The sequence below is a fragment of the Achromobacter sp. MUI-25009338 genome, assembly GCF_057359325.1.
In genome coordinates this window covers 2,435,155-2,544,553 of the sequence record NZ_CM170627.1, presented here as the reverse complement: position 1 = coordinate 2,544,553, position 109,399 = coordinate 2,435,155, and the positions used below count along the sequence as shown (strand labels likewise).

Sequence of the window (109,399 nt, the reverse complement as noted above, 5' to 3'; positions counted from 1 at the left end):
TCGCCCTGGTGCCCGTCGGTCGCCATCGGACCCTTGTGGGCCTTGGTTCCCTTGGGGTCCAGGTGCCCGCCGGCCGCGCCGCCGGGCGCCATCTGGCCGTTCACCATGCCGGGCTCGCAAGACCCTTTCTCGTGCACGTGGAAGCCGTGTTCGCCGGGCGGCAAGCCCTTCAGGTTCGGCGTCAGCTCCAGCCCGCCCTTGGTGTCCTTGACCGTGATGGTGCCGGCGCTCTTGCCCACGCCGTCCGCGCTCAGGAAGGACATCGAAACGCTTTCCGCCGACGCCGCGCCGGCGGCGCCCGCCAGCGCAAGCGCCGAAACCAGCAACGATATTTTCTTCATGTGGTGCCTCCAGGAATCGCAGGCCAGGGCCGGCCGGTCGCCGCCCCATGCCGTCAAAAACAATAGCATTCACGCCGAGCCGCCCGCCAGCAATCTTCGTTCCTGATACAAACGGAGGGCGCGGGCCTGCCGCGCCTCTCACCAGACCGCCGACACCACCGCGTGCAGCGCCACGCCGATCAGCCCGCCGACCACGGTGCCATTGAAGCGGATGTATTGCAGGTCCTTGCCCACGCTCAGCTCCAGCTCGTCGACCAGGTGGCGCTCGTCCCAGTTCTTCACCGTGCGCGAAATATGCTCGGTGACGCCGCTGCGCAGCCGGCCGGTCAGGCGGCGCGCGCCGCCCAGCACGTGGCGGTTGACGGCCTCGCGCAGGCCGCGGTCTTCGCCCAGCTTGCGGGCCAGCGCCAGCAAGGCGTTTTCCAGGTGGCGCGCCAGCGCCGAATCCTCGTCGGACAGATCGCGCCGCAACGCCGCGTGGATGTCGTCCCACAGGCCTTGCACGTATTCCTGCACCTTGGGGTGGTCGATGGCGCGCTGCTTGAGCGCCTCGACCTGCGCGGCCAGCGCGGGATCGTCGCGCAGCCGGCGGATGTAGTTCAGCACCCAGGCCTCGTAGTCGCGGCGCACCGGATGCTCCGGCTGCGACAGCACGTCGCGCAGTTCTTCCACCAGCGCACGCGCCAGCCGGTCGGCCAGGTTGTCGGCGATGCCCTCGACCGACTTGACCACGTCCACCGCGGCGATGATGCGCGGCCATTCCTTCCTGGCGAACTTGACCAGCAGGCCCGAGGCGCGGGCCTTCACCTCTTCTTCGCTCAGGTAGCCGCCCAGCCGTTCCAGCGCGGCGTCCAGCAGTTCCTGGTGGCGGCCGTCGCGCGTGAGCAGGCCCAGCACCTCGCCGGCCGTGTCGGCCGCGTCCCAGCGGCGCAAGGTCTTCACCGCGAATTCCTGGATCACGCCGCGCACCGCGCGGTCGTCCAGCAGGTCCAGCGTCTGCAGCGCCACGTTGCGCGCGCCCTCGCTCAGCGCGCGCGCCTGGCGCGGGCGGCCCAGCCAGCGGCTCAGGCGCGCGGCCGGGTCGAACACGCGCAGCTTTTCCATCAGCGCGTCGGGGTCCAGGAAGTGGTCGCGCACGAACACCGCCAGGTTGTCGCCGATGCGGTCCTTGTTGCTCGGGATGATGGCGGTATGTGGAATCGGCAGTCCCAGCGGGCGGCGAAACAGCGCGACCACCGCGAACCAGTCGGCCAGCGCGCCCACCGTGGCCGCCTCGCAGAAGGCGCGCACCCAGGCCCAGATCCCCTGCCCGCCCATCGCATGGCTGAGGACGAAGCCGCCCATCATGGCCGCAAGCAGCGCCAGCGCGCCGATCTTCATGCGCCGCAGCTGCGCGCGGCGCGCCTCGGACGCCAGGGCGGAACGGGTCGCGCGGGCGGCGCCGGACGTGGACGTGTCTGTCATGGAGTCTCCGGGATGTGGGGGACCAGGGCCAGCAGGCGCTACCCGGCCGGGGCCAGCAGGCCCGGCATGCCTTCATGGCTGGCCTGGGCGCGCGCCAGTATGAATTCGATCATCATCGAGATGGCCCGCGGATGGTGCCGGTTCGGCATGTACAGCATATACATGGCGCGCCCGAAAATGCTGAGCCGCCACGGCGTCAGGGCGGGCAGCAGCTCGCCGGCGGCCAGGTCCCGGTGCACCACGTAATCCGGCACGATGCCCACCCCCAGCCCGGCGCGGATCGCGTCGCGCAGGAAAACGTAATTGCGCGAAACCACCGTGGGCTCCAGCACCACGTGCTGGCGCGGCAGGCCGCCGTAATAGGCCGACAGCCGCAACGGCCGGCCGATGACCGCGGCGCTGATGACCGGACAATTGGCCAGGTCCTCGGGACGCTGCGGCAGCCCGCGGGCGGCGGCATAGGCATGCGACGCGCAGGCCACGTAGCGGACCTGGCCCAGCTCGCGCGCCACCAGGTTCTGCGGCGGCTCGGACATGATGCGCACCGCGATGTCGACCTCGTCGCGCAGCAGGTCGTCCACGCTGTTCTCGAACAGCACGTCCAGCACGATGTCCGGATAGGCCTGCTTGAACTCCAGCAGCCAGGGCGTCATCACGAAACCGCCGTAGCCGCTGGGCACGCTCAGCCGCACCTTGCCCTGCGGCGTCTTGCCCAGGGTCTCGACCGACTCGCGGGCCGCGGTGATCTCATCCTGGATGTTGCGGCCGTGGCGATAGAGCTTGAGCCCGATCTCGGTGGGTTCGACCCGCCGCGTCGTGCGCCGCACCAGCTGCATGCCGACCGAGCGTTCCAGCTGGCTCAGGTGATAGCTGACGTTGGCGCGCGTCATCTTCAGCCGGCGCGCCGCCTCGCTCAGGTTGCCGGCATCCAGGATTTCCACCAGCAAGGTCAGGGATTTGGTGTCCATCCGCCTCTCCTACACGGCCATCGTCAAATTTTTTTAAACGTTATGTCAATTGTGGCTGGAATTGTCAAGACTTATTGACTGGGAAAGAATATGGCACACAAAAAAGAGGCGGGCCAACCCGGCATGCCCTGACGGAGACACCTGTCCATGACAGACAGCGCAAGCACCGGCGCGGTTCACGCGCGCCGCTACGAGGACATCCTGGTCGTGACCATCGACCATCCCCCGGTCAATGCCCTGAGCGCCGCGGTGCGCGCCGGCCTGGCGCGGGCCGTGAGGCAGGCCCGGGACGACGCGCAGGTCCGCGCCATCCTGCTGACCGGCTCCGGCAAGGCGTTCATCGCCGGCGCCGACATCCGCGAATTTGGCAAGCCGCCGCAGCCGCCTTCGCTGCCCGAGGTGTGCAACCTGATCGAAGCCAGTCCCAAGCCGGTGGTGGCCGTGCTGCACGGCGCCGCGCTGGGCGGGGGGCTGGAAGTGGCGCTGGCCGCGCACTATCGCGTGGCCCTGCCCGGCGCCAGGCTGGGGCTGCCCGAAGTCAATCTGGGCCTGTTGCCCGGCGCCGGGGGCACGCAGCGCGCCCCGCGCCTGATGGGCGCGCAGGCCGCGCTGGACCTGATGCTGTCGGGCCGCCATCTGTCGGCCCAGGACGCGCTCGCCGCCGGGCTGGTCGATGCGGTGGCCGACGGCGACGACGCGCTCGGCGCCGGCCTGGCCCATGCCCGCCAGCTGCTCGCCATGCACGCCGGCCCGCGCCGCACCCGCGACGCGAGCGCCGCCCTGGCCGACAAGCCGGCGGCCCTGGCCGCGGTCGCCGCCGCCGCCGAGCGCGTCGCCGCCACCTCCCGCGGGCTGTATTCGCCGGCGCGCATCGTCGAGGCCGTGCGCGCCGCCATCGAACTGCCTTTCGAACTGGGCCTGCAGGCCGAACGCGCGCTGTTCCTGCAATGCCTGGACAGCTCGCAGCGCGCCGGCCTGGTGCACGCCTTCTTCGCCGAACGCGCGACCGCCAAGGCGCCGGAACTGACGCAGGCCCGGCCGCGGCGGCTGGAGCGGATCGGCGTCGTGGGCGGCGGCACCATGGGCGCCGGCATCGCCGTGGCGGTGCTGGACGCCGGCCTGCCGGTGGTGATGGTCGAGCAGGACGAGGCGGCCCTGGAGCGCGGCCGCGTGCGCGTCGCGCGGGTATACGACCTGCTGGTCGGCAAAGGACGGATGGGCGCGGACGAACGCGCCGCCCGCCTGGCGCGCTTCACCGGCGCGACGTCCTACGACGCGCTGGCCGAGGCCGACCTCATCATCGAAGCCATCTACGAGGACATGGACGCCAAGCTCGCCGTGTTCGCGCAGCTGGACCGCGTGGCCAAGCCCGGCGCCGTGCTGGCCACCAACACCTCGTACCTGGACGTGGACCGCATCGCCCAGGCCACCCGCGGCCCGGCCGACGTGCTGGGCCTGCACTTCTTCTCGCCGGCCAACATCATGAAGCTGCTGGAAGTGGTGGTCGGCAGCCGGACCGCGCCCGACACCGTGGCCACCGGCTTCGAACTGGCGCGCCGGCTGCGCAAGATCCCGGTGCGCGCCGGGGTCTGCGACGGCTTCATCGGCAACCGCATCCTGGCCGCCTACCGCCAGGCCGCCGACATGATGATGGAAGACGGCGCCTCGCCCTACGAGATCGACGCCGCCGTGCGCGCCTTCGGCTATCCGATGGGCCCCTACCAGATGATGGACCTGGCCGGCGGCGACATCGGCTGGGCCACGCGCAAGCGCCGCGCCGCCACCCGCGACCCGGCGCTGCGCTATGTGCAGATCGCCGACCGCCTGTGCGAACGCGGCTGGTTCGGCCAGAAGACCGGCCGCGGCTATTACCTCTACCCCGACGGCGCGCGCCAGGGCCAGCCCGACCCCGAGGTGCTGGCCATCATCGACGCCGAACGCCAGCGCGCCGGCGTCAGCCCGCGCGCCTTCTCCGAGGAAGAGATCCAGCGCCGCTACCTGGCCGCCATGATCAACGAAGCGGCCAACGTGCTGAGCGAAGGCATCGCCCTGCGGCCGTCGGACATCGACGTGGTGGCCCTGTCCGGCTACGGCTTTCCGCGCTACCGCGGCGGGCCGATGCACTACGCGGACCAGGTGGGCCTGCCTCGCATTCTGGCCGATCTGCGCGGGTACGCGGCCCAGGACCCGGCGTTCTGGAAGCCCTCGCCGCTGCTGGTCGAACTGGCCGAGAGCGGCCGCGATTTCGCCAGCCTGAACCGCAACGCCTGAATTTCAACCTGCAGAAGGCCATTGCCATGCGTGAAGCCGTTATCGTCTCCACCGCCCGCACCCCGATCACCAAGGCGGGGCGCGGCGAATTCAACCTGATCGCCGGCCCCACGCTGGCCGCCCACGCCGTGCGCGCCGCGGTCGAGCGCGCCGGCGTGGACCCGGCGCTGATCGAGGACGCCATCATCGGCTGCGGCTACCCCGAGGGCGCCACCGGCCGCAACATCGGCCGCCAGGCGGTGGTGCGCGCCGGCCTGCCGCTGAGCGTGGGCGGCGCCACCGTCAACCGCTATTGCGCCTCGGGCCTGCAGGCCATCGCCAGCGCCGCCAGCCGCATCGTCATGGACGGCGCGCCAGCCATGATCGCCGGCGGCGTGGAATGCGTTTCGCAGATCCGCACCCGCGACGACGGCGTCAGCGGCATGGACCCGTGGATCGTGGCCAACAAGCCCGAGCTCTACCTGCCCATGATCGAGACCGCCGACATCGTCGCGGCGCGCTACGGCATCAGCCGCGAGGCCCAGGACCGTTTCGCCGCCCAGAGCCAGGCGCGCGCCGAGGCCGCGCAGGCCGCCGACCGCTACCGCGAAGAAATCATCGCCGTCACCACCACCATGGCCGTTACCGATCGCGCCACCGGCGCGGTCAGCGAACGCGAAGTGACCGTGGACCGCGACACCTGCAACCGTCCCGGCACGACCTACGAGGCGCTGGCCGCGCTGGCGCCGGTGCGCGGCCCCGGCCAGTTCGTCACCGCCGGCAACGCCTCGCAGCTTTCCGACGGCGCCGCGGCCTGCGTGCTGATGGAGGCCTCGCAGGCGCAGCGCGCCGGCATCCAGCCGCTGGGCGCGTTCCGCGGACTGGCGATCGCGGGCTGCGAACCCGACGAGATGGGCATCGGCCCGGTCTACGCCGTGCCCAGGCTGCTGGCCCGCCACGGCCTGTCGGTGCAGGACATCGACCTCTGGGAACTGAACGAGGCCTTCGCCTCGCAGGCCCTGTATTGCCAGGAAAAACTCGGCATCCCCATGGAACGCCTGAACGTCAACGGCGGCGCCATCGCGCTGGGCCATCCGTTCGGCGTCACCGGCGCGCGCCTGGCCGGCCACGTGCTGCTGGAGGGCCGCCGCCGCGGCGCCCGCTACGCGGTCGTGACCATGTGCGTGGGCGGCGGCATGGGCGCGGCCGGACTGTTCGAAATCTATTGATCACGAGAGCAACCATGGATCTGACTTTCACCCCCGAAGAAGAAGCGTTCCGCGCCGAAGTGCGCGCCTTCCTGGCGGCCGAACTGCCGCCGGAACTGGCGCGCAAGGTGCGCGGGCACCGCCACCTGTCCAAGGCCGACATGGAAGGCTGGCACGCCATCCTGAACGCGCGCGGCTGGCTGGCCAGCCACTGGCCCCGCGAATACGGCGGCACCGGCTGGAGCGCCGTGCAGAAGTTCATCTTCGAGAACGAATGCGCCCTGGCCCACGCCCCGCGCATCGTACCCTTCGGCCTGAGCATGCTGGGCCCGGTCCTCATCAAGTACGGCAACGAAGCGCAGAAGCGCCACTGGCTGCCGCGCATCCTCGACGGTTCGGACTGGTGGTGCCAGGGCTATTCCGAGCCCGGCGCCGGCTCCGACCTGGCTTCGCTCAAGACCGCCGCGGTGCGCGACGGCGACCACTACGTCGTCAACGGCCAGAAGACCTGGACCACGCTGGGCCAGCACGCCAACATGATTTTCTGCCTGGTGCGCACGCGCAGCGAAGGCAAGCCGCAGGAAGGCATCAGCTTTCTGCTCATCGACATGAACAGCCCCGGCATCGAGGTGCGCCCCATCGTCACGCTGGACGGCGACCACGAAGTCAACGAAGTGTTCTTCTCCGACGTGCGCGTGCCCGTGGCCAACCTGGTGGGCGAAGAAAACCGCGGCTGGTCCTGCGCCAAGTACCTGCTGACCTACGAGCGCACCAATATCGCCGGCGTGGGCCTGTCGACGGCCGCGCTGCAGCAGCTCAAGACCGTGGCGGCGCGCCAGCGCAAGAACGGCAAGCCGCTGGCCGAGGACCCGCTGTTCGCCGCGCGGCTGGCGCGCGTCGAGATCGAACTGGACAACATGCGCGTGACCAATCTGCGCGTGCTGGCCGCGGCCGCCCACGGCGGCGCGCCCGGCGCCGAAAGCTCGATGCTGAAGATCCGCGGCACCCAGATCCGCCAGGAAATCACGGCGCTCAACCGCCGCGCCATGGGCGTCTATGCCCGGCCCTACGTGAAGCAGGCGCTCGAAGACGGCTATGACGGCCCGCAGATCGGGCCGGACGGCGCCGACAGCGCCGCCGCGCAGTACTTCAACTTCCGCAAGCTGTCGATCTTCGGCGGCTCGAACGAAATCCAGAAGAACATCATCTCCAAGATGATCCTGGGACTGTAAGGAATCAAGCAGATGAATTTCGACCATACCGAAGACCGGCGCATGCTGTCGGACATGCTGCGACGCTTCGTGGCCGAGCAGTACGGTTTCGCCGTGCGCGACGACATCGCGCGCTCGTCCCAAGGCTATAGCGCGGACTTCTGGCGGCGCTATGCCGAGCTGGGCGCCATCGGCGCACTGTTCCCGGAAGACGACGGCGGCCTGGGCGGCGCCGGATTCGACATCGCGGTGGTGTTCGAGGCCCTGGGCCGCGGGCTGGTGGTGGAGCCCTTCCTGGACGCGCTGGTGGCCGGCGACGCCATCGCCGCGGCCGGCACGCCGGCGCAGAAGGCCGTGCTGGCCGAGCTGCAGTCCGGCGCCGCCATCGTGTCGCTGGCCCACGCCGAGGCGCAGGCCGGCTACGAGCTGGCGCACGTGCGGACCCGCGCCGAGCGCGACGGCGACGGCTGGCGGCTCGACGGCGCCAAGGCCGTGGTGGGACACGCCGAACAGGCCGGTCTGTTCGTGGTGTCGGCGCGCACCTCGGGCGGCGACGACGACGCCGACGGCATTTCGCTCTTCCTGGTCCCGGCCGGCGCGCCCGGCCTGCAGGTGCAGGGCTACCCCCTGATCGACGGCGGCCGCGCCGGCGACCTGACCCTGGACCATGTGCGCGTGGGCGCCGACGCCCTGCTGGGCCAGGCCGCCGCCGGCCATGCCGTGCTGGAACGCAGCATCGGCAAGGGCGTGCTGGCGCTGTGCGCCGAAGCTGTGGGCGCGATGGACGCCGCGCGCGACGCCACCCTCGAATACCTGCAGACCCGCAAGCAGTTCGGCGTGCCGATAGGCCGCTTCCAGGCCCTGCAGCACCGCATGGCCGACGTGCTGCTGGAGATCGAACAGGCGCGCTCGGCCGTCATCAACGCCGCCGCCCAGCTCGGCCATGCCGACCGCGCCACGCGCGAGCGCGCGCTGTCGGCCGCCAAGTACACCATCGGACGCGTGGGCATCCTGGTGGCCGAAGAATGCATCCAGCTGCACGGCGGCATCGGCATGACCTGGGAACTGCCGCTGGCCCACTATGCCAAGCGCCTGGTCATGATCGACCATCAGTTCGGCGACGAAGACCATCATCTCGCCCGTTTCATCGCACTGGCCCCGCAGGAGTAATGCCATGAACAGCGGCACCCCGCCCCCCGACGCCCTCGACCTGCCGCTCGAAGGCGTGCGGGTCCTGGACCTTTCCCGCGTCTTCGCCGGCCCGCTGTGCGGCCAGGTGCTGGCCGACTTCGGCGCCGAGGTCGTCAAGGTCGAACACCCCGTGCGCGGCGACGACACGCGCGACTGGGGCCTGCGCATCGGCAAGGGCGAGACCACCTACTACAACAGCATGAACCGCAACAAGCGGTCCATCACGCTGGACCTGCAGTCCAGCGCCGGCGTGGAGATCGTCTACAGCCTGCTGCCGCAGTTCGACGTGGTGATCCACAACTTCAAGAGCGGCGGCGCCGAGAAGCTGGGCCTGGGCTACGAGCAGCTCAAGGCCGTCAAGCCCGACCTGATCTATTGCGCCATCGCCGGCTACGACAGTTCCGGACCCGAGGCGGCGCGCCCCGGCTACGACCTCGTCATCCAGGGCGAGACCGGCCTCATGGCGATCAACGGCGAAGCGCAGCAGCCGCCGTTGAAATTCGGCGTCGCGGCGGTGGACATGATGACCGGCATGTACGCCGCGCAGGCCGTCCTGGCCGCGCTCTACCGGCGCGAACGCAGCGGCCGCGGCCGCCTGATCGAAATGGCGCTGTACGACTGCGGCATCATGGTCACCAGCTACTACGGCCTGGACGCCCTGCTGCTGGGCCGCGACCCGCAGCGCTACGGCAACGCCCATCCGTCCATCGTGCCCTACGGCATGTTCGAAGCCGCCGACGGCCCGCTCATCATCGCGGTCGGCACCAATGCGCAGTTCGACAAATTCTGCCGCCAGGTGGTGATGCGGCCCGACATCGTCGAGGACCCGCGCTACGCCACCAACGTCGAGCGCGCCAAGAACCGCCTGACCCTGCTGCCCGTGGTGACCGGCCTGATCCGCGAATTCCCGCGCGACCTGCTGCTGGCGCGCCTGACCGAGTGCGGCATTCCCTGCGGCGAGGTGCTGGGGCTGCACGAAGCCCTGACCGGCCCGCGCACGCGCCGCGGCGGCCTGGTGCAGGAACTGCCGCACCCCGTGGCCGGCAGCACGCACGTCTATGCGCCGCCGTACCGCCTGGACGGGCAGCGCCTGCCCATCCGCCACGCCCCGCCCACGCTGGGCGAAGGCACGCGCGACGTGCTGCAGCGCCTGCTGCAGATGAGCGACGCGCAGCTAGAGGCCTTGCAGGCGCAGGGCGTGCTGACCCTGCCCGGCGACGGCCGCGCCGATTGAAATCTCCGAAGAACGCAGACCAGGAACATCGATCATGACGGCACCGACTTCGTGCACCCATCCCTCCCGCGCCCGGCGCGCCGTGCTGGCCCTGGCGGCAAGCCTGCTCGTGGCGGGCGGCGCGGCCGCGCAATCCTATCCCAGCCAGCCCATCAGGCTGATCGTGCCGTTTCCGCCCGGCGGCCCGACCGACGTGGCCTCGCGGCTGATCGGCCAGCAGCTCGAAGCGCGGCTGCGGCAGCCCGTCATCGTGGAGAACCGGCCCGGCGCCTCGGGGTCGATCGCCGCCAACCTGCTCAAGCGTTCGCCGGCCGACGGCTACACCCTGATGATGCTGGCCACGCCCACGCTGTTCGCGCCCTTCTTCTACAGGAACGTCGGCTACGAGACGCCCAAGGACTTCCAGCCCGTGGCCACGGTGTACGACCTGCCCATCGTGGTCGTGACCAATCCGCAGAAGCTGCCCGAGGTCGCCAGCCTGAAGCAGCTGGTCGACTATGCCCGCGCCCACCCCGGCGAGTTGAACTACACCAGCTCGGGCGCCGGCAGCTTCGGCCACATGACCATGGAACGGCTGCAGGACGTGGGCGACTTCCGCATGCAGCACGTGGCCTACAAGGGCGGCGTGCCCGCCATCACCGACACGATAGGCGGACAGGTGCCCATGATGTACGCCGACCTGGTGGCGGCCCTGCCGCATATCCAGGCGGGCAAGCTGCGCGCGCTGGCGGTCGGTTCGCCCAGCCGCGTGTCCGTGCTGCCCGACGTGCCCACCATCGGCGAACAGGGCTTCGACGGTTTCGACGCGGTGTCCTGGGGCGGATTGCTGGCGCCGCGCGGCACACCCGGCGCGGTAATCGAACGGCTCGGCCGCGAAGTCCAGGCCATCCTGGCCGACCCGGCGATCCAGGCCAAGCTCATCGGCGCGGGCACCATCGCGCACTATGAGCCGGCCGACGCGATGGGCCGGCGCATCGCCGACGACTACCAGAAATGGGGCGCGCTCGCGCGCGACAAAGGCATGACCGCAGAATAACGACCGACCGGGCGGAACCGGCGGCGTCCACCAGAGGAGACCAAGCACATGCAACCATCCACCACCCGCCGCGCCTGCCTGGGCCTGGCGCTGACCGCGGCGCTGGGCGCCGTCCTGCCGCTGCAGGCCGGCGCCCAGGCCGCGTTCCCGTCCAAGCCCATCACGCTGATCGTGCCCTTCCCGGCCGGCGGCTCCACCGACCGCCACCTCCGGATCGTGGCGCAGGACGCCGCCAAATACCTGGGCCAGCCCGTCATCGTCGAAAACCGGCCCGGCGCCGGCGGCACCCTGGGCCCGTCCACCATGGCCAAGACCGCCAAGCCCGACGGCTACACCATCAGCCTGTACACGCTGGCAATGCTACGCATGCCCTACATGCAGAAAAGCAGCTGGGACCCGATCAACGACTTCAGCTTCATCATCGGGCTGTCGGGCTACACCTTCGGCTTCACCGTGCGCGCCGACTCGCCCTACAAGACCTTCAACGAATACATCGAGGCCGCGCGCAAGGCGCCGGGCACCATCGACTACGGCTCCACCGGCGTGGGCTCCTCGCCCCACTTGCTGATCGAGGAAGTCGCCATCAACGCCAAGGTCAAGCTGAACCACGTGCCCTTCAAGGGCAACGCCGACATGCAGCAGGCCCTGCTGGGCGGCCACGTCATGGCGCAGAGCGACGCCACCGGCTGGGACCAGTTCGTCGACGCCGGCAAGATGCGCCTGCTGGTCACCTTCGGCGAAAAACGCACCACCCGCTGGCCCGACGTGCCCACCGCCAAGGAACTGGGCTACAAGGTCGTGTCGACCTCGCCCTACGGCCTGGCCGGCCCCAAGGGCATGGACCCCGCCGTGGTCAAGACGCTGCACGACGCCTTCAAGCGCGCGCTGTACGACCCGGCCAGCATGGAGGTCATGAAACAGCTGAACCAGGAACCCGCCTACCGCGACAGCCAGGATTACAAGGCCTGGGCCCAGGAAACCTATGTCAAGGAGAAGTCGCTGATCGAGTATCTGGGATTGATGGCGAAGAATTGAGGGAGCGGGTTGCGGGCGGAAGATGGGTTACGCGCGCTGGAAGCGCCAGGGACGTAGGATGGGTGCAGCGCGAGATTCCCGACGCAAGAACCCCGTCACGGAACGCGCGGAACCCATCTCGCCCCCCCATCCGACATTTGCTAGACTGGCTGCCCGTATTCCCCCGCCGCCGCCCATGCCCCAGGACGTCCCCACCGATCTCAGCGCCGACGACATCGCCAGGAAAGTGGCGGCCGCCATCGTGGCGCACCAGCTTCCGCCCGGCACCCGCCTGCGCGAAGAGGCGCTGGGCCGCGTCTACCAGGTCAGCCGCACCAAGGTGCGCGCCGCGCTGCTCATGCTGTCCAAGGACAAGCTGATCCAGATCGTTCCCGACAAGGGCGCCTTCGTCAGCAAGCCCGACGCCAACGAGGCGTGCGAGGTCTACGCCGTGCGCCGCATCCTCGAGGCCGCGCTGGCGCGCGAATTTGTGGCGCGCGCCACGGCCGCCGACTACCGCCGCATCGACGCCCACCTGGCGGCCGAGCGCCGCGCGCTGGAAGGCGGCGACGTGCAGGCGCGCAACCAGCTGCTGGGCCATTTCCACATCCTGCTGGCCGAGGTGGTCGGCAATTCGGTGCTGACCGGCATGCTGCGCGAGCTGTCGGCCCGCAGCGCCGTGATCACCATGCTTTACCAGAGCTCGCGCGACGCGAGCTGCTCGTCGCGCGAACACCAGGAGTTCATCGACGCGGCCCGCGCCGGCGACGCCGAGCGCGCCTGCGCGCTGATGGACGCGCACCTGGAACACGTGCAGACCGCGCTGGACTTCTCCCAGGGCGGGCGCAGCGACGGCGACCTGGTCAGCGCGCTGTTGCGCTAGCGCGCCCCGGCGCGCAGTTGCTCGCGCAGCAGCTGCTCCATGCGCTGCTGCATCCAGCTCTCGGTTTCGCCCAGCCTGCCGCCCTGCAGCCAGAGGCTGCGCACCGGCAGCATCGGCAGCGACAGGTCCTCGCTGGGCACCCGGATCAGCGCCTGGCGATTGCCTTCGTACTCCGCGATATTGAGCGGCAGGATGGCCCAGCCCACGCCGTCGGCCGCCATGGCCGCGATGGCGTAGCAGCTGTCGGCGCGCCATACCGTGGGGCTCAGCACCAGGTCGTCGACGCCATCCATCTGCATGACCAGTTGCCGGTGCCGGGCCAGGTCGCTGCGCCCGGCGGCGGGCAGCGCGGCCAGCGGATGCCCGCGAGCCACGAAAATGCCCTGCGCCACGTCGCCCAGGCGGCGATGCGCAAAGGACGGGCCGGGATCGCCCCGGTCCAGGTGGAAGGCCAGGCTGGCGCGGCCCTGGCGCAGGTAGTCGGCGACCTCGGTGGCGGTGCCGTTCAGCTGGGTCAGCTCCAGCGCCGGAAAGCGCTCGGCCAGTTCCTTGAGCAAGGCGCCCAACACCAGATGCGGCAAGGCCTCGTCCAGCGCGATCGACAGGCGCGCATCGCGCCCGCCGGCGAACGCCAGCGCGCGCTGTTCCAGCCCGCCGGCCTGGCGCAGCAGTTCGCGCGCCTCCTGCAGCATCACCTCGCCGGCCGGGGTCAGCGTGGCGTTGCGCCGCGAGCGGTCGAACAGTTCCACCCCCAGGTCGGCCTCCAGCAGTCCCACCGACGTGCTGACGGCCGACTGCGCCCGGCCCAGCTGGCGCGCGGCCGCGGAGAACGATCCGGCCTGCGCCGCGGCCACGAATTGGCGCAGCTGCTCCAGCGTCCATTGCATGCGGTTCTCCCGTTATCCATCTACTAAATAGATGAAATCAAACTTTTTCGTACGAATTACCTGATGAATAATAGCGCCTCTTGAAGGAGTGGAACCATGCAGCGGACTGAACCGAACGCTGTCGCCACGGCCGCGCCCGGCCGCTGGCTGGTGCTGGCCATCGTGTCCAGCGCCCTGTTGCTGATCGTGGTCGACATGACCGTGCTCTACACCGCGCTGCCGCGCCTGACGCATGAACTGAACGTCGGCGCCTCGGCCAAGCTGTGGATCGTGAACATCTACGCATTGGTGGTCTCGGGCCTGTTGCTGGGCATGGGCACGCTGGGCGACCGGCTGGGCCACAAGCGCCTGTTCATGGCCGGCTTGGCGGTGTTCGGCGTGGCCTCGCTGGCCGCCGCCTATGCGCCCGGCGCGGCCGCGCTGATCGCGGCGCGCGCGCTGCTGGCGGTGGGCGCGGCCATGATGATGCCGGCCACGCTGTCCATCCTGCGCCTGACCTTCGCCGACGAGCGCGAGCGCGCGGTCGCCATCGGCATCTGGGCCTCGGTGGCCTCGGGCGGCGCGGCCATCGGCCCGGTCATCGGCGGCGCGCTATTGGCGCATTTCTGGTGGGGCTCGGTGTTTCTGATCAACGTGCCCATCGTGCTGCTGGCCCTGCCGCTGGCGTGGCGCTGCATCCCTGCCAGCCGGCCGCAGACCGGGCGTCCGTGGGACCTGGCCGGTTCGTTGCAGGTGATGGCCGGGCTGATCCTGTGCGCCTACGCGCTCAAGGAACTGGGCAAGCCCGCGCCCTCGTGGACCCACGCCGCGCTGGCCTGCGCCGCGGGCGCGGCGCTGCTCGCGGTGTTCGCGCGGCGCCAGCGCGGGCGGCCCTATCCGCTGATCGACTTCGCGATATTCCGCAACCGCGCCTTCTCGTCGGCGGTGGCGGCGGCGCTGTTCGCCGCGGCCGCGCTGCTGGGCATGGAGCTGGTGTTCAGCCAGCGGCTGCAGCTCGTCATGGGCAAGTCGCCGCTGGAGGCCGCGCTCTTCATCCTGCCGCTGTCGCTGGCCGCCTTCGTGTCCGGACCGCTGGCGGGCTGGCTGCTGGGACGCGTCGACGGACCGCGCCTGCTGTTCCTGGCGCTGCTGGTCTCGGGCGCCGGAATGGCCGGCTACCTGCTCAGCTATGACGCTTCCATCCTGCCCCAGATGGCCAGCCTGTGCGTGCTGGGCCTGGGCATAGGCGCCACCATGACGGCGGCCTCCAGCACCATCATGCAAAGCGCCACGCCCGAGCGCGCCGGCATGGCGGCCTCGATCGAAGAGGTGTCCTATGAGCTGGGCGGCGCGCTGGGCGTCACGCTGATGGGCTCCATCCTGTCGGGCGTGTACGCCCACGCGCTGGACGTGCCGGCGGGCCTGCCCGCGGACGCCGCGCGCGACAGCCTGGACCAGGCGCTCATCGTGGCCGAGCACGTGCCGGCCGACCTGGGCGCCGCGCTGGCGGCGCTGGCCCGCGGCGCGTTCGACACCGGCTACGCCGCCGTGCTGGCCACGGCCACCTTGCTGCTGCTGGCCACGGCGGCGTTCGTGCTGCTCAACCGCCGCCGGCTGCCCGCCTGAACTCAGCAGCTGCGCAGCGCGTGTTCCATGTCGGCGATCAGGTCTTCTTCGTGCTCCAGCCCGATGGAGACCCGGATCAATCCTTCCGACACACCGGCGGCCTCGCGCTCGGCCGCCGGCACGCCCGAGTGCGTGGTGGAGGCCGGATGGCAGATCAGCGATTCGGTGCCGCCCAGGCTCACCGCCGAGCGGAACAGATGCAGCGCGTTGATGAAGCGGAACGCCTTCTCGCGCCCGCCGTCGAGCACGAAGGCGAAGGTCGAGCCCGGCCCGGTGCACTGGCGCTTGTAGACCTCCTGGTAGGCGCTGTCGGCGATGAGCTCGGGGTGGAACAGCTGCACCTTCTCCAGCGGATTGCCGGCCAGCCATTGCGCCACCTTGGTCGCCGTGCGCGCCGCCTGCTTCATGCGTAGCACCACGGTCTCCATCGAGCGCGTGATCATCCAGCACGAATGCGGATCGAGCTGCGAGCCGAACGCGCTGCGGATGGCGCGCACTTTCTTGATCAGGTCCTTGCCGCCGGTGACCGCCCCGGCCACCAGATCGCTATGGCCGCCGACATACTTGGTCAGCGAATACACGCACAGGTCCACGCCATGTTCGGCCGGTTTCTGGAAAATCGGTCCCAGCAGCGTGTTGTCGCAGACCGAGATGGGACGGTAGCCGTGGCGGCCTTCGAACGCGTCGAGCTCGCTCTTCATGGCCGCGAAATCGATCAGCGCATTGGTCGGGTTGGCCGGCGTCTCCACATAGAACAGGCGCACCGGCCCCTGCGCGGCCGCCGCCTCCAGCGCCTCGCGCATGCTGGCCGCCGACAGGCCGTCGCGCACCGCGTGCGAGCCTATGCCCCATTCCGGAAAGATCCGCGAGATCAGGGTCTCGGTGCCGCCATACAGCGGCACCGACTGCACCAGCTGGTCGCCCGGACGCAGGAACGCCAGGAACACCGCGCTGATCGCCGACATGCCGCTGGAGGTCACGGCGGCGTCCTGCGAGCCGTCCAGCAGCGCCAGGCGGTCCTCCACGATCTCCAGGTTGGGATGGTTGAAGCGGCTGTAGACCAGCCCCGCGGCCTCGTCCTGCCCCAGCGGCTTGCGGCCCGACACCAGATCGAAGAACGCCGCCCCGTCCTCGGCCGAGCGGAACGCGAAGGTCGAGGTCAGGAATACCGGCGGCTTGACCGCGCCCTCCGACAGGAAGGGGTCGAAGCCGTAGGACATCATCTGCGTTTCGGCGTGCAGCGGACGGCCGAAGATGTCTTTCTTGTGGTAGCTGGAGTAACTCATGATCTGCCTCTCTCGGTAGTCCCGGGGTGGAAATCGCGCATGCGCAGACGATAGCGCCGGCGGCGCGGGTATGCATGGCAGTATGGCTGCGCCGGCCGCCAATATTCTTTCCATTTCTATTGCGTGGCGGCGATAATGAGAAACAACCTTTCCTTGAAGCCGAACCCGATGAAAGACACTGCCTCGTTACATCAACTTGATGCGATCGATTGGAAAATCATGAAAATCCTTCAAGAAGATGGGCGGCTCAGCAACGCCGAGCTGGCCGAGCGCGTGTCGCTGTCGGCCTCGCCCTGCTGGAAGCGCCTCAAGCGCCTGGAGAACACCGGCGTGATCCGCGGCTACCAGGCCATCCTGGACCGCCGCGCGCTGGGCATGGGCGTGGTGGCCTTCGTCAGCATCTCGCTGGAAAACCATACCGAAAAGACCTGCCGCGCGTTCGAGGCCGGCGTGCTCGCCATGCCCGAGGTGCTGGCCTGCCACAACACCACCGGCCAGCACGATTACCTGCTGCACATCGTGGCGCGCGATTTCGACGCCTATTCGGATTTCGTGCGCAACCGCCTGCGCCCGCTGCCCGGCGTGAAGGAACTGCTGAGCACGCTGTCGATGCACGAGGTCAAGTCGTCGGCGAAGCTGCATTTGTAGGATGGGTGCAGCGCGGGAGTTCTGAGGCAAGAACCCGGCTGCCGAACGCGCGAAACCCATCAGGCGGCCCCGGCCGCCGTTTTTCGCCGCATGCTGATGTTGGCCTCTTGCCACGAAAGGCGGCGGCTCGCGCCGCCTGATGGGTTTCGCGCGCTGAGCTTATGCGTTTTTGCCCAAGAACGCTCGCGCTGCACCCATCCTACAGCCACGACGCTACACGGCCTCCAACGCCCCCGCCACCACCCGGTTGCGGCCCTGGCGCTTGGCCTGGTAGAGGCCGCGGTCGGCCGCCTGGATCAGGTCGGTGCAGGCCTGCCCTCCGCGCGGCACCGCGGTGGCCGCGCCGATGCTTACCGTCAGCCACGGGCCCGAGCCGGCGTCCTTCTGCGGAATCTGCATGGCCTCGATGGCGCGGCGCAGCTTTTCGGCCGCGAGCCGCGCGCTGCCGGCGGGCGTGCCGGGCAGCACCAGCGCGAACTCCTCGCCGCCGAAGCGCGCCGCCAGGTCGGTGGAGCGGTCGCAGCTCGCGAAGATGGTGCTGGCCACGCGCTTGAGCGCCTCGTCGCCGGCGATGTGGCCGTAGGTGTCGTTGTAGGACTTGAAGTGGTCCACGTCGATCATCAACATGCTGATCTCGCGGCCGTCGCGCTGCGCGCGCTGCCATTCGGCGGTGAGGTACTCGTCGAAATAGCGGCGGTTGCCCAGGCCGGTCAGGCCGTCCGAATTGGTCAGGCGGCGCAGCTCCATATTGCTTTCCAGAAGCTGCTGCTGGCTCTGGCGCAGCGCCTGGTAGGCCTCGTCGCGCTGCACCAGCGCCATATACGAGCGCGAGTGGTAGCGGATGCGCGCCACCAGCTCGATGGAATCGGGCAGCTTCACCAGGTAGTCGTTGGCGCCGGCCGAAAACGCGGCGCTCTTGATCGCCGGGTCTTCCTTGGTGGACAGCACGATGATGGGAATGTCGCGCGTGACGGCATGCTGGCGGTACTGCTGCACCAGGCTCAGACCGTCCACGCCGGGCAGCACCAGGTCCTGCAGGATGACCGTGGGCCGCGTCTGGATCGCCACGGTCAGCGCTTTTTCCGGGTCCGAGCAGTAGTGGAAGTCGATATTGCCCTCCGCCGCCAGCGCCCGTCTGATGGCCTCGCCGACCATGACCTGGTCGTCCACCAGCAGCACCATGGCCGCGTGCGATTGCAGGTTCGACGGCGCCGCGCCTTCTGTGGGAGGGTACATATTCAGTCCTTCTTTTTGTTCAATGTCCGGCCGCTCAGGCAAAGGCCTGCGTGAGGCGGGAAGCGATTTGGTCCAATGGGCGGATTTCCACGGCCGCCTGCATGGCGGCCGCGGCCTTGGGCATGCCGTAGACGGCGCTGGAGGCCTGGTCCTGGGCGATCGTCAGCCAGCCCCGTTCGCGCAGCGCCCGCAGGCCGCGCGCCCCGTCCTGGCCCATGCCCGTCAGCAGCACGCCGGCCGCCCGGCCGCGCCAATGCTGCGCGACGCTATGGAAAAACACGTCGATGGAAGGCCGGTACAGGCTTTCCTTGGGATCTTCCGCATAGCGCAGCGTACCATCGGCCAGCAGCCGCAGATGATCGTCGGTGCCGGCCAGCAGGATCTGGCCCGGCGCGGGCTGCTCGCCCTCGCGCACCAGCCGCACCGGCAGCCGCGCCTGCTCGTTGAGCCAGTCCGCCATGCCGGCGGCGAACGAGGCGTCCACGTGCTGCACCAGCACGATGCCGGCCGGAAAGCCCGGCGCGATGCCGGACAGCAGCTGCGCCAGCGCCGCCGGTCCGCCGGCCGAAGCGCCGATGACCAGCAGCCCCTGCGCATGCGCCTGCGGCGCCGGCACGGCCACCGGGCTCAGCGGCAGACGCCTGCCGTAGCGGCCGATCAGCCAGCCTATGTTGCGGATCTTGCGCAACAGCGGCGCGGCCGCGGCGCCCAGGTCGGCCGCGCCCACCACGGGCGTGTCGGCCGCGTCCAGCGCGCCGTGGCCCATGGCGTCGAAAACCCGCGAAGTATGGCGGGCCACGTCGGAGGTGACCACCACGATGGCGCAGGGCGTGGCCCCCATGATGCGCCGGGTCGCCTCGACCCCGTCCATCACCGGCATGATGAGGTCCATCAGCACCAGGTCCGGGCGGTCGCGCGCGCACAGGTCCACGGCCTCCTGGCCGTCGGCCGCCACCCACGCCACCTGGAATGCCGGTTCCAGCGCGATCACGCGCCGCAGCATCTCCACCGCCATCGGCATATCGTTGACGATCCCGATTCTCACGTGTGCGCCTTTCCGATCAGGTCTTCGACGGCGTCGAGCAAAGCGTCGTCATGGAAGCTGCCCTTGGCCAGGTAGTAGTCGGCGCCGGCGTCCAGCCCGCGCCGGCGGTCCTCTTCGCGGTCCTTGTAGGACACTACCATGACCGGCAGGGTTTGCAGCCTGGGATCGGCCTTGATGCACGACACCAGCTCGATGCCGTCCATGCGCGGCATGTCCACGTCGGTCACGACCAGGTCGAAGGATTCGCTGCGCAGCATGTTCCAGCCGTCCATGCCGTCGACCGCCACGGCCACGTCGAAGCCCCGGTTCAACAGCAGCTTGCGCTCCAGTTCGCGCACCGTCAGCGAATCGTCCACCACCAGCACGCGCTTGCGGCGCCGCGCCGGGGCCGCCGCGCCCGGGCCGTCGACCCGCGCCAGCCGCCCGCCTTCGACGAGCTTCTGCACCGACACCAGCATGTCCTCCACGTCGAGGATCAGCAGCGGCGTGCCGTCGTCCATCAGCGCGCCCGCCATCACGTCCTGCACCTTGCCCAGGCGCGGGTCCAGCGGCTGCACGACCAGCGTGCGCTCGCCGACGTAGCGGTCCACGGCGATGCCGTAGAGCCGGTCGTGCTCGCCCACCAGCACCACGCTGACCGTTTCCGAATACGGCGCGGGCTGGTCGGTGTGCAGGATCTGCCGCGCCGACACCAGCCCGATCTGCCGGCCCATGAACCGGAAATGCTGGTGCCCTTCCAATTGCTCGATGTCCTCGGCCCGCACCTGCAGGGCATGGCTGACGTAGGCCAGCGGAAAAGCGTAGATCTGCTCCTGGATCTCGACCAGCAGGCTGCGCACCACCGACAGCGACAGCGGCATCTCCAGCATGAAGCGCGTGCCCTGCCCGGTCTGCTGCTGGATGCGCACGGCGCCGCGCAGCTGCCGCACCATGGTCTGCACCACGTCCAGCCCGACGCCGCGGCCCGAGATCTCGGTGACCTCGCCGCGCGTGCTGAAGCCGGACAGGAACAGGAATTCCAGCAGCTCGGCCTCGCTGAGCCGCGCCGCGGTCTCCGCGCTGGCCAGCTTGCGCCGCACCACTTCGTCGCGCAGCCGTTCGGGCGCGATGCCGGCGCCGTCGTCGCTCAGTTCGATCAGCAGCATGCCGGCCGCGTGCCGCGCCGCCAGCCGGATCAGGCCTTCCGGCGGCTTGCCGGCCGCCGCCCGGACGGCCGGCATTTCTATGCCGTGATCGACGGCGTTGCGCAGCAGATGGGTCAGCGGCGCGTCCAGCTTCTCGAGGATGTCGCGGTCGACCTGGGTGGACTCGCCCTCGATCTCCAGGCGCACCTGCTTGCCCAGCGCGCGGCCCAGGTCGCGGACCATGCGGGCCATGCCGCCCACGCCGTCGCCGAAGGGCCGCATGCGGCAGGCCAGCGCCGTGTCGTACAGGCGCCGCGCCAGATGGCCCATGCGCCAGCCGAACTCGTCGACCTCGCCGGTGCGCTGCGACAGTTCCTGCTGGCATTGTTCGACGATGCGGTAGGCGTCCTCCAGCGCGGCCTGCGCGCCCGGGTCCAGCGTCTTGCCGGCCAGCGCGGTGCGCGCGCCGTCCAGCGCCTGCAACGCACCGGCCTGCAGCCGCCGCAGGCGCAGCATGGACGCGCCGAACGGCGCGATCCACTGCGACTCCACCAGCGTTTCGCTGGACAGGCCCAGCAAGCGGTTGAGCGTGTCCGCGGTAACCCGGAGCACCCGCTCGCCCTCGCCCGCGCCGAGGTCGGACTTGCGCCGCGCCGGCAGCGCCGCGGGGACTTCCGGCGGTTCCGGGATGGCCGGCATCGCAGGCGGCGCAACGGCCGCGGCCTGCGGCGCATGCGCCGCGCCGCTCAGCCGGGCCACCAGCCCGTCGATCTCGCCGCCCAGTTCCACGCCCGGCGTGGCCACGCGCTGCAGCAGGTCGGCGCCCAGCAGCAAGGCGTCGATATCGGCGGCCTGCAGCCGCAGCCGCCCTTCCTTCGCTTCGACCAGGCAGTCCTCCATCGCGTGCGCGATGCGCACCGCGGGGTGCAGGTCCACGATGCGCGCCGCGCCCTTGAGCGAATGCGCGGCGCGCATGCAGGCTTCCAGGTGCGGCGCCGACGTGGGGTCGTGCTCCAGCGCCAGCAGGCCGTCGTTGAGCACCTGCACCTGGGTGCGGGTCTCGATCTGGAACAACTCCAGGAGCGAGGCGTCGCGCATCTGTTCCGGGTTCACGCCAGGCTCCGTTCCAAGGCCTGCATCAGCAGGGTTTCGTCCAGCACGCCCACGGCGCGGCCGCCGGCGCGCGCCACGCCGCGCGTGTATTTCAGCGCGGCGCCGTCCACCGTGGCAGGCAGCGGTTCGAGGCGGTCCAGTTCGACGGCGTGGATGCCTTGCACCTCGTCGACCGGCAGCACCACCGCGCGGCCCGCGCCGCCCAGGATCAGCATGCGCGCCGCGGCCGGACGCTCGCGCGCCTCGGGCGCGGCCTCCAGGCCCAGCAGCCGCGCCAGCGACACGCATACGGTCAGCGTGCCCCGCACATTGGCCACGCCCAGCATCGCCGGGTCGCGGCGGTGCGGCAGGCCCAGGATGCGGCGCACGCTCGCCACTTCGTCCAGCGCCTGCGCTGGCAGGCCCAGCCACTCGCGCTGGACGCGGAACACCAGCAGCGCGGACAGGTCGCCATGCGCGGGCTCCGGCGCGGCGCCGTCGCCCTCGGCCATCTGCGGCGGCAGGCGGTCTAGGATGCGCTTGGCGGCCGCGGCATAGACCGGACAGTTGCGGCAATGCACGTGGCCCGCCAACTGCGCGCAACTCTGGTCGCCGCGGATGCCGATGCGGTTCCAGCAGTCGTCCACGTCGGCCAGCCTGTCCAGGGTTTCACTCACGGCGCGTCTCCTCGCGCGCCGCGCGCGCCTGCAGGCGGCGGGCGCCCTCGTGGTCGCCCTCGGAGGCGACCAGCGCGGCCAGGTGCAGCAGCGCCTCGCGGTGGGTCGGCTCCAGGTACAGCGCCTTGCGGTACGCGGCCTGGGCCTGGCGCGCGTCGCCGGCGGCGTCCTGCAGCAGCCCTTGCAGATACAGCGCCTCGGCGCTGACCCCGTGGGCGTCGATATGGGCCTGGCATTGCGCGGCGGCCTCGTCCACCCGCCCCTGGTCCGCCAGGGCGGCTATGCGCTGCAACGAGGCATCGGCGTCCTGCCTGGCCGGCGCCGGCGCGGGCCGCGCGGCGTGCGGCCGGGCCAGGCCCGGTGCGGGCGCCTGCGGCAGCGCCCGCCGGGGCGGCGTCCAGCCATGCGCCAGCGGGCGCGCCGGCCGCGGCGCGGCCTTGGCCGCCGCCGGCAAGGCGCGCGCGCCGAAGGCGAAGGCGCGCGCCATCGGCAGCGCGGGCAGCCGGCGCGCCGTCAGCAGGCTGGTCTCGGCCGGGCCGACGAAGAGCGCGCCGTCGTCTCGCGCCAGGCGCAGCAGCACCTGCACGGCGCGTTCCTGCGTGGCCGCGTCGAAATAGATCAGCAGATTGCGGCAGAACACGAAGTCGTACGGCGCGACGCCCGCCAGCAGCCCCGGATCGAACAGATTGCCCGAACGGAACCGCACGCGCGCGGCCACGTGCCCGGCCAGGAGATGGCCGTCGCCGGTTTCGGAAAAATAACGGTCGCGATAGACCAGGTCGTCGCCGCGGAATGCGTTGCGGCCATACACGGCGCGCTGCGCGAACTCGACCATGCGCACGCTGATGTCCACCGCGTCCACCTGGAAGCGCTCGGGGGGCACGCCGGCGTCCAGCAGCGCCATGACGATGGAATACGGTTCTTCGCCGCTGGAACACGGCAGGCTCAGCACCCGCAGCACGCGGTGCTCGGCGCCGGGCGCGTAGAGGCGCTCGCGCGCCAGCGCGGCCATCGCGGCCTGCGACTCCGGATACCGGAAGAACCAGGTCTCCGGCACGATCACCGCTTCGATCAGCTGCTGCATTTCGTCGAGCGAGCTGCGGGCATGCTGCAGGTAATCGCCCTCGTCGTCCACGCCGGCCACGCTCATGCGGCGCCGCACCGCCCGCTCCACGGCCGCCTTGCCGATCGAGCCGCTGTCCAGGCCCATGCGCCGCTTGAGCAGCGCGCTGAAATCGTCGACCAGCATCATGGCCGGGCCTCGTCCGGAAACAGCAGCGCGCGCACCGCCGCCGGCAGCAGATCGTCGACGCGTACGGCCTGCACCAGGCCGCCGGCGTGGCTCAGCACCGGCCCCAGGTAGCGGGCCTCGGGATGATCCAGCCCGCCCGGCCGGAACGCGGCCGGGTCGAAATGCGCGGTTTCCGTGGCCTGCTCAAGGATCAGCCCCAACAGCCGTGGCTCGGCTTGCGGCGCGCCGCGGTAGCGCACCAGCGCCAGCCGCGTGCTGGTCACGGCCGCCGCCGCCCCCCGTCCGGCCAGCGCGCTCATGTCGATGACCGGCACCGCGGCGCCCCGGCGCTCCAGCATGCCGGCCACCCACGACGGCGCGCCGGGCACCTGCTTGAGCGCGCGCAGGCCCAGCACCTCGGCGACGTCGCGCGCCTCCAGCGCATAGCGGTCGGAACCGATGCAGAACAGCAGGTACAGCCGGCGTGGGGCCGCCGCGCGGGCGTGGGAGTCCGCCATGTCCGCCGTCACACCTTGAAGCGCGACACGCCGCTGCGCAGGTCGTTGGCCACCAGCGTCAGCTCATCGATGGCCAGCGAGGACTGGCGCAGCGACTCCACCGTCTGCTGCGCCGCGTCGCTCAGCTGCTGCAACGCCTGGTTGATCTGCTCGGCCCCGGTGGCCTGCGCCTGCATGCCTTCGTTGACCATCTGCACGCGCGGCGCCAGGGTCTGCACCTGCTGGATGATTTGCGACAGCTGGTCGCCCACCTGCTGCATGTCGGCCATGCCGCGGCGCACTTCCTCGGAAAACTTGTCCATGCCCATGACGCCGGCCGAGACCGACGACTGGATCTCGCGCACCATCTGCTCGATGTCGTAGGTGGCGACGGCGGTCTGGTCCGCCAGCCGCCGGATCTCGGTGGCCACGACCACGAAGCCGCGGCCGTACTCGCCCGCCTTCTCGGCCTCGATGGCGGCGTTCAGCGACAGCAGGTTGGTCTGGTCGGCCACTTTCGTGATCGTGGTCACGACCTGCGTGATGTTGCCGGCCTTCTCGTTGAGGATCGCCAGCTTGGCGTTGACCGAGCCGGCCGCGCCGACCACGTTGCGCATGGTCTCCTCCATGCGCGCCAGCCCGACCTGGCCGTTGCCGGCCAGCGCCGCGGTCTGTTCGGCCGCGCCCGAGACTTCCGTCATGGTGCGCACCAGTTCGCGCGAAGTGGCGGAGATCTCGCGCGAGGTGGCGCCGATCTCGGTGGTGGTGGCGGCCACTTCCGAGGCGGTCGCCTGCTGCTGCTTCGAGGTGGCCGCGATCTCGGTGACCGAGGTGGCGACCTGCACCGCCGAACGCTGGGTCTTGCCGACCAGTCCGGTCAGCTCGTCCAGCATGCCGTTGAAGCCCGTCTCGATGGCGTTGAACTCGTCCTTGCGCGCCAGCTTCAGGCGGCGGGTCAGATCGCCGCCGCCGGTGGACTCCAGCGTCTTGACGATGTAGCGCATCGGGTCGGCGATGGCGCGCATCAGCAGCACGCCGCAGATCACCGCCGCGACGATGGCCAGGGCCAGCGACACCATCATGCCGACCTCGGCGTCGGTCACCGATTTGCGGATGGCCTCGGCCGCCGCGTCGGCCTGCCGCTTGTTCTCGGTCACCACCGTGGCCAGGATGTCGCGGCCCTTGTAGAACGCCGGCCGCAGGTCCGACTTGACGCGCGCCTGCGCCAGCGCGGCGTCCGCCAGCGTGCCCGGCGCCAGGATCTCGGCGCGGATGCGCTTGTACTCCCGCAGTTCGCGCTCGAAGGCCTCGAAGAGCTGCATGTCGTCGTTGCGTTCGATGGTGCGGCGGTATTGCGCGACCTCTTCGTCCAGCGCCTGGTCGTTCTTCGGCAGGGCCTCCAGGGCGGTGGCGCGTTCTTGCGCGGTATCCAGGCTCAGGGCGTCCTGCACCGTGATGAAACCCGTCAGCCAGGCGGCGCGGATCGAGGCGCTGTGATAGATGCCCGGCACCGCGTCGCTGTTGATCAACTGGGCTTCCGATTCGATCACCAGCAGGCGCCGGTAATCGACCACCACCATCAATGCCATGATGGCCAGGATGACCATGAAGCTGGCCAGGATGCGCTGGCGCAGTGTCAGATTATTCATGCCGGAAACCTTTTCTACAGTGTCGACTCGCCTGTTCGGCCGCCGGCCCGCGCCGGTCCTGGTCTATTACGGAATGTTGAGTTCGTCGGCAATTATTGCAAAGGCGGCTCCGGCCAGCCATGAAAAATGACGAAACGACCCCGATTGGGGTCGTTTCGTCTGAAAAAAGCAAAAAAAGCTTACAAAACCAGGCGCATTCGGCCCCGCCGCCTCAGTCTCGCCAGAGCGCGACGGGCGGCCGCTCCCGGACCCAGTCCTGCGCCTGTCCGTAGGCGTGCGCCAGCTGCAGCACCGCCAGGTCGCCGCGCGGCGGGCCGATCAGCTGCATGCCCATCGGCAGCCCGGCGGCGTTGAAGCCCACCGGCACGCTGATCACGGGGCAGCCGGCCAGCGTCCACGGCGTCACGGTCTCCATCCAGCGGTGGTACGTGTCCATCGGCCGTCCCGCGATCTGCTTGGGCCAGTCCATATTGACGTCGAACGGAAACACCTGCGCCGACGGCACCGCCAGGTAATCGACTTCCTCGAACATGCGCAGCACCGTCTGGTACCAGGCGCTGCGCTCCTCGGTGGCCTGGTAGACCTGGCGCGCCGTGATTCCGTCCAGCCCCTCGACCTCCCAGATCAGCGCCGGCTTGGCCAGCTTGCGGGTCTCGGGATCGTGGACCAGGGCATGGTACTGGCCGCCCACCATCAGGTGGCGGTGCACCAGCCACATGCGCCACAAGCGGTCGCCGGCGAACGGCACCCGGTAGTCCAGCGCCTCGCAGCCCACCGCCGCCAGATCGCCCAGCGCGCGCTCGCACAGGTCCAGGATGCCGGGCTCCATGGGCAGGTAGCCGTTCCAGTCGCCCAGCCAGCCCACGCGCTTGCCGCGCAGGTCGGTCTCCAGCGGCTGCGCGAACTGCGCCGGATCGTCCGACAGCGACAGCGGCGCGCGCGCGTCGTAGCCCGCCATCACCGACAGCATCAGCGCCACGTCGCGCGGCGTGCGGCCCATGGGGCCTTCGTAGGACAACTGCTTCAGGAAGACCTCGGGCGCCGGCCCGGACGGCACGCGCCCGGCCGACGGCCGAAAACCGTACACATTGCAGAACGCGGCCGGGTTGCGCAGCGATCCGCCGAAGTCGCTGCCGTCGGCCACCGGCAGCATGCGCGCGGCCAGCGCCGCGGCCGCGCCGCCGCTGCTGCCGCCGGCCGTCCGGGAAGGATCGTAGGGATTGCCGGTAGCGCCGTAGACGGCGTTGTAGGTATGCGAGCCCAGCCCGAATTCCGGCACGTTGCTGCGGCCGATGAAAATGGCGCCCGAGGCCCGCATGCGCTCGATCATGATGGAGTCGTGCGCCGTCACCTGGTCCTTGTAGACCGGCGAGCCCATGGAGGTCACCATGCCGCGCACCGCCGTCAGGTCCTTGGGCGCCTGCGGCATGCCGTGCAGCCAGCCCAGCCATTGCCCGGCGTCCAGCTGGGCGTCGCGCTCGGCGGCCTCGCGCATCAGTTCGTCGCTGTCGCGCCGGGCCACGATGGCGTTGAGCTTGGGATTGACCCGGTCGATATGCGCCAGGTAGGCGGCCATCACTTCGCGGCAGGACACCTGGCGCAGCCGGATCGCCTCGGACAGCGCATGGGCCGGCATGGCCACGATATCGTTCAGCGCGGCGGGCGCGGGGGCGGCAGTAGGCATGCTTGTCTCCTTGTGGTGCGCCGCCTGCCAGGCGGACGCAGACGAAATACTACCCAAAGCGCGGCGGCGGCGCGCGGCCGCCTGCGGCTGATCAGCGCACGCGCCACCAGCCCGGCAGCAGGCCGCGCACCTTGGCGCGCCGGTAGCGGTCGTCGATCAGGTGCACCGTGCCCACGTCGTCTTCGGTGCGTATCACCCGGCCGGCCGCCTGCACCACCTTCTGCATGCCCGGATACAGATAGGTGTAGTCGTAGCCGTTCTCCTCGCCGTAGCGCCGGTCCATGGCGCGCTTGATGTGCTCGTTGACGGCGTTGACCTGCGGCAGCCCCAGCGTGGCGATGAAGGCGCCGATCAGGCGCCTGCCCGGCAGGTCCACCCCTTCCGAGAATGCGCCGCCCAGCACGGCGAAGCCCACGCCCCGCCCCTCCTCGGAAAAACGCGCGAGGAACGCGGCGCGCCCGGCCTCGTCCATGCCCGGCGTCTGCGCCCATATCGGCACGTCCGGATGGCGTTCCCGCATCAGGTCCGAGACGCGGCGCAGGTAGTCGAAGCTGCTGAGAAAGCCCAGGTAGTTGCCCGGCCGCTCGGCGTACTGGCGCGCGATCAGGTCGGCGATCGGCGCCAGCGAACGCTCGCGGTCGCGAAAGCGCGTGGACACGTCGCCCACCACCCGCACCTCCAGTTGCCGGGCCTGGAACGGCGCGGCCACGTCGATCCAGGCGGCCGCCGGCGGCAGGCCCAGCGTGTCGCGGTAGAACTGCTGCGGGCTGAGCGTGCCCGAGAACAGCACCGTGGCATGCGCCGCCGCATAGCGCCCGGCCAGGTACGGCGCCGGGATCACGTTGCGCACGCACAGCGTGGAGCGCGGCGTCCTGGCGCCGGCCGCGCCGCCCGCGTCCAGGGTGGCGTCGAACAGCGCATGCGGGCCGAACTGCTCGGCCAGGCGCATGAAATGCAGGGCCTCGAAGTAGAACGCCAGCACCGGATCGTCCTGCGCCAGCGGATGCTCGCCCATGTGGTCGGTGATCGCGGCCACCGCCTTCTGCACCGCCGCCAGCACCCCGGCCGGCGCTTCGTCATAGGCCTGGTAGGCCTCGGCCTGCTTTTTGTTCAGGGCGTTCCAGGAACGGTTCAGGCCGTCCAGCGCTTTCTTCAGCGGCTTGGGCGCGGCCTGGCGCGCGCCCGCCAGCATGCCCTGGTCGAGCTCGCCCGTGTACATGCGGCGCGCCCGTTCCACCAGGTTGTGCGCCTCGTCCACCAGCACCGCCACCTTCCACTGGTTGGCCTGGGTCAGCGCATGCAGCATGGCGGTGGCGTCGTAGTAGTAGTTGTAGTCGCCCACCACCACGTCGGCCCAGCGCGCCATTTCCTGCGACAGGTAGTACGGGCAGATCTCGTGTTCGGCGGCCGTGGCGCGCAGCGCCGCGGCGTCCATGCGCGCGTGCGCCAGCGCGGCCTGGCGGGCGCCCGGCAGCCGGTCGTAGAAGCCCCGGGCCAGCGGGCAGGATTCGCCGTGGCAGTCCTTGTCCGGATGCACACAGGCCTTGTCGCGCGCCTGCATGTCCAGCACCCGCAGGCGCGGCGCGGCCGGCTGCGCGTTGACGGCTTCCAGCGCCTCCAGCGCCAGGCCGCGGCCCGGCCCCTTGGCGGCCAGGAAGAAGACCTTGTCCAGCCCCGCGCCCGGGCAGGCCTTGAGCACGGGAAAGATCGTGCCCAGCGTCTTGCCGATGCCGGTGGGCGCCTGCGCCATCAGGCAGCCGCCGTCGCGCGCCGTGCGGTACGCGGCCACGGCCAGCTCGCGCTGGCCGCTGCGAAACGCGCCATACGGAAACGCCAGCGCTTCCAGCGCCGCGTCGCGCGCGCGGCGGTGCGCCTGTTCGGCCGCGGCCCAGGCCAGGTAACGGCCGCAGTAGTCGTGAAAGTACGCCTGCAGCGCCGCCGCGTCCTGGGTTTCCACCAGCACGGTTTCTTCCTCGGTGGCCAGGTTGAAATACACCAGCGCCACGCGCAGCTGCGCCAGCCCGCGGGCCTGGCACAGCAGGTGCCCGTAGACCCGCGCCTGCGCCCAATGCGCCGCGCGATGGTTGTCGCGCACGCTCTCGAAGCGGCCGCGATAGGTCTTGATCTCTTCGAGCTGGTTGGCCGCCGGATCGTAGCCGTCGGCGCGGCCGCGCACCAGCAGGTCCTGGTACTCGCCGGACAGCGCCACCTCGGTTTCGTAGTTCGGCCCGCGCCGCCCGGCCACCGCGGCGTGCCCGGCCATGCCCTCCAGGCCGCTGGGCGCAGGCGTGAAACGCGAATCCAGGTCGCCGGCGCGGGCCGTGAACTCGCAAAGCGTGCGCACCGCGACCGCGTGCTTCATGGCGCGTCCTCTTGCCAGCTCACGTGGCAGACGCTGACCGGCATGCCGTGCGCCACGCAATACTCCAGCCAGCGGACCTGGTTGTCCTGCAGCTTGTCGCCCGGCCCCTTGACCTCGATGAGTTCGTAGCGGCGCTCGCCGGGCCAGAAGCGGATCAGGTCCGGCAGGCCCGAGCGGTTAGCCTTGACGTCGCGCAGCAGCCGCGTGAAGTACAGCTTCAGGTGCGCCGCCGGCAGGCAGTCCAGCGCCAGCGCCAGCAGCGGCTCGGACAGCGCCCCCCAGAACACGAACGGCGACTGCACGCCGCGCTTTTCGGCGTAGCGCGCCAGGATCGTGTCGCGGTAGTCCGGCGTGTCCAGCTGCGCCAGGCATTGCGCGAAGCGCGCCTCGCGGCGCTGGTGGAAGTCCGGCGCGTCCAGGTCCGCCGGCCCGCGCTGGAACGGATGGAAAAACGCCCCCGGCACGGGCGCGAACACCGCCGGCCAGCACAGCAGGCCGAACAGCGAATTGATGAGCACGTTCTCGACGTAATGCACCGGCGCGTCGTCGCGGTGCAGGTGATCGCGCGCGACGAACTCGACCGGCATGGGCTGGCCGGGGCGCGGCAGCGACAGGTCGCGCCGCGCCACCGCGGGCGCGCGGCGTCTTGCGGCCGCGGCCTGCCCGGCGCCGCGCAGCAGGCGCGGCATCATGCGCGCCAGCCGCTGGCTTTCTTCTTCGCTTTCGGGTTCGGCCTGCGCGCGCGCCGCCAGCGCCAGGGCCTCGTCGAAGCGCGCCATGCGCTCGTATACGCGGATGCGGCGGTGACGCGCGCCGGGATAGGCGCACAGCGCATACACGCGCTGCGCCGCGTCCCAGTCCTGCGCGCGCTCGCAGGCCTGGCCGATGCGCAGCAGCAGCTTGCCGCGCCGCTTTTCCAGCCAGGGGTTATCGCTGGCGCAGGCGTCGATGGCCGGCAGCAGCGCATCGAGTTGCGCGCCCGTTTCGAGCGCCTGGCGGCACGCGTGCAGCGCCAGGTAGCGGTCGATGTCGGCGCGCGCCTGGAACGCGCGCGAGTCCGCGTCGAACGCCACGGTTTCGTACTGGAACACGCCCAGGTCGGCCAGCACGAACTCCGACCAGTCCTGATGCAGATTGCCGAAGAACATGAGGCGCAGGCGTTCGCAGAGATCGGCCGCCATCACCCGCCAGACCGGCTCGGCGGCGCGCGGATGCCAGGCGGCATAAGGCTGCGCCGGCGGATGCAGCGGCCGCAGCGCCTCCAGCAGCTCGGCCTTGCGGGCGCCGGCCTTCACCGGCGCGCCGCGGAATATCGCGGCCAGTTCGCCCTTGGTATGCAGGCCGAAGAGCTCGTCCAGCGTCATGGGCGCCGCGGCGTCCAGCCAGCCCAGCGCCGCCAGCGGCGCGGCGGCCGCCAGCGTGCCGGGGATTTCTTCGTAGCTCAGGCGGGTGGCCCGGAACCACGGGCCGCGCCGCATCAGCATGCGCACCATGAGCGCCCGCGACGCCTGCGGCAGGGCCTGGAAATCCGCCAGGAAGCGCCGCTCGGCGTCGTCCAGCAGGTCGCCGTAGCGCTCGGCGATCCACGCCAGGGCGCGCTCGAAATTGTGCAGGTAGTAATAGCGGTGCGGAGGAAACATCGGCGCGGCCGGATGACTGGATATTTATCCAGCAATCATAGCAGGACGGCCGGCAAGCGCGAGGCTTGCCGGCCGTCCCCGGGCAGACGCCGCGATACCTCAGCGCGCCGGCTGCGGCTGGGCGCCGACTTCCTTGCGCACCTTGGCCACGTCGGCGGCGCTGACCGCGCCGGCCTTGTTGCCCCAGCTGGAGCGCACGAAGGTCACCACGTCGGCGATCTCCTTGTCGGTCATGCGCCAGTCGAAGCCCGGCATCGCGTACGCGGTCGGCGCGGTGGCCGTCGCCGGCATCTGCGCGCCCTTGAGCACGATGTGGATCAGCGACGCGGGGTCGGCTGAATTCACCGTGGAGCTGAGCGCCAGCTGCGGGAACGTTTCCGCATAGCCCTTGCCGGTGCTGCGGTGGCAGGCCGCGCAGTTGTTGAGGAAGGCCATGGCGCCGTCGCCCTTGTCCTTGCCGGCGCGCAGCGCCTGCGCCACGGAATCGTCATAGGCCAGCGGCTTGGCGTCGTCCTTGTTCACCGGCGGCAGGCTCTTCAGGTACACGGCGATGGCGTTGACGTCGGCGTCGGACAGGTGCTGCGTGCTGTCGCCGACCACCTGGGCCATGCCGCCGAAGGCCGCCGAATGCCCGTTGCGCCCGGACTTCAGGAAGGCCGCGATGTCTTCCTTGGTCCAGCCGCCCAGGCCGTCGGCCATATCGCCGCGCAGGTTCTTGGCCAGCCAGCCCTCGACCACGCCGCCCGACAGGAACACCGAGCCGTCGGCCTCGGTCAGCGCCTTCTCCTGCAGCGCGAAGCCGCGCGGCGTATGGCAGGTGCTGCAATGGCCCAGGCCCTCGACCAGGTATTGCCCGCGCAGCAGCGCCTCGCGGTCGGCGCCCTTGAGGTCGCTTGCGGCGGGTCCGCTGACCGCGTCCGGCGCGAACATCCAGCGCCACACGCCGAGCGGCCAGCGCATGGACAGCGGCCAGGTGATGTCGGTGTCCTTGTTGGCCTGCTTCACCGGCTCGACGCCGTGCATGAAGTAGGCATACAAGGCCTTCACGTCGTCGGGCGTGACCTTGGCGTAGGCCGTGTACGGCATGGCCGGATACAGCGAATGCCCGTCCTTGGCCACGCCGTGGCGCACCGCCCGGTCGAAGTCCTCGTAGCTGTACTCGCCGATGCCGGTTTCCTTGTCCGGCGTGATGTTGGTGGAGTAAATCGTGCCCAGCGGCGACTCGATGCCCAGTCCGCCCGCGAACGGCTTGCCGCCCTTGGCGGTATGGCAGGCGATGCAGTCGCCGGCGCGCGACAGGTACTCGCCCTGCTTGACCAGCTGCGCGTCGGCCGCGGCCGGCGTGCCATCTGCCGCCCAGGCGGAGCCGGCGGCCAGGACGGAGAGCGCGGCGACAATGGTGTGCTTGATCATTGTTCCGTCTCCTTACGCCTGGACCAGCGGGCCGGGGTTCTTCAGGTACTGGTCGCGGATCGCCTGCGCGGACCAGAAGGCCAGCGCCCCGACCAGGCCCGTCGGGTTGTAGCCCATGTTCTGCGGGAACACGCAGGCCCCCATCACGAACACATTGGGCACGTCCCAGCTCTGCAGGTACTTGTTGACCACGCTTTCCCTGGGATTGGAGCCCATGATGGCCCCGCCCGTGTTGTGCGTGCTCTGGTAGACCCGCGTGTCGTAGCGCGCGCCCTTCTTGCGCACGCCCACGAAGTACTTCTCGGGCTTCATGGCCTTGGCCACTTCCTCCATGCGCTTGCCCATGTAGCCCAGCATCTCGAACTCGTTGTCGTGCCAGTCGAAGGTCATGCGCAGCAGCGGCTGGCCGTTGCTGTCCTTGTAGGTCGGGTCCAGCGACAGGTAGGCGTCGCGGTACGACATCACCGAGCCCGAGATGCCGATGCTCAGGTGGCGCTGGTAGGCGTCCTGCACGCCCGCCTTCCAGGCCGTGCCCCAGCTGGGCGTGCCCGGCGCGGTGGGCGTCTGCTTGATGGGACGCCCGCCATAGCGCACGTGGCGGATGCTGGCCCCGCCCAGAAAGCCCAGCGGGCCGTGGTCGAACTGGTCGCCATTGAGGTCGTCCATGCTGACGCCGCCGGCGCCCGTGCCCACGAACGGATTGAGCTGCGTGCCCTTGGGCAGCAGCATGCTGACCGCGCCGTTCATCTGGTAGGCGTAGTTCTTGCCGACCACGCCTTCGTTGGTCTTGGGATCGTAGGGCTTGCCGATGCCCGAAAGCAGCAGCAGGCGCACGTTGTGCATCTGGTAGGCCGACAGGATCACCAGGTCGGCCGGCTGCTCCACCTCGCGGCCCTGCGCGTCGATGTAGGTCACGCCGACCGCCTTCTTGCCGCTGGCGTCCAGGTTCACCTTGATCACCTGCGACTGCGTGCGCAGTTCGAAGTTGGGCTTCTTCAGCAGCACCGGCAGGATGGTGGTCTGCGGCGAGGCCTTGGAATACATGTAGCAGCCGTAGTTCTCGCAGAAGCCGCAGAAATTACAGGGGCCCAGGCGCACGCCGTACGGATTGGTGTACGGGCCGGACGCGTTGGCCGCGGGCGCCGGATACGGGTTGAAGCCCACCTCGCGCGCGGCCTTCTCGAACAGCTGCGCGCCGTAGGTGGTGGTCAGGGGCGGCAGCGGATATTCCTTGCTGCGCTTGCCTTCCAGCGGGTTGCCGCCCTCCACGACCTTGCCGTTCAGGTTGCCGGCCTTGCCCGAGGTGCCGCACACGTACTCGAACTTGGTGAAGTACGGCTCCAGTTCGTCGTAGGTGACGCCGAAGTCCTGGATGGTCATGCCTTCGGGAATGAAGTCCTTGCCGTAGCGCGTCTCGTAGCGGGTGCGCAGCTCCAGCTCTTCGGGCAGCACGCGGTAGTGCATGCCGTTCCAGTGAAAGCCCGCCCCGCCCACGCCGTTGCCCAGCAGGAACGAGCCGTTCTGGCGGTACGGCACCGCCACGTCGTCCACGCCGTGGCGGATGGTCACGGTTTCCTTGGACAGATCCTGGAACAGCTTGCCGCGCACGGAATACGCCAGCTCGTCGATCACCTTGGGGTACTCGGCGTCCTTGGGCGTGTCCTGCATGCCGCCGCGCTCCAGCGCCAGCACGTGCAGGCCGGCCTCGGTCAGCTCCTGGCCCATGATCGCGCCGGTCCAGCCGAACCCGACCAGCACCGCATCGACTTTGTCTTTCTTGATCGCCATGGCTCAGCCCCTCTCCCCGGAAATCGAAACCGGACCGTAGGGGTACTTCACGTTGGGCTGGTCCGCCCAGTCCATGTAGTCGGCGCGCGCGCCCGGAAAGCCCACCATCTTCCAGCCCACCATGTTCTTGTTGCCGCCGTACATCGGATCGGCGAAGAAGCCTTCCTTGGTGTTGGCCAGCAGGAAATTGAAGAAGGTCCTGGACGGCACGGTCTCGAATTCGATCTTGCCGGCCTGCAGGTCCTTCAGGATCTGCTCCTGCAGCGGCTTGTCCAGCTCCGCGTAGACCTTGCCGTGCGTCTTCGTGCACCAGGCGTCGCAGGCCTCGATGCCGTTGCGGTAGACCTGGCGGGGATTCTGGTTGATCTGGTAGCCCAGCTCGGGCACCACGTCGGGGTGGAACGGCCCCTGCATGTACCAGAGCTTGCCGTGGCCGAACGGCGTTTCCATCTGGCGGTCGATGAACTCGGGCACGCCGGCTTCGATGGCGCCGGGGCCGTACTCGTCGGCGGGGATCAGGTGATCGACCGCGGCGACGATGAAGGCCCATTCGGCCTTGCTGAAGTAGGTGGGTTCATAAGGTTTGGCCGCAGGCGCCTTGGCGCTTTCCGACCCGTTGGTACAGCCGGTGGTCATTGCCCCCACCGCCAACGTCGACGCCGGCACGATGGCCAACGCCTGCAGGAACCGCCTGCGCGGCTTTGCGTCTTCTGTCATAAACATCTCCGTGATAACCCAAGCCGCCCTAGCCCTACAGAACATGAACCTGGAAACACGAACCGCCGAGCTAGAGACAACAAGCTCTACGCTTACAGAAAATCGACTCTTCCTGTGAAAGGGACACAAGAAAAGGTGCCGTCATTATGCGCTTTTCCCGCCAACTGATACGCTCGATTGACCGTATCAGTTTCATTTTCTCGGTGTGGAAATGTGTTTTGCATTAAGGACTATGTAAGAAGCCCGCATAAGCGGGCTTTTCTGACAACTCCTTGAACGATTTCGCGCAAATTCAGCGCTGGCGCAGCCTGGCCACGTCGCCGGGCGTCACGCTGGCCGGCCGCTTGCCGTACTCGACCCGCAGCCAGTTTCCGAGCGCGCTGATGTCCTCGTCGGACAGCGTGCGCGCGAACCCCGGCATGGCCTGCATGCGCTCCAGGCCGGGCAGCTCGTGCGCCGGCAGCCCGTCCAGTATCGAAACGAGCAGGTTGTGCGGATCGGCGTCGGTCACGCTGCTGTTGCCGACTAGGCCCGGCGCCACGTGCGGCACGCCCCGGCCATTGGCCGCATGGCAGCCGGCGCACAGGTTCAGGTAATGCGAGCGTCCCGACAGGTCCTGTTCCATCGGCCGCCCAGCCTCGGCCTGGGCGACGGCCGGCGGCGCCGCTTGCGGGCCGGAAGCGAACAGGTACGACACCGCGGCGTCGATATCCGATTCGCGCCATCGGCTGGTCGAGAGATTCACCGCTTCCAGCATTTCGCCCGACGCCACCGCCACCGCGCTGACGCCCGTGCGCAGGTAGCGCCTGAGTTCGTCCTCGGTCCAGCCGCGGGCCAGCAGGCCGGCGCGCGTGATGTCCGGGGCGGCGAAACGGGCCAGGGTGTTGTTGCCGGCCAGCGGCCGGCGCCGGTCCGTCTGCCCCAGCGCGCCGCGCGGGCTGTGGCACTCGGCGCAATGGCCCAGCGTATCGACCAGGTATTTGCCGCGCAGCAGCGCGGGCGCATTGTCCTGCCGCGCCTGCGCCTGCCCGTCGCCGGCGAACAGGAAGTTCCAGAAGTACAAGCCAAAGCGCAGGTTGAACGGGAACGAGAGCCCGTTCTCCCGATTGGGCTGCGCGACCGCCGGCACGTTCATCAGGTAGGCGTACATCGCATCGCTGTCCTGCCTGCTGATGCCGCGGTACGAGGTATACGGCATGGCGGGATACAGCAGATGCCCGTCGCGCGCCGTGCCGCGCGTCAGCGCCCGATGGAATTCCTCGGCCGTGTAGCGGCCGATGCCGTGGTCCGGGTCCGGCGTGATATTGGTGGAGTGAATCGCGCCGAACGGCGTCTGCAGCGGCCGTCCGCCGGCTAACGGCGCGCCGCCATGCGCGGTATGGCAGGCCGCGCAATCGGCGACGGTCTCCAGGTATCTGCCCAGCTCGATCTGCCCGGCGGCGGCATCGACGTGCTGCACCGGATCGGACTGGGCCAGCCATCGCCGGCCTTCCTGCACCGCGACCAGGGCGATGACTACGAGCGCGGCCGCGGCGGCGCCTGCCGCCAGCCAGCGTTTCGCGCCTTGCCGGCGCTTGCGGACGGTGTCATCGGCCATGGTCGCGCCTCACCAGTCCGGGGGTTTGCAGGACGACCTGCCTGACCGCTTCGAAATACCGCACGTAGCCGGTGCAGCGGCACAGGTGCGGGTCGAGCGCGGCCTCGACGGCCGCGTCGACCTCATGCTCGGCGATCGGCGTGCGCTTCAGCCTTTCCACCAGCACGGTGGCCGCGTTGACGAAGCCGGGCGTGCAATAGCCGCACTGAAAGCTGTAGCCATCGACGAAAGCCTGCTGCACCGGCGACAGTTCGACCACCACGCCGTCCGCGTCGCGCCGCGCATGGCCTTCGATGGTGCGCACCTTCCTGCCTTTGAAATAGTGCGCGCCGGTGATGCAGGTGCGGACCTCCTGCGGCCCGTCCTGGCCGTCGACGATCACGGTGCAGGCCCCGCACTCGCCCTGGCCGCAGCCGAACCGCGTGCCGGTGAGATTCAGGTACTCGTGCAGCACGTCTATCATCATCATGTCCTGCGGGACCTCATATGGCCCGTAGGTCTTGCCATTGACGTCCAGCGTCAGGGGCAGGGATACGATGGAATTTTTCATGTGGCGCTCCTGTTCCGGGCCTGTGCACCGGGCCCTGATTGCAGCGCGGCGAGAATCTTGTCCGCGCTGACCGGCAGTTCCCGGAACCGGTGGCCGGTGGCATGGGCGACGGCGTTGGCCAGCGCCGGCACGATGGGCATCATGGACAGTTCGCCTATGCCCTTGTAGGGATCGGAACCGGACAGGGGCTGCAGTATTTCGGCGGTCTGCGTCCATACCGCCACGTCGCGCGAGCGCGGCAGCTTGTAGCGGTTGAAGTTCCACGTACCGTTGCCCGGCCCGTCCTCGTACAGCGGCAGGTATTCGTGCAGCGCGTGGCCGATGCCCATGGCCGCCCCGCCCTGCAATTGCCCGGACACCAGCTCCGGCACCAGCTGGTTGCCGCATTCCAGCACCGCGTGATGGCGCAGGATCTCGACCTTGCCGCTAGCCTTCTCGACCGCGACTTCGGCCAGCACGCCCAGCACGCTGTTCAACAGGAATCCCGCGTTATTGCGCTGCACCGCCGGGTACGCCACCCGCGTGCGCGGAATGAAGCAATAGCCGCCGGCCGCCGGCCCGCCGCCGGCGCCCCGGCGCACGGCCAGGCCGTCGATCTGCCAGCGTTCGACGCCCGACGGCAGCGCGAAATCGGATTCCGTCCATTGCCCGCGGCTGAAGTCGTGGACCGCGACGCCGGTGACCAGGTTCAGTTCATAGGCCTTGCGCGCCAGCGTCTCCAGCGGCAGCGGCGTCATCCCGCCAGCCGTCAGCCGTCCGCCCACCCAGCGGGCCTCCTCCGGCCGCACCGCCGAGGACGCCCATTGGCCGCCGCCGATGCCCCGGCTCCAGATCGCGACCGCGGCGGGCCACAGGCCGTGCATGAACAGAAAACGGCTGGCCTCGATGGTGGCGTGGCTGAAGTAATACGAGGAGTTCGACGCCGACGAGGGCGAGGAAATATACGGCGTCCAGTACGGGTTCTGCGCCAGCAGGTCCTGCGCCGCCTGCGAGATGGTGCGCGGATTCTCGCTGGTCTGCATGGGCAGCTCGGGCCAACGTGTCTGGCCCCACTCCACCGCGTCGGCCGGGCGGCCCAGCCACTTGGCGCAGGCGTAGGCCTGGCTGGTGGTCGAGCCGGTGCCGATCTCCACCGCGACGTGGCGCAGCTCGATCCGCCCGTCCGGCGACAACGCGACGCCGGCGTATGCGGCGTCGGCCCCGTTGCCGTATTCGCGATAGGCGCAGGCGGCCCCCACGCCGTACAGCCGGCCCGGATGCTCGGCCTCGTAGGCCGATTTGCGCCGCTGCCGCTCCTGCCACAGCGGATGCGCGGCCATCCGGTGCAGCACTTCGGCGCCGCGCAGCTCGCCGCCGGGAATGGCGCCCTGCGTATTCTTCATGTTGGCGCGCAGCACGTTGGCCAGACGCAGCTCGATGGCGTCCAGCCCCAGTTCCTGCGCGACCTCGTCGACCAGCATTTCGGTCGCGCCTATGCTTTGCACCATGCCGACGCCGCGCACGGCGGCCGCATCCACCGCGCGCGACGCCTGCATCGTGCTCATCAGATCGCTGCGCGGAAAATAATAAAGAGACTGCGCGCCGACCAGCGTGGCGAAGCCCACGATGGGCGACCCGCTGCTGCGCCCGCCGCCATTGCCGACCAGCCTGGCCTGGAAAACCTGGAATTTCCCGCTGGCGCGATCCACCGCGATGCGGTAGCGGATCTGGAAACTGTGGCGCTTGGTGCCGGCCTGGAACTGCTCGTAGCGGTCGTTGGCCAGCCGCACGGGACGGCCGTCCGCGTACAGCGCCGCGATCATCGGCAGCAACTGGAACATGCTGGCTTCCTTGGCCCCGTAGCCCACGGTATGGCACGGCGTCAGCAGAATGCGCCGGATGTCGCGCCGGCTGGCGGCGAACATCCGGGCGGCATGCTGCAGGATCTCCTGCGGGGCCTGCGTCGCGACGATCACGTGCAGCGTGCCGTCCGCGCCTTCGTACCAGCAGTTGCCGTTATCGGTTTCCAACGGCGCGGGTTCGATGGACTGGGAGAAGTATTCCCGCTCCAGCACCAGCTGCCCCAGGCGGGGCTGTTCCAGCGCCTCGGCGATCTGCTGCGCGTGCGCCAGGCCGGCGGCGTCCAGCGCGTCGCTGCGCGCCCATTCTGGCGCCTGCTTGACGAAGCGCGCCGGGCGCAATGCCTTGTCCTTGAAGCTGGAGTAGACGTCATCGGCGAACGGGTCCTGCCCGCCCACGCGCACATAGCGCAGGCTGGCCCAGGGGTCGCGCACCAGCGGCTGCCCGCCGCCTTCGAAGCGGACCGCGCCCGGGCTGGATTTCAGTATCGTCTTGGCCGCCCTGAAGCGCGCGAAATCATGCCAGATCAGCATGGCCACGGCCTGCCCCAGATAGGCCGGCGTCGTGCCGGCGCGCAGCAAGAGCTCGCCATCGGCTATCGCGATGCCGTCGCGCTCCAGGTCTTGCGCGGTGACCACACGGTCGGGCTGCAGCCCGGCTTCCAGCATGCCCAGGTCGATCCCGGCATAGACGCCGTCGGCCCGCGTGGCGCGCAGCAGCATGGCATGGGATTGCGTGTCGGGCCATCCGGGCAGGTCGACGGCGCGCATATCGAACCCGAAGGTCTTCTCGCCCGTCACCTTGGCCAGCGCGTCGATGCGATGGCGCATCCTGCCTGCTTCCGCGTCCCATGCCGACAGCGGCGGGGGCTGCCGCACGGGCGCGGCGGCGAACGCCTGGGCGGGCCTGACCAAAGCGACCGCGATTCCGGAGACGACGCCGCTCCACAGGAAGTCGCGCCTGGTGAAACCATTGCTCATATTTTCGGCCTCTGTGCCACGGAGGGAAGAAGCCAATGATTCTGTCAGCCGCGTCCGCGCTCGTCCTGCACGAAAGCGACAAAAAATCGCTAAGACCGGCCAGGCGCGGAATCGGGCCGGGCGAGTTCGGCGAAGTACTTTGCCGGCGGCTTGCCCACGGCCTTGCGGAACATGGAGATGAACGCCGTCACCGACTCATAGCCGAGATGGTCGGCGGCGCGCTGCACCGAGTTGCCGGCGGCAAGCTGGTGCATGGCCACGATCAGGTGCAGCTGCTGGCGCCAGCGGCCGAACGACAGCCCGGTTTCCTGATGGACCAGCCGGGCCAGCGAACGCTCGCTCATGGCCACCTCCCTGCCCCAGGCCGCCAGCGTGCGCCTGTCGGCGGGGTTCTCCGTCAGCATTCTGGCGATCTTCTGCAGGCGCGGATCGGAGGACGTCGGCAGGCGCAAGAGCTCGACCGGCATCTTCACCAGTTCTTCGAGCAACACCACCGCCTTGCGGCCCGTGGGGCTGTCCGGCGGATAGCTGGCGTCGGCCTGCGCCATGTCGAGCATCAGCTCGCGCACCAGCGGCGTAATGGACAGGGTGCAGCATTGCCGCGGCAGACGGGCGGCGTCCGGACGCACGAAGAGATTGCAGATGCGCGCGTTGTCCGTCGCGCGCATGCTGTGCGTCATCTTCCCGGGTATCCACACCGCGCATCCGGGCGGCACCATCCAGATCGAATTCGGCACCTCGCAGGTCACGCCGCCGCGCAAGGCCAGCACCAGTTGCCCGTAGCGATGCCGGTGCACGGGCACCTCGCTCCTGCGCCCGGCAAGCTCCACCTGCCGGCCGATCACGGGCGCGTCGGACGCCTCGAACTCATCGAGCCTGTCGATGTCCAGATCCGCCAAAGTCGTCATGCCATTCACGTTGACCTGATTGAGCGATTTTTTGCCATTTTACGCCGTATACATACTAACGGAGGGCATCCTATCCTGCCTGCTCCGCCCCTACCGCTCATGCCGCCATGCAGCCATATCAACCGCCCACATCGGACAGCGCAACGCAGGCGATGGACGATATCGAGCTCCACGTCCTGCGCCATCTTTGCCAGTGGCGCCAGGCCGGGCAGCGCGCGATGCTGTTGACGGTGGTGCGGACCTGGGGCTCGTCGCCGCGCCCGGTGGGCGCCATGATGGCGCTGCGCGAGGACGGCCGCAGCGCCGGTTCGGTATCCGGCGGCTGCGTCGAGGACGACCTGATCCTGCGCCATGCGCGCGGCGCCGCAGGCATGCCGGTGCAGCCGCCGCAACTGATCCGCTATGGCGTCAGCGCCGACGAAGCGCATCGGTTCGGCCTGCCCTGCGGCGGCACGCTGGAGCTGCTGGCCGAATTCAATCCCGCGCCCGAACCCTTGGCGGAACTGCTTCAACGGCTGCAAGCCGGCGAACTGGTGCGCCGCACGGTCCGCCGCCAGGACGGCGCCGTGCGGCTGGACCGCGCACACGCGCCCGGCACGCTGCGGTTCGACGACGACACGCTGGAATACACGCTGGGACCGGCGTACCGCATGCTGCTGATCGGCGCCGGCGCGCTGGCCGAATACCTGGCCACCATGGCGCGCTTCAATGGGTTCTCGGTCACGGTCTGCGATCCGCGCGCCGAACACCGCGACGGCTGGCGCATGCCCGGCGTGCGCATGGTGACCGACATGCCCGACGACGCCGTGGCCGCCTTCGCCCCCGACCTGCGCAGCTGCATCGTGGCGCTGACCCACGATCCCAAGCTGGACGACATGGCCCTGCTCGAAGCCGTGGACAGCCCGGCCTTCTACGTCGGCGCCATCGGCTCGCGGCGCAACAGCGCGGCGCGCCGGGCCAGAATGAAAACGTATTTCGGCCACACGGACGCCAGCCTGGCCCGGCTCAGGGGTCCGGTCGGCATCCACATCGGCAGCAAGACGCCGGCCGAGATCGCGGTCAGCATCATGGCCGAAATCCTGGCCGTGAAAAACGGCGTGGACCTGCCCGCCGCGCTTTCCATCGCCGCGTCCAAGCCGCGCTGAGCGCCGCGCCCGGCGTCAGGGCTGATCGCGGTCGCCGGCCAGCGCGCCGCGCCATGCCTGCCCGATGATGCGCGCGTAGGCCGCGGGCACGTCGGCCACCGGCAGGGCCTTGGCCAGCCGGGTCACGTCCAGCGCATCGCGCAGCAAGGCGTCCAGCGCGCTTTCCTGGATGCCGAAACTGCGCAGATCGGTCGGGATGCCCAGCCTTCCCACCAGCGCGCGCAGCGCCACCGGCAGCCGGCGCACCGCCGCTTCCTCGTCGGCATCGGCAATGCCGAAGATGCGGGCGGCCTCCAGCAGTTCCGTAAAGCGCTCCTCGCGCAGCGCGTCCAGCACATACGGCAGGATGACCGCGTTGGTGCTGCCGTGGCTTTTGTGGGTCTGCCCCGCGATCGCATAGGCGATGCCGTGGGCCGCGTTCAGCCCCGCGCTGCCGTACGAAAGCGCGGCATAAAGGCTGGCGTACGACATGCCGATGCGCGCCTGCGCATCGGCGCCGTCGGCGTAGGCCCGTTCCAGCCACGCCGCGCACAGGCGCAGCGACTCCCTGGCGAACATCATGGTCAGCGACGAGCGGCCGCTGTAGCCCGGGTCCGCGCTGCCGCCGCGGTCGTACTGCGCGCTATCCAGCGTCACCAGCGACTCGATGGCGTGCGTCAAGGCGTCGATGCCGGCGTCGGCCGTGACCCGCGCCGGACAGGTATAGGTGAATTCGGGATCGACCAGCGCGATCTGCGGCCGCAGCGCGTTGTCCATCACCGCGACCTTGGTGGCGTTGTCCGGGTCCACCAGGATCGCCCCCGGCGTCGCCTCCGAACCGGTGCCCGAGGTGGTCGGCAAGGCGATGAGCGGCAGCGGCCGGCAGCCGGCCAGGTCGCCCAGGAAATCGCGCACCGGCCGGCCTTCGGGCAGGGTCAGGCAGAGCGCCTTGGCCAGGTCGATATTGCTGCCGCCGCCCAAGGCGATGACGTGGTCGGGCCGCGCGCCATCCAGGGCCGCACGCACCTGCCCGGTCGCCCGGTCGCACAGCGTGGTGGTCGGGTCGGGCTCGCCGCCTTCGTACACCGCGAGGCGCACGCCGCGCGCGCCGGCGGCCTCGACCAGCTCGCGCACCCAGGGCGTCTGCCTGGCGAAGAAGGCGTCCGTCACCACCACGCCCTGCCGATGGCCCAGGCGTTCCAGCAATGCCGGCAACTGGCGGCGGGCGCCGCAGCCGACGATCAGGCGGCCGGGCGCGCAGAAATGGATCAGGTCTTCAGTTCTCATGGGTGGACTCCGAAACGGCGGGAAAAATCCCATCCTGAAGAAAGCGGCGGATCTGCCGCGCCACGTCCGCCGTGTTCTCGGTGAGCACGGAATGGCCGGCGCCGGCAATGACGTATTGCGACGCCCGCGGCAGCCCCTCGGCCAGCCATAGGCCGTGGCTCAGCGGCGAGTCCGTGTCGTCGCTGCCGTGGATGACGAGCGCGGGTTCGGCGATCGCCGCCAGCGATGCGCGGTGGTCCAGGCCGCGGATGGCCTGCCAGGTGGCGGCGACGGCGACATGGTCGGCCGCCACGCGCATGCCCAGGCGCTGCTGGCGCTGCGCCACCTCGCGCAACAGCGCATCGCCCTCTTGCCTGAACCAGCGCGCCTGCGCCAGGCACGGCGTGCCCGACACCAGCACCAGTCCGGCCGGACGCGCGGCGTTGCTGCGGCGCAGGGCTTCCAGGATGACCGAAACGCCCATGCTCCAGCCGGCCAGCACGTAGGGGCGGCCGCCGCAGTGCGCGCGCACCGCGTCGTCCAGATCGTCGGCGTAGCGTTCCAGCGCATAACCGCCGGCCGCGGTCGGCCGGGGCGCGGCGCCGCGTCCGCGCAGATTGGGCAGCACCCAGGTCGCGGCGTCGGCCAGCGCCTCGGCCACCGGCGACCAGGCGGCGCGCGTGCCCTGGATGCCGTGGACCGCCACCACCCGAAGCGGCCCGCTACCCTTGATTTCAATGTCCATGTTGACGTCCGTCAAAGGAAAGCAACGGGCAGATGATGGAAAAGACAATACACGGCTTATATATCTCCAGAGGATGACTGGTGTTTTGCTATTCTTGCGCTGTCGAACGAGTAAGGAGAGAGGGATTGGCACGAGCCGCAAGCCCCGGCGCCGCCGGCGCCAAGCGCAAGTCCAGCGCGCCGTTGCCCGCAGTCGCCCCGATGCAGGCCAAGTCCAAGCTGAACGATGTGGCGTATCAGCTTCTGGAGGAGGCCATCGTGACGCTGAAGATTCCTCCCGGCACGCTGGTGTCCGAGCAGCGCCTGAGCGAAATGACCGGCGTCGGACGCACGCCGCTGCGCGAGGCCGTCCAGCGCCTGGCGCGCGAACACCTGATCGTGGTGATGCCGCAGCGCGGCCTGCAGATCCCCACCATAGACATCGGCAGGCAGCTGCGGCTGCTGGAAACCCGGCGCGAGATCGAGCGGCTGGTGTGCCGCAGCGCGGCCAAACGCGCCACGGCCAGCGAACGCAAGCGCTTCCAGCGGCTGGCCGACGAATTCAGCGCGGCCTCGGCCAAGAACAACGACGTCGCCTTCATGCGTTCGGACCGCGAATTCAACGAACTGTGCCTGACCGTCGCGCGCAACGAATTCACCGAAAGCGCCATGCGTGCGCTGCACGGCCTGTCGCGCCGGTTCTGGTACCTGCACTACAAGCAGGCGGCCGACCTGCCCGAAATGGCGCGCCTGCATGCGGCGGTCGCGTCGGCGATCGCGCAGGGCGACGTGGCCGGCGCCGGCGAGGCGCTGGACCGGCTGGTCGACAACGTCGAAGCCTTCGCCCGGGCCACGGTGGCGCTCGACCGGCTTTGAACCGGCCCCTGCCCGCCGCCGCACCCTAGCGCCCCTGCAGGATGGCGGCCTCTTCGTCCGACAGCTGCGGGCCGTCGAGCGTGACGCGCGAGTGGTCGTTGCGAAAGCGCGCGATTACCGGCCGCAGCTCCTCTTTCACGTGCTTCTCGCTATAGCCGTTGAACAGGTGCCCGGCCAGCCCCCGGCGCAGGTCCGACGTGCCCATGAACCAGTCGGCGATGGGAAACGTCAGGTTCATGTTGTACTTCATCATGATCCCCATATTGTGGTGCGCGGTGTGATGGCGCCGGATCGTATTGATGAAAGGCATGTTGCGCACGAACCAGTTGTCGTGCACGTGGCAGCAATAGTGGAAGGTCTCGTAGATCAGGTACTGCCCCACCATCGTCAGGAACAGGATGTAGCCCGCGTTCGGATTGAACACCAGCGAAGCGATGTAACCCAGCGCCGTGCCGGCCACGCCCAGCGTGGCGAGCACCCGCCACGGAAAGAACACGATCCGGAACTCCCGCGTGCTGTCGATGGTGGGCTCCAGGTCCGTGAAGTACTGGTGATGCTGGCGCGTATGCCGTTCATAGATGGCGCGCAGCGCGAACACGTCGATGCGCCGGTGCATCACGTAGCGGTGCAGGAACCACTCCACGAAATTGCCCGCCAGAAACACCGGCACGACCAGCAGCCACTCCCAGGTCGCGCCCTGGATCTGGGTCAGGCAGTACCAGATCGCCGCCGCGCCCACGGCGTACATCACGCCGATGTGCAACAGGCCGTTGTACAGCGGACTGATGTCCGCCTTGTACTCCTCGCGGAACTTGCGTTGTCGTTCGGTCATCATGGCCAGCCTCCTTACGCCGATAACGTACACAACTAATATATTAGTTTGCACAGGCTAGCGCGCGCCCCGGTACAAACCCCTATCGGATATTTTTTGAATCCAACTAATATATTAGTTGAGTACAAAAATCGCAGGACCACAACGGGAGACTAGCTATGGATATGTCCATTAGCGCGGTAGCAGCACGCACCAGTGTCGCCGCTCGTCTAGAGCGCCTGCCGATCACCGGCTATCAGCGAGGCTTGTTCGCCATCATCGCGACCGCCTGGTTCTTCGATTCCATGGACCTCGGAATCATGACCTTCGTGCTCGGTTCCATCAAAGCCGAATTCGGCCTGACGGCCATGCAGACCGGCCTGCTGGCCAGCTCCAGCTTCCTCGGCATGTTTCTCGGCGCGGCCACCGCCGGCCTGCTGGCCGACCGTTTCGGCCGCAAGCCCGTGTTCCAGGTCAGCATGGTGTTCTGGGGCATGGGCAGCCTGCTTTGCGGCTTCGCCCAGGACGTCGACTCGCTGATGATCTACCGCGTGCTGCTGGGCTTCGGCATGGGCATGGAGTTTCCCATCGGCCTGTCCATGGTGTCCGAGATCGTGCCCGCCAAAAGCCGCGGCCGCTACGTCGCCATCCTCGAAGGCTTCTGGCCCATCGGCTTTATCGCCGCCGGCATCGTGGCGTACTTCTGTCTGCCGCTGATAGGCTGGCGCGGCATCTTCATCCTGCTGGCCATCCCCGCCCTCTTCGTCTTCTACGTGCGCCGCTACGTGCCCGAATCCCCGCGCTGGCTGGAAGACGCCGGGCGCACCGACGAGGCCGACGCCGTCACCGGCCGCTTCGAACATTCCGTGATGCGCTCGGGCCGCCTGAGCGAATTGCCGCCCGTCACCGACCTCACCGCCCAGGCCCGCCCCAGCCGCCGCGCGCTCTATGCCGAACTGTGGCACGGCATCTACGCCAAACGCACGGCCATGCTGTGGATACTGTGGTTCTTCGCCCTGCTCGGCTACTACGGCCTGACCACCTGGCTGGGCGCGCTGCTGCAGCAGGCCGGCTACGAAGCCACCAAGTCGGTGCTGTACACCGTGTACATCTCGCTGGCCGGCATCCCCGGATTCATCTTCGCCGCCTGGCTGCTGGAAGCCTGGGGCCGCAAGCCCGCCTGCGTGCTGACCCTGCTCGGCAGCGCCGTGTCCGCCTACCTCTACGGACAGGCCGCGGCCATGCAGGCGCCCCTGCCCTACCTGATCGGAGCCGGCCTGTGCATGCAGTTCTTCCTTTTCGGCATGTGGTCGGTGCTATACGCCTACACGCCGGAGCTCTACCCCACGCGCTCGCGCGCCACCGGCGCCGGCTTCGCCTCGTCCATCGGCCGCGTCGGCTCGCTGGTCGGCCCTTACGTGGTCGGCGTGCTGCTGCCCCTTACCGGCCAGGCCGGCATCTTCGCGCTGGGCGCGGCGTCCTTCGTCATCGCGGGACTGGTCGTAATCGTGCTGGGCGCGGAAACCAAAGGGCGGTCGCTGGAGGAGCTGTCGCATTGAGGGTGTCGAGAATATCGGATTGCGCAGTAGTGGAGAGCCGATATCCAGCCATCGAGCTGCCCGCCTGTGGTCAACACGCCGCGCGCGCGCCTAACTGCCCGATGAAATCTTCAAGCTGGTCATCATCCACGTCGCGGTAGCGCCCCTGCGCAATGTCCTTCCAGCCGCGATTTGCCGCCTGTTGCAAGGCTTTGAGCTTGGCGGCCTCGATACGCTCACGTTCCTCGACCAGACGCAGCCCTTCACGCAGCACCTCACTGGCGTTTTGATAGCGTCCGGACAGCACGAGCTTTTCGACGAAATCGTGCTGATATTCGCTAAGTACTACGTTGCGAGTTGGCATGTGCCGGCTCCGGAAAACGGAAGGATGGCGGTCAGGTGAATATAACAATACTGGCATATATGCCAATTCCGGTGCCGTGTGACGGCGGGAAGTACTATTTCAACACCCGCCCCAACCTGCCGCCGGCCATGGCAGCACCGCCGGCCAACGGCCCGCATTCGGAGAATTCCGATCATGCCGAACCGCCATGCCGTCCGGATTGCGCTGGCCCTGCCGCTGCTCGCGCTGGCCGGTTTCGGCGCCTGGATACTCAGCCTGCCGTCCCAGCCCGGACGCGCCGAACCGCCGCCCATCGCGGCCGATGAAACCAAGGCCATGCTGGCCTCGCTCGCGCCGCCCAAACGGCAGCGCCCGCTGGTGGCGGTGGTGGGCCTGAACGACGCCACCGAGACCACCGACTATCTGATGCCTGCCGGCATATTGCGCCGCGCCAACATCGCCGACGTGGAAATGCTGGCGGGCGCGCCCGGCCCGGTAAAGCTGTATCCCGCGCTCGCGGTACAGCCCGACGCCACCCTCGCCGGGTTCGACGCGCGCCATCCGGCCGGGGCCGACTACGTCATCGTGCCCGCCATGAGCCGCGACGACGACCCCGCCATCCTGGCCTGGCTGCTTGCACAGTCCCGCAAGGGCGCGACCATACTCGGCGTGTGCGCCGGGGCCAAGGTCGTGGCCGCCGCCGGCCTGCTGGACGGCAAGCGCGGCACCACCCATTGGTATTACCTGAACGACCTGCTGCGCGCGCATCCGTCGATCTCCTACGTCGCGGACCGGCGCGTCGTGACGGACCGGGGCGTGGCGACCAGCACCGGAATCTCCGCCTCCATGCCCATGATGCTCATGCTGATCGAGGCCATCGCCGGGCGGCAAAAGGCCGAGGCCGTGGCCGGCGACCTCGGCCTGCCCGCCTGGGACGCTCGCCACGCCAGCCGCAACTATGCGCTGACCCGGCCCTTCGTCACGACGGTGCTGGGCAACTCGCTGGCGTTCTGGAACCGCGAACGGATCGGCGTGGCGCTTGCGCCCGGCATGGACGAAGTCTCGCTCGCGCTGGTGGCCGACGCCTGGTCGCGCACCTACCGTTCCAGAGCCGCGTCGTACGCGGATTCGCCGCAACCGGTACAGACCCGCAACGGCATACGCATCGTTCCCGACGCGGCCGCGGCCGACTGGCCGGCGCACGCGCGCATCGCCACCGCGACCGAGCAGCGGCCGGCCCAGGCGCTGGACCGGACCCTGCAGGCCATCGCCGGCCGCTACGGCGCGTCCACCGCCGACATGGTCGCCGTGCAACTGGAATACCCGTGGCAAGAAGCGCATGGCCGTTTTTCCGCAGCGCTGCCGCGGTAATTGTGTCAAAACCTGGCGCAGCCGCGCCGTCCGGCCATTGATGACACGCCTGGAAACATCCGGGCTGGCCGGTTTGGAAACACCCGCCTACGATCGGTGACTCGACTCGCGCCGCCCTGGAGCTCCGATGCGCGTATTGCAGTCGCTCAAGTCCCGTATCGCAGCCGCGCTGGCCGGCATCGGCACGCTCGTGGCCGCGGCCAGCGTGGCGCTCTATGGCGCGTACGGCAAGATCAGCCGCGGCGCCGAGCCGATGTTCGCCGCCGGCACGGCCATCCAGACCGGCCAATGGCGGGTGGTGCCGCAACGCGCCTGGACCGCGTCGGGCAAGGCCTACGGCGTGCCGGTAAAGCCCGGCGCCACGGCGCTGGTGCTGGAAGCCGAACTGACCAACCGCACGGCGGAATCCAGCGCCGACTATCTCGGCGTGTTCCGCTGGAACGAGGCCGCCGGCAAGCCGTATGTGGTGGGCCTGCGCGACTCGCTGCAAATGCCCTACCTGCAGCCCGGCCTGCCCGAACGCGTCGCCTTCATCTGGACGCTGCCGCCCTCCGCCGCCGCGCCCGCGCAGGCCGCCTTCGCGGTGGCGAGCAAGACCTACAAGCCCATCGACAACCTGTACGGCGCGCCCGGCTGGTTCAATCCCGCCGTCGTGGGCCGGGTCGAGCTGCCCGTGGCGCAAGACGGCGCGAAGGCGGTGCAATGAGCGCGCGCCTGGGCTCGCTGCTGCTGATTCTCGCCTCGGCGCTGGCGTTGTACGGCATGCAGCGCAGCACGCCGCGCTACATGGACCTGACCGGTCCCATCGTCGAACGCGGCGTCATGGGCGTGGCGGTCGACACCCGCCTGTTCCAGGCCACGGTCGAGCGCGTGCAGTTTGCGCGGCAACTGGCCTATCGGCGCCTGGGCGCGGAGCAGGTCCGCGACACCGGCGGGGTGTGGGCCATCGTGTGGCTGCGCCTGGCCGCCGCCGACACCTCGGCCACCATGGCCGAAGCCGCGTGGCTCGGGCCCGACGGCCTGGCCTACCGCCACACCGACCGCCTGTCGCTTGCGCGCGGCGTGCCGCCCTACGCGCTGGACCCGGGCCTGCCGCGCAGCGTGCGGCTGGTGTTCGAAATCCGTCCCGACCAGGCGCGCGGCGCCGCCCTGCTGCTGTCCTCGCGCTACGGGCCGCGCCTGGATTCGCAGGCGCGCATCGCGCTGGACGACGTACCCGTCGACGCCGATGGCCGGCCCCAAGCCATCGCCCGATACGATCTGGACCAGGAGAGCCCCCCTTGAACGACGCCCAGCCCGCCGAGCGCCGCTGGCGCCGGCGCAGCCTCTGGCTCCTGCCTCCGTTGCTGCTGCTGACGCTCTTCTGGGGCGGACGCGAAAACGCGGCGCGTTGGCTTCAGGGACGCGAACTGCGGCCGCACGACGTGGCGGCAGGCGCCACGGCGCCGCTGGGCGGCGCCCGTTGGAGCCTGCAGGAATTCGGCGTCATGGAGCCGCCGGCCAACAAAGGCTGGCTGCCCGGCTCGCGCGCGGCGCTGGCCGCCTTCTCGGTGCACGTGGAAGCCTCCGACCTGCCCACGCGCTGGCGCGGCTGCCGCATCGCGCTGCACGACGCGCGCGGACGCACCTGGCTGCCCGCCATCGAGCCGGCGCTGCGCGTGCCGCCGGCCGCGGCGCGCGGCTGCGTGGCCGCCGCGCATCGCGGCATCGCGCCCGGCTCGCGCGTCGTCATCATCGAAGCCTTCATGGTGCCGGCCGACGCCGAGCCGCCCTGGTCGCTGTCCGTCTCCATGGACAGCGACCGGCCGGCCTACCTGCGCTTCACGCCGCCCGCGCCCGGCTGATCAGGCGGCCGCGGCCGCCGCGCGGCGCGACTGCCATGGCGCGAACGCGCTCTCCAGCACGGCCGCCAGAAAGCAGATGCGCAAAGGCTCGATCAGCAGGCCGGTGGACGAATCCCGGAACGGGCTGCCGAACAACAGCGACACCGCCTGCGCCAGCACCTGCCAGGTGTCCAGGTCATGCGGCCCGATCAGGCGCGCCGCGCCATACCACAGCCACGCCGCGCCCCAGTCGATCAGCCGATACCCCATGATCAGCGTCACCAGCAGCAGCGTGCCGCTATGGAAGGCCAGCCGCACGCCATTGGCCAGCGGCAGATAGCGCTTGCGATAGCCCGCCACGAAATGCTCGACGAAATCCCGCAGGAAACGCGGCATCGAACGGTAGCGCTCGCCCAGGCGCTGCAGACGGTCATAGCGCCGCAACTCCGCGTCCTCGCGCACGTCGTAGCCATAGACCAGGGCCGCCATCACCAGCCACACGACCGGCAGCAGCGCATAGAAGAACAGGCGCGCCAGCGCCGCCCCCAGGGTCGGGCCCTGCGCCTCCACCGGCGTCATGCCCGCGGCCCAAGCGTCCGACAGCGGCGTCAGCGCGTTCAGAAAAGACTGCAGCAGCGCGTCCAGCCCGCGCTTGTCGATCAGCCATTGCCAGGCCTGGTCCTTCCAGCGGCTGATCACGTACAGGCCGATAAGAATCCAGTTGGTCTCGCACAGCACCACCAGCCACTGCCAGCCGCTGCGCCCCGTGCGGTCGCGCGCCGCCACCGCCGCCTTGCGCACCAGCCACGAGATCGCCACCGACACCAGCAGCCAGCGCGAATCCAGCGCGTCCAGCACCTGCCCGTGCTCGCCCAACGGGTCCAGGCCCAAGGCCAGCCGCGAATACTGCCGCACCGTATCGCCCAGGAATCCCCAGGCCGCGTAATACGCGAAAAACGGCAGCAAGGCCACGGTCAGCACCTGCCCCAGCCGCCCCTGCCCGCCGCCATCCGCCGCCGCGCCGGCGCGCGCCGCTTCCTGCGCGCCGCGCAAGGCCGGCAGGCCCGGAAGCAGCACCAGGAACATGGCCACCGTCGTCACCAGCTGCGCCAGCGCCACCAGCGTCAGCACCGCCAGGCCGGACAGATGGTGGGCGAAACCGGTATGCACCGCCGCCCACAGCAGCACATCGTGGGCCAGCGAGCCGGCCAGCACCAGGGCCATCAATTGCGGCCAGAACCGCAGCCACAGCCTGCCGGTAAGCGCCCACGGCGCAAGCACCGCCTCGAGCATTTCGCCACCCTGTCGTCGCGCGGATCAGTAGCGGTCGATCATAAGACTGCGCCGGCGGGCGACTTGTTACCGCTTGCCACGATTGCGCACAGCGTGTCAGCGCCGCGGCCCCGCCCCGGCCGGCAATACTGGAACGGATGTTCCAGATAATGTACGATCCACCAACCCCGGACACCGGATCGCCATGCTGGACACCCTGCTCTCCACCGTCCCCCTGGACGCGCTCGCCGTAAGAATGCTGGCCACGGCCTTCGTCGTCATGGCGGTTTCATGGGCCGTGGGCGCCTTCGGCCCGCTCATCGGCGGCGCCCTGGCCGGCCTGCCCATCATCCTCGGGCCCGGCTTCTACTTCCTGGCCGCGCAAGCCCCCGCCGCCTTCGTCGCGCAGACCGCCGCCTACGCGCTGCTGTCGCTGTGCGCCACGCAATGCTTTCTGCTGTGCTACATCGCCGTCGCCGCCAGGACGCCGCCCTGGACCAGCCTGGGCTGCGCCGTCGGCGCCTGGCTGCTGGCCGCGCTGGCGCTGCGCCAGCTCCCCGCGCAACCCGTGGCCGGCGCCCTGCTTTTCATCGCGGTCACCGCGCTATGCCTGCGCATCGGCCGCCGCTTCCTGCTGCCGCGCGGCCCCGCCAAAGGCAAGGCCGGCTTCGGCCTGCTCGCCCTGCGCGGCCTGCTGGCCGGCACGCTGGTGGCCGCCGTCACCACCGCCAGCCAATGGCTGGGCGCCACCGGCGCCGGCCTGCTGCTGGCGTTTCCCATCGGCTACAGCGTGGTCGCCATCACCCTGCACCAGAAACTCGGCACCGCCAGCCTGATCGCCACGCTCTACTCCGCGCTGCTCGGCACCGTCAGCCTGGCCGCCTTCTGCGCGGCGCTCGCGCTCGCCGCCCCGCACTGGACGCCGAACGCGGCGCTGGCCTGGGCGCTGGCGGCTTCGATGACGTTCACGCTGGCGTTGGTGATCCGGCGGCGGCTGGCGATGGCGCGCTGACGCCATCCCGGTCGGCCCGGGCCACCTGTGCCTTGCCGACGTTGCCGGCCGAGTCCAGTCCCAGCAGCACCAGATTCCGCTCATAGTCCTGTGCAAGCAGGCGTAGGACGTCCTGCACGCCTTCGCGCCCGCCGCAAGCCAGTCCATAGAGCGCCGGCCTGCCCACGAACACGGCGTGCGCGCCCAGGACCTGGGCACGCACGATGTCGGCCCCGCTGCGCACGCCGCTGTCCAGGAACACCGGAATGCGGCCGCCGACGCGCTCCGCGATCGCGGGCAAGGCGGCAATCGCGGAGGGCGCCGCGTCCAACTGCCGGCCCCCGTGATTGGACACGATGACACCGTCCACGCCATGCCGGACCGCCAGGGCGGCGTCCTCCGCATGCAGCACGCCCTTGAGCACCAGCGGCCCGTCCCAGAGCCCGCGCAGCCAACGCAGGCTCTCCCATACCAGCGACCGGTCCATGCTTCTGGCCAGCAGCGAAGCCTGGACCTCGGCCGGCAAGGCGTCTGCGGGATGCTCGGCCAGGTTCACGAACCGCGGCGCGCCGCCCTTGAGCATCCGCAACGCCCAGCCTGGGCGCCGCGCCACATCCCATGCCAGCCTGGGCGTTATCCGGAACGGGATCTTGAAACCGTTGCGCGCATCGCGCCAGCGGTGGCCGCCGACCGGCACGTCCGCCGTCAGCACCAGCACGCGATAACCGGCGCCGCGCGCGCGCCGCAGCAACTGCTCGGCCAACCCGCGGTCCCGCATCACATACAACTGCAGCCATTGCTCGCCGCCGCGGGCCTGCGCCCGCACTTCTTCGGCGCGCTGGTTCGACGCGGTCGACAACACGAACGGCACGCCGCTGTCCGCGGCGGCGGCCGCCAGCATCGCGTCGCCCCCCGGGCGCACGATGCCGTTCAGGCCCGTCGGGGCCAGCGCGAACGGCGCGCGCCAGGACGAGCCGAACACCTCCACCGAAGTATCGACCTGGGCGACGTCCCGCAGCACGCGCGGCGTCAGCCTGATCCGCTCGAAGTCGGCCCGGTTGGCGCGCAGGCAGGTTTCGTATTCCGCGCCGCCATCGATGAACTCGTACACGAACCTGGGCAGCGATCTGCGGGCCGCGCGCCGGTAATCGTCTATCGTGATCAGCACTCGGCACCTACTGCAGCGTAATGCCGCGCTCGCGGATGATCTTGCCCCAGCGCTCGTTCTCCCGCGCCACGAAGCTCGCCATCTCGCCAGGCGAACTGAACCAGGGCTCGACCGCGATGCTGGCGAAAAAATTCTTCACCGGCTGCGACGCCAGCGCCGCGCCCAGCGCGCGGTTCAGCGCCTCGACCGTGGCGCCAGAGGTGCCCGCGGGCACCAACATCCCCTGCCAGGCAAAGGCCTCGAAGCCCGCCAGCCCTTGCTCGTCCAGCGTCGGAATGTCGGGAAAATTCTGCATGCGCCGCGGGCTGGCCACGCCCAACACCTTGAGCCGCCCCGACTTCATCTGCGGCACCACGGTGGAGGCGTCCATCAGCGCGAACGACACCGCGCCCGCCATCAGATCGGTCACCGCCGGCGCACCGCCGCGATAGGCCACGTGCGTCATCTTCAGCCCGGTGCGCTCGCGAAAAAGCTCGGCCGCCAGATGCTGGGCCGACCCCACACCCGAGCTCGCGAAATTGGCGCTGTCGGGATGGCTCTCGGCCCAGCGCAGGAACTCGGCCAGATTGTTCGCGGGCACCTCGCTCGATACCACCAGCAATATCGGATAGCGCGCATACAGCCCCGCCGGCGCGAAATCCTTCGCGCTGTCATAAGGCAGGCTGGCGAACAGGTGCGGATTGGCCGCCAGCGTCGTGAAATCGCCCGTAAAAACCATATTGCCCTGCGCCTTGGCATTGGCCACATACGCGGCCGCGATATTGGTGGCCCCGCCTGGCCTGTTGCTGACGAAAAAGCCGCGGCCCATCTGCGCGCTCATACTCTCGGCGAGCTTGCGCGCAATCACGTCCGAACCGCCGCCCACCGGAAAGGGATGCACCCATTCCACCGACCTGTCGCCGCCCTGCGCCAGACAGGCGGCGGCGCCGCCGCTGGACGCCAGGGCCAGCAGGGTTTTCAAGAATAGGCGCTTGCGCATGTCGCTTCTCTCCCGGAGTCGTGGCAATTCGATGGCGAGAGTGTGAGCCCCGGCGACATTCCTGAGAATTGTTATTTCCAGCTGAAGTCATTACATTCCGGTATGGCCTACAACCTGCACGAACTGCGCGCGTTCCTCGCCGTCATCGAACACGGCTCCCTAGGCAAGGCCGCCGAAAGACTCGCCCTTACCCAGCCCGCGCTCAGTAGGATCGTGAAGCGGCTGGAAGAATCGGTCGGCGAGGCCCTGTTCGAACGCCACACCGGCGGCATGCGCCTGACCGCCTACGGCAAGGCCCTGGCCCCGCATGCGCAACTGCTTTGCCGCGAGGAAAAAATCGCGCGCGACGAAATCAACCGCATGCGCGGCCTGGCCGTGGGCGCCCTGCGCCTGGGCGTCACCGCCGGCGCCTCCGCGCTGTTCATCCCCAGGGCGCTGGGCGCCTTCCTGGAAAAATGGCCCGGCATCGCCGTCGACGTGGTCGAAGGCATCTGGGACGAACTGGCCACGAGCCTGGAGAACTACCGCGTCGATCTCGTGATCGCCCCGGAGGCGCCCCAGACCGCCCGCATCGCCGCCGCCAGGGACTGCGCCTGGCACGAGACCATGAACGTGATCGTCGGCGCCGGCCACCCTTTGCGCGCCGAGCCGCCCGTCGCCATGCAGGCCCTGCTTGCCGAACGCTGGTGCTTCGTTCCCGAACACACCGAACCCCGCAACCGCCTGGTCTCGCTCTTCAGGAAAAAAGGCCTCGCCGCGCCGCCCATCGCGGTATCCAGCCCCTCGATTCCGCTGCTCAAAAGCCTGGTCGCGCACTCCGGCTTCGTCAGCTGGCTCACCCGCCCCATGTACGCGGCGGAACTGAAGGCCGGCCTGATCCGCGAACTGCACGTCGAAGGCCTGGATCACGAACGCCGGTTCGCGGCGTATCACCGGCGCGAAGGCATACTCCCCGCGCCGGCCCTGCGGTTCCTGGAGGAAATCCGCAGGCAGACCGCTTAGCCCTGGTCGCCCAGCGCCCGCGCGGCCTGGAGGATCGACCCCAGTTGAATGGCGGTGAGCAGCGTATGTGATCGCGCAGACATGGCGAATACCCGAAGTAAGTTGTAAACCAACTATTCTTGCTGCGACCGCTACACATCGCCCGACAGCCGCCCGCGCTGAAAATCCATGACCGATACGCTCCAACACCTCAGCCAGCAGCAACGCGAATTCGCAAACGAACGCGACTGGGAGCAGTTCCATTCGCCCAAGAATCTGGCTTCCGCCCTGATCGTCGAAGCGGGAGAACTACTGGAACATTTCCAGTGGATGACCGAAGAACAAAGCCGGGCGCTCTCTCCCGAGAAGCGGGAAGCCGTCGGCTACGAAATCGCCGATGTGCTGCTTTATCTCGTCCAGCTGAGCAACGTGCTGGGCATCGACCCCGTGAAAGCCGCGCAGGCCAAAATCCGCATCAACGCGCAGAAGTATCCGGTCAGCCGCGCCAAAGGCAGCAGCAGGAAATACGATCAGATATGAGCTGCGGGAACGGGTGCGCGTGACAGACGGCGCAAATGAGAAAAGGCGCCGAAGCGCCTTTTCTCTTGCCTTCCTACATTGAGGGCAGGATCATTCCCACTCAATCGTCGCAGGCGGCTTGCTCGACACGTCGTACACCACCCGATTGATCCCGCGCACTTCATTGATGATCCGCGACGACACACGCGCCAGTAGCGGATGCGGCAGCGGCGCCCAGTCGGCGGTCATGAAGTCGAACGTCTGCACCGCGCGCAGCGCGACGACGTATTCGTAGGTGCGGCCGTCGCCCATCACGCCCACGGACTTGACCGGCAGGAACACGGCAAACGCCTGCGAGGTCAGTTCGTACCAGGTCAGGCCGCTGGCCTCGTCCTTGGTGTTGCGCAGTTCTTCGATGAAGATGGCGTCGGCGCGGCGCAGCAGCTCGGCGTATTCGTGCTTGACTTCGCCCAGGATGCGCACGCCCAGGCCGGGACCGGGGAACGGGTGGCGATAGACCATTTGCGGCGGCAGGCCGAGCGCCACGCCGAGTTCGCGGACTTCGTCCTTGAACAGTTCGCGCAGGGGTTCCAGCAGCTGCAGGTTGAGCGTGTCCGGCAGGCCGCCGACGTTGTGGTGCGACTTGATGGAGGTGGCCTTGCCGGTCTTGGCGCCGGCCGATTCGATCACGTCGGGGTAGATGGTGCCCTGGGCCAGCCACTTGGCGCTTTTCTGCTTGCCGGCCTGTTCCTGGAACACTTCGACGAATTCGCGGCCGATGATCTTGCGCTTGGCTTCGGGGTCGGCCACGCCGGCGAGCTTGCCCATGAACTGGGCGGTCGCGTCGATGTGGATGATGTTGACGCCCATGTTCTCGGCGAAGGTCTGCATGACCTGCTTGCCTTCGTCCAGGCGCAGCAGGCCGTGGTCGACGAAGACGCAGGTGAGCTGGTCGCCGATGGCCTTGTGGATCAGCGCGGCCGCGACGGAGGAGTCCACGCCGCCGGACAGGCCGAGGATGACTTCGTCGTCGCCGACCTGTTCGCGGATGCGCGCGACGGCTTCGGCCACGTAGTCGGGCATGTTCCAGTCGCCTTCGCAGCCGCAGATCTCGTTGACGAAGCGGGCCAGCATGGCCTTGCCCTGCACGGTATGCGTGACTTCGGGGTGGAACTGCACGGCGTAGAACTTGCGGTCTTCGTCGGCCATGCCGGCGATCGGGCAGGACGGCGTGGAAGCCATGAGCTTGAAGCCCGGCGGCAGTTCGGTGACCTTGTCGCCGTGGCTCATCCAGACCTTCAACATGCCGTGGCCTTCGGGCGTGGTGAAGTCTTCCAGGCCTTCCAGCAGCTTGGTGTGGCCGTGGGCGCGGACTTCGGCGTAGCCGAATTCGCGGTGGTCGGAGAAGCTGACCACGCCGCCCAGCTGCTGGGCCATGGACTGCATGCCGTAGCAGATGCCCAGCACCGGCACGCCCAGTTCGAACACGGCGTGCGGCACGCGCATGGAGCCTTCTTCGTAGGCCGAGGCGTGGCTGCCGGACAGGATGATGCCCTTGAGGCCTTGCGCCATCTGTTCGCGCACGAAGGCGTCGTCGACGTCGCCCGGATGCACTTCGGAATACACGCCGGCCTCGCGCACGCGGCGGGCGATCAGTTGGGTGACTTGCGAACCGTAGTCGAGAATGAGGATGCGCTGGTGCATGGAGACTCTACCGGTAATGAATGGAACCGCAGTAAATAAAACCGCACCGGCAGAACCGCGGGTTCATTGCGGTTCTGCCGGTGCGTGATGCATGACATTGTAGTTGACTGTACGGATCAGTCGGCGCGGTAGTTGGGCGCTTCCTTGGTGATCTGTACGTCGTGCACGTGCGACTCGCGCACGCCGGCGGAGGTGATTTCCACGAATTCGGCCTTGGTGCGCATGTCGTCGATGGTGGCGGCGCCGCAATAGCCCATCGAGGCGCGGATGCCGCCGACCAGCTGGTAAATGATGGCCAGCACGCTGCCCTTGTAGGGAACACGGCCTTCGATGCCTTCGGGAACCAGCTTGTCCGCGTTGTTGGCGGGGTCCTGGAAGTACCGGTCGGCCGAGCCGTCGGTCATGGCGCCCAGGCTGCCCATGCCGCGGTACGACTTGTACGAGCGGCCCTGGAACAGCACGACTTCGCCCGGCGACTCTTCGGTGCCGGCGAACATGCCGCCCATCATGCAGGAGAACGCGCCGGCGGCCAGGGCCTTGGCGACGTCGCCCGAGTAGCGGATGCCGCCGTCGGCGATCAGCGGCACGCCCGTGCCTTCCAGCGCCTTGGCGACTTCGGAGATGGCATGGATCTGCGGCACGCCCACGCCGGCGACGATGCGGGTGGTGCAGATCGAGCCGGGGCCGATGCCGACCTTGACGCCGTCGGCGCCGTACTCGACCAGCGCGCGCGCAGCGGCGGCGGTGGCGATGTTGCCGCCGATGACTTCGACCTTGGGATAGTTCTGCTTGACCCAGCGCACGCCTTCGAGCACGCCCTTGGAGTGGCCGTGGGCGGTGTCGACGATCAGGACGTCGACGCCGGCGGCGACCAGCTTCTCAACGCGCTCTTCGGTGCCGGCGCCCACGCCCACCGCCGCGCCCACGCGCAGCTGGCCCTGGGCGTCCTTGCTGGCCATCGGGTGTTCGGTGTTCTTGACGATGTCCTTGACCGTGGCAAGACCGCGCAACTCGAAGCCGTCGTTGACGATCAGCACGCGCTCCAGGCGATGCTTGTGCATCAGGGCCTGGGCCTCTTCCAGCGTGGCGCCTTCCTTCATGGTGACCAGGCGTTCCTGCGGCGTCATGATGTTGCGCAGGGGCTGGTCCAGGTTCTCTTCGAAGCGCAGGTCGCGGTTGGTGACGATGCCGACCAGCTTGCGTCCCTCGACCACCGGCAGGCCCGAGATGCCGTGCTGGCGCTGCAACGCAATCGCGTCGCGCACTTTCATCTGGGGGGTGACGGTGACCGGATCGATCACGATGCCGAATTCGTGGCGCTTGACGCGGGCCACTTCACGGGCCTGGGCGTCGGCGGACAGATTCTTGTGGATGATCCCGATTCCGCCCTCTTGCGCCATGGCGATGGCCAGACGCGATTCGGTGACGGTGTCCATGGCGGCGGACACGAGGGGGATATTGAGATTGATGTTGCGGGTCAGGCGCGTGGCCAGGGAGGTGTCGCGCGGCAACACCTCGGAATACGCAGGCACCAGCAACACATCGTCGAAGGTGAGCGCTTTTTGAACGAGACGCATGGGTAACTCCGGGCGCAAAGCAAGATTATACGCCGTCCAGGTGTTTTGCCTAGGTATTCACCCTAGGTCCGCAAAGATTATTTCAGTGTTTTTACCCGGATCAATTGACTTTCATTTTTACCCGGATCATAATCCGACCATCAATTTTACCCGGACGAAACAATGACTACTTTGTCTGCACACACCGCATTCTCGGGCTATCGCCTCCTTGCCGCCGGCGCGCTGGCCGACGTGGCCCTGGCCGTAAAACGCGCGATGGCCGCCGGCGGCGCCGCCATCCTGGTCTACGAGGACCGGTCCGGCCGACAGGTGGACCTGGATCTGAGCGGCGACGACGCCAGCGTCGCCGAACGCCACCGCGCCCCCGCCGAAACCGATTCCGCCAGCCCGGCCGAACCGGCGCCGCGCGGACGCGGCCGGCCCAGGCTGGGCGTGGTGGCGCGCGAAGTCACGCTGCTGCCGCGCCATTGGGACTGGCTGGCCGCGCAGCCCGGCGGCGCGTCCGTGGCCTTGCGCAAGCTGGTGGAACAGGCGCGCCGCGGCAACGAGGCGCAGGAGCGCCGCCGCGCATGCCAGGAGGCCGCGTATCACTTCATGTCCAGCATGGCCGGCAACCTGCCGGGCTTCGAGGAGGCGACCCGCGCGCTTTATGCCGACGACCGCGAACGCTACGCGCGGCTCGTCGCCGACTGGCCGCAAGACGTGCGCGACTACGCCATGAAGCTGGCCTGGCCCGCGGCCGACCAAGCCGCCGCGGGCTGATCGCCCCGGCCGCGCCTGCGGTAGACCGGCCTGGGCCGAGGCGGCGGATATGCGTTTTAATCGGAACTGGCGGGCGCGCTTTTCGCGCCCGCGCCCTTCCCCTTACGGTGCATCATGGCCATCGCGAAGAACTTTCTGCTCTACGACGGAGATTGCCCGTTCTGCTCGAACTACGTGCAGATGCTGCGGCTGCAAAAGGCGGTCGGCCCGGTCGATCTGCTGAACATGCGCGACCATTCCGACCTGGCGGTCGCATACAAGGCGCAGGGATACGACCTGAACCAGGGCATGCTGCTGCACCTGGACGGACAGGACTATTTCGGCGCGGACTGCATCAACCGGCTGGCGCTGCTCAGCACCGGCAACGATTTGTTCAACAGCATCAACGCCGCCGTCTTCCGCAATCCCTGCCTGTCCACCGCCCTGTATCCGTTCATGCGCACCGGCCGCAGCTTGGCGCTGACCCTGCTGGGCAAGAAGAAGATGCAGGTCTGACTGCCTTTCAGGCCGCCCGCGCGGCGTCGTCCGGCGCCAGCGGCGCGGCCTCGCCCCGGCTCCAGCCGCTGGCCGGGTCGCGCTTGTCGCGCCGGTAATTCCATTCGGCGCCGCAGATGGCGCAGGTAAAGGCTTCGTGGCTGACGTCGCGCCGGTGTTCGTCGAGCGAGCGCACGTCACCGAGGCTGATCAGGTTTTCGTGTCCGGGCGCGTCGCGCCGGTTCGCAGCGATAGCCTCGCATTGTTCGCAAGTCGCCATGGCTCATCCCCTTCCTTGTGCTTTACGGGGATGTTACGAAAGCGTAATCGGCCAAAGTTCAGCAATTCTCACCTCGGCCCCGGCCAGATTCCGTAACGTCTTGGAAGAATATCGAACGGCAATAAGTCCCCGAAAGTCGGACTATCGTTGGTCGGGCGCCGGATTACGCCCAAAGCATGAGTTCCCTGCTCCGATACATCGACCCGAATCTTGAACAAGAAAGGATGCTTATCGTGACTTCAATCGGAAAAACCGCCGCTGCCTGCGCGCTGGGCGCCTATATGACACTGGCTGCCATCGGACAGACCGCTTACGCCCAGGCCGACGCCGCCGCGCCGCTCGCGACCGGAATGATCGACTCTGGCGTGGCCGAAGGCCAGGTGATCGAGGCCGTGCGCAGCGGCGACATCCTGTCCATCAAGATGCGGTTCAAGCCTATCGTACCGGGCAAGACCGAGATGATTTATTCGACGATCTCGCAAAACGACTACGAGAACAGCTTCTACGTGGTCGCGGGCAACAAGAAATACCTGCTGCTGAAAGACAGCAACGACAAGCCCCTGACCAATCCCAAGCTGATGCTGCGCACCGCCAAGGACACGCCGATCGCCGGTTCCTGGCATGGGAAATTCCCCGCGCCGCCCAAAGAGATCACCGAAGTATCCCTGACGATCCCGGGCGTCGAGACCTTCGACGCCATCAAGATCACCGATCGATAGCCATGACGGGCCACCTGGGCGCGTCATCCCTGCTGGCGGCGGTGCTGCTGACCGCGGCCTGCGGCTCTTTTGCGCAAGAGCCGCCCTACAAGGCCGAGATTCTCGATCTCAAGGCCACTATCCTGGACCTGAAGGGTTTTCCTTCCGACACCGGCGGCGGCGTATCCGACCTGACCGCGCGGATCGATGGGCTGGCCGCCCGCCATTCGGGCATATCGGTTCGGCAGGACCAGAATGCCGTGACCGTGTCGATGCTGGGCGACGTGCTGTTCGACTTCGACAAGGCCGCCATCCGCCCGGCCGCCGAACCGACGCTGCAGGACATCGCCGGCCTCATCGAGTCCGGCCCGGCCGGCGCCGTGGCGATCGAAGGACACACCGACTCCAAGGGATCGGCCGCCTACAACAAGGAATTGTCGCTGCGGCGCGCCCAAGCGGTGGCGAAATGGCTGGCCAGCCACGGCGTGGACCCCTCGCGCTTGAAAACCAAAGGCCTGGGCGACAGCCGGCCGGTGCAGCCGAACAAACTGGCCAACGGCGCGGACAACCCCGAAGGACGCGCCCAGAACCGGCGCGTGGAGTTCGTGCTGCCGAAGTGATTATCCCTGCCGCGCCGGGGGCATTCCGGCGCGGGTCAATATTCCGCAAGTCCCCGCATTATTAGCTGTCGCGCCCCGGCGAACGGATCGCGCGCATCGGCTAGTCAGGCCGCGCTATTCATTCTTCCTCGCCGTAGCCGAAAGGCCAGCGGCGCTTGTTCGGCTCCGGGGCCGGTTGCTTGGTTTCCATGGCGGACTCCTGATGATTGATGACCGAATGCTACCGCCACGGGCCGAATCGAACTGCAAAGGTTCGCAAAGATCGAGGGCCGCCTTTCGGCAGCCCCATCCGTGTTTCTAACACAGGTGGACCGCGGCCCGCATCGGGGCTAGAACGCATGCGGTTTCGCAGGGCGGCGCGTAGCATGGAACGCACATGCTGCAGGAGGAGACCGTCATGCCGGGTTCCAACTGGATATGTGGCAGCAAGCCACCGCAACGCCAGGGATTCTTCGAAACCGAATTCAATACAGGCGAAACCGAGGTCACGATGTACTCCATATTGGGCTGGATGCCGCCCGCGCACCGCGGCTATGTGGTCCGGTGGCGCTTGCTGGACCCGGCCGTGGAACAGGCCGAGATCGAACGGTATCTGCATTGCCGCCGACAGGGCCGCAGCCATTCCTGAACGGCGGCCGCGGGCGCGGCAAGGCGGCTTAAGTTTTATTCCGGCTTTTGTCCCGGCAAAACGGAACCAAAAGCTTGTCCAGGAGCTGCACAACCTCGTCTACGCCTGAACGCCTGGCGAATACCGCGAACGCGACCAGTTCTACCAGGCCGAGCACAATCGGCCCCGACCAAGTGTTCATCTGCATGAACAAAAAAGCGTCAATCAGCGCAACGATAAAGACGGAAAGGATAAAGCGCTCTTCCCGCCGAGATTCCTTTTCATATTGGAGTTTCCGCTCCAGGTTCGCGGTGGCGGCAGCGATTTCCTCGGTTGGCAATATGCCGGCCGACTCGGAGGCGCTTTCGGAAAGATGCTGGAATTCTCCGCTGGGCACCGCTCATTCCTTGGGCCCGAAACGTTGAGCATACTCATCCAGCACCGATGAAAATGGAATCTCGACGCCCCAGTGTCCGGTGGTGAAATGCCGGCTCCATGCGCTCTTGCCGTCATGGGTCAGCTTGACGAGCTTGAATGCCGGTTCGTTGCCGAACCTGTCCACGGCCTCGTCGATCAATTCGACCGCCAGCGGGTCCGACGGGCAAAGTATCGACCGAAAGATGTTCCTGATTGGGCGGGCGCCAAAAGCTGACGCACGGTGGTAGACGGACGGCAAAACCGGACCGTAATTCCATGCCTGGAAATTCTCATCGGCGATCATGGGCCGCTTATGGCGGCCGGCGTAGACCATGTGAGCCAGATAAAGGATTTTTTGCAACTGCAGATTCGTAAGCGTCCAATCGGACGTGTCGCATGCGTGCTTGGCTGCCTGCAAAGCCGTTACGCCCATGATCGCCTCCGCGGAAAACTAACAATAAAGACTGCGAACAACTGTAATTTAATACAGCACCAGAGCAGCGCAATGCACGTCGGCGAGAACTAGGACCAAGGTAAGACACGGTCAACCGAAATAACCCGCAGTTATGAACTCCCCTAGGGATAACCCCATGAGGGAATTTGCTTATGCGCTTTAATTATTTGCACGGCGCATACTTCGCGGGCAAGAATTCGTCCTTGGCATAAATCAAAACCAATGGAACTTCGTCAACTCGAGGCCTTCGCGGCCGTGATGTCCACGGGCAGCGTCACCGCTGCCGGACGGCTGCTGGGACGCTCGCAGCCGGCGATCAGCCGGCTGCTGCAGGAACTGGAGGCCGAAATCGGCTATGCCCTGTTCGCGCGCAGCGGCCCGCGGGTCACGCCGACCGAACAGGGCTTTCTGCTGTACGAAGACGTGGAACGCGCGCTGGCCAGCCTGCAGCAGATCCGCGGCCGCGCCGAAGAGATCGCCCGCGGCGAGGCCCAGCCGCTGCTGATGGCGGCCACCTCGGCGCTGGCGGCCGGGCTGGTGCCCGACGCGCTCAAACGCATCGAGTCCCGGCTCGGCGCGGCCCGCGTGCAGTTGCGCAGCGCCTCGCCGGAACAGGTGGTGCATGCGGTGCTGTCGGGCTCGGCGCAACTGGGCGCGACCAGCCTGCCGCTGGAGCATCGCGGCCTGACGGTGCACTGGATCGGGCAGGCGCCCTGTGTGGCCGCGCTGCCGGAAAACGATCCGGCGGCGCAGCAGGCGGTGGTGCCGGTGTCGGCGCTGGCCGGCCGGCGCCTGATCACGATGGCCAATCCGTTCCGGCTGCGCCGGCGGCTCGACGCCGCGCTGGCCCCCGGCGGCCGCATGCCCGCCACGCTGGAAACCAATTCGTCCGTCAACGCCCTGGCCGCCGTGCGCGCCGGCCTGGGCGTGTCGGTGCTGGAACCGATCACCGCCTACGGCATGCCGATGGAAGGCGTGGCGATCCGTCCCATCGATCTGGACATCCCATTTTTCTTCGGGGTCATCACCCCGCAGTCGCAAACGCCGACGCCGGCCTGCCAGGCCATGGCCGACGCGCTGGCCGACGCCGCGGCGGCCCTGCTGCCCGGCTTCGTGCTGCACGACGCCAGCGCCCATGCGGCGCTGCTGCAGTCGATCTACGGCGATGACGCCCCACTTACGGAATCCCCTGCATCATGAATCTGCCCATAGCCGCTCCGCCGCAAGGCCTGGCCGCGCTGGAAGCGCGCCTGCGCCAGGATCTTGCCTGGCTGGAACTTCCCGCCAAGAACTGGGTGACGCCCCGCCATGTCGACGGCAAGCCCGTGCTGGACGTGGCCATCGTCGGCGGCGGCATGGCCGGCCTGGCGGCGGCGGCGTCGCTCACGCACCTGGGCATCAACGCGCCCATCTTCGACCAGGCGCCCGCCGGCTTCGAAGGCCCCTGGGCCACCACGGCGCGCATGGAGACGCTGCGCTCGCCCAAGCAGCTGACCGGCCCCGCGCTGGGCCTGCCGGCGCTGACGTTCCGCGCCTGGTTCGAATCCCAGTTCGGGTCCGAGGCCTGGGAGGCGCTGGACAAGATTCCGCGCCTGCAATGGATGGACTACCTGCGCTGGTATCGCCGCGTGCTGGACCTGGATGTGCGGAACGAACACCGCATCCGCGCCGTGCTGCCGCGCGCCGACCGGCTGGTGCAGCTGGAGATCGAGTCGCCCGCCGGCCGCAGCACGGTGCTGGCGCGCCGCGTGGTGCTGGCGACCGGGCGCGACGGCCTGGGCGGCGCCTATGTGCCCGACTTCGCCAGGAAACTGCCGCGCAATCGCTGGGCGCACTCCTCCGACGTCATGGACTACGCCACGCTCGCCGGCAAGCGCGTGGGCGTGGTCGGCGCGGGCGCGTCCGCCATGGACAGCGCGGCCACCGCGCTGGAGGCGGGCGCGGCCAGCGTGGACCTGCTGATCCGCCGCCAGGACATCCCCCGCATCAACAAGGGCAAGGGAGCCGGCAATCCCGGCCTGACCCACGGCCACCTGACGCTGCCCGACGAATGGAAGTGGAAGATCCGCCACTACATCAACGCCGCCCAGGTTCCGCCGCCGCGCGGCAGCACGCTGCGCGTATCGCGCCACCCCAACGCGCGCTTCAACCTGGGCGCGGGCGTGCAGGACCTGGCCATGGTGGACGACGAAATCCGCGTCACCACGCCCAAGGGCGTGTTCGCGCTGGACTTCCTGATCTTCTCCACGGGATTCCGCATCGACTGGACCGCGCGCCCCGAGTTCGCCGCGCTGGCGCCGCACGTGCGCGCCTGGGGCGACCGCTACGTGCCGCCGGCCGGCCAGGAAGACCAGGAGCTGCATGACTCGCCCGACCTGGGCGCGGTCTTCGAACTGCAGGAGAAAACCCCGGGCGCCTGTCCCGGCCTGGACCGGGTGCACTGCTTCTCGTATCCGGCGGCGCTGACCCAGGGCACGATCTCGGGCGACATCCCCGCCATCAGCGAGGGCGCCAAGCGCCTCGCCCAGGGCATCGCGGGCCTGTTCTACCGCGAGGACGTGGCCACGCACTACGCCAATATGGAAGCGTTCTCCGAACCGGAAGTGTTCGGCGATGAATGGGTGCCCGCGCCGGCGCCCGCCCCCATCGCGCAATCGGAGACCGCGCAATGACGGGCTGGTTGCTGCGCCGCGTGGCGCAAGCCGCGGTGGTCGTCTTCCTGATGACGCTGATCGTGTTCGTGGGCCTGCATGCCATCGGCAACCCGGTGGACATTCTGATCGGCCAGGACGTGGACCAGGTCGACCGCGCCCGCATCATCGCCGAGCTGGGCCTGGACAAGCCGCTGTGGGAACAGTACCTGGCGTTCATCAACGGCGCCCTGCACGGCAATCTGGGCAACAGCTTCGTCTACAACATCCCGGCCGTGGAGCTGGTGATCCAGCGCCTGCCCGCCACCTTCGAGCTGGCCATCGCCGCCATGCTGCTGGCGGTGGTCGTGGGCCTGCCGCTGGGCCTGCTGGCCGGGCTGTATCCGGAAAGCCGCTATTCCAAGCTGATCATGGCGGGCAGCATCGTCGGCTTCTCGCTGCCCACCTTCTGGATCGCGCTGATGCTGATCATGACGTTCAGCGTGTCGCTGGGCTGGCTGCCGGCCAGCGGCCGCGGCGAGACGGTGGAGTTCCTGGGCCTGCAATGGTCGTGGCTGACGGCCGACGGCTGGCGCCACCTGATCCTGCCGGCCTTCAACCTGTCGCTGTTCAAGATCTCGCTGGTGATCCGCCTGACCCGCGCCGGCGTGCGCGACGTGCTGCCGCAGGACTTCGTGAAATTCGCGCGCGCCAAGGGCCTGTCGCCGCTGCGCGTGGTGGGCGTGCACGTGCTGCGCAACACCATGATCCCGCTGGTGACGGTGCTGGGCCTGGAACTGGGCTCGACCATCGCGTTCGCCGTGGTCACCGAGAGCATCTTCGCCTGGCCCGGCGCCGGCAAGCTGATCCTGGACAGCCTGAACGCGCTGGACCGCCCCGTGATCGTGGCCTACCTGATCGTGGTGGTGTTCCTGTTCGTCACGCTGAACCTGATCGTCGACATTCTGTACAAAGTGCTGGACCCGCGGGTGCGGCTGGAGGCTGCCGCATGAGCGTTGTATCCACACAAACGCCGGCGCCCGCCCTGCGCCGCGAATCCCCCTGGCGCCGCAACCTGGCCGAGTTCATGTCGTCCAGGACCGCGGTGCTGGGCCTGGCGGTGTCGCTGCTGCTGATCCTGGCCGCCGCGCTGGCGCCCTGGATCGCGCCGCAGAACCCTTACGACCTGCTGCAGATCGACGTGCTCGACGCGCGCCTGCCGCCAGGCACCATGAACGGGCTGGAGACCTTCCACTACTGGCTGGGCACCGACGGCCAGGGCCGCGACCTGCTGTCGGGGATTCTGTACGGCCTGCGCATCAGCCTGATGGTGGGCGTGGGCTCGGCCCTGATCGCCGGCGTGGTCGGCACGCTGCTGGGCCTGCTGGCCGCCTACGCGGGCGGCAAGGTCGACGCGCTCATCATGCGCCTGGTGGACCTGATCCTGTCCTTCCCGTCCATCCTGGTCGCCATGATGATCCTGGCCTACCTGGGCAAGGGCGTGGGCAACGTGGTGCTGACGCTGGTGATCCTGGAATGGGCCTACTACGCCCGCACCGCGCGCGGCCAGGCCCTGGTGGAGCGCCGCCGCGAATACGTGGAAGCCGCCCGCTGCCTGGACATCCCCAACTGGCGGATCATGCTCAAGCACATCCTGCCCAACTGCCTGCCGCCGCTGATCGTCATCGGCACGCTGCAGATCGCGCGCGCCATCACGCTGGAGGCCACGCTCAGCTTCCTGGGCCTGGGCGTGCCCGTGACCGAACCGTCGCTGGGGCTGCTGATCTCCAACGGCTTCCAGACCATGCTGTCCGGCGAATACTGGATCAGCTTCTATCCCGGCATCGCGCTGCTGATCACCATCGTGGCCATCAACCTGGTGGGCGACCGCCTGCGCGACGTGCTGAACCCGAGGAACCACAAATGACCGCCGCCAGCATGATTTCCGGCGCGCCGGCCACGCTGGAGGTGCGCGACCTGCGCACCCACTTTTTCACCCGTGCCGGCGTGCTGCCGGCCGTGGACGGCGTTTCCTTCACCCTGGAACGCGGCAAGATCCTGGGCCTGGTCGGCGAATCCGGCTCGGGCAAGTCGGTCACGGGCTTTTCCATCATGGGCCTGGTGGACGCGCCGGGCCGCGTCGTCGGCGGCGAAGTGCTGTTCCAGGGCCGCGACCTGACCCGGCTGGCGCCGCGCGAACTGCGCAAGCTGCAAGGCAACCGCATCGCCATGATCTTCCAGGACCCGATGATGACGCTGAACCCCGTGCTGCGGGTCGACGCGCAGATGATCGAGACCGTGCGCGCGCACAACAAAATGAGCGTGGCCCAGGCCCGCGAGCTGTCGCGCGACACCCTGGGCATGATGGGCATCCCCAGCCCCGAAGAGCGGCTGCTGGCCTATCCGCACCAGCTCTCCGGCGGCATGCGCCAGCGCGTGGCCATCGCCATCGCCATGCTGCACCGTCCGGACCTGATCATCGCCGACGAGCCCACCACGGCGCTGGACGTCACCATCCAGGCGCAGATCCTGTCGGAAGTGCAGAAGCTCGCGCAGCAGCACGGCACCAGCCTGATCTGGATCACCCACGACCTGTCGGTGGTGGCCGGACTGGCCGACGAAGTGGCCGTCATGTATGCGGGCCGCATCGTCGAACACGGCACGGTCGACGACGTGCTGGACCGTCCGCAGCATCCCTACACCGTGGGCCTGATCGACAGCCTGCCCAGCAACAACCGGCGCGGCCAGCGGCTGCGCCAGATTCCCGGCATGACCCCCAACCTGCTCAACCTGCCCGCCGGCTGTGCCTTCGCGGCGCGCTGCCCGCGCGCCAGCGCCGCCTGCGGCCAGCAGCCCGGCATCGCCGAGGCCCTGCCCGGCCACCGCGTGCGCTGCTTCCATCCCACCCTGCAATCCAGCGAGGCGATGGCATGACGGCGTCCGCTCCCACCCCGCTGATCGACCTGAGCCGGGTCAGCAAGCGCTTCGGCGAACGCGCCGTCGGCCCGGCCGGCCGCGCCCTGCAGCGCCTGGGCCTGTCCAAGCCGCCCGCCGTCACCCGCGCCGTCGACAACGTGGACCTCATCGTCAATCCCGGCGAAGTGGTCGGCCTGGTCGGCGAGTCCGGCTGCGGCAAGTCCACGCTGGGCCGCATCGCGGCCGGCCTGCTCACGCCCTCCGGCGGCGAGATCCGCATCAACGGCGTGCGCCCCGCGGACATGAACGCCGCCCAGGCCCATGCCGCGCGCCTGCGGGTGCAGATGATCTTCCAGGACCCCTACGCCAGCCTCAACCCGCGCCTGCGCGTCGACGAGATCGTGGGCGAGGCGGCCCGCATCCACGGCCTGGTCGGCAACGGCGACTTCGACGACTACGTCAGCGCCCAGCTGGAACGCGCCGGCCTGGACCCGGCGCTGCGCCACCGTTACCCGCACCAGTTCAGCGGCGGCCAGCGCCAGCGCATCGGCATCGCCCGCGCGCTGGCCGTGCAGCCTTCCATGCTGGTCTGCGACGAGGCCGTGGCCGCGCTGGACGTGTCCATCCAGGCGCAGATCCTGAACCTGTTCATGGACCTGCGCGAAGACCTGGGATTGACCTATCTGTTCATCAGCCACGACCTGGGCGTGGTCGAGCACCTGTCCGACCGCGTCGTCATCATGTACCTGGGCCGCGTGGTGGAGACGGCCACGGTGGAAGAAGTCTTCCGCCGTCCCAACCACCCGTACACGCAGGCCCTGCTGGCCGAAATTCCCAGCCTGAAATCGCGCCGCAAGACCTTTACCGCGATCAAGGGCGAAATCCCCAGCCCGCTGAACCCGCCCGGCGGCTGCCATTTCCATCCGCGCTGTCCGCAAGCGATGCCGCGCTGCAAGACCGAGGTTCCCACGCTCAAGGGTATCGCCATCAACCACCTGAGCGCCTGCCACCTGAACGACATGGCTTGAACACGCCTTCAACAAGGACTCCGAACATGAAACGCCTGATTCTCACCACGCTCGCCGCCGCCGTCCTCGGCGCCTCGGCCGCCGCCGTCGCCGACGACCTGTCCATCGGCTTCGCCGACCCGCTGTCCTCGCTGGACCCGCAGCTGAACAACCACGCCGGCGACCGCTCGGTGGCGCTGCACTTCTGGGATCTGCTGATCGAGAACAAGGAGAACAAGCTGCAGCCCGGCCTGGCCGTGAGCTGGAAGCCGCTGGACGACAAGACCTGGGAATTCAAGCTGCGCGAAGGCGTCAAGTGGCAGGACGGCACGCCCTTCACCGCCGACGACCTGATCTATTCCTACACCCGCGCGCGCGCCGTGCCGGGCAGCGTGGCCACCTACGCAGGCTACCTGCGCACCATCGACTCCATGAGCGCCAAGGACCCGCTGACCCTCATCGTCAAGACCAAGGCGCCCAATCCCGACCTGCCGCTGAACCTGGCCTCGGTGCACGTGGTCAGCAAGCACGTGGGCGAGAAGTCCACCACCGAGGACTACAACTCGGGCAAGGCCATGATCGGCACCGGCCCCTACAAGTTCGTGTCCTACACCCCCGGCGACCGCGTCATCATGGAACGCAACGACGCCTACTGGGGCGGCAAGCAGATCTGGGACAAGGTCAACTACCGCTACATCAACAATGCCGCCGCCCGCACCGCGGCGCTGCTGGCCGGCGACGTGGACGTGATCGACAAGGTCTCGGTGTCCGACCTGGCCAAGCTGCAGAAGGCCTCGAACGTCTCGGTCTATCCGTACGACGGCCTGCGCGTCATGCTGCTGCAGCCCAGCTTCAACCCCGCGCCCAACGCCTACATCACCGACAACAACGGCAAGCCGCTGGACAAGAATCCGCTCCTGGACGTGCGCGTGCGCCAGGCGCTGAACCTGGCCATCAACCGCAAGGCCATCGCCGACCGCATCCTGCAGGGCGCGGCCACCGAGGCCAACCAGTGGATGCCCAAGGGCACCTTCGGCTACAACCCCGACGTCAAGAACATCCCCAACGACGCCGCCCAGGCCAAGAAGCTGCTGGCCGAGGCCGGCTACCCCGACGGCTTCAAGCTGACCATGCACGTGCCCAACGACCGCTACCCGCAAGGCCCGGAAACGGCCCAGGCCGTGGCGCAGTTCTGGACCCGCATCGGCGTCAAGACCCAGGTGGAAGTGGTGCCGTGGGCCGTGTACTCGGGCCGCGCCAACAAGAACGAATTCGCGGTCAGCATGCTGGCCTGGGGCAACGGCACCGGCGAAGGCAGCTACGCGCTGGTCAACGTCCTGGCCACCGCCGACCCCAAGAAGGGCCTCGGCGCCTCCAACTGGGGCCGCTACAGCAACCCCAAGGTCGACGCCGCCCTAGAGCAGTCCACCTCGGAATTCGACGTGGCCAAGCGCGAAGCCATCCTGCGCGACTCGGTCAAGATCGTGTCCGATGACGTCGGCGTGATTCCGCTCTTCCACTACAAGAACATCTGGGCCGCCAAGAAAGGCCTGAAGGTCACCCCCATGACCAGCGACCGCACGGCCGCCATGATGGTGACCAAGGACGCGGGCAAGTAAGCCATGGCGCTCACCCTTTCCGTCACCCCCGCGGACGCCCTGATCGACGTGCCGCGCTGCATCCGGGTCGAGCAGGCCCGGCCCGGCCAGACCGTGGAAATCACGGCTCTGACCCGCCGCAACGGCGTGCTGTGGCAAAGCCGCGCGGCGTTCGTGGCCGACGCCGACGGCGTCGTCGACCTCTCGCGCCAGGCGCCCGCTTCCGGCGATTACGCCGGCACGGCCCCCATGGGCCTGGTCTGGTCGCAATCGCCCGTGGATTCGCCCAGCCGCGAGCAGTTCAACCACCCGGTGACCGAGGCCCTGGTCACCGACGTGGTGGCCCGCGCGGACGGCGCCCAGGCCCAGGCCAGCTTCACCCAGCGCCTGGCCGCCGAAGGCGTCACCCGCCACGAAGTGCGCGAGGAAGGCCTGGTCGGCACGCTATACCTGCCGCCCGGCTGCGCGCCCGGCACGCATCCCGCCGTCATGATCCTGAACGGCTCGGGCGGCGGCATCAACGAACCGCGCGCCGCGCTCTACGCCTCGCGCGGCTACGCCGCCTTCGCGCTGGCCTACTTCAAGGCGCCGGGGCTGTCCGACTACATCTCCAACACCCCGCTGGAATACTTCCAGACCGGGCTGCGCTGGCTGCGCAAGAAGGTGCAGCCCAAGCACGACTTCGTCGCCCTCAGCGGCCAGTCGCGCGGCGGCGAACTGGTGCTGCTGCTGGGCGCCACCTTCCCCGAGGAAGTCTCGGCCGTGGTCGGCTACGTGCCGGGCGCCGTGGTCCACAGCGGCCAGAACGCCTGCGACCCCAAGATCGGCCGCGAAGGCCCCACCTGGCTGCTGGGCGGCAAGCCCGTGCCGCACGTCTGGGAAAACAACCGCACCGCCACCTGGGCCCCGTTCGACGAAGGCCCCGCGCCGCACCGCCACGAGAAGGCCATCCTCACCGCGCTGCAGGACCCCGACGCCGTGGCCCGCGCCCGCATCAAGGTCGAGAACATCCAGGGCCCGGTCATCCTCTTGTCCGGCACCGACGACGGCTCCTGGCCGTCCAGCCTGTACTCGAAGATGGTGCGCGACAAACTGGCCGAAGTGAGGCACCCCTACCCGGTCCAGTGGCTGGACTACGAGAACGGCGGGCACTCCATCCTGTTCCCGTACGTGCCCACCACCCAGCACGTCTACGCCCATCCCGTGTCCGGCAAGATCAGCACCAGCGGCGGCACCCCCAGGGATAACGCCCGCGCCGACCAGGAATCGTGGGAAGGCGTGCTCAAGTTCCTCGACGCCGCCGTGCGCGCGCGCGCCGCCTGACAGAATCAAGGAGATCCGCATGGCTGAACCCATTACCTACAACGTCGCCGCCGACCTCGTCGACCGCCTGGTCGCGCTGGCGCCCGACAGCAAGACCTACGCCGCGCGCCACCAGCGCGAGAAAGTCGCCGCCGCCACCCAGGGCAGCTACGACGCCCTGTTCGACCCCGCGCTGCCCGGCCTGTCGCTGGCCGAGCGCCTGCTGGTCGCGCTGTACGCCAGCCGCATCACCCCGTCGCCGCTGCTGGCCGCGCACTACCGCAAGCGCCTGGCCGAGACCGACGCCGCGCCCGCCGACATCGCCGTCGCCGAGTCCGGCAAGCCTGCCGAGGCCTCCAGCCCGCGCCTGGCCGCCATCCTCGAATACACGCGCAAGCTGATCGAAAAGCCCGTCGAAGGCGACGAGGCCGCGCTCAAGACCCTGCCGGCCGCCGGCGTATCCACGCCCGCCGTCGTCACCCTGTCGCAGCTCATCGCCTTCCTGTCCTACCAGGTCCGCCTGGTCGCCGGCCTGCAAGCCATGCAGGCCCTGGAAAGCCAGCCCGGCCGCGCCGCCGGCACGCCGCCCGCGCCCTTCCCGCCCAACACCGCGGCCACCGCGCCCGGCGCCGTCATCAAGAACCACGGCTTCACCAACGAAAGCCTGGAATGGAAGGCCTGGCTGGACGTCGTCAACGTGGAAATCGCCACGCCCGAGCAGATCGCCGTCCTGGAAGAAAGCCACCCCAAGGCCAAGGTCTCCGACTACTACCTGTTCCTGGTCCACCAGCCCGAGATCCTGCGCCAGCGCTCCACCGCGTTCAACGCCATCATGTACGCCCCCGGCGGCCTGTCGCGCGCCGAACGCGAACTGGGCGCCACCGTCGTGTCGCGGGTCAACGGCTGCGTCTACTGCGCCTCGGTCCACGCCCAGCGCTTCGAGCAACTGGCCAAACGCAACGACGTCATCGCCCAGGTCTTCGAAGACCCCGCCACCGCCGGCACCACCGCGCGCGAACTGGCCATCGGCAAGTTCTCCATCCAGATCACCGACGCGCCCGCCACGGTGAACGCCGACAGCATCCAGGCCCTGAAGGACGTGGGCCTGAACGAAGGCGAGGTCCTGGACCTGCTGCATTCGGATGCGATCTTCGCCTGGGCGAATCGCCTGATGCTCAACCTGGGCGAGCCGGTTTTCCCTAAGGCTTGACCCTGTGGCGTCCGGCCGCCCGCGTGCCGGACGCCTGGCCGCTTGTCATCGCCGGCACCGGCCGGCGCTGACGAGCCGCGCTTTCAACGTTGCCAGGTCAGCAGCTTGACGCCCGCAACGCCAAACACCACGGCCACCGTCCCTTCGATCCAGCGCCGCAGCCTGGCGTACAGCGCAATCATCGGCGCGGTCGAAAAAGCGATGGCATAGCCGCCGAACACCATCACGCCGAGCGACGCGCAACCGCCGATGATCGCCGGCAAGGTGCCGTCCGACGCGGTCTCTCCCAGCCCCAGCGACATGATCGCCATCCAGGCCAGCACCGCCTTGGGGTTGCCGATATGCATGAGCACGCCCTGGCGGTAGAGCACCCGGTAGCGCGGGGTCACACGGCCCGTTTTCACATTCGCAAAGGCCGCGCCCGGCCTCAGCGCCGACCTGCCGGCGCGCAACGCCAGATAGAGCAGATAGACGCCTCCCACCATCTTCATGATGTAAAGCGCCTGGGCGGATGCCGCCAGCACGGCGGAAATGCCGGTCGCCGCCAGCGTCGCCCAGAATAGCGAGCCCGTAATGACTCCCGCCGCCAGCGCAAGCGCCGGCACACGGCCGTCACGCATCGCCGTTGCCATGATCGCCATATTGCTGGGCCCGGGACTGGCGGTGGCAATCAGATAAGTGCCATACACGAGGGCAAGCTGACTCACGAGCATTTGCGTTTCTCCGGGGATGCCAGGACATATCCCCGGCGCGACTACGCGGCGCTTCAGCCCGAGCACAAGCAGCACCGCATCGCGCATGTTACTCGTATGCCAGATAACCTGGATCGCCGGATACTGCACAGTCCGCGGCCGGTTTTCCCGATTCGCGGCGGCGGCGGCGGCGTTTTCGTTAAACTGACGCTTTCCGCCTACTCGTGCGCCCCGCCCATCGCGGGGCGCATTGCCTTACCCCATGTCCGACAAAACCCACGACATCCGCCCCGGCCAGTCGATCGAACTGCTCAAGGCCCTGCACATCCTGACCCGCGACGGCAAGATGAACCAGGACAGCCGCCGCAAGCTCAAACAGGTCTACCACCTGTTCCAGTTCATCGAGCCGCTGCTCAAGGATGTCCAGCAGCAACGCGGCGCCGTCACCCTGGCCGACCACGGCGCGGGCAAGTCGTACCTGGGCTTCATCCTGTACGACCTGTTCTTCAAGGAACAACCCGAGGCCGTCAGGCAAGGCTCGCACATCTACGGCATCGAAACCCGCGAAGAACTGGTCAAGTCATCCGAGGAACTGGCCCGCCGCCTGGGCTTCGGCGGGATGTCCTTCCTCAACCTGTCGGTGGCCGAATCGATCACCTCGGACAAGCTGCCCGCCGCCATCGACGTGGTGACCGCGCTGCACGCCTGCAATACGGCGACCGACGACGCGATCCATTTCGCGCTGGAAAAGAAAGCCAGGTACATCGTCATCGTCCCCTGCTGCCAGGCCGAAGTCGCCGCGGTGCTGCGCAAGAACAAGGCAAAGGCGCTGGCCGATCCGCTGGCCGAAATCTGGCGGCATCCGCTACATACGCGCGAATTCGGCAGCCAGATCACCAACGTGCTGCGCTGCCTGCAGCTGGAAGCGCACGGGTATCAGGTCAGCGTGACCGAGCTGGTCGGGTGGGAACACTCGATGAAGAACGAGCTGATCATTGCGCAGTACAAGAACCTGCCGCGGCGCAAACCTGCCGAACGGCTGACGGAGATGCTGGAGCGCATCGGGCTGCAGGAACTGAAGGACCGGTTTTTCCTGCCGGAGCCGACGACGGCGGTCTGCGCATCAATCGCCGGAACTACGGCGCAGCCGATCCGTTGAATTCTTGTTCAGGCGCTGCGCTTCGGATTCCGCGTAGTCTTCCTCGCCTTCTTCGTACTGGCCTTCATACATGCAGCTGCTGCGGTACCACGCGCACTCGCTGCCTATTGAGCAGCCCGACATCAGCGCGGTCAGAAACAGGATGATGCCGCAGCGGCCTATGGTTTGAATCGACATATCTCTCCCTGGTTATTGATGGGTAGTGTAGGAGATGAAGATGGCGATTTGGGGCTGAGTCGGAATCCGATACCTTTGATCACGAATGAATTGATCGTTGGGTGGGGCAAGTATTTGCCGAGGAAAGGCCCTCCGAGCAGTTGACCAAGGCGCTCGAACGCATTGGGTTGCTGGCGTTGAAGGATCGGTTTTTCTCGCCACAGAATGAATGAAAATTGACACAGGACCGCATGCGGCCCTTTTGACAAAGCGCGGACAGCCGCCGCGATAGCGGCGTTTTCATGTCCGTAGGCGTGACGCACGTTCCTCTATGGGCCGGCCTTGGCTGGGGCACGTTCGCATGCCCCGGTTTCCTTTGTCACCAGTCTGTTCTGCCGTTGGCAGCACGGTGGGAACCTTTGTTGATCGGATCACTGAGCCGTTTCTCATCCCCTCTGATGCAGGCAGGCGGGCCGATGCGATAACTTCGGCCGCATCCTGGATCAAAAGTCGTAGCGCAACGTCACCGCAGCATACCGTGGCGATCCGTAGTGGCCATAGCTGCCGCCCATGCCCTGGTAATAGGTCTTGTCGAACAAGTTGTTGATGTTCAATGTTGCCGCCAGCTGCTCGTTGAACTGGTAGCGCGCCATCAGGTTCACCACCGTGTACGCATCCTGCCGGACCGTGCTGTCATAGCGGCTGAAGTACAACGAGGTCTTCGACGTCCAGTCGACACCACCGCCCACCGTCAGGCCGTTCCAGGCGCCGCCCAGCCGATACGTCGTCCACAGGCGCAGCGTGTTGACCGGCAATTGGGTCAGCAATTGCGAGCCTTGCGCGTCTTCGCTTTTGGCATGGCTGAAGCCCGCATGCACGTTCCAGCCCGGGAGTATCTCACCGGCCACTTCCAGATCGATGCCCGTGGTCGTAGCGCCCTTGGCCGCACGATAGGCCGAGTTGTCCGTCCCCGGCACGGTGTAGCCCGCATCCAGCTCCGCCACATTGTCTTTCTGGGACCGGTATATGGCCACGCTGGTGTTCAGGCGGCGGTTCAGGAATTCTCCCTTCCAGCCCATCTCATAGTTCTTGCCCACGATGGGATCGAGGACGTTGCCGTTGCGGTCCTGGGAGGATTGCGGCTGAAAAATGTCGGTGTAGCTCGCATAGACCGATTGTTCGGGCGTCAGGTCATAGACGATGCCTGCGTAAGGCGTAATTTCGCCGCGCGCACGCATGTTGTAGGTCTGCAGGAAATTGTCGGTTGGGCTCTCGTAGTAGTAGTCATAGTTGTAGTCGGACCGCCTCGCGCCAAGAATCAGATGCACGTCATTGATCGGGTTAAGACGAAATGCCGCATAGCTGCCGCTCTGGCGCGATTTCACGTTGAAGATTTCGCCCACGGTGCCGCTGTTGCCCGGCCGGGCCATGTTGTTGCCCCAGGTGTAGAAGTTGACCGTAGACACCCCGACGTCCCAGCCCTTGTGCTTGTTCTCGTAGTCCTGGAAGTTGAAGCCCGCGATGAATTCATGTGTCCGTCCACCCAGTTCAAAGGGGCCCTGGATCGTGACATCCACACCCGACTGGTTTTGTGTGGCGCCTGCACGGTAGGCCAGCATGCCCGCGTCGCCCGTGGCCTGGTCCAGAAAGGACCGCCCCGAACCCACTCGATACGAGCCGTTCAGGTTGGAACGGTCCACGTCCATGTAGTTGGCAGCGATCTTGAACTGCCACTCATGCGCCAGCGCCTGTTCGACGTTCAACGAGTAGTTGGTGGTCTTGAATTCGTCGTACATCCAGTGGGCGCCGGAACTCGTAGAGCGCGTGAAGTGCGTCTGCTGGCCGTTGGTGAAAACCAACGGAACACCCGGTGCGCCCGTCGCCTTGTACTGCTGGTGGTCGATGCCGAAGCGCAGCAGTGTGGAATCGGTCAGGTCGGCCTCGATGACGCCGTACAGCACGTCCTTGTCTTGCGTGTAGGCATCCATGAATGTGTGGTTATCCTGCTTGGCGGCCACGATCCGGCCGCGCAGTTTCCCGTTGCTGATCAGCGGGCCCGCCATATCGGCTTCAGCGCGATACAGGTCCCACGAACCCACGCCCACCTGAGCGTGGGCCTGGAATTCATGGGTAGGCCGCTTGCGGATCAGGTTGACGGTGCCGCTCGGACTGCCCGCGCCCGTCATCAGGCCGGTGGCGCCGCGCACCACTTCCACGCGGTCATAAAGCGCCATATCGAGCAAAGTGCTGGGCATGGTGCGTGACTGGTTCACTTGCGTGGTCGTCACGCCATCCAGCTGGTAAGTGTCCATGGCGCTGCCGCGCGAATAGATGTTGAAGCGCTCGCCGCCGTCCTGAGACATGGTGATACCCGGTGTCTCGTTCAGCACGTCGGTCATGCTGTTGAGCTGCTGATCCTCAATCTGTTGCCGGGTGATTATGCTGATCGACTGCGGGGTTTCCTTGATCGACAGATTCATCTTCGTCGCGGTGTTGCTGACAGGCATCGTGTAGCTGCCGGTGCCTTCACTGGCAGGCGCACCGGCGGCACCCAACACGGTGAGCGGTTCCAGAATCGTCGCCGCGTACGGGTCCGCGCTCTCGGCGCGCAAGGTGTACGCGCCGTCTGCCTGTCGCACGGCTTGCAGGCCGGAACCAATGAGCAGCATTTGAAAGGCAGCCTGCACGTTGTAGCGGCCTTGCAGACCGGCGGTGGCCTTGCCTTGGGTGAGCGTGCCGGGCGCGGTCAGGAACACGCCGGCGTCGGCGGCCAGCTGATTCAGTGCGGCGGTCAACGGACCTGCCGGGATGGCGTAGTCGCGGACGTCGGCGGCTTGTGCGTGTGCCACGGGCGTCCAGGCCGCCGCGCCGCCGGTCAAGCCGGCAACAGCCAGGTGCAGGGAAAGTGCCATGGGCCGAATAGCAAAACGCGGGGGGGTGTTGAGTGCGCGATCGGGGCAGAGATGGGTACGGCTGCGAAGCATAAGACGGAAATCCCTCAAAGCGTGGTGGTGAACAGCGAGAGGGAGGTCATCGACACGTCGATCTGAACTTCTCTCATTCCGTAAATCGGATGAGATTCAAAAACCCGAACTCCTTTTCAAGAAACCTTGGCGATCAGCGCGCGACGATCGATGTCCACCATGGGAGCGGCCGCCGCACGCGCACGGGTAGATTGCGTTCCAGCATGGCTAGGGCGCGGTCGGAGTCGTCGGCCGGGAACACGCCCATGACGAGCATGTCGGCGACTTCCGGCGCCACGCCCAGATAGCCCTTGCGGTATCGGCCCAGTTCATTGATGAGCGCTTTCAAGGGCAGGTTGTCAGCCAGCACGACGCCCCGGGCCCACGCTTCGCGAGCGGGGTCGGCTTGCGCGGTGGACAGAATCGATTCCGCATTGAAGCGGGCTTGGCCGCCTGCCACTACGTTCACCGACGCGCCGGCAGGGGTGCGCACCGCCACTCCTCCGTCATAGACGTCCAGCTGGACTTGGCCGTCCGTCAGGCGCACGCTGAAACGCGTGCCCAGTGCCTGCATGCGGCCCAATCGGGAATCGACATAAAACGGGCGGTTGGCGCGATCCGGCGCCGTTTCGACCAGGATCTCTCCCGCCCGCAGCGTCACGCGGCGCGCGGCGTTGCAATAATCCACATCGAGCGCGCTACGGGCATTGAGCCAGATTCTTGATCCGTCTGCCAGCAGCAGGTCGCGACGTTCTCCGGTGCCCGTGGAATAGTCGGCGGCAAGCGCAAGCGTCGAGTCGGGCAGCGGCGTGTGACGCAACCCCATCCAGCCCAACACGCTCGTGCCCAGCACGATGGCGCCGCTGCTCAGCAGTTGGCGCCGCTTGAGCGCACCCTTGCGCGCCATGGTGGCGCCCGCCAGCGCCGCTTCGGCCCCGCCCAGGCGCAGCGGCTCGAACCGTTGGCTGACGGCTTCGATGTGATGCCACGCGGTCGCGTGCTCGGCCCGTTCGTGCAGCCAGGTCTGCCACGCGGTCCGGTCCTGCTCGGTCGCACTATCCGCGCGCAACAACGCAAACCAGTTGGCAGCCTGTTGCAGGCTGTCGAAATCGGCTTTCATTGCACAGTCCAACGGAGACTCGGCCACGATGTCGGAAGGTGGAACCCGCGAAGGCGGCGCCGTCCGTTCACTTGCCCAGCCCGGCGTCGATCAGGGCGCATTGCAACATGCCCTGAGCAATGTATTTTTGGACCATGCGCTCGGACACCCTCACGGTCTGGGCGATCTCGCGATAAGGCACGCCGTCCACCTGCGCCAGGACGAAGGCCGTGGCGGCCTTGTGCGGCAAGCGGCTCAGCATCGTGCCGATTTCCATCAGCGTTTCGATGATCAATGCCCGTTGTTCGGGAGAGGGCTCGAATGATTCGGGGCGCGCGGCCAGCGTGTCCAGCCAGGCCTGTTCGACTTCACGTCGTCGCCAGAAGTCCGCGCACAGGCCATTGGCCATGGCGCGCAAATAGCCTCGGGCTTCCGGAAAGCTCTTGAATCCTTGCGAGGCCGGCTTGCTGAGTAAGCGAAGGAAGGCGTCATGAGCCAGGTCGGCGGCATCGGCCGCGTTGCCCAGGCGGCGGCGTAACCACCCTTGGAGCCATTCGTGGTGGTCGCAATAGATTACATTCAGCGACGGTGCCGCACCGTATCCGTCAGACTTCATTTCCATTCCGGCCCGCGGCGGTGGGGCCCCTCCGTCCAAATTTTGTAAACGAAACTAATTCGTATTTGCAAAAGCGAGACGAATGATAACTCAACAGGAAGCGCTTGGCATGCACCTATTTTTGCGAGGCCAATAAACGCTCCCTGAGCGAAAGCGCAGGGTAAGGAGGGCCACGCATAACGCCAGCCCAGGCACGTTGCGGACCATCAACGCCCCCAGCACACTCAGCGTCAGGAGCGTACCCGGCAGCATGGATGGGTCCCTGTAGGGAAAATCTGCAGCACCATTGCCCACGATCGCGGAGACACCATAGGGCGCAAGCCCCTCTTCAGTGCCACCCTTCCTGGCGACGGCGCAGGTAAGGCAGGATACTCAAGAGTCCCAGCACCGCTAGCCCCGCACCGATCCATAACGCGATCCGAAATTCATAGCCCGCGGAGATCGCCATGCCGGACAGAAACGTCCCGCCGCCCAGGCCAATATTGATCACGGACGTATGAACCGCGTTCACCAAGGGCCCCGGATGTGCCACGCTGACGATGCGCGCCATCATCGCCGGATTCATCGGCACGCCGGACAAGCCGATCAGGATGACGAAAGCCACTGCCAGCCAGGCATACTGCGCCAGCAGCGCCATGCCAATTAATGAAAAACTGAGCACCGTCAGGCCCGTCACCATGATCGTGAGGCTATGTCGATAGGCTAAACGCCCCGTGATCATATTTCCGGCAAGATTGGCCGCGCCGTAGAGCATCAAGATGATCGGCACGACCTGCATCGTCAAGCCGGTGACCGAGGTCAGAATCGGCACGAAATAGCTGAAGGCGGCAAAGCTTGCCCCCAAAATCAGGCAACTGGTCGCGCAGGCCTTCCAGTACGCCACCTTTTTGAACGCCTGCAGCTCCTCGGCCATGTTCAGGCCGCCCTTGCCGCCGCCGACGTTGGGCAAGGTGCGAACGAGCACCGCCAGGCAAACGAGCACCAAGAGCGCCACCAGGCCAAAACTCACGCGCCAGCCCCAGTGCTGGTTGATGATGGTGGCCAGCGGCACGCCGAAGACGTTCGATACCATGAAGCCGCCAATCACCACGGCGGCCGCGCGCGGTCGGTTTTCAATGGGCACCAACGCCATGCTGGTGGCCAAGGACAAACTCAGGCACCCCGCGCACAAGACGCCGATGATCAAGCGCACCGCGATCAGTATGGCGTGATCCGAGATGAAGGCGCTAAAACCCTGCACCAGCACGTACGCGGCAAGCAACGCCAGCAATGTCGGTCGGTAAGGGACTTTGAGCTTCAGAAATACATACGTAAGCACCGGTCCGCCCAGCATCACGCCAAATGCGAAATACGAGATCAAGTGCCCCACTTGCCCTATCGTGATGCCGAAGGCCTCAGATAAGGTTTCCATCATTCCTGCCACCATCAATTCCGAGGTGCCAATCGAGAAGACGGCCAGCCCCAGAATGTAGACCACCAACGGCATTTCCTACTTTCCTAATAGTTATTGAACAATCATTCCAAAAATAGTCAAAAAAACACGCGTCGCTACGCAATCATAAGAATCACGCCTATAAAAAATTACCTCCAGGGGTCGGCACAAGCACCCAAGTCCCCTGCTCGCCCCCCTACAGGTTGGCCAGCAGCCCCGTCACGGCATCGTTGAGAACGCTCCTATCCGAAATATTTTTATTCAGCACTCGCAGCCCGTAGTAGCCCGCCAAGAAGCCCCGGGCCATTTCGACGGGCGAGATCGTCGTGCCGAATTCGCCATTCTTTTGCCCTTCGGTAAAAACCGAGACCAAGGCCGTCTCCAGGCGTTGGCGGTATTCGGTGTTCAGCGTCGCGACGACCTCATCCTTACTGCCACGCTCGAGCGCGGAGAACAGCACCATGGCCTCATGCTGCTCGGCCTGCGCCAGGTCCTCAGCCACGCCCCAGAGCAAGAGCGTACGCAGGCGGTCCCTGACCGAACCCGCTTGCATCAGGATGGTCAGCTGGGCTTGCATGCTCTTTTCGTGGCTGCGCAAAAGGGCCTGCTCATAAAGCGCCTGCTTATTGCCAAAGGCGTTATACAGGCTGCCCCGCCCGAGGCCGGTACTGTCGCAGAGGTCCTGCGCCGAGGTCCCGGCGAATCCATTCTCGCTGAAGACCCCAACCGCGGCATCAATAATTTCTTCGTCTTCGAATTGCCGAGGGCGCCCCTGGCTGGGCGATTTTTCCTTGCTCATGCGTCGAGTACAGCTGAAGCGTTCAGTGCGCAAAGATAGCAGTTTTGGAACAAATAGTCCAATAAGGCAGCCGCCGACACCTATTGCACAGAACGATGAAGTAGAATTCAAATATCACCATAAATCATGAATTTAATTCATATACCATGCTAGACCGCATCCATCTATCCATCGTGCAAGAAGTGGAAAAACAAGGTTCGTTGACCGCCGCCGCAGGCGTCCTGCACGTAACGCAGTCGGCCCTAAGCCACAGCATGAAGAAGTTGGAGCAGCAGCTGGGCACCGACATCTGGCTGCGCGAAGGCCGCAGCCTGCGGCTCACGCAGGCCGGTCAATACCTGTTGGCGGTGGCCAACCGGGTGCTGCCGCAGCTGAATCTGGCCGAGGAGCGCCTGCGTCAGTTCGCCCAGGGAGAGCGCGGATCGCTGCGCATCGGCATGGAGTGCCATCCCTGCTATCAGTGGCTGCTGAAGATCGTTTCCCCGTATCTGGCGGCCTGGCCGGATGTGGACGTGGATGTGAAGCAGAAATTCCAGTTCGGGGGCATCGGAGCGCTGTTCGGCTATGAAATCGATCTGCTGGTCACGCCCGATCCGCTAAATAAGCCAGGGCTCGTGTTCGAGCCTGTGTTCGACTATGAACAAGTGCTGGTCGTCGCGGGCAACCACCCGCTCGCCAAGGAGGAGTACGTCACGCCCAAGCAGCTCGGCAACGAGGTGCTGGTGGCCTATCCGGTGCCGGTCGACAGGCTCGATATCTACAGCATGTTCCTGACGCCGGCCGGCATTACGCCGAAGCGCCACAAGGCCATCGAGACGACGGACATCATGCTGCAAATGGTCGCCAGCGGCCGCGGGGTGGCGGCGTTGCCGCGCTGGCTGGTGCTGGAGTACGCGGACGCGATGAACGTGGTGCCTGTCCGGCTGGGCAAGAAAGGCATTGCCAAGCACATCTATCTGGGCGCTCGCGAGGCGGACGTGGATATCGATTACCTGCGTGCGTTTATCGCACAGGCAAAACGGCCAGCCCTGGCTTGATGCAACGCGGTCAAGTGCGGGGCGCCAAATTTGCAGGCCGATCGGCATGCCTCACAACTCATGAACTGAACTAATGGTTTCATGAGATCAATTCACTTTTTTTCATGGATGGTCCAACCTATACTGCGCCCCCTACGTCGTCGATATGAAGACTGCTAAATAAAAACCAGAAGAATTTGAGCAGCGCTGAAAAGCAATGAATGGACGCGGGTTTATTTCAGGAATCAGGGCAGTAGATCAACATGAGCAACGAGTTCACATTTGCCATCAAGAGCATTTGTTTCGACGAAGACTATCGTCCTTCGGACAATACGCGGATCACCACAAATTTTGCCAATCTCGCCAGGGGAGCGAGCCGCCAGGAGAATCTGCGCAATACGCTGCGGATGATTGACAACCGTTTCAATGCCCTGGCGCATTGGGACAATCCCAAGGGCGACCGCTATACCGTCAATCTTGAAATCATCTCCGTCGAGATGAGCATTGACGGCGCAGGCAACGGCAGCGCCCTGCCCTTGATTGAAGTGCTGAAGACCAGCATTTTTGATCGGAAGACCAACGAGCGCATCGAGGGCATAGTAGGAAATAATTTTTCCTCCTATGTTCGGGACTATGACTTCAGCGTGCTGCTGCTGGAGCACACCAAGAATCAAGCCGCGTTCAGCACGCCGGAGAATTTTGGGGACCTGCACGGGAAGCTGTTCAAGGCCTTCGTGAATTCAAGCACTTACAAAGAGCATTTCAGCAAACCGCCCGTGATCTGCCTGAGCGTGTCGAGCAGCAAGACCTATCACCGCACTGAAAACCGGCATCCCGTACTGGGCGTGGAATACCTGCAGGATGAGTACTCGCTGACTGACGAATACTTCAAGAAGATGGGAATGAAGGTCCGCTACTTCATGCCGCCCAACAGCGCCGCGCCCCTGGCTTTCTATTTTTCCGGCGATCTGCTGGGCGATTACTCCAATCTTGAGTTGATCAGCACGATCAGCACGATGGACACCTTCCAGAAGATCTACCGGCCGGAGATCTACAACGCGAACTCCGCGGCGGGGAAGTCCTATCAGCCCAGCCTGAAGCACCAGGATTATTCGTTGACCCGGATTGTTTATGACCGAGAGGAACGTAGCCGGCTGGCTATCGAGCAGGGACGGTTTGTTGAAGAGCACTTCACCAAGCCGTACCAGGCGATTCTTGAGCAGTGGTCCGCCAGCTGCCCTCTTTGATTAATCAGAAAAACCAAGGCATCTATTGTGAAGAAATTGCTCCCCACCTCGACCGCCGGCAGCCTGCCCAAGCCCTCCTGGCTTGCAGAACCGGAGAAGCTCTGGTCGCCCTGGAAATTGCAGGACGAGGGCCTGGCCGAGGGCAAGCAAGACGCTCTGCGTCTGTCTCTGCAGGAACAGCAGCACGCGGGCATCGATATCGTCAGCGATGGCGAACAAACGCGTCAACACTTCGTGACCACGTTTATCGAGCACCTGGAAGGCGTCGATTTCGAGAACCGCAAGACCGTCAGAATCCGCGATCGCTACGATGCAAGCGTACCGACGGTCGTGGGCGCCGTGGCGCGCCGCAAGCCGGTGTTCGTCGACGACGCCATATTCTTGCGCCAGCAGACCAGGCAGCCGATCAAATGGGCCTTGCCGGGCCCGATGACGATGATCGACACACTGTATGACGCCCACTATCGAAGCCGCGAAAAGCTGGCCTGGGAATTCGCCAAGATTCTCAATCAGGAAGCCAAGGAACTGGAGGCCGCCGGCGTCGACATCATCCAGTTTGACGAGCCTGCATTCAATGTGTTCTTCGACGAAGTGAATGACTGGGGCGTTGCCACGCTGGAACGCGCCATCGAAGGCCTCAAGTGCGAAACCGCGGTCCACATCTGCTACGGCTATGGCATCAAGGCCAATACGGATTGGAAGAAGACGCTGGGATCCGAGTGGCGGCAGTACGAAGAGGCCTTCCCAAAGCTGCAGAAGTCCAGCATCGATATCGTCTCGCTGGAATGCCAGAACTCCCGCGTTCCGATGGATCTGATCGAGCTCATCCGGGGCAAGAAGGTCATGGTGGGCGCCATCGACGTGGCCACCAACACCATTGAAACCCCGGAGGAAGTTGCCGACACGCTGCGCAAGGCACTTCAGTTCGTGGATGCCGACAAGCTCTACCCTTGCACGAACTGCGGCATGGCTCCCCTGTCTCGTGCTGTCGCCAGAGGCAAGCTGAGCACGCTGAGCGCCGGCGCGGAAATCGTCCGCAAGGAACTCTCGAACTGATTCAAAGGCGGGAAATGGTCGTCGCGAGCTGCCCGCGACGACCACGCACGCGCAATAGACCTCAATATGTCACTTTCCAGCACTGCGATCGAGCCGTTGCGCTTTCGCGAAGTTCTCGGGCACTACGCGTCCGGCATTACTGTCATCACGACGCAGTTCGATGACGAGCCGATAGGCTTCACCTGCCAGTCGTTCCACAGCGTGTCGATGAGTCCGCCGCTGGTGTCGTTCAACGTGATGTCCAGCTCAGGCAGCTATCCCAAGATCCGCCGCGCGGGTCGCTTCGCAGTCAATATCCTGTCGGACGAACAAGTCAGGATTTCCAACCAGTTCGCTCGGCGAGGCACGGACAAATGGCATGAAGTCCAATGGCGGGAGTCGCCGCTAGGCAATCCGATCATTGCCGGCAGCCTGCACTGGCTCGATTGCGAAATCTATGCCGAACACGCCGCAGGCGATCATCTGATCGTGATCGGTGAAGTGAAGGCGTTGAACCTGCAAGAAGCTGCCGCTACGCAGCCATTGCTGTACTACAAAGGCCAGTATCGCAACATCGCCGAGCATTGCGAGGCTTGACGGTTCAATCAGGGCGTCACCTGATAGCCGCGTTGCTGCATACAGCTGGCATAGGTGGAAGCAGCGGCCGCATTGGCCTGCGACTGGGCGGCCCGGTCCTGCCGGCGTTCCTGCCGTTGCCGCGAACCGCCTACCACCGCCCCGGCCACCGCGGCGTCTTTCGCCTGGTTCTGCCGGTATTGCTGCTTGACGTCGTCGTCCAGGCGGTCATAGACCTCCTCATGCTGCCGGCCGCGCGCGCCGGCCACCGCCGCACCCGCCGCCGCCCCGGCAGCCGCGCCGCGCACGCGCCCGCCGGATCGGGGACTTTCCGGCGTGGCGCTGGCCCCATTGCCGGCCAGCGCCTGGCACGCGGCGCTGTCTTGCTGGGTGGTTGCGGGAGACTGCCCTTTGAGCGGCGTCACCGTCTGGGCCGTGGCGCCCAGGCAGAACAGGGCGAGCAAGGGAACTGCGCAATACATGGACGTTTTCATGAAAAACTCCATTGAATCGAGAACCCGGATGATTGGAGTTTAGCTTGATGGCGGGTGATGGGTTACGCGCGTTGGAGGGTTGGGTTCTTGTCCGTGTGTTGCCGCGCTGCACCCATCCTACGACGCCCCGGCGGAGCCGTCTGGATGGTATCTACACTCAACTCCGACCCGCCACCTGCGCATACCGCCCCGCGATCCCGCCCGCCGCCTGGCGCATCCGCTCCACCACCATCCCGAACCTCTCCACCGCCAGCCGTTCGGCCATCGCCGTCACCGTAATCGCTCCCAATGCTTCCTGTTTCCCCGACAGGATGGGCACCGCCACCGCGCTGGTGCCCGGCATCAGCCCTGCCGGCGCATGCGCCAGCCCTTCTTTCCGGGCCTTTTCCACCCGCGCGATCACATCGTCCACGCGTTCGCCCAACACCTCCAGGCGCGCGGCATTGCTGCGCACCAGGCTGACGCTCTCGTCGGCGTCCAGACTCGCCAGCAGCGCCACGCCCGACACGCCCACTCCAAGCGGGCGTCTCACCCCCACTTCGATGGACAACACCTGTATCGGATGCCGCCCGGTCCGCCTGCCTATGCATATCGAGTCGTGTCCGTGGCGGATACTGAGAAACACTGTATCCCCGACCTGCTCCGCCAGTTCCGACAGATATGGGTCGGCCAGCGTCAATAGCGGAAAGCGCCGCGTGCGCGCCAGCCCCAGCAGGGTGACTTCCTGTCCGATCAGATACCGGCGCGTTTCCGGGTCCTGTTCGACCGCCTCCTCCTGCACCAGGGTCTTGAGCAGCCGATGCACGGTCGGACGGTTCAGGCCGGACATGCGTTCCAGGTCCACCAGGCGCACGCCCCGTTCCTGGCCGCACGCAATCAGCCGCAGCAGCGCCAAGGCGCGGCGCACGGTCTGGGCGCCGGAGGCGTTCTTGTCCTCGGCGTCGCTCATGCGGCCTCCGGCTTCATGACGGATTTGGGGGTTTGCGCGATGCCGCGCTTGGTGACGATGGGGCCAAGCGATGCATAGTTGGGGCCGCCGATGCGGCAGATCGGCCGCAGCAACCGGGTATCGATCTTGCCGTCCTGCATCAAGCCGTCGCGGATGTGGAACATGACGACTTCGCCCACGAAGAATTCGGCGCCGGTGGCTCCGAAGGGCGTGACGCTGTGCAGCCGGCATTCCAGGCTGATGGGCGCGGCGGCCAGGCGGGGCGTCGGGATGGCGGCGCCGGGAAGCACCTGCAGGCCCAGCAGTTCGGCTTCGCTGACTTCGGCCGGATGTTCCTGGGCGCTTTCATGGAGCGGATCGAGGAGCGTCTCGTCGGCGATGTTCACGACGAAGTGGCCGTTGGCCATGATGTTGCAGCCGGTGTCTTTGCGCTGCCCGGCCTTTCTGCCGATGTTGACGCCGATCATGGGCGGCTGGTTGGAAACGAAGGTGTAGCAGCTGAAGGGAGCCAGGTTGACGCCGCCGTTGGCGTTGACGCTGCTGATCCAGGCGATGGGCCGCGGAACGACGATGCCGCTCATCAGGCGGTAGGTCTGTTCGGGGTTCAGGTCGGTTGCGGGGAAATGCATGCTGTCTCGCTCCGTAGTCCGGATATTGAACATCAGAATTTGGACTCTTTCATGCGCATACAGTGCGCCTAGCCTTATTTTCCGGCGTAGACCGCACAAGCCGGAACATGCCTGCGGAAGCTCTATCTCAAATTAGTCCAATATTCGGAACTTTTCTTCAAATTGGCGTTGTCCGGCATGGCGGGAATTCCTAGAGTGTCATCAAACAAGCAAAACGCGATGACACGCACAGGAGACTGACCATGAACCGCAACGCGCTGCGCGCCTGCGCCACTGTGGCGCTGACCGTCCTTACCTCGATGGCCCATGCCGCCTGGCCCGACAAGCCCGTGAAGATCGTCGTGCCCTACCCGCCCGGCGGCAATGTGGACGTGGCGGCGCGGCTAATTGCGCCGGGGCTGCAGGAGGCGCTGGGCCAGCCCTTCATCGTCGAAAACAAGTCCGGCGCGGGCGGCATGATCGCCGGAGAACAGGTGGCCCGCTCGGCCCCGGACGGGTACACGCTGTTCATGGCCGCGAATGGTCCGCTGCTGTTTTCGCCGCTGATTTTCAAGCGCGACGCATACAGGTGGGATCGGGATTTTGCGCCTATCAGTTCGGTTTCGTTCACGCCGCTGGTGCTGCAGGTGCGGCCCGAGTTGAAGGTGAGGAACCTGGGAGAGCTGTTGGCGCTGGCGAAGAAGGAGCCGGGCAAGCTGAACATGGCGTCGCCGGGCGCCGGCACGACCAACCATCTGGTGAGTGAGCTGCTGCAGTCGCTGACCGGCGCGCGCTGGACGACGGCGCAATACAAGGGGAACGCGCCCGCCACGACGGACCTGCTGGGCGGCCAGGTGGATTTCAATTTCGATCAGATTTCGGTGGCGCTGCCTTACGTGAAGGACGGGCGGCTGCGGGCGCTGGCGGTCACGACCGCCGAGCGCGTGCCGTCGATGCCCGACGTTCCCACGTTCGCGGAAGCCGGCGTGCAGGGCATGGAGGCGTCCACTTTCACCGGGCTGCTGGCGCCGAAGGGCACGCCACCCGAGGTCCTGGACAAGTTGAGCGCGGCGCTGGGCAAGATTCTGGCGCAGCCGGCAATCATCCAGCGTTTCGACGAGCTGGGCGCGCAGGCGCGCGGCAGTTCGCCCGAGGAATTCACGCGTTACCTGGCCGCGGAAGACGCGCGCTGGACGCCGATCATCAAGCGCGCCGGCATTACGGCGAATTGAATCCGGACGCGCCCGCGACGCGGCGCGCCTTTCCCTTACCTTCCCGATACGGAATCCGCCATGAGCAGACGCAGCATCTATGCCGAAGGCTTCAGCCACAAGAATCCCATTCCCGCCGCCTGCCGGATCGGCCCCATGCTGTATTCCGGCAGCATCCAGGGCACCGACCCGGCGACGGGCGCTTACGGCGCATCGCTGGAACGCCAGTGCGAACTGATGTTCGATCACGTGCGCCGCATCGTGGAAGCAGGCGGGGGCACACTGGGCCACATCGCCAAGATGACAGTGTGGATGCGCGACCGCAGCCAGCGCGCGGCGCTGAACGCGGCGTGGCTGCAGGCGTTTCCGGATGCGCAGGATCGCCCGGCGCGCCACACCATGCAGGCGGATCTGGATGGCGACAAACTCATCGAGTGCGATTTCGTCGCGGTGATCGGATAAGGGAACCGGCGATGACGCAATACCAACACTTCCATACCCATCCGACCGCGCCGGCGTATCGCTTGCCGCCGGGTTCGTGCGACAGCCAGTTTCATGTATTCGGGCCGGCGGACCGCTATCCGGTGCGTCCGGGCGCGGCGTATGAAATGCCTGACGCAACGATCGAGACGGCGCTGGGCCTGCACCGGCTGCTCGGCATCGAGCGCGGCGTGATCGTGCAGGCCACCACATATGGCGCCGACCATCAGGTCGTGCTGGACGGTCTCGCCGCGGCCGGCCCGTCGTACCGCGGCTGCGCGAATGCCGTGGTGCTGGCCGAGCGCGATGACGCGTACATCCAGAAGCTGCACGACGCGGGCGTGCGCGGCGCGCGCTTCACGCGCCAGGGGCTGGGCATCAGCATGGCGCCGGCCGTGTTCGACCGCGCCATCGCGCGCATCCGCGAGCTGGGCTGGTACGCCAAGTTCCAGCCGGAGCCCGACGGCATGATGGCGCAGATGGAGCAGTTCGAAGCGCTGGACATCCCGGTGCTGCTGGACCACATGGGCCGCGCCGATCCGGGCGCGGGCGCGGCCGATCCCACGCGGCGCAGCCTGGAATCGCTGCTGGCCCGCGGCAATTTCTGGGTGATGCTGTCCTTGACGGAGAAGCTGTCGCGCACGGGAGAGCCCTGGGACGACGTGATTCCGCTGGCCCAGGCGCTGATCGCCGCGAACCCCGATCGCGTGATCTGGGGCAGCGACTGGCCGCATCCGGTGTCGGTCAAGGCGACGCCGGACGAGGGCAGGCTGCTGGACCAGTTGGCGCGCTACGCAGGCGATGACGCCACGCTCAGGAAGATTCTGGTCGACAACCCCGCGCGCCTTTTTGGATTCGACGAATGAAACTGCTCAGCTTCACCCATGAAGGCCGCGCGCGCTTTGGCGCCCTGCGCGGCCAGGACGAGATTGTTGCGCTCGATGGCCAGGGCCACGACAGCCTGCGCGCCGCGCTGGAAGCAGGCGCCCTGCCCGCCCTGGCGCGCCTGGCCGGCTCGCTGCCGGTCACGCACCGGCTGAGTCAGGTGCGCCTGCTGCCGCCGGTTCCCGCGCCCGAGAAGATCATCTGCGTGGGCGTGAACTACGGCAAACGCAACGAGGAATACCAGGACGGCAGCGCGCCGCCCGCCTATCCCAGCGTGTTCCCGCGCTTTCCGGGCTCTTTCGTGGGGCACGGCGAGCCCTTGCTGCGCCCGCCGGAGTCCGGGCAGCTCGACTACGAGGGCGAAATCGCTATCGTCATCGGCAAGACCGGCCGGCGCATCGCCGCGCAAGACGCCTGGAGTCACATCGCCGGCCTGACCTGCCTGAACGAAGGCACGGTGCGCGACTGGGTCAGGCACGGCAAATTCAACGTGACCCAGGGCAAGAACTTCGACGCCAGCGGTTCGATGGGTCCATGGATGGTGACGGCCGACGAGTTCGACCCCGCCGCACCGCTGACGGTGCGCACGCGCGTCAACGGCGAGCTGCGCCAGCAGGACTCCACCGACAACCTGATGTTCCCCTTCGCCGAACTGATCCGCTATATCTCCATCTGGACCACGCTCAAGCCGGGCGACGTCATCTCCACCGGCACCCCTATCGGCGCCGGCGTGCGCTTCACGCCGCCGCGCTTCCTGAAGCCGGGCGACGTGGTCGAGGTGGAAGTGGCCGGCATCGGCATCCTGTCCAACCCTGTGGCTGACGAGTCGGCCGCGCCCGCGCAAGGAACCCGCCATGCTCAATGAAGACGACCGCATCCGCGCCGCCAGCCTCCTGTTGGAGGCGGAACGCAGCGGCGTACCCACCACGCAACTCGACCAGGTTTTTCCAGGCATCGAGATCGCCGACGCCTATGCGATCCAGAAGCGCATCATCGACCAGAAACTCGCCGCGGGGGCCAGGTTGCGCGGCCACAAGATCGGCCTGACTTCCAAGGCGATGCAAAGCACGGTCGGCATCGACGAGCCGGACTACGGGCATTTGCTGGACACGATGTTCTATCAGGACGGCGAGACCATTCCCACCGCCGGGCTGATCGTGCCCCGCGTGGAGGTGGAACTGGCTTTCGTGCTGGGCAAGCCGCTGCAGGGTCCCGACGTGAGCCTGTTCGACGTGCTGGACGCCACCGACTATGTGGTGCCGGCGCTGGAACTGATAGACGGACGCAGCAAGTATCCGCGCCGCATCGTCGACAACATCGCCGACAACGCCGCCTGCGCCGGCATCGTGCTGGGCGGCCGGCCCGTGCGGCCGCTGGATATCGACCTGCGATGGGTGGGCGCCCTGCTCCTGAAAAACGGCGTGATCGAGGAATCGGGCGTGTCCGCCGCCGTGCTGGGACACCCGGCGCTGGGCATCGCCTGGCTGGCCAACAAGCTGGCCCAGCACGATACCGGCCTGGCCGCCGGCCAGATCGTGCTGGCCGGGTCGTTCACCCGCACGGTTGCGGTCAAGAGCGGCGACACGCTGCATGCCGACTACGGCAAGCTGGGCAGCATCTCGGTCCATTTTTCCTAGGACGCCGCATGGAACTTCCCGTCAATCCTTTCAAGCGCGCGCTGCGCGAACAACGCCACCAGACCGGCCTGTGGGTCACGCTCGGGCATCCGAACAGCACCGAGCTGGTTGCCGCCAGCGGCTTCGACTGGCTGCTGCTCGATACCGAACACACGCCGGCGCTGCTGCCAACGGTAATGGCCCAATTGCAGGCCGCGGCCGCCTATCGCAGCCATCCCGTCGTGCGGCCGTCGTGGAACGACAAGGTCCAGATCAAGCAATACCTGGACATCGGCGCGCAGACCCTGCTGCTGCCCTATGTGCAGAACGCGGCCGAAGCCGAGAGCGCGGTGGCCGGCATGCGCTACGCGCCGCGCGGCGTGCGGGGCGTCAGCGGCACCATGCGCGCCACGCGTTATGGCCGGGTGCCCGACTATATGCGCCGCTGCGAGGACGAGCTGTGCCTCCTGGTGCAGGCGGAGACCGGCGAGGCGCTGGAGTACCTGGACGCCATTATCGCGGTGGACGGCGTGGACGGCGTCTTCATCGGGCCGGCGGACCTGGCCGCCAGCCTGGGCTATCCCGGAGAACCGCAGCATCCGAAGGTGGTCGCCGAGGTCGAACGCGCCATCGGGCGGGTACGCGCGGCCGGCAAGGCGCCCGGCGTGCTGACGCCGGACGAGACGCTGGCGCGGCGGTACATGGCCGCGGGAAGTTTATACACGGCGGTGGGCGTGGATGCGGCGATCCTGGCGCGGCACTGCGACCAGCTCGCGGCGCGGTTCGCTGCCGCCCCTGGCTAGCACACCTGCCCTCACTTCACCGCCGCATTCCCGCCGTCCGCGAACAAGGCGGAACCCGTGACGAAACTCGCCATGGAACTCGCCAGAAACAAGGCGGCCGAAGCGATCTCCTCGGGACGGGCGATCCGCTTCATCGCGTGCAGTCCCGCCGCCCATTCCTTCTGCGCGCTGTCGCCCGCCATCGCCGTGTCCACGCCGCCGGGCAGGAGCGCGTTGGCCCTGATGCCCTTGTCGCCATAGTCAGCGGCGATGCCTTTGACCAGTCCCATCAGCCCCGCTTTGGCGGCCGCATAGGCCGCCATGCCGGGCAGTCCCACGCTGGTGCCGACAAAGCTGGACGTGAAAATGATCGCTCCGCCCTTGCGCTCGAGCATGGCGGGGACCTGATGCGCGCTGCCCAGAAACGCCGAATGCAGGTTCGCCGCTATCGTCGTTTGCCAGTCGGCAAAGGCAATGTCGGCCAGCGGCGCTATGGGTCCGGTGGCGCCGGCGTTGTTGAACGCGATATCCAGGCCGCCGAATTCCGCGACCGCCGCTGAGATCAAGCGTCTGTGGGTCTCGGGCCGGCAGGCGTCGCCGGCGACCACGCTCGACTTTCCGCCCTGGCCGCGAATGCGCGCGGCCACCTCCTCCAACGCCGATTCACCCCTGGCGTTCAAGACGACGGCGGCGCCCTGCGCGCTGAACAAGAGCGCGGCGGCGCGCCCGATTCCCGACGATGCGCCCGTGATGATGGCGACTTTATCCTGCAGCAACCCCATGGCGGCGCTCCGATATGAATGGTGTATCTTCATTGTCCGGAGCGTTGGCCGAGACGGATATCCGGTTCTTGCGGCCCGTTCGACGCTCTCCTGCAAGCCGCCCGCGAAAACCCCATGCGCAACCGCCCCGATCCATTCGCCCCGCCGAAACGGCGACAGCCCGCACGCCAGAACTCGCTCCTCTGGATTCTCGAACCCCTGGAGCGCGACGCCAATTACGCCCACCGCAAGATGTTCGGCTGCGACGCGGCCTACCTGGATGAGGCGCTGTACCTGGTGGCCGCGGACCGCGACGATCCGTGGAGCGGCATTCTGGTGTGCACGTCGAAAGAACGGCACGCGGCGCTGATGGCCGAGCTGCCAGCCCTGCAGCCGCATCCCGTGCTGGGCAAGTGGCTGTACCTGCCGCAGAAGGACGAGTCTTTCGAGGCGATCGCGCAGAAGCTGGTCGGGCTTGCGCTGGCGCGCGACCCGCGGCTGGGGGTGATACCCAAGCCGCGATCGCGGCGGCGCAGCGCCTGGCGTAACGAGGAATAAAGGCAGCAGGTCTCTACAGATGGCGGTGGCTGCAAACCATGGGCTGCCCGGCAAGCGCCTCCATCAGCCCCGCCAGCCCGCGCGCGCTGCCGTCATCCAGGCCTTCGGTGCGGATCAGGCGAAAGCCCATCGCCAGGCTGTATTGCCAGTCCAGTTCCAGGATTCGGTAGTCGCGGCCATCCTGCGAGCAATGCCATTGCGCGGCCGGGTCTTCGTAGGCGGCGCCGATGAAGTCGACATGCGAGTCGAACGGCGGCATGGATTCCAGCAGTTCGTCGGACCCCGGCAGGCTGGGCTCGGAAAGGTTTTCGCCGACCGCCACGTGCGGCGCGGGGCCGTCATAAGCCAGCAGCATCAGCGGAAAATGCCTGGGGTCGGCGTCATAGGCGGCGCGCGTGTCGGCGTTGAGGTACGGCCGCGCCGCCGGGCCCAGGCAGTATTGCGGGCTGTTCCAATCGCTGCCCTCGTTGTCCAGATACAGGTCGCCCGGCACGATACCGCGCTGGGATAGCAGCGCCAGCGCCTCTTCCATGGTGTCGTTATGGCGTATGGGCAGGTCCGCCGGCAGGTGTCCCGCCTGCACGTACATCGCGATCACGTCGCCCGTCGTGCGCAGGCCGTCCCGGTGCTGGTACGACCCTTCGTTCAGGCCGGCCAGGCCGAAGCTCAGGTTCAGCAATGCGCGATACGGGATGCGGTCGCCGCGCGGTTCGAGCACGTATCCCCCTTCCAGCAGCCTGGCTTCCAGCGCGCGCCAGTCCGGCGGCGGCAAATGCATATCGCGTGGGCAAAGAAACTGGTGGTGTTCGGACATGGACGACTCGTTCGTTCGAGGTTCGGGCGCGCCTTTTTAACATGGCGACGAGGACCTCGTCGGAACCGGGTGTCAATCCACCTTGGCGCCCGACCGTTCAACCAACGGCACCCATTTGGCGATATCCGCCTGGATGAACGCCGCCAGCCCGCTGGGCGGACCGTCGTGGAAGATCTCATAGCCCAGCGCCTGCAGGCGCCGACGCTGTTCGTCGCCATCCATGACCTTGCGCGCGGCCGCGTTGATTCTGGCGACGACGTCGGGCGGGGTGCCGGCGGGCGCCATCAGGCCCAGGTCCACCGTGATGACGTAACCCGGCACGCCCTCCTCCATCATGGTGGGCACGTCCGGCAGCAGCGGCGATCGGGCTTGTCCGGTGACGGCCAGCGCGCGCAGCTTGCCTTCCTTGACCAGGCCGGACACGCTGGGGGTGTTGTAGAAGGCGAACGCGACTTCGTGCGCCATGACGGCGGCCACGCCCTGCGGCGCGCCGCGATAGGGAATGTGAGCGGCCTGGGCGCCGGTGATGGACAGCAGCAGTTCGGCCGACAGGTGGTGCGTGGTGCCGTTACCGCCGGAGGAATACATCAGCTTGCCCGGCTGGGCCTTCAAGGCGGCGACCAGTTCGCGCACCGAGCGGTACGGGCTGTCGGCCGGCACGATGAGGACGTTGGAACTGCCCGCCAGGTAGGCCACCGGGACGAAGTCCCTGGTGGGGTCGTAGGACAGTTTGGAGAACAGGCCCAGGTTGATGGCCCAGGTGTTGTTCGACCCCAGGACCAGCGTGTAGCCGTCGGGGGCCGATTTGGCCACATAGTTCATGGCGATCTGGCCGCCGCCGCCGGGCCGGTTCTCGACCACCACGGTCTGGCCCAGCAACTGGCTCAAGCCGGGCTGGACCGCGCGCGCCAGAATGTCGGCGGTGCTGCCGGCCGCCAGCGGCACGACCAGGGTGATGGGACGGTCGGGAAACGGCGCGGCGCCGGCCGGCATGGCGCCGAACCCCGCAAAGGCCAGGAGGGCCGCCAGTAGTGCTTTCATGATGCCTCCGCGGTGGTGCTTGCTGTGGAAACCATGCGGCATTGCATGATGCGAAGCAGCGTATCCGAGGCGGCCCGCCCGCAGAATAGGCGGGGTGCTATAGCGTCATGCCATCATGGCATGGCGGCTTCACGGCGCAGCCGCTGCGATACCGAGCGGACCACGGCGACGAAGGCCTGGGCGGCGGGAGACAGCGGGTAGTTGGCCTGGCGCGCGATCGAGATCGGCCATTCCAGGCTGGGGTTGCGCAGCGCGATGCTTTTGAGGCCGGCCGGCATCTGTCCGTGCGCGATCTGCGGCAGCATGGCCACGCCCATGCCGGCCTGGATCAGGCCTATCGCCGTGGACAGCAGCACGACGCGCTGTTCCACCCTTGGGTAGATGTCGGCGGCGATGAGCCGCCGGCTGATGCTGAGCCACGGCGGGGCTTCCGGATTGAGCTGGATGCACGGCAGTTCGGCCAGCACCTTGGCGTCGACCTCCTCGAAGCGGGCCAGCGGATGGTCGGCGCGCACGAAGAGCGCGACGCCGCGGTCCAGCAGCGGTTCGACCATGATGCGGGAGTCGTCGTCCGGCATGACGGCGCCCAGGCCGACGTCGGCCTCGTGCGAGAGCAGCCGGGTCCGGATCTGCTGCACCATGCAGTCGACCACGATCAGGTCGAGCTGGGGGTGGCGCTGGTGGAATTCCATGAGCACGTGCGGCAGCAGGGTGGCGGCGGTGACGTGGCCGACCGCGACCATGACCTTGCCCAGCTTCAGTTCGGAATGTTCGCGGCTTTCCTGGATGGCGCTGTCGATGGCCAGGATGGCGCGCCGCGCCACGTCCGCCATGGCCTGGCCGTCGCGCGTGAGCGAGACCTCGCGGCCGCGCACGACCAGCGGCTGGCCGACCTCGGCTTCGAGCCGGCGGATCAGGTGGCTGACCGAGGGCTGCGACAGCCCCAGGCGTTCGCCGGCTGCAGTGAAGCTGGCGGTTTCGCCTATCGCGACGAGTGCGCGCAGCTGGCGCAGCGAGACGGATTCGACCGGATCGGACATGCTATGACGTCATGATGGAATAGTTTCCATACTATAGCTACATGCCCGAGCGCTCCCTAAGATGGGATTTCCCTAACCTGCGCACGGAACCGCAATGCCGCACTCCTCCTACGCCGCCGACCGCATGGGATCGGCCGTCGTCGAACCGTCGGGCCGCTTCGAAGCGGGCAGCCTGGCCTCGTTCACGCTGACCTATACCGCCGGCTATTTCGGCATCGACGACACCGGGTCGATCAAGATCGTGCACCGCTTCGCCAGCGACATGGGCAAGCCGCAGTTCGACCGGCCCGACGGCTGGAACTACACCACCGTGGAGGCTTCGAACGGCGCGGTGCTGCAGGTGGAGTACGACGGCAAGCGCAACATCCGGCCCTGGGACAAGACGCTGTTCATCCGGGTGGTGCGCGGCTATCTGGAGGAAGGCGACCGCATCGTGGTGCGTTTCGGCGACACGCGGCAGGGCTCGCCCGGCATGCGGGTGCAGACCTTCAGCGAACCGACCTTCGAGTTCAAGGTGCTGGTGGACGCCTTCGCCACCTACAACTACGTGGAGCTGGAGAACTCCCCCACCATCGCCGTGGTGGCCGGCCCGCCGGTGGCGTACAAGGCGATCCTGCCGAGCCAGGCGGCGGCCGGCGAGCCGTTCAGCCTCGGTTTCAAGGGCGAGGACAAATGGGGCAACCCCAGCGACCGCGTTTCGGGCGAGTTCACGCTGCGCAGCAGCCTGCCGTTGCAGGGCCTGCCCGCCTCGTTCTCGATGCGCGAGGGCCAGCATGCACTGCGGCTCGAAGGGCTGATGGCGCAGGCCCCCGGAGAACTGCGCATCGAGGTGCTGCGCGACGGGGTGCCGGTGGCGCACAGCACGCCGTGCCGGATCGTGCCGGCCGGCGACGGCAGGTGCGGTCATTACTGGGCCGATCTGCACGGACAGTCCGAGGAAACCATAGGCACGAATTCGGCGGAAGAACTGATCCTGTTCGCGCGCGACCGCGCGTTTCTGGACGTCATGAGCCACCAGGGCAACGACTTCCAGATCACCACGCCGTTCTGGGAACACCTGAACGCGCTGACGGCCAAGTACAACCAGGACGGCGCGTTCATCATCTTTCCCGGCTACGAATGGTCGGGCAACACCGGCCTGGGCGGCGACCGCAACGTGCTGTATTTGCAGGAGGGCCGCCCCATCCACCGCTCCTCGCACGCGCTGATCGACGATCTGTCGGATCTGGCGCTGGACGCCAACGACGCTGACGCGCTGTTCGATGCGCTCAAGGACGAGGACGTGGTGGTGTTCGCCCATATTGGCGGGCGCTACGCCGACATCACGCGCTCGCACGACGCGCGACTGGAACGCTCGATCGAGATCCATTCGGACTGGGGCACTTTCGAGTGGCTGCTGGAGGATGCGTTCCGGCTGGGCTACCGCGTGGGCATCCTGGCCAACAGCGACGGGCACAAGGGCCGGCATGGCGCCAGCCACCCCGGCGCGTCCCTGTTCGGCGCGTACGGCGGCCTGAGCTGCCTGATCGCCGACGGGCTGACCCGCCAATCCATCGCCGAATGCCTGCGCCAGCGCCGCCATTACGCCACCACCGGCTGCCGCGCCTATCTGGACGTGCAGGCGCATTTCGAACGGCCGGCGCTGCGCTATTCCGACGATCCCAAGCTGGGCGCGCCGGTGACGCTGGAGCCCGTCACGCAAGCCGACATGGGCGCCATCCTGTCCTGCGACGGCGACGCGCTGGAGTTTTCCTTCGAAGTGCTGACCCACGGCCCCATCGAACGCGTGGAGGTCCGCAACCGCATGGACGTGGTGCAGACGCTCACGCCTTACGACGAGGCCGCGCTGGGCAGCCGCATCCGCATCGTGTGGGAAGGATCGGAGTACCGCGGCCGCGGCCGGCAGACGGTGTGGGACGGCAGCGCCACGCTGGAAGGCAACGCCTTCGTGGATCCGCAGCCGATCAATTTCTGGAACCTGGACAAGACGCTGGAGCAGCCGCGGCCCGACATGCTGAGCTGGCGCTCGCTGACCACCGGCGGCTTCAGCGGCATCGACGTGCGGCTGCGCGATCCGCAGGCCGGCGTGCTGAAGATCGACACGCCGGTCGTGCAGACCGAGATCGCCGTCGACCGGATCGGCCTGGAGCCGGTGGTGGTGGAGAACGGCGGCATCCGGCGCCGGCTGCAGGTCTATCGCCTGCCCGACGAAAATCCGGCGCGGCGCATGCAGGGGCGCGTTCGCGTGCCGCTGCACACGGGCCCCGACAATGCGGTGTACCTGCGCATCACCACCGAAGACGGGTTTTTCATTTACTCCAGCCCGATCTATGTGGAGCGCGTCTCGAACGTATCGGGAACGCGCGAAAAATAGCAATATCCGCCCGTCAGGCTTTTCTTTGCGGCGAAACTGCCGTAAATACCCCACATCCTTTTAAGACGACAGGAGTTGGGGCATGGCAGAGAAAGGGGTAATCCATGACATGGCAGTGGGCGTTTCGGCGGTGGTGCTGGCGGGCCCCGTCGCACTATCGCTACTAGGCTATGGGGCCGCCCTCGCAATCCAGTCCTGCTTCGATATCCCTGCCAAACTGACCTACAACTCACCATTGGACCTCCTGCATCTATCCAGCTATGCGCTGAGCGGCTGGATCGAGATGCTGGAATTGGCGCGCGAAACCGAGAGATTTCGCGGGTTGGTCTACGTTGCGATCGGCATAGGACTGGCCGTGGCATTCGTGACCATCGGAATTCGCACACCCAAAGTGCGCCAACAGGCATGCACGACAGGGACTGCCGCTGGCCGCGCGCTAACGAAATTACCTTGCGCCGCAGCGTTGCGTGCGGCACTGCAATGGTTGCGCAGGCAGGCGCTAAGTTTTTCCCTGCTCGCGATGTGCGCGGCCATACCATGGCTCTTGGTTGCGCTAGTCGGCGCGGCGATCGCCGTTTTCGTCATTATTCCCAGTGCTGGCTACGAGGGCGCGATGCGGCATTTCAATACCTGGGTTATCTCCGCTGAACATTGCTCGCCGATACTAAGCCGCAGTGAAAGACTGAACCCGTTCAACATTCACCCATTCGGACAGGAATTCAAGGCGAAAACCACGCCCTGCCTGTCTATCTGGAAAGACGGCACACTGCTTGCCGAAGGCCGCCATGTCACCTCTACCGACAGCACGGTGATCCTGTTCGACCCGGTAAGCGGAAACGTGGTGATCGAACCGACCGAGGGCCGGTCCATCCGAGTGAGCGGCCCCTCGGGCACCGTCTTGGCAGATCAGCTGCGAACCCCGCTCACCGACGATTGACTACGCCTGCCACGCCGCCACCAGCCGGTTTCCGCCCGCCTCCTTGGCGCTGTACAGCGCCCGGTCGGCGGCGGCCAGGGCTTCGGCCAGCGGCGGCGCGGCCCGTTCGTAGCGGGCCAGGCCGATGCTGACCGTGGCCGGCATGGCGATGCCGTCGGCCTGGGCCGCGATGGCGGCGGCGAAGCGTTGCGCGATGGATTCGCCCAGCGTCTGGGCGCGGCCGGCGGCGTCGCCGGCCAGCAGCGCGGCGAATTCCTCGCCGCCGATGCGGGCGAGGATGGCGTCGAGGCCCAGCACGGCGCGCGCCGTTTCCGCGAAGGCCTGCAGCACCTGGTCGCCTTTCTGGTGGCCGTGGCGGTCGTTGATGGCCTTGAAGCGGTCGAGGTCGAACGCCAGCACGGCCAGCGGCGCGCGGGCTCCGGCGTCCTGCAGCAGGCGCGCGCCCTGCTCGAAGAACCAGCGGCGGTTGCCCAGCCGGGTCAGGTAGTCGGTCTGCGATTCGCGCAGGAGCTGGCCGTGGGTTTCCTCGCGCACCAGCTTGAGCAGGGTCATGGGCAGGAGGATCGAATACAGCACGCCCTCATACATGGTGAGCGTGCTGGCGGTCAGGTGTATGCCGGGGCCGTGTCCGGCCACCCACCACGGCAGCAGGCAGGCGCGCGCGGCGTAGATCAGCGCGTGCACGCCGGTCACCGCCGCGGCGATGCGCAAGGGCGTGTAGGCCTTCAGCTCGTCGCAGCGCAGCAGCTGCCAGGCCGTCATGCCGCTGACCAGCGCGATGGGAAATGCGCTGACGTATTTCCAGACGAGGTCCTCGCCCCGCTCGCCGGCCGCCGCCCATATCAGCGCCATGACGATGAGCAGCGCGAAGGAGGCGGCGCGGTAGCGCCTGCCGCGCAGCGAGGCCGCGCCGTTCATGACCAGCAGATAGCCGCTGAGCACGATGAGGTTGGCCGCGGCCGAGCCCAGCCCGCCCGGCACGCGGCTACGGAACAGCGCGGCGGTGCAGCCCAGTGCCAGCGTCGCGAAGCCCGCCGCCAGGATGCGCAGCGAGCGGCTGCGCCGGGGATGCGTGCGATGCTCCCAGAACGTCAGGCCGGCCGTGGCCAGCAGGGTTCCGATGATGATGAAGTAAAGGGTGAGGAGATCGACGTACATCGGAGACGTTGGGTATGGCGCGGCTTTTTGCGCGGCAGGCCGAAATTCTACAAGGGCCGGCTTACGGCCGGGTCGCGGGCGCGCGCTCATCTACAATCGCAGGCCATGCCGGTCGTAGGCGCGGCCGGGCGGTAGCTCACAGGTAGTAATGACGCGCGCGAAGAAAGCCCCTCCCAGGAAGAAACGTTCCACCAGCAGGTCCACGGCCCGTTCCAGCGGCCGATTCCCAAAGTTCCTGAAAGCGCTGCTGTTCTCGTCGCTGGCGAGTTTCGGCGCGGCCACTTATGTGCTGAATCCGCAGTGGCGGATTCCGGCGCCGGTGCAGGAGGCGCTGAACCGGCTGGGCTGGCCAGCCTTGCCGCACGAGCGGACGGCAAGGCCGCAGGAACGGGCGGCGCCCACGGCCGCGCCGACCGGCGCGCCGGCCCAGACCATGTTCGCCGAGTGCCGGCAGTTCTTTCCGCATTCGCGCCCGCCGGAAGTGCCGGGCAGCCAGAAGCTGCGCGAGATCTGTTTTTCGGCCTTCGCCATCCTGCACGACGGCCAGACCAAGACGCCGGTGTTCGTGGCCGAGCGCCTGAACCGCCGGATGCTGACGCAGGCCCAGGGCCTGCAGCGCACCGACAGGTTCTACGCCGAGGCGCGGCTGCCGCGCGCCGAGCGGGCCGAGCTGGACGACTACCGCGGCTCGGGCTATTCGCGCGGGCACATGGCGCCGGCCGGCGACATGTCCACGCCCGAGGCCATGGCGCAGAGCTTTTCGCTGGCGAACATGGTGCCGCAGAACCAGATCCATAACGGCGGCGCCTGGAGCGCCATCGAGCAGGACACCCGCAAGTACGTGATGCGCGCCGCCGGCGACGTGTACGTGTTCACGGGGCCGGTATACGGCGAACGGCCGCAGACCATCGGTTCGGGCGTGGCGGTGCCCAGCTACCTGTACAAGGTGGTGTACGACGCCACGTCGGGCCGCTCCTGGGTGCACTGGCAGGCCAACGCCGCCGGCACCCGCGCGGGGCCGCCGATCAGCTACGAGGAGTTCGTGCGGCGCACGGGGCTGAAGCTGCTGCCGGCCGGCGGCTGAGGCGCGCGGCCGGATTCAGCCGTTCATCTGGTACAGCTGTATCAGGTTGCCGCAGGTGTCGGAAAAGATGGCGATGGCGACCATGCCGGCCGGAGTCGGGTCGACGGTGAAGGCCACGCCTTTTTCCTTCAGGCGCCGCACGTCTTCCTGCAGATCCGCGCTTTCGAAGGCGGTGACGGGAATGCCGTCGTTCCTCAGCGCGGTCTGGTAGGCGTTGGCCGCCGGATGGCTGTTGGGCTCCAGCACCAGTTCCAGATCGCCGGGGCCGTCGGGCGAGACCACCGTGATCCAGCGCGCCGCGCCCATCGGGATGTCGTTTTTCTTCTGGAAGCCCAGCACTTCGGTGTAGAAGCGCAGCGCTTTGTCCTGGTCGTCGACGAAGATGCTGTTGAGCTTGATTCTCATGGGGTGGCTCCCGTGGTTCGCGCAGACGCGCCCTCAGCCGCGCCAGGCGGCCTCGATGGCGGCGATGTCGATCTTGCGCATGGTCATCATGGCCTCGAAGGCGCGCTTGGCCGCCGCCGGGTCGGGGTCGGCGATGGCCTCCATCAGCACCCGCGGCGTGATCTGCCAGGACAGGCCCCACTTGTCGCGGCACCAGCCGCATTCGCTCTCCTGCCCGCCGTTGCCGACGATGGCGTCCCACAGCCGGTCGGTCTCGGCCTGGTCCTCGGTGGCGATCTGGAATGAAAAGGCTTCGCTGTGCTTGAAGGCCGGCCCGCCATTCAGGCCCAGGCAGGGAATGCCGATGACGGTGAATTCCACCGTCAGCACGTCGCCCTGCTTGCCCGAGGGATAGTCGCCCGGCGCGCGCAGCACCCGCTGCACGGCGCTGTCGGGGAAGGTCTGGGCGTAGAACTGCGCGGCTTCCAGCGCGTCGCGGTCGTACCAAAGGCAAATCGTGTTCTTGCTGGCCATGGCGGCTCTCCTGACGAAGTCCCGGTAGGTGCAGCATAGCCGCGATGCCGGTCCGGCAAGCGTTACCAAGCTTTGGAAAATGTTGTGGGCGCAATGCCGCCACATTTGTTACTCCCGGCGTCGGACCCGCGGTGCCACACTGTTCCCACGGACATCCAACCCAGGAGGAACCCGCTCATGACAGCCCCTACCGACAACGCCAGCCCCGCCGCCGCATCCCCCATGCGCACGCCCCCGGTGGTTTCGCCGCAGGAATGGGAGGCCGCGCGCCAGCGGCTGCTGGTGAAGGAAAAAGCCCACACCCGCGCCCGCGACGCGCTGGCCGCCGAGCGCCGCCGCATGCCTTGGACGGAGGTGGACGCCAATTACGCCTTCGACGGCCCGCACGGCCGGCTCAGCCTGTCCGACTTGTTCGACGGACGCCGCCAACTGATCGTCTACCGCGCCTTCTTCGAGCCCGGCGTCTACGGCTGGCCGGAACACGCGTGCCGCGGCTGCTCCATGGTGGCCGACCAGGTGGCGCACCTGGCGCATCTCAACGCCCGCGACACGACCCTGGTCTTCGTTTCGCGGGCGCCGCAGGAAGACATCGCGCGGCTCAAGGCCAGGATGGACTGGAAGATGCCGTGGTTCACGCTCACCGACGGCTTCGACAAGGATTTCGGCGTGCACGAATGGCACGGCACGAACGTGTTCTTCCGCGACGGCGACCGCATCTTCCACACGTATTTCCTGAACAACCGCGGCGACGAACAGATGGGCGGCACCTGGAACTACCTGGACATCACGCCGCTGGGCCGCCAGGAGACCTGGGAGGATTCGCCCGAGGGATACCCGCAGACCCCGACGTACAAGTGGTGGAACTGGCACGACAGCTATGTCCAGGGCGCGGCGCCCGACCGGAAGTGGGTGGAAATATCGGACGCGGGCGAGGCGGCATTCCGCAACAAGAACAAGTGAGTCTCCGTCTAGGGGTATTCCCGACTCCGTATTGTGGCAAAAGTAAAATTTCCCTATTATTTTTTCAATGAGAGTGAAAAACAGACCAGAGTTTCATGAAATCCGATAAGCCCGAAGACAGCCCGAACGCCGCCGACGAACACGACAAGGCCCTGGGCGAACGCCTGCGCGCGGCGCGCCTGCAGCAAGGCCTGAAACTGAAGGACGTGGCGGAACGGGCCGACATGTCGATCGCGCTGATCAGCCAGGTCGAACGCGGCCTCAGTTCGCCGTCCATGCGCAGCCTGCGGGCGATCTGCCACGCCCTGGGCATCGACGGGGCCAGCCTGCTGGCCCCGGCCCCCAGCGGCCCGGTCAGCGACGAACAGAACGAATTCACGGTCCGGGTCGCGGCGCGCAAGCCGCTGAAGCTGGGCAACAACGGCGTCACCAAGTACCGCATCACGCCCAGCAGCTGCGCCACCCTCGAAGGGTTCCTGATGGAGCTGGAACCGGGCGCGGCCTCCGACCCCGGCTTCCTGGTGCAGGCCAGCGACAAGATCGGCTACGTGCTCAGCGGCAAGCTCCAGATCTTCGTCGACGACAAATCCTTTTTGCTGGAGGCCGGCGACAGCTATGGCTTTTCCGGCAGCCACCCCTATCGGTGGCAAAACGGCTGGGACCAGAAAACCGTTTTCCTGGTCGTCAACAGCAACCATTTCTACGTCTGACCCCCTCCCCATTGCTCCACCGCATTCCAGCCCATACCGACAAATAAAAGGCCGCGACGCGGCCATCCAAGGGATAACACCGCAATGAACTCGTCTTCAGCATCGATCGGCGCGCGCCCGGCGCGCGTTCCCGCGCGCAAAGGCAAGCTGCGCGACATCGTGGCCGCCAACATCGGCGCCTTTTTCGAGTGGTACGACCTGCTGGTCTACGCGCTGTTCGCGCTGCCGATTTCGCGGCTGTTCTTCCCTTCCGACGACCCGCAGACCGCCCTGCTGTTCAGCTTCCTGACCTTCGCGAGTTCCTACCTGATCCGCCCGGTGGGCGCCGTCCTGCTGGGCATCTACGCCGACAAGAAGGGGCGCAAGGCCGCGCTGTCGCTGACCGCCACGCTGATGCTGATCGGCACGGCGCTGATGGCGCTCATTCCCACCTACGCCACCATCGGCGCGCTCGCGCCGGTGGCGCTGGTGGCCGGCCGCCTGCTGCAGGGCTTTTCCGCGGGCGGCGAATTCGGCACCGCGAATTCCTACCTGACCGAACAGAATCCCAGAATCAAGGCGTTCCTGGCCAGCCTGCAGTTCTCCACGACGGGCCTGGCGCTGGTGGTGTCGGCGCTGTTCGCCTACTTCATCAACCACTACCTCACCGAAGCGCAGATCGACAGCTGGGGCTGGCGCCTGCCCTTCGTCTTCGGCTGCCTGATCGGCCCCGTCGCCCTCTACATCCGTTTCAAGATCGATGAAACGCCCGAATTCGACGGCGAGCAGGCGCAACGCGCCGCCCCGCTGCGCGAGACCTTCCGCCTGCACAAGCGCTACCTGCTGCTGGGCGCGCTGATCGTGGCCGCCGGCAACGTCGCCAGCTATCTCAACATCTACATGCCGACCTTCGCCATCAACAACCTGGGCATTTCCAAGGACGATGCGTTCGTGGCCTCGATCTGCAGCGGCCTGGTGTGCACCTTCCTGCCCATGCTGGGCGGGCTGGCCGCCGACCGCTACGGCGCGGTCAAGACCATGGCCGCCGCCCTGGTGCTGGGGCTGATCATCATCGTGCCCACCTTCAGGATGCTGACCGGCGCGCCTTCGTTCGGCTCGCTGGTGCTGTTCCAGTGCCTAATGTCGCTGGTGTTCTACAGCTTCTATTTCGCGCCGGTCGGCTCGCTCCTGGCGCAGCTGTTCCCGACCTCCTGCCGCACCACCGGCGTATCCATCGCGTACGTCGCGTCGCAGACCTTCTTCGGCGGCGTCACTCCCGTGGTGGTGGGCTTTTTGGTGACGCGCACCGGCACGATCATGTCGCCCGCCTACTACCTGATCGCGATCGGCCTGGTGGCCATCGTCGCGCTGGCCAGCGTGCGCGCCAAGGTCCGCTGAACTCCCGCCAACCTCTTACAGGCGCTATCCGTTTCATGGACACCCGCATTCCCTCCCACGTGGACGTCGCCGTCATCGGCGGCGGCATCATCGGCATCAGCACGGCCTGGTCGCTGGCCCGCGCCGGCCTGCGCGTCGCCGTATTCGAAAAAGGCGTAGTCGCGGGCGAACAGTCCTCGCGCAACTGGGGCTGGATACGCTCGGTCGGGCGCGACCACCGCGAACTGCCGCTGGCGCTGCGCGCCAACGCCCTGTGGCGCGAGCTACAGGCCCAGGCGGACGTGGGCTACCGGCAGCGCGGCCTCGCCTACCTGGGCCGCAGCGCGGCCGATATGCAGGGCCACGCCAAATGGCTGGAAGCTGCGCGCCCGTACGCGGTGCCCGCCAGGCTGGTCGATGCCGCCGACCTGCCCGCCCTGCTCGGCGCGCAGAGCGCGCGCGCCTGGGCCGGCGCCCTCTACAACGCCGACGACGGCGTGGCCGAGCCGCAGCTGGCCACCGCCGCCATCGCCGGCCTGGCGCGCGCGGCGGGCTGCCAGATATTCGAACGCTGCGC

Annotated in this window: 104 protein-coding genes (2 of these 104 running past the window's edge); 53 read left to right on the top strand and 51 right to left on the bottom strand. The window is 67.5% G+C overall.

From position 1 onward, the window contains the following. The 3 genes from sodC to AC1IQ6_RS12125 form a co-directional block, all read right to left on the bottom strand. On the bottom strand, positions 1 to 341 hold the 5' portion of the coding sequence (sodC, locus tag AC1IQ6_RS12135; protein WP_485866411.1) for a superoxide dismutase [Cu-Zn] SodC. The gene continues 184 nt to the left of window position 1, outside the view; 341 of the gene's 525 nt are visible here — the first part of the coding sequence; its start codon is at positions 339 to 341; its stop codon lies off the left edge, out of view. Positions 342 to 479: 138 nt separating this feature from the next. Next, a complete protein-coding gene (locus AC1IQ6_RS12130; protein ID WP_485866410.1) occupies positions 480 to 1,805 on the bottom strand; it encodes a DUF445 domain-containing protein in 1,326 nt (441 codons plus the stop codon). Between the two features lie 38 nt (positions 1,806 to 1,843). Beyond that, complete coding sequence (locus AC1IQ6_RS12125) at positions 1,844 to 2,773, bottom strand: LysR family transcriptional regulator (RefSeq protein ID WP_102775961.1); 930 nt, start codon at positions 2,771 to 2,773, stop codon at positions 1,844 to 1,846. 147 nt (positions 2,774 to 2,920) lie between these two features. On the opposite strand from AC1IQ6_RS12125, the gene AC1IQ6_RS12120 reads away from it, so the two are divergent. The 8 genes from AC1IQ6_RS12120 (at position 2,921) to AC1IQ6_RS12085 (ending at position 12,800) form a co-directional block, all read left to right on the top strand. Further along, complete coding sequence (locus tag AC1IQ6_RS12120; protein WP_485866409.1) at positions 2,921 to 5,044, top strand: 3-hydroxyacyl-CoA dehydrogenase NAD-binding domain-containing protein; 2,124 nt, start codon at positions 2,921 to 2,923, stop codon at positions 5,042 to 5,044. A 26-nt stretch (positions 5,045 to 5,070) separates the two neighbouring features. Beyond that, complete coding sequence (locus AC1IQ6_RS12115) at positions 5,071 to 6,252, top strand: acetyl-CoA C-acyltransferase (RefSeq protein WP_485866408.1); 1,182 nt, start codon at positions 5,071 to 5,073, stop codon at positions 6,250 to 6,252. A 14-nt stretch (positions 6,253 to 6,266) separates the two neighbouring features. Continuing rightward, positions 6,267 to 7,463 (top strand): acyl-CoA dehydrogenase family protein, encoded by a 1,197-nt coding sequence (locus AC1IQ6_RS12110; RefSeq protein ID WP_485866407.1) that lies wholly within the window; start codon positions 6,267 to 6,269, stop codon positions 7,461 to 7,463. A gap of 12 nt (positions 7,464 to 7,475) precedes the next feature. Further along, positions 7,476 to 8,612, top strand: coding sequence for an acyl-CoA dehydrogenase family protein (locus AC1IQ6_RS12105; protein ID WP_485866406.1), 1,137 nt, complete (start codon positions 7,476 to 7,478; stop codon positions 8,610 to 8,612). A 4-nt stretch (positions 8,613 to 8,616) separates the two neighbouring features. Beyond that, a complete protein-coding gene (locus AC1IQ6_RS12100; RefSeq protein WP_485866405.1) occupies positions 8,617 to 9,867 on the top strand; it encodes a CaiB/BaiF CoA transferase family protein in 1,251 nt (416 codons plus the stop codon). Positions 9,868 to 9,901: 34 nt separating this feature from the next. Next, on the top strand, positions 9,902 to 10,903 hold the full coding sequence (locus AC1IQ6_RS12095) for a Bug family tripartite tricarboxylate transporter substrate binding protein (protein WP_479731640.1): 1,002 nt from the start codon (positions 9,902 to 9,904) through the stop codon (positions 10,901 to 10,903). A 48-nt stretch (positions 10,904 to 10,951) separates the two neighbouring features. Further along, positions 10,952 to 11,938, top strand: coding sequence for a tripartite tricarboxylate transporter substrate binding protein (locus AC1IQ6_RS12090; protein ID WP_111824929.1), 987 nt, complete (start codon positions 10,952 to 10,954; stop codon positions 11,936 to 11,938). A 175-nt stretch (positions 11,939 to 12,113) separates the two neighbouring features. After that, positions 12,114 to 12,800: a GntR family transcriptional regulator gene (locus tag AC1IQ6_RS12085; protein WP_485866404.1), complete on the top strand. Its 687-nt coding sequence runs from the start codon at positions 12,114 to 12,116 to the stop codon at positions 12,798 to 12,800. Here the strand turns inward: AC1IQ6_RS12085 and AC1IQ6_RS12080 are convergent. Then, positions 12,797 to 13,687: a LysR family transcriptional regulator gene (locus AC1IQ6_RS12080; protein WP_102775952.1), complete on the bottom strand. Its 891-nt coding sequence runs from the start codon at positions 13,685 to 13,687 to the stop codon at positions 12,797 to 12,799. The genes AC1IQ6_RS12085 and AC1IQ6_RS12080 overlap by 4 nt on opposite strands. 96 nt (positions 13,688 to 13,783) lie before the next feature. Here AC1IQ6_RS12080 and AC1IQ6_RS12075 point away from each other — a divergent pair, with 96 nt between their 5' ends. Next, positions 13,784 to 15,292, top strand: a complete 1,509-nt coding sequence (locus AC1IQ6_RS12075) for an MFS transporter (RefSeq protein WP_102775951.1) — start codon at positions 13,784 to 13,786, stop codon at positions 15,290 to 15,292. Between the two features lie 2 nt (positions 15,293 to 15,294). Here AC1IQ6_RS12075 and AC1IQ6_RS12070 read toward each other — a convergent pair whose 3' ends face one another. Further along, positions 15,295 to 16,578, bottom strand: a complete 1,284-nt coding sequence (locus AC1IQ6_RS12070) for a cystathionine gamma-synthase family protein (protein WP_479731637.1) — start codon at positions 16,576 to 16,578, stop codon at positions 15,295 to 15,297. 219 nt (positions 16,579 to 16,797) lie between these two features. On the opposite strand from AC1IQ6_RS12070, the gene AC1IQ6_RS12065 reads away from it, so the two are divergent. Next, entirely contained in the window at positions 16,798 to 17,226 is a 429-nt protein-coding gene (locus AC1IQ6_RS12065) for an Lrp/AsnC family transcriptional regulator (protein WP_246842358.1), read from the top strand. 213 nt (positions 17,227 to 17,439) lie between these two features. On the opposite strand, the gene AC1IQ6_RS12060 is transcribed toward AC1IQ6_RS12065, so the two are convergent. The 17 genes from AC1IQ6_RS12060 to AC1IQ6_RS11980 form a co-directional block, all read right to left on the bottom strand. Continuing rightward, positions 17,440 to 18,462 (bottom strand): diguanylate cyclase, encoded by a 1,023-nt coding sequence (locus AC1IQ6_RS12060; RefSeq protein WP_485866403.1) that lies wholly within the window; start codon positions 18,460 to 18,462, stop codon positions 17,440 to 17,442. A 34-nt stretch (positions 18,463 to 18,496) separates the two neighbouring features. Further along, entirely contained in the window at positions 18,497 to 19,507 is a 1,011-nt protein-coding gene (gene cheB / locus AC1IQ6_RS12055) for a chemotaxis response regulator protein-glutamate methylesterase (protein ID WP_102775947.1), read from the bottom strand. After that, a complete protein-coding gene (locus AC1IQ6_RS12050) occupies positions 19,504 to 21,744 on the bottom strand; it encodes a response regulator (RefSeq protein ID WP_485866402.1) in 2,241 nt (746 codons plus the stop codon). Before AC1IQ6_RS12050 ends, cheB begins: the two co-directional genes overlap by 4 nt. Then, positions 21,741 to 22,400: a chemotaxis protein CheW gene (locus tag AC1IQ6_RS12045; protein WP_102775945.1), complete on the bottom strand. Its 660-nt coding sequence runs from the start codon at positions 22,398 to 22,400 to the stop codon at positions 21,741 to 21,743. Before AC1IQ6_RS12045 ends, AC1IQ6_RS12050 begins: the two co-directional genes overlap by 4 nt. After that, positions 22,393 to 23,652, bottom strand: coding sequence for a CheR family methyltransferase (locus tag AC1IQ6_RS12040; protein ID WP_485866401.1), 1,260 nt, complete (start codon positions 23,650 to 23,652; stop codon positions 22,393 to 22,395). The genes AC1IQ6_RS12045 and AC1IQ6_RS12040 overlap by 8 nt, the downstream gene beginning before the upstream one ends. Continuing rightward, positions 23,649 to 24,149, bottom strand: coding sequence for a chemotaxis protein CheW (locus AC1IQ6_RS12035; protein WP_209166857.1), 501 nt, complete (start codon positions 24,147 to 24,149; stop codon positions 23,649 to 23,651). The genes AC1IQ6_RS12040 and AC1IQ6_RS12035 overlap by 4 nt, the downstream gene beginning before the upstream one ends. An 8-nt stretch (positions 24,150 to 24,157) precedes the next feature. Further along, positions 24,158 to 25,777, bottom strand: coding sequence for a methyl-accepting chemotaxis protein (locus AC1IQ6_RS12030; RefSeq protein WP_485866400.1), 1,620 nt, complete (start codon positions 25,775 to 25,777; stop codon positions 24,158 to 24,160). A gap of 211 nt (positions 25,778 to 25,988) precedes the next feature. Beyond that, complete coding sequence (locus AC1IQ6_RS12025) at positions 25,989 to 27,461, bottom strand: amidase (protein WP_209166855.1); 1,473 nt, start codon at positions 27,459 to 27,461, stop codon at positions 25,989 to 25,991. 91 nt (positions 27,462 to 27,552) lie between these two features. After that, complete coding sequence (locus tag AC1IQ6_RS12020) at positions 27,553 to 29,823, bottom strand: ATP-dependent DNA helicase (RefSeq protein WP_485866399.1); 2,271 nt, start codon at positions 29,821 to 29,823, stop codon at positions 27,553 to 27,555. Continuing rightward, the gene (locus AC1IQ6_RS12015) at positions 29,820 to 31,463 is read right to left on the bottom strand and encodes a VRR-NUC domain-containing protein (protein ID WP_485866398.1); all 1,644 of its coding nucleotides are present in this window, start codon (positions 31,461 to 31,463) and stop codon (positions 29,820 to 29,822) included. Before AC1IQ6_RS12015 ends, AC1IQ6_RS12020 begins: the two co-directional genes overlap by 4 nt. A 99-nt stretch (positions 31,464 to 31,562) precedes the next feature. Continuing rightward, positions 31,563 to 32,876: a c-type cytochrome gene (locus AC1IQ6_RS12010; RefSeq protein WP_485866397.1), complete on the bottom strand. Its 1,314-nt coding sequence runs from the start codon at positions 32,874 to 32,876 to the stop codon at positions 31,563 to 31,565. Between the two features lie 12 nt (positions 32,877 to 32,888). Further along, entirely contained in the window at positions 32,889 to 34,664 is a 1,776-nt protein-coding gene (locus AC1IQ6_RS12005; RefSeq protein WP_102775936.1) for a GMC family oxidoreductase, read from the bottom strand. Positions 34,665 to 34,667: 3 nt separating this feature from the next. Beyond that, on the bottom strand, positions 34,668 to 35,381 hold the full coding sequence (locus AC1IQ6_RS12000; protein WP_111824917.1) for a gluconate 2-dehydrogenase subunit 3 family protein: 714 nt from the start codon (positions 35,379 to 35,381) through the stop codon (positions 34,668 to 34,670). A gap of 292 nt (positions 35,382 to 35,673) precedes the next feature. Then, positions 35,674 to 36,978 carry a cytochrome c gene (locus AC1IQ6_RS11995; RefSeq protein ID WP_485866396.1) on the bottom strand — a complete coding sequence of 435 codons (1,305 nt, stop codon included), beginning with the start codon at positions 36,976 to 36,978 and terminating at the stop codon, positions 35,674 to 35,676. Beyond that, complete coding sequence (locus AC1IQ6_RS11990) at positions 36,968 to 37,528, bottom strand: (2Fe-2S)-binding protein (RefSeq protein ID WP_485866395.1); 561 nt, start codon at positions 37,526 to 37,528, stop codon at positions 36,968 to 36,970. The genes AC1IQ6_RS11995 and AC1IQ6_RS11990 overlap by 11 nt, the downstream gene beginning before the upstream one ends. After that, positions 37,525 to 40,347, bottom strand: coding sequence for a xanthine dehydrogenase family protein molybdopterin-binding subunit (locus tag AC1IQ6_RS11985; RefSeq protein WP_485866394.1), 2,823 nt, complete (start codon positions 40,345 to 40,347; stop codon positions 37,525 to 37,527). Before AC1IQ6_RS11985 ends, AC1IQ6_RS11990 begins: the two co-directional genes overlap by 4 nt. An 89-nt stretch (positions 40,348 to 40,436) precedes the next feature. After that, on the bottom strand, positions 40,437 to 41,255 hold the full coding sequence (locus tag AC1IQ6_RS11980; protein WP_485866393.1) for an AraC family transcriptional regulator: 819 nt from the start codon (positions 41,253 to 41,255) through the stop codon (positions 40,437 to 40,439). Positions 41,256 to 41,407: 152 nt separating this feature from the next. On the opposite strand from AC1IQ6_RS11980, the gene AC1IQ6_RS11975 reads away from it, so the two are divergent. Next, positions 41,408 to 42,400, top strand: coding sequence for an XdhC family protein (locus AC1IQ6_RS11975; protein ID WP_485866392.1), 993 nt, complete (start codon positions 41,408 to 41,410; stop codon positions 42,398 to 42,400). Positions 42,401 to 42,415: 15 nt separating this feature from the next. On the opposite strand, the gene AC1IQ6_RS11970 is transcribed toward AC1IQ6_RS11975, so the two are convergent. Next, entirely contained in the window at positions 42,416 to 43,666 is a 1,251-nt protein-coding gene (locus AC1IQ6_RS11970; RefSeq protein ID WP_485866391.1) for an iron-containing alcohol dehydrogenase, read from the bottom strand. Continuing rightward, positions 43,656 to 44,390 (bottom strand): alpha/beta fold hydrolase, encoded by a 735-nt coding sequence (locus AC1IQ6_RS11965; protein WP_485866390.1) that lies wholly within the window; start codon positions 44,388 to 44,390, stop codon positions 43,656 to 43,658. The genes AC1IQ6_RS11970 and AC1IQ6_RS11965 overlap by 11 nt, the downstream gene beginning before the upstream one ends. 200 nt (positions 44,391 to 44,590) lie before the next feature. Here AC1IQ6_RS11965 and AC1IQ6_RS11960 point away from each other — a divergent pair, with 200 nt between their 5' ends. Continuing rightward, positions 44,591 to 45,244, top strand: coding sequence for a GntR family transcriptional regulator (locus AC1IQ6_RS11960; RefSeq protein WP_102775928.1), 654 nt, complete (start codon positions 44,591 to 44,593; stop codon positions 45,242 to 45,244). A 25-nt stretch (positions 45,245 to 45,269) separates the two neighbouring features. Here the strand turns inward: AC1IQ6_RS11960 and AC1IQ6_RS11955 are convergent, their stop codons facing one another. Further along, positions 45,270 to 46,079 (bottom strand): sterol desaturase family protein, encoded by an 810-nt coding sequence (locus AC1IQ6_RS11955; RefSeq protein ID WP_102775927.1) that lies wholly within the window; start codon positions 46,077 to 46,079, stop codon positions 45,270 to 45,272. Positions 46,080 to 46,234: 155 nt separating this feature from the next. Here AC1IQ6_RS11955 and AC1IQ6_RS11950 point away from each other — a divergent pair, with 155 nt between their 5' ends. Then, on the top strand, positions 46,235 to 47,614 hold the full coding sequence (locus AC1IQ6_RS11950; protein WP_102775926.1) for an MFS transporter: 1,380 nt from the start codon (positions 46,235 to 46,237) through the stop codon (positions 47,612 to 47,614). A gap of 70 nt (positions 47,615 to 47,684) precedes the next feature. On the opposite strand, the gene AC1IQ6_RS11945 is transcribed toward AC1IQ6_RS11950, so the two are convergent. Continuing rightward, the gene (locus AC1IQ6_RS11945; RefSeq protein WP_485866389.1) at positions 47,685 to 47,957 is read right to left on the bottom strand and encodes a type II toxin-antitoxin system ParD family antitoxin; all 273 of its coding nucleotides are present in this window, start codon (positions 47,955 to 47,957) and stop codon (positions 47,685 to 47,687) included. Between the two features lie 174 nt (positions 47,958 to 48,131). On the opposite strand from AC1IQ6_RS11945, the gene AC1IQ6_RS11940 reads away from it, so the two are divergent. From AC1IQ6_RS11940 to AC1IQ6_RS11925, 4 genes are all read left to right on the top strand, one after another. Continuing rightward, a complete protein-coding gene (locus AC1IQ6_RS11940; protein ID WP_485866388.1) occupies positions 48,132 to 49,307 on the top strand; it encodes a DJ-1/PfpI family protein in 1,176 nt (391 codons plus the stop codon). 127 nt (positions 49,308 to 49,434) lie between these two features. Then, on the top strand, positions 49,435 to 50,013 hold the full coding sequence (locus tag AC1IQ6_RS11935) for a hypothetical protein (protein ID WP_485866387.1): 579 nt from the start codon (positions 49,435 to 49,437) through the stop codon (positions 50,011 to 50,013). Beyond that, positions 50,010 to 50,591 carry a hypothetical protein gene (locus AC1IQ6_RS11930; RefSeq protein WP_111824902.1) on the top strand — a complete coding sequence of 194 codons (582 nt, stop codon included), beginning with the start codon at positions 50,010 to 50,012 and terminating at the stop codon, positions 50,589 to 50,591. Before AC1IQ6_RS11935 ends, AC1IQ6_RS11930 begins: the two co-directional genes overlap by 4 nt. Further along, positions 50,588 to 51,151, top strand: a complete 564-nt coding sequence (locus tag AC1IQ6_RS11925; RefSeq protein WP_485866386.1) for a hypothetical protein — start codon at positions 50,588 to 50,590, stop codon at positions 51,149 to 51,151. Before AC1IQ6_RS11930 ends, AC1IQ6_RS11925 begins: the two co-directional genes overlap by 4 nt. Here AC1IQ6_RS11925 and AC1IQ6_RS11920 read toward each other — a convergent pair whose 3' ends face one another. Continuing rightward, entirely contained in the window at positions 51,152 to 52,423 is a 1,272-nt protein-coding gene (locus AC1IQ6_RS11920) for a hypothetical protein (RefSeq protein WP_485866385.1), read from the bottom strand. Between the two features lie 184 nt (positions 52,424 to 52,607). Between AC1IQ6_RS11920 and AC1IQ6_RS11915 the strand changes: the two genes are divergently transcribed. Beyond that, positions 52,608 to 53,414 carry a hypothetical protein gene (locus AC1IQ6_RS11915; protein WP_485866384.1) on the top strand — a complete coding sequence of 269 codons (807 nt, stop codon included), beginning with the start codon at positions 52,608 to 52,610 and terminating at the stop codon, positions 53,412 to 53,414. On the opposite strand, the gene AC1IQ6_RS11910 is transcribed toward AC1IQ6_RS11915, so the two are convergent. Then, positions 53,368 to 54,561 carry an alpha-hydroxy acid oxidase gene (locus tag AC1IQ6_RS11910; RefSeq protein ID WP_485866383.1) on the bottom strand — a complete coding sequence of 398 codons (1,194 nt, stop codon included), beginning with the start codon at positions 54,559 to 54,561 and terminating at the stop codon, positions 53,368 to 53,370. The two genes, AC1IQ6_RS11915 and AC1IQ6_RS11910, sit on opposite strands and share 47 nt — an antisense overlap. A 7-nt stretch (positions 54,562 to 54,568) precedes the next feature. Further along, positions 54,569 to 55,540: a Bug family tripartite tricarboxylate transporter substrate binding protein gene (locus tag AC1IQ6_RS11905; RefSeq protein ID WP_485866382.1), complete on the bottom strand. Its 972-nt coding sequence runs from the start codon at positions 55,538 to 55,540 to the stop codon at positions 54,569 to 54,571. Between the two features lie 102 nt (positions 55,541 to 55,642). Here AC1IQ6_RS11905 and AC1IQ6_RS11900 point away from each other — a divergent pair, with 102 nt between their 5' ends. Both AC1IQ6_RS11900 and AC1IQ6_RS11895 read left to right on the top strand, forming a co-directional pair. Continuing rightward, positions 55,643 to 56,542: a LysR family transcriptional regulator gene (locus AC1IQ6_RS11900; RefSeq protein ID WP_485866381.1), complete on the top strand. Its 900-nt coding sequence runs from the start codon at positions 55,643 to 55,645 to the stop codon at positions 56,540 to 56,542. Positions 56,543 to 56,710: 168 nt separating this feature from the next. Beyond that, positions 56,711 to 57,061 carry a nucleotide pyrophosphohydrolase gene (locus tag AC1IQ6_RS11895; protein WP_102775917.1) on the top strand — a complete coding sequence of 117 codons (351 nt, stop codon included), beginning with the start codon at positions 56,711 to 56,713 and terminating at the stop codon, positions 57,059 to 57,061. A gap of 90 nt (positions 57,062 to 57,151) precedes the next feature. Here AC1IQ6_RS11895 and guaA read toward each other — a convergent pair whose 3' ends face one another. Together guaA and guaB are read right to left on the bottom strand one after the other, a co-directional pair. Then, positions 57,152 to 58,744, bottom strand: coding sequence for a glutamine-hydrolyzing GMP synthase (gene guaA / locus AC1IQ6_RS11890; RefSeq protein ID WP_102771963.1), 1,593 nt, complete (start codon positions 58,742 to 58,744; stop codon positions 57,152 to 57,154). A gap of 116 nt (positions 58,745 to 58,860) precedes the next feature. Then, positions 58,861 to 60,321, bottom strand: a complete 1,461-nt coding sequence (gene guaB / locus AC1IQ6_RS11885; RefSeq protein WP_102771964.1) for an IMP dehydrogenase — start codon at positions 60,319 to 60,321, stop codon at positions 58,861 to 58,863. A 162-nt stretch (positions 60,322 to 60,483) separates the two neighbouring features. Between guaB and AC1IQ6_RS11880 the strand changes: the two genes are divergently transcribed. Both AC1IQ6_RS11880 and AC1IQ6_RS11875 read left to right on the top strand, forming a co-directional pair. Continuing rightward, complete coding sequence (locus tag AC1IQ6_RS11880) at positions 60,484 to 61,083, top strand: DUF2239 family protein (RefSeq protein WP_485866380.1); 600 nt, start codon at positions 60,484 to 60,486, stop codon at positions 61,081 to 61,083. A 114-nt stretch (positions 61,084 to 61,197) separates the two neighbouring features. After that, positions 61,198 to 61,578 carry a DCC1-like thiol-disulfide oxidoreductase family protein gene (locus tag AC1IQ6_RS11875; RefSeq protein WP_102771966.1) on the top strand — a complete coding sequence of 127 codons (381 nt, stop codon included), beginning with the start codon at positions 61,198 to 61,200 and terminating at the stop codon, positions 61,576 to 61,578. Between the two features lie 7 nt (positions 61,579 to 61,585). Here AC1IQ6_RS11875 and AC1IQ6_RS11870 read toward each other — a convergent pair whose 3' ends face one another. After that, the gene (locus AC1IQ6_RS11870; RefSeq protein ID WP_102771967.1) at positions 61,586 to 61,837 is read right to left on the bottom strand and encodes a hypothetical protein; all 252 of its coding nucleotides are present in this window, start codon (positions 61,835 to 61,837) and stop codon (positions 61,586 to 61,588) included. Positions 61,838 to 62,013: 176 nt separating this feature from the next. On the opposite strand from AC1IQ6_RS11870, the gene AC1IQ6_RS11865 reads away from it, so the two are divergent. The 3 genes from AC1IQ6_RS11865 (at position 62,014) to AC1IQ6_RS11855 (ending at position 63,783) form a co-directional block, all read left to right on the top strand. Beyond that, complete coding sequence (locus tag AC1IQ6_RS11865; RefSeq protein ID WP_246842356.1) at positions 62,014 to 62,556, top strand: hypothetical protein; 543 nt, start codon at positions 62,014 to 62,016, stop codon at positions 62,554 to 62,556. A 2-nt stretch (positions 62,557 to 62,558) separates the two neighbouring features. Further along, positions 62,559 to 63,155 (top strand): OmpA family protein, encoded by a 597-nt coding sequence (locus tag AC1IQ6_RS11860; protein WP_485866379.1) that lies wholly within the window; start codon positions 62,559 to 62,561, stop codon positions 63,153 to 63,155. A gap of 376 nt (positions 63,156 to 63,531) precedes the next feature. Then, a complete protein-coding gene (locus AC1IQ6_RS11855; protein WP_440130621.1) occupies positions 63,532 to 63,783 on the top strand; it encodes a hypothetical protein in 252 nt (83 codons plus the stop codon). Between the two features lie 28 nt (positions 63,784 to 63,811). On the opposite strand, the gene AC1IQ6_RS11850 is transcribed toward AC1IQ6_RS11855, so the two are convergent. Continuing rightward, positions 63,812 to 64,159 (bottom strand): hypothetical protein, encoded by a 348-nt coding sequence (locus AC1IQ6_RS11850; RefSeq protein ID WP_111824892.1) that lies wholly within the window; start codon positions 64,157 to 64,159, stop codon positions 63,812 to 63,814. A gap of 3 nt (positions 64,160 to 64,162) precedes the next feature. Beyond that, on the bottom strand, positions 64,163 to 64,612 hold the full coding sequence (locus tag AC1IQ6_RS11845) for a Panacea domain-containing protein (protein WP_146747993.1): 450 nt from the start codon (positions 64,610 to 64,612) through the stop codon (positions 64,163 to 64,165). 243 nt (positions 64,613 to 64,855) lie between these two features. Here AC1IQ6_RS11845 and AC1IQ6_RS11840 point away from each other — a divergent pair, with 243 nt between their 5' ends. Genes AC1IQ6_RS11840 through AC1IQ6_RS11800 form a run of 9 tightly spaced genes read left to right on the top strand, consistent with a single transcriptional unit; the run spans position 64,856 to position 75,296 of the window. Continuing rightward, positions 64,856 to 65,833 (top strand): LysR family transcriptional regulator, encoded by a 978-nt coding sequence (locus AC1IQ6_RS11840; protein WP_102771971.1) that lies wholly within the window; start codon positions 64,856 to 64,858, stop codon positions 65,831 to 65,833. Next, positions 65,830 to 67,305, top strand: a complete 1,476-nt coding sequence (locus AC1IQ6_RS11835) for a flavin-containing monooxygenase (RefSeq protein ID WP_111824889.1) — start codon at positions 65,830 to 65,832, stop codon at positions 67,303 to 67,305. The genes AC1IQ6_RS11840 and AC1IQ6_RS11835 overlap by 4 nt, the downstream gene beginning before the upstream one ends. After that, on the top strand, positions 67,302 to 68,276 hold the full coding sequence (locus AC1IQ6_RS11830) for an ABC transporter permease (protein WP_102771973.1): 975 nt from the start codon (positions 67,302 to 67,304) through the stop codon (positions 68,274 to 68,276). The genes AC1IQ6_RS11835 and AC1IQ6_RS11830 overlap by 4 nt, the downstream gene beginning before the upstream one ends. Beyond that, a complete protein-coding gene (locus AC1IQ6_RS11825) occupies positions 68,273 to 69,190 on the top strand; it encodes an ABC transporter permease (protein WP_102771974.1) in 918 nt (305 codons plus the stop codon). The genes AC1IQ6_RS11830 and AC1IQ6_RS11825 overlap by 4 nt, the downstream gene beginning before the upstream one ends. After that, the gene (locus tag AC1IQ6_RS11820) at positions 69,187 to 70,197 is read left to right on the top strand and encodes an ABC transporter ATP-binding protein (RefSeq protein ID WP_102771975.1); all 1,011 of its coding nucleotides are present in this window, start codon (positions 69,187 to 69,189) and stop codon (positions 70,195 to 70,197) included. The genes AC1IQ6_RS11825 and AC1IQ6_RS11820 overlap by 4 nt, the downstream gene beginning before the upstream one ends. Beyond that, positions 70,194 to 71,207 carry an ABC transporter ATP-binding protein gene (locus tag AC1IQ6_RS11815; protein WP_102771976.1) on the top strand — a complete coding sequence of 338 codons (1,014 nt, stop codon included), beginning with the start codon at positions 70,194 to 70,196 and terminating at the stop codon, positions 71,205 to 71,207. The genes AC1IQ6_RS11820 and AC1IQ6_RS11815 overlap by 4 nt, the downstream gene beginning before the upstream one ends. 26 nt (positions 71,208 to 71,233) lie before the next feature. Next, positions 71,234 to 72,805, top strand: coding sequence for an ABC transporter substrate-binding protein (locus tag AC1IQ6_RS11810; protein WP_479731603.1), 1,572 nt, complete (start codon positions 71,234 to 71,236; stop codon positions 72,803 to 72,805). A 3-nt stretch (positions 72,806 to 72,808) separates the two neighbouring features. Next, positions 72,809 to 74,107 carry an acyl-CoA thioester hydrolase/BAAT C-terminal domain-containing protein gene (locus AC1IQ6_RS11805; RefSeq protein ID WP_485866378.1) on the top strand — a complete coding sequence of 433 codons (1,299 nt, stop codon included), beginning with the start codon at positions 72,809 to 72,811 and terminating at the stop codon, positions 74,105 to 74,107. A 19-nt stretch (positions 74,108 to 74,126) separates the two neighbouring features. Next, on the top strand, positions 74,127 to 75,296 hold the full coding sequence (locus AC1IQ6_RS11800) for a CMD domain protein (RefSeq protein ID WP_485866377.1): 1,170 nt from the start codon (positions 74,127 to 74,129) through the stop codon (positions 75,294 to 75,296). An 83-nt stretch (positions 75,297 to 75,379) separates the two neighbouring features. Here the strand turns inward: AC1IQ6_RS11800 and AC1IQ6_RS11795 are convergent, their stop codons facing one another. After that, positions 75,380 to 76,096: a LysE family translocator gene (locus AC1IQ6_RS11795; RefSeq protein ID WP_485866376.1), complete on the bottom strand. Its 717-nt coding sequence runs from the start codon at positions 76,094 to 76,096 to the stop codon at positions 75,380 to 75,382. A 154-nt stretch (positions 76,097 to 76,250) separates the two neighbouring features. Here AC1IQ6_RS11795 and AC1IQ6_RS11790 point away from each other — a divergent pair, with 154 nt between their 5' ends. Further along, positions 76,251 to 77,147, top strand: a complete 897-nt coding sequence (locus tag AC1IQ6_RS11790; RefSeq protein ID WP_485866375.1) for a class I SAM-dependent methyltransferase — start codon at positions 76,251 to 76,253, stop codon at positions 77,145 to 77,147. Here the strand turns inward: AC1IQ6_RS11790 and AC1IQ6_RS11785 are convergent. The 6 genes from AC1IQ6_RS11785 to AC1IQ6_RS11760 form a co-directional block, all read right to left on the bottom strand. After that, on the bottom strand, positions 77,112 to 77,324 hold the full coding sequence (locus AC1IQ6_RS11785; RefSeq protein WP_485866374.1) for a hypothetical protein: 213 nt from the start codon (positions 77,322 to 77,324) through the stop codon (positions 77,112 to 77,114). The genes AC1IQ6_RS11790 and AC1IQ6_RS11785 overlap by 36 nt on opposite strands. 482 nt (positions 77,325 to 77,806) lie before the next feature. Beyond that, positions 77,807 to 80,215, bottom strand: a complete 2,409-nt coding sequence (locus AC1IQ6_RS11780; protein ID WP_485866373.1) for a TonB-dependent siderophore receptor — start codon at positions 80,213 to 80,215, stop codon at positions 77,807 to 77,809. A gap of 205 nt (positions 80,216 to 80,420) precedes the next feature. Then, on the bottom strand, positions 80,421 to 81,386 hold the full coding sequence (locus tag AC1IQ6_RS11775) for a FecR domain-containing protein (RefSeq protein ID WP_102771984.1): 966 nt from the start codon (positions 81,384 to 81,386) through the stop codon (positions 80,421 to 80,423). 67 nt (positions 81,387 to 81,453) lie between these two features. Then, positions 81,454 to 81,981, bottom strand: a complete 528-nt coding sequence (locus AC1IQ6_RS11770; protein ID WP_102771985.1) for a sigma-70 family RNA polymerase sigma factor — start codon at positions 81,979 to 81,981, stop codon at positions 81,454 to 81,456. A 328-nt stretch (positions 81,982 to 82,309) separates the two neighbouring features. Then, positions 82,310 to 83,467: an MFS transporter gene (locus AC1IQ6_RS11765; RefSeq protein ID WP_485866372.1), complete on the bottom strand. Its 1,158-nt coding sequence runs from the start codon at positions 83,465 to 83,467 to the stop codon at positions 82,310 to 82,312. 142 nt (positions 83,468 to 83,609) lie between these two features. After that, entirely contained in the window at positions 83,610 to 84,212 is a 603-nt protein-coding gene (locus AC1IQ6_RS11760; RefSeq protein ID WP_485866371.1) for a TetR/AcrR family transcriptional regulator, read from the bottom strand. Positions 84,213 to 84,358: 146 nt separating this feature from the next. Between AC1IQ6_RS11760 and AC1IQ6_RS11755 the strand changes: the two genes are divergently transcribed. From AC1IQ6_RS11755 to AC1IQ6_RS11740, 4 genes are all read left to right on the top strand, one after another. Next, a complete protein-coding gene (locus AC1IQ6_RS11755) occupies positions 84,359 to 85,249 on the top strand; it encodes a LysR substrate-binding domain-containing protein (protein ID WP_485866370.1) in 891 nt (296 codons plus the stop codon). A 242-nt stretch (positions 85,250 to 85,491) separates the two neighbouring features. Continuing rightward, positions 85,492 to 86,475 (top strand): DUF1852 domain-containing protein, encoded by a 984-nt coding sequence (locus AC1IQ6_RS11750; protein ID WP_485866369.1) that lies wholly within the window; start codon positions 85,492 to 85,494, stop codon positions 86,473 to 86,475. A 27-nt stretch (positions 86,476 to 86,502) separates the two neighbouring features. Beyond that, positions 86,503 to 87,531, top strand: coding sequence for a methionine synthase (locus tag AC1IQ6_RS11745; RefSeq protein ID WP_485866368.1), 1,029 nt, complete (start codon positions 86,503 to 86,505; stop codon positions 87,529 to 87,531). A gap of 66 nt (positions 87,532 to 87,597) precedes the next feature. Further along, positions 87,598 to 88,107 carry a flavin reductase family protein gene (locus tag AC1IQ6_RS11740; protein WP_111824875.1) on the top strand — a complete coding sequence of 170 codons (510 nt, stop codon included), beginning with the start codon at positions 87,598 to 87,600 and terminating at the stop codon, positions 88,105 to 88,107. A gap of 8 nt (positions 88,108 to 88,115) precedes the next feature. Here the strand turns inward: AC1IQ6_RS11740 and AC1IQ6_RS11735 are convergent, their stop codons facing one another. The 3 genes from AC1IQ6_RS11735 to AC1IQ6_RS11725 form a co-directional block, all read right to left on the bottom strand. Continuing rightward, the gene (locus AC1IQ6_RS11735; RefSeq protein WP_111824874.1) at positions 88,116 to 88,580 is read right to left on the bottom strand and encodes a YMGG-like glycine zipper-containing protein; all 465 of its coding nucleotides are present in this window, start codon (positions 88,578 to 88,580) and stop codon (positions 88,116 to 88,118) included. 157 nt (positions 88,581 to 88,737) lie between these two features. Then, entirely contained in the window at positions 88,738 to 89,529 is a 792-nt protein-coding gene (locus AC1IQ6_RS11730; RefSeq protein WP_209165966.1) for an IclR family transcriptional regulator, read from the bottom strand. Beyond that, positions 89,526 to 90,158, bottom strand: a complete 633-nt coding sequence (locus AC1IQ6_RS11725) for a flavin reductase family protein (protein WP_111824872.1) — start codon at positions 90,156 to 90,158, stop codon at positions 89,526 to 89,528. Before AC1IQ6_RS11725 ends, AC1IQ6_RS11730 begins: the two co-directional genes overlap by 4 nt. Positions 90,159 to 90,400: 242 nt before the next feature. Between AC1IQ6_RS11725 and AC1IQ6_RS11720 the strand changes: the two genes are divergently transcribed. Genes AC1IQ6_RS11720 through AC1IQ6_RS11695 form a run of 6 tightly spaced genes read left to right on the top strand, consistent with a single transcriptional unit; the run spans position 90,401 to position 95,132 of the window. Beyond that, positions 90,401 to 91,369 (top strand): Bug family tripartite tricarboxylate transporter substrate binding protein, encoded by a 969-nt coding sequence (locus AC1IQ6_RS11720; RefSeq protein WP_485866367.1) that lies wholly within the window; start codon positions 90,401 to 90,403, stop codon positions 91,367 to 91,369. A 60-nt stretch (positions 91,370 to 91,429) separates the two neighbouring features. Continuing rightward, positions 91,430 to 91,810, top strand: coding sequence for a RidA family protein (locus tag AC1IQ6_RS11715; protein ID WP_102771996.1), 381 nt, complete (start codon positions 91,430 to 91,432; stop codon positions 91,808 to 91,810). An 11-nt stretch (positions 91,811 to 91,821) separates the two neighbouring features. Continuing rightward, positions 91,822 to 92,694 carry an amidohydrolase family protein gene (locus AC1IQ6_RS11710; protein WP_102771997.1) on the top strand — a complete coding sequence of 291 codons (873 nt, stop codon included), beginning with the start codon at positions 91,822 to 91,824 and terminating at the stop codon, positions 92,692 to 92,694. Beyond that, complete coding sequence (locus AC1IQ6_RS11705) at positions 92,691 to 93,578, top strand: fumarylacetoacetate hydrolase family protein (RefSeq protein ID WP_111824869.1); 888 nt, start codon at positions 92,691 to 92,693, stop codon at positions 93,576 to 93,578. The genes AC1IQ6_RS11710 and AC1IQ6_RS11705 overlap by 4 nt, the downstream gene beginning before the upstream one ends. Beyond that, on the top strand, positions 93,568 to 94,350 hold the full coding sequence (hpaH, locus tag AC1IQ6_RS11700; protein ID WP_111824868.1) for a 2-oxo-hept-4-ene-1,7-dioate hydratase: 783 nt from the start codon (positions 93,568 to 93,570) through the stop codon (positions 94,348 to 94,350). The genes AC1IQ6_RS11705 and hpaH overlap by 11 nt, the downstream gene beginning before the upstream one ends. Positions 94,351 to 94,358: 8 nt before the next feature. Further along, positions 94,359 to 95,132: an aldolase/citrate lyase family protein gene (locus AC1IQ6_RS11695; protein WP_485866366.1), complete on the top strand. Its 774-nt coding sequence runs from the start codon at positions 94,359 to 94,361 to the stop codon at positions 95,130 to 95,132. 11 nt (positions 95,133 to 95,143) lie between these two features. On the opposite strand, the gene AC1IQ6_RS11690 is transcribed toward AC1IQ6_RS11695, so the two are convergent. Then, on the bottom strand, positions 95,144 to 95,893 hold the full coding sequence (locus AC1IQ6_RS11690; RefSeq protein ID WP_485866365.1) for an SDR family oxidoreductase: 750 nt from the start codon (positions 95,891 to 95,893) through the stop codon (positions 95,144 to 95,146). Between the two features lie 114 nt (positions 95,894 to 96,007). Between AC1IQ6_RS11690 and AC1IQ6_RS11685 the strand changes: the two genes are divergently transcribed. After that, a complete protein-coding gene (locus tag AC1IQ6_RS11685) occupies positions 96,008 to 96,430 on the top strand; it encodes a hypothetical protein (RefSeq protein WP_485866364.1) in 423 nt (140 codons plus the stop codon). Positions 96,431 to 96,443: 13 nt separating this feature from the next. Here AC1IQ6_RS11685 and AC1IQ6_RS11680 read toward each other — a convergent pair whose 3' ends face one another. From AC1IQ6_RS11680 to AC1IQ6_RS11670, 3 genes are all read right to left on the bottom strand, one after another. Then, a complete protein-coding gene (locus AC1IQ6_RS11680) occupies positions 96,444 to 97,244 on the bottom strand; it encodes a hypothetical protein (RefSeq protein ID WP_485866363.1) in 801 nt (266 codons plus the stop codon). 72 nt (positions 97,245 to 97,316) lie between these two features. Further along, positions 97,317 to 98,285 (bottom strand): Bug family tripartite tricarboxylate transporter substrate binding protein, encoded by a 969-nt coding sequence (locus AC1IQ6_RS11675; protein WP_485866362.1) that lies wholly within the window; start codon positions 98,283 to 98,285, stop codon positions 97,317 to 97,319. 113 nt (positions 98,286 to 98,398) lie between these two features. Next, on the bottom strand, positions 98,399 to 99,325 hold the full coding sequence (locus tag AC1IQ6_RS11670) for a LysR family transcriptional regulator (RefSeq protein ID WP_485866361.1): 927 nt from the start codon (positions 99,323 to 99,325) through the stop codon (positions 98,399 to 98,401). A 94-nt stretch (positions 99,326 to 99,419) separates the two neighbouring features. Between AC1IQ6_RS11670 and AC1IQ6_RS11665 the strand changes: the two genes are divergently transcribed. Next, on the top strand, positions 99,420 to 101,699 hold the full coding sequence (locus AC1IQ6_RS11665) for a CehA/McbA family metallohydrolase domain-containing protein (RefSeq protein ID WP_485866360.1): 2,280 nt from the start codon (positions 99,420 to 99,422) through the stop codon (positions 101,697 to 101,699). Positions 101,700 to 101,781: 82 nt separating this feature from the next. Beyond that, positions 101,782 to 102,636, top strand: coding sequence for a hypothetical protein (locus AC1IQ6_RS11660; protein ID WP_485866359.1), 855 nt, complete (start codon positions 101,782 to 101,784; stop codon positions 102,634 to 102,636). Here the strand turns inward: AC1IQ6_RS11660 and AC1IQ6_RS11655 are convergent, their stop codons facing one another. Next, complete coding sequence (locus AC1IQ6_RS11655) at positions 102,637 to 103,794, bottom strand: GGDEF domain-containing protein (protein WP_485866358.1); 1,158 nt, start codon at positions 103,792 to 103,794, stop codon at positions 102,637 to 102,639. It abuts the gene before it with no gap. A 148-nt stretch (positions 103,795 to 103,942) separates the two neighbouring features. Between AC1IQ6_RS11655 and AC1IQ6_RS11650 the strand changes: the two genes are divergently transcribed. Beyond that, positions 103,943 to 104,878: a DNA/RNA non-specific endonuclease gene (locus AC1IQ6_RS11650; RefSeq protein WP_485866357.1), complete on the top strand. Its 936-nt coding sequence runs from the start codon at positions 103,943 to 103,945 to the stop codon at positions 104,876 to 104,878. A 15-nt stretch (positions 104,879 to 104,893) separates the two neighbouring features. On the opposite strand, the gene AC1IQ6_RS11645 is transcribed toward AC1IQ6_RS11650, so the two are convergent. Together AC1IQ6_RS11645 and AC1IQ6_RS11640 are read right to left on the bottom strand one after the other, a co-directional pair. Beyond that, entirely contained in the window at positions 104,894 to 105,283 is a 390-nt protein-coding gene (locus tag AC1IQ6_RS11645) for a VOC family protein (RefSeq protein ID WP_102772009.1), read from the bottom strand. 33 nt (positions 105,284 to 105,316) lie between these two features. After that, the gene (locus tag AC1IQ6_RS11640; protein WP_102772010.1) at positions 105,317 to 105,796 is read right to left on the bottom strand and encodes a VOC family protein; all 480 of its coding nucleotides are present in this window, start codon (positions 105,794 to 105,796) and stop codon (positions 105,317 to 105,319) included. 177 nt (positions 105,797 to 105,973) lie between these two features. On the opposite strand from AC1IQ6_RS11640, the gene AC1IQ6_RS11635 reads away from it, so the two are divergent. From AC1IQ6_RS11635 to AC1IQ6_RS11620, 4 genes are all read left to right on the top strand, one after another. Further along, positions 105,974 to 106,756, top strand: coding sequence for a DUF899 domain-containing protein (locus AC1IQ6_RS11635; protein ID WP_485866356.1), 783 nt, complete (start codon positions 105,974 to 105,976; stop codon positions 106,754 to 106,756). A 95-nt stretch (positions 106,757 to 106,851) separates the two neighbouring features. Then, a complete protein-coding gene (locus tag AC1IQ6_RS11630) occupies positions 106,852 to 107,466 on the top strand; it encodes a helix-turn-helix domain-containing protein (protein WP_102772012.1) in 615 nt (204 codons plus the stop codon). Between the two features lie 84 nt (positions 107,467 to 107,550). Beyond that, the gene (locus AC1IQ6_RS11625; protein WP_111824858.1) at positions 107,551 to 108,843 is read left to right on the top strand and encodes an MFS transporter; all 1,293 of its coding nucleotides are present in this window, start codon (positions 107,551 to 107,553) and stop codon (positions 108,841 to 108,843) included. A gap of 35 nt (positions 108,844 to 108,878) precedes the next feature. Next, positions 108,879 to 109,399, top strand: the beginning of a protein-coding gene (locus AC1IQ6_RS11620; RefSeq protein ID WP_485866355.1) for an NAD(P)/FAD-dependent oxidoreductase. 745 nt of this gene lie beyond the right edge of the window; the window shows 521 of its 1,266 coding nt (coding positions 1-521); its start codon is at positions 108,879 to 108,881; the stop codon falls past the right edge of the window.

What these genes read in the sequence shown, in the direction of transcription:
- AC1IQ6_RS12130 (WP_485866410.1), bottom strand. Translation starts at nt 1,805, where the DNA reads ATGACAGACACGTCCACGTCCGGCGCCGCCCGCGCGACCCGTTCCGCC.
- AC1IQ6_RS12125 (WP_102775961.1), bottom strand. Translation starts at nt 2,773, where the DNA reads ATGGACACCAAATCCCTGACCTTGCTGGTGGAAATCCTGGATGCCGGC.
- AC1IQ6_RS12120 (WP_485866409.1), top strand. Translation starts at nt 2,921, where the DNA reads ATGACAGACAGCGCAAGCACCGGCGCGGTTCACGCGCGCCGCTACGAG.
- AC1IQ6_RS12115 (WP_485866408.1), top strand. Translation starts at nt 5,071, where the DNA reads ATGCGTGAAGCCGTTATCGTCTCCACCGCCCGCACCCCGATCACCAAG.
- AC1IQ6_RS12110 (WP_485866407.1), top strand. Translation starts at nt 6,267, where the DNA reads ATGGATCTGACTTTCACCCCCGAAGAAGAAGCGTTCCGCGCCGAAGTG.
- AC1IQ6_RS12105 (WP_485866406.1), top strand. Translation starts at nt 7,476, where the DNA reads ATGAATTTCGACCATACCGAAGACCGGCGCATGCTGTCGGACATGCTG.
- AC1IQ6_RS12100 (WP_485866405.1), top strand. Translation starts at nt 8,617, where the DNA reads ATGAACAGCGGCACCCCGCCCCCCGACGCCCTCGACCTGCCGCTCGAA.
- AC1IQ6_RS12095 (WP_479731640.1), top strand. Translation starts at nt 9,902, where the DNA reads ATGACGGCACCGACTTCGTGCACCCATCCCTCCCGCGCCCGGCGCGCC.
- AC1IQ6_RS12090 (WP_111824929.1), top strand. Translation starts at nt 10,952, where the DNA reads ATGCAACCATCCACCACCCGCCGCGCCTGCCTGGGCCTGGCGCTGACC.
- AC1IQ6_RS12085 (WP_485866404.1), top strand. Translation starts at nt 12,114, where the DNA reads ATGCCCCAGGACGTCCCCACCGATCTCAGCGCCGACGACATCGCCAGG.
- AC1IQ6_RS12080 (WP_102775952.1), bottom strand. Translation starts at nt 13,687, where the DNA reads ATGCAATGGACGCTGGAGCAGCTGCGCCAATTCGTGGCCGCGGCGCAG.
- AC1IQ6_RS12075 (WP_102775951.1), top strand. Translation starts at nt 13,784, where the DNA reads ATGCAGCGGACTGAACCGAACGCTGTCGCCACGGCCGCGCCCGGCCGC.
- AC1IQ6_RS12070 (WP_479731637.1), bottom strand. Translation starts at nt 16,578, where the DNA reads ATGAGTTACTCCAGCTACCACAAGAAAGACATCTTCGGCCGTCCGCTG.
- AC1IQ6_RS12065 (WP_246842358.1), top strand. Translation starts at nt 16,798, where the DNA reads ATGAAAATCCTTCAAGAAGATGGGCGGCTCAGCAACGCCGAGCTGGCC.
- AC1IQ6_RS12060 (WP_485866403.1), bottom strand. Translation starts at nt 18,462, where the DNA reads ATGTACCCTCCCACAGAAGGCGCGGCGCCGTCGAACCTGCAATCGCAC.
- AC1IQ6_RS12040 (WP_485866401.1), bottom strand. Translation starts at nt 23,652, where the DNA reads ATGATGCTGGTCGACGATTTCAGCGCGCTGCTCAAGCGGCGCATGGGC.
- AC1IQ6_RS12035 (WP_209166857.1), bottom strand. Translation starts at nt 24,149, where the DNA reads ATGGCGGACTCCCACGCCCGCGCGGCGGCCCCACGCCGGCTGTACCTG.
- AC1IQ6_RS12030 (WP_485866400.1), bottom strand. Translation starts at nt 25,777, where the DNA reads ATGAATAATCTGACACTGCGCCAGCGCATCCTGGCCAGCTTCATGGTC.
- AC1IQ6_RS12025 (WP_209166855.1), bottom strand. Translation starts at nt 27,461, where the DNA reads ATGCCTACTGCCGCCCCCGCGCCCGCCGCGCTGAACGATATCGTGGCC.
- AC1IQ6_RS12020 (WP_485866399.1), bottom strand. Translation starts at nt 29,823, where the DNA reads ATGAAGCACGCGGTCGCGGTGCGCACGCTTTGCGAGTTCACGGCCCGC.
- AC1IQ6_RS12015 (WP_485866398.1), bottom strand. Translation starts at nt 31,463, where the DNA reads ATGTTTCCTCCGCACCGCTATTACTACCTGCACAATTTCGAGCGCGCC.
- AC1IQ6_RS12010 (WP_485866397.1), bottom strand. Translation starts at nt 32,876, where the DNA reads ATGATCAAGCACACCATTGTCGCCGCGCTCTCCGTCCTGGCCGCCGGC.
- AC1IQ6_RS12005 (WP_102775936.1), bottom strand. Translation starts at nt 34,664, where the DNA reads ATGGCGATCAAGAAAGACAAAGTCGATGCGGTGCTGGTCGGGTTCGGC.
- AC1IQ6_RS12000 (WP_111824917.1), bottom strand. Translation starts at nt 35,381, where the DNA reads ATGACAGAAGACGCAAAGCCGCGCAGGCGGTTCCTGCAGGCGTTGGCC.
- AC1IQ6_RS11995 (WP_485866396.1), bottom strand. Translation starts at nt 36,978, where the DNA reads ATGGCCGATGACACCGTCCGCAAGCGCCGGCAAGGCGCGAAACGCTGG.
- AC1IQ6_RS11990 (WP_485866395.1), bottom strand. Translation starts at nt 37,528, where the DNA reads ATGAAAAATTCCATCGTATCCCTGCCCCTGACGCTGGACGTCAATGGC.
- AC1IQ6_RS11985 (WP_485866394.1), bottom strand. Translation starts at nt 40,347, where the DNA reads ATGAGCAATGGTTTCACCAGGCGCGACTTCCTGTGGAGCGGCGTCGTC.
- AC1IQ6_RS11980 (WP_485866393.1), bottom strand. Translation starts at nt 41,255, where the DNA reads ATGACGACTTTGGCGGATCTGGACATCGACAGGCTCGATGAGTTCGAG.
- AC1IQ6_RS11975 (WP_485866392.1), top strand. Translation starts at nt 41,408, where the DNA reads ATGGACGATATCGAGCTCCACGTCCTGCGCCATCTTTGCCAGTGGCGC.
- AC1IQ6_RS11970 (WP_485866391.1), bottom strand. Translation starts at nt 43,666, where the DNA reads ATGAGAACTGAAGACCTGATCCATTTCTGCGCGCCCGGCCGCCTGATC.
- AC1IQ6_RS11965 (WP_485866390.1), bottom strand. Translation starts at nt 44,390, where the DNA reads ATGGACATTGAAATCAAGGGTAGCGGGCCGCTTCGGGTGGTGGCGGTC.
- AC1IQ6_RS11960 (WP_102775928.1), top strand. Translation starts at nt 44,591, where the DNA reads ATGCAGGCCAAGTCCAAGCTGAACGATGTGGCGTATCAGCTTCTGGAG.
- AC1IQ6_RS11955 (WP_102775927.1), bottom strand. Translation starts at nt 46,079, where the DNA reads ATGATGACCGAACGACAACGCAAGTTCCGCGAGGAGTACAAGGCGGAC.
- AC1IQ6_RS11950 (WP_102775926.1), top strand. Translation starts at nt 46,235, where the DNA reads ATGGATATGTCCATTAGCGCGGTAGCAGCACGCACCAGTGTCGCCGCT.
- AC1IQ6_RS11945 (WP_485866389.1), bottom strand. Translation starts at nt 47,957, where the DNA reads ATGCCAACTCGCAACGTAGTACTTAGCGAATATCAGCACGATTTCGTC.
- AC1IQ6_RS11940 (WP_485866388.1), top strand. Translation starts at nt 48,132, where the DNA reads ATGCCGAACCGCCATGCCGTCCGGATTGCGCTGGCCCTGCCGCTGCTC.
- AC1IQ6_RS11935 (WP_485866387.1), top strand. Translation starts at nt 49,435, where the DNA reads ATGCGCGTATTGCAGTCGCTCAAGTCCCGTATCGCAGCCGCGCTGGCC.
- AC1IQ6_RS11930 (WP_111824902.1), top strand. Translation starts at nt 50,010, where the DNA reads ATGAGCGCGCGCCTGGGCTCGCTGCTGCTGATTCTCGCCTCGGCGCTG.
- AC1IQ6_RS11920 (WP_485866385.1), bottom strand. Translation starts at nt 52,423, where the DNA reads ATGCTCGAGGCGGTGCTTGCGCCGTGGGCGCTTACCGGCAGGCTGTGG.
- AC1IQ6_RS11915 (WP_485866384.1), top strand. Translation starts at nt 52,608, where the DNA reads ATGCTGGACACCCTGCTCTCCACCGTCCCCCTGGACGCGCTCGCCGTA.
- AC1IQ6_RS11905 (WP_485866382.1), bottom strand. Translation starts at nt 55,540, where the DNA reads ATGCGCAAGCGCCTATTCTTGAAAACCCTGCTGGCCCTGGCGTCCAGC.
- AC1IQ6_RS11900 (WP_485866381.1), top strand. Translation starts at nt 55,643, where the DNA reads ATGGCCTACAACCTGCACGAACTGCGCGCGTTCCTCGCCGTCATCGAA.
- AC1IQ6_RS11895 (WP_102775917.1), top strand. Translation starts at nt 56,711, where the DNA reads ATGACCGATACGCTCCAACACCTCAGCCAGCAGCAACGCGAATTCGCA.
- guaA (WP_102771963.1), bottom strand. Translation starts at nt 58,744, where the DNA reads ATGCACCAGCGCATCCTCATTCTCGACTACGGTTCGCAAGTCACCCAA.
- guaB (WP_102771964.1), bottom strand. Translation starts at nt 60,321, where the DNA reads ATGCGTCTCGTTCAAAAAGCGCTCACCTTCGACGATGTGTTGCTGGTG.
- AC1IQ6_RS11880 (WP_485866380.1), top strand. Translation starts at nt 60,484, where the DNA reads ATGACTACTTTGTCTGCACACACCGCATTCTCGGGCTATCGCCTCCTT.
- AC1IQ6_RS11875 (WP_102771966.1), top strand. Translation starts at nt 61,198, where the DNA reads ATGGCCATCGCGAAGAACTTTCTGCTCTACGACGGAGATTGCCCGTTC.
- AC1IQ6_RS11870 (WP_102771967.1), bottom strand. Translation starts at nt 61,837, where the DNA reads ATGGCGACTTGCGAACAATGCGAGGCTATCGCTGCGAACCGGCGCGAC.
- AC1IQ6_RS11865 (WP_246842356.1), top strand. Translation starts at nt 62,014, where the DNA reads ATGAGTTCCCTGCTCCGATACATCGACCCGAATCTTGAACAAGAAAGG.
- AC1IQ6_RS11860 (WP_485866379.1), top strand. Translation starts at nt 62,559, where the DNA reads ATGACGGGCCACCTGGGCGCGTCATCCCTGCTGGCGGCGGTGCTGCTG.
- AC1IQ6_RS11855 (WP_440130621.1), top strand. Translation starts at nt 63,532, where the DNA reads ATGCTGCAGGAGGAGACCGTCATGCCGGGTTCCAACTGGATATGTGGC.
- AC1IQ6_RS11845 (WP_146747993.1), bottom strand. Translation starts at nt 64,612, where the DNA reads ATGGGCGTAACGGCTTTGCAGGCAGCCAAGCACGCATGCGACACGTCC.
- AC1IQ6_RS11840 (WP_102771971.1), top strand. Translation starts at nt 64,856, where the DNA reads ATGGAACTTCGTCAACTCGAGGCCTTCGCGGCCGTGATGTCCACGGGC.
- AC1IQ6_RS11835 (WP_111824889.1), top strand. Translation starts at nt 65,830, where the DNA reads ATGAATCTGCCCATAGCCGCTCCGCCGCAAGGCCTGGCCGCGCTGGAA.
- AC1IQ6_RS11830 (WP_102771973.1), top strand. Translation starts at nt 67,302, where the DNA reads ATGACGGGCTGGTTGCTGCGCCGCGTGGCGCAAGCCGCGGTGGTCGTC.
- AC1IQ6_RS11825 (WP_102771974.1), top strand. Translation starts at nt 68,273, where the DNA reads ATGAGCGTTGTATCCACACAAACGCCGGCGCCCGCCCTGCGCCGCGAA.
- AC1IQ6_RS11820 (WP_102771975.1), top strand. Translation starts at nt 69,187, where the DNA reads ATGACCGCCGCCAGCATGATTTCCGGCGCGCCGGCCACGCTGGAGGTG.
- AC1IQ6_RS11815 (WP_102771976.1), top strand. Translation starts at nt 70,194, where the DNA reads ATGACGGCGTCCGCTCCCACCCCGCTGATCGACCTGAGCCGGGTCAGC.
- AC1IQ6_RS11810 (WP_479731603.1), top strand. Translation starts at nt 71,234, where the DNA reads ATGAAACGCCTGATTCTCACCACGCTCGCCGCCGCCGTCCTCGGCGCC.
- AC1IQ6_RS11805 (WP_485866378.1), top strand. Translation starts at nt 72,809, where the DNA reads ATGGCGCTCACCCTTTCCGTCACCCCCGCGGACGCCCTGATCGACGTG.
- AC1IQ6_RS11800 (WP_485866377.1), top strand. Translation starts at nt 74,127, where the DNA reads ATGGCTGAACCCATTACCTACAACGTCGCCGCCGACCTCGTCGACCGC.
- AC1IQ6_RS11795 (WP_485866376.1), bottom strand. Translation starts at nt 76,096, where the DNA reads ATGCGCGATGCGGTGCTGCTTGTGCTCGGGCTGAAGCGCCGCGTAGTC.
- AC1IQ6_RS11790 (WP_485866375.1), top strand. Translation starts at nt 76,251, where the DNA reads ATGTCCGACAAAACCCACGACATCCGCCCCGGCCAGTCGATCGAACTG.
- AC1IQ6_RS11785 (WP_485866374.1), bottom strand. Translation starts at nt 77,324, where the DNA reads ATGTCGATTCAAACCATAGGCCGCTGCGGCATCATCCTGTTTCTGACC.
- AC1IQ6_RS11780 (WP_485866373.1), bottom strand. Translation starts at nt 80,215, where the DNA reads ATGGCACTTTCCCTGCACCTGGCTGTTGCCGGCTTGACCGGCGGCGCG.
- AC1IQ6_RS11775 (WP_102771984.1), bottom strand. Translation starts at nt 81,386, where the DNA reads ATGAAAGCCGATTTCGACAGCCTGCAACAGGCTGCCAACTGGTTTGCG.
- AC1IQ6_RS11770 (WP_102771985.1), bottom strand. Translation starts at nt 81,981, where the DNA reads ATGAAGTCTGACGGATACGGTGCGGCACCGTCGCTGAATGTAATCTAT.
- AC1IQ6_RS11765 (WP_485866372.1), bottom strand. Translation starts at nt 83,467, where the DNA reads ATGCCGTTGGTGGTCTACATTCTGGGGCTGGCCGTCTTCTCGATTGGC.
- AC1IQ6_RS11760 (WP_485866371.1), bottom strand. Translation starts at nt 84,212, where the DNA reads ATGAGCAAGGAAAAATCGCCCAGCCAGGGGCGCCCTCGGCAATTCGAA.
- AC1IQ6_RS11755 (WP_485866370.1), top strand. Translation starts at nt 84,359, where the DNA reads ATGCTAGACCGCATCCATCTATCCATCGTGCAAGAAGTGGAAAAACAA.
- AC1IQ6_RS11750 (WP_485866369.1), top strand. Translation starts at nt 85,492, where the DNA reads ATGAGCAACGAGTTCACATTTGCCATCAAGAGCATTTGTTTCGACGAA.
- AC1IQ6_RS11740 (WP_111824875.1), top strand. Translation starts at nt 87,598, where the DNA reads ATGTCACTTTCCAGCACTGCGATCGAGCCGTTGCGCTTTCGCGAAGTT.
- AC1IQ6_RS11735 (WP_111824874.1), bottom strand. Translation starts at nt 88,580, where the DNA reads ATGAAAACGTCCATGTATTGCGCAGTTCCCTTGCTCGCCCTGTTCTGC.
- AC1IQ6_RS11730 (WP_209165966.1), bottom strand. Translation starts at nt 89,529, where the DNA reads ATGAGCGACGCCGAGGACAAGAACGCCTCCGGCGCCCAGACCGTGCGC.
- AC1IQ6_RS11725 (WP_111824872.1), bottom strand. Translation starts at nt 90,158, where the DNA reads ATGCATTTCCCCGCAACCGACCTGAACCCCGAACAGACCTACCGCCTG.
- AC1IQ6_RS11720 (WP_485866367.1), top strand. Translation starts at nt 90,401, where the DNA reads ATGAACCGCAACGCGCTGCGCGCCTGCGCCACTGTGGCGCTGACCGTC.
- AC1IQ6_RS11715 (WP_102771996.1), top strand. Translation starts at nt 91,430, where the DNA reads ATGAGCAGACGCAGCATCTATGCCGAAGGCTTCAGCCACAAGAATCCC.
- AC1IQ6_RS11710 (WP_102771997.1), top strand. Translation starts at nt 91,822, where the DNA reads ATGACGCAATACCAACACTTCCATACCCATCCGACCGCGCCGGCGTAT.
- AC1IQ6_RS11705 (WP_111824869.1), top strand. Translation starts at nt 92,691, where the DNA reads ATGAAACTGCTCAGCTTCACCCATGAAGGCCGCGCGCGCTTTGGCGCC.
- hpaH (WP_111824868.1), top strand. Translation starts at nt 93,568, where the DNA reads ATGCTCAATGAAGACGACCGCATCCGCGCCGCCAGCCTCCTGTTGGAG.
- AC1IQ6_RS11695 (WP_485866366.1), top strand. Translation starts at nt 94,359, where the DNA reads ATGGAACTTCCCGTCAATCCTTTCAAGCGCGCGCTGCGCGAACAACGC.
- AC1IQ6_RS11690 (WP_485866365.1), bottom strand. Translation starts at nt 95,893, where the DNA reads ATGGGGTTGCTGCAGGATAAAGTCGCCATCATCACGGGCGCATCGTCG.
- AC1IQ6_RS11685 (WP_485866364.1), top strand. Translation starts at nt 96,008, where the DNA reads ATGCGCAACCGCCCCGATCCATTCGCCCCGCCGAAACGGCGACAGCCC.
- AC1IQ6_RS11680 (WP_485866363.1), bottom strand. Translation starts at nt 97,244, where the DNA reads ATGTCCGAACACCACCAGTTTCTTTGCCCACGCGATATGCATTTGCCG.
- AC1IQ6_RS11675 (WP_485866362.1), bottom strand. Translation starts at nt 98,285, where the DNA reads ATGAAAGCACTACTGGCGGCCCTCCTGGCCTTTGCGGGGTTCGGCGCC.
- AC1IQ6_RS11670 (WP_485866361.1), bottom strand. Translation starts at nt 99,325, where the DNA reads ATGTCCGATCCGGTCGAATCCGTCTCGCTGCGCCAGCTGCGCGCACTC.
- AC1IQ6_RS11665 (WP_485866360.1), top strand. Translation starts at nt 99,420, where the DNA reads ATGCCGCACTCCTCCTACGCCGCCGACCGCATGGGATCGGCCGTCGTC.
- AC1IQ6_RS11660 (WP_485866359.1), top strand. Translation starts at nt 101,782, where the DNA reads ATGGCAGAGAAAGGGGTAATCCATGACATGGCAGTGGGCGTTTCGGCG.
- AC1IQ6_RS11655 (WP_485866358.1), bottom strand. Translation starts at nt 103,794, where the DNA reads ATGTACGTCGATCTCCTCACCCTTTACTTCATCATCATCGGAACCCTG.
- AC1IQ6_RS11650 (WP_485866357.1), top strand. Translation starts at nt 103,943, where the DNA reads ATGACGCGCGCGAAGAAAGCCCCTCCCAGGAAGAAACGTTCCACCAGC.
- AC1IQ6_RS11645 (WP_102772009.1), bottom strand. Translation starts at nt 105,283, where the DNA reads ATGAGAATCAAGCTCAACAGCATCTTCGTCGACGACCAGGACAAAGCG.
- AC1IQ6_RS11640 (WP_102772010.1), bottom strand. Translation starts at nt 105,796, where the DNA reads ATGGCCAGCAAGAACACGATTTGCCTTTGGTACGACCGCGACGCGCTG.
- AC1IQ6_RS11635 (WP_485866356.1), top strand. Translation starts at nt 105,974, where the DNA reads ATGACAGCCCCTACCGACAACGCCAGCCCCGCCGCCGCATCCCCCATG.
- AC1IQ6_RS11630 (WP_102772012.1), top strand. Translation starts at nt 106,852, where the DNA reads ATGAAATCCGATAAGCCCGAAGACAGCCCGAACGCCGCCGACGAACAC.
- AC1IQ6_RS11625 (WP_111824858.1), top strand. Translation starts at nt 107,551, where the DNA reads ATGAACTCGTCTTCAGCATCGATCGGCGCGCGCCCGGCGCGCGTTCCC.